The organism is Pseudomonas sp. GW821-FHT09E04, from assembly GCF_059416185.1.
In genome coordinates, this window is record NZ_JBWKOR010000007.1 from 1 (window position 1) to 113,899 (window position 113,899).

General features: G+C 60.4%; 106 protein-coding genes and 4 tRNA genes (1 of these 110 cut by a window edge). 51 read left to right on the forward strand and 59 right to left on the reverse strand.

Translation table 11 applies throughout. From position 1 onward, the window contains the following. Positions 1-79 precede the first annotated feature (79 nt). From msrQ to AC07N4_RS23965, 6 genes are all read right to left on the reverse strand, one after another. Positions 80-703 (reverse strand): protein-methionine-sulfoxide reductase heme-binding subunit MsrQ, encoded by a 624-nt coding sequence (gene msrQ, locus AC07N4_RS23940; protein ID WP_493066729.1) that lies wholly within the window; start codon positions 701-703, stop codon positions 80-82. Next, complete coding sequence (gene msrP, locus AC07N4_RS23945; protein WP_102621068.1) at positions 703-1,716, reverse strand: protein-methionine-sulfoxide reductase catalytic subunit MsrP; 1,014 nt, start codon at positions 1,714-1,716, stop codon at positions 703-705. The genes msrQ and msrP overlap by 1 nt, the downstream gene beginning before the upstream one ends. 63 nt (positions 1,717-1,779) lie before the next feature. Beyond that, entirely contained in the window at positions 1,780-2,637 is an 858-nt protein-coding gene (gene pssA / locus AC07N4_RS23950) for a CDP-diacylglycerol--serine O-phosphatidyltransferase (RefSeq protein ID WP_085712132.1), read from the reverse strand. 147 nt (positions 2,638-2,784) lie between these two features. Beyond that, positions 2,785-3,801, reverse strand: a complete 1,017-nt coding sequence (gene ilvC / locus AC07N4_RS23955) for a ketol-acid reductoisomerase (RefSeq protein WP_003228216.1) — start codon at positions 3,799-3,801, stop codon at positions 2,785-2,787. Between the two features lie 48 nt (positions 3,802-3,849). Continuing rightward, on the reverse strand, positions 3,850-4,341 hold the full coding sequence (gene ilvN, locus AC07N4_RS23960; RefSeq protein ID WP_003205610.1) for an acetolactate synthase small subunit: 492 nt from the start codon (positions 4,339-4,341) through the stop codon (positions 3,850-3,852). A gap of 2 nt (positions 4,342-4,343) precedes the next feature. Next, on the reverse strand, positions 4,344-6,068 hold the full coding sequence (locus tag AC07N4_RS23965) for an acetolactate synthase 3 large subunit (protein WP_134828122.1): 1,725 nt from the start codon (positions 6,066-6,068) through the stop codon (positions 4,344-4,346). A gap of 400 nt (positions 6,069-6,468) precedes the next feature. On the opposite strand from AC07N4_RS23965, the gene AC07N4_RS23970 reads away from it, so the two are divergent. Then, the gene (locus AC07N4_RS23970) at positions 6,469-6,885 is read left to right on the forward strand and encodes a DUF4124 domain-containing protein (protein ID WP_493066728.1); all 417 of its coding nucleotides are present in this window, start codon (positions 6,469-6,471) and stop codon (positions 6,883-6,885) included. An 18-nt stretch (positions 6,886-6,903) separates the two neighbouring features. Here the strand turns inward: AC07N4_RS23970 and AC07N4_RS23975 are convergent, their stop codons facing one another. The 3 genes from AC07N4_RS23975 to mrcB are packed head-to-tail and all read right to left on the reverse strand — an operon-like array spanning position 6,904 to position 10,326. Next, entirely contained in the window at positions 6,904-7,239 is a 336-nt protein-coding gene (locus tag AC07N4_RS23975) for a YqcC family protein (RefSeq protein WP_273541218.1), read from the reverse strand. Next, a complete protein-coding gene (locus tag AC07N4_RS23980; RefSeq protein ID WP_096820920.1) occupies positions 7,239-7,985 on the reverse strand; it encodes a tetratricopeptide repeat protein in 747 nt (248 codons plus the stop codon). Before AC07N4_RS23980 ends, AC07N4_RS23975 begins: the two co-directional genes overlap by 1 nt. Before the next feature lie 16 nt (positions 7,986-8,001). After that, positions 8,002-10,326, reverse strand: a complete 2,325-nt coding sequence (gene mrcB / locus AC07N4_RS23985; RefSeq protein ID WP_493066727.1) for a penicillin-binding protein 1B — start codon at positions 10,324-10,326, stop codon at positions 8,002-8,004. Between the two features lie 117 nt (positions 10,327-10,443). Here mrcB and AC07N4_RS23990 point away from each other — a divergent pair, with 117 nt between their 5' ends. The 4 genes from AC07N4_RS23990 (at position 10,444) to AC07N4_RS24005 (ending at position 13,736) form a co-directional block, all read left to right on the forward strand. Next, a complete protein-coding gene (locus AC07N4_RS23990) occupies positions 10,444-12,000 on the forward strand; it encodes a bifunctional aminoglycoside phosphotransferase/ATP-binding protein (protein WP_493066726.1) in 1,557 nt (518 codons plus the stop codon). A gap of 91 nt (positions 12,001-12,091) precedes the next feature. Next, complete coding sequence (locus AC07N4_RS23995) at positions 12,092-12,436, forward strand: pentapeptide repeat-containing protein (protein WP_096820917.1); 345 nt, start codon at positions 12,092-12,094, stop codon at positions 12,434-12,436. Positions 12,437-12,656: 220 nt separating this feature from the next. Further along, positions 12,657-12,929, forward strand: a complete 273-nt coding sequence (locus tag AC07N4_RS24000) for a TfoX/Sxy family protein (RefSeq protein ID WP_003228231.1) — start codon at positions 12,657-12,659, stop codon at positions 12,927-12,929. Positions 12,930-12,944: 15 nt separating this feature from the next. Further along, on the forward strand, positions 12,945-13,736 hold the full coding sequence (locus tag AC07N4_RS24005; RefSeq protein ID WP_493066725.1) for a Crp/Fnr family transcriptional regulator: 792 nt from the start codon (positions 12,945-12,947) through the stop codon (positions 13,734-13,736). A 227-nt stretch (positions 13,737-13,963) separates the two neighbouring features. On the opposite strand, the gene AC07N4_RS24010 is transcribed toward AC07N4_RS24005, so the two are convergent. The 4 genes from AC07N4_RS24010 to AC07N4_RS24025 are packed head-to-tail and all read right to left on the reverse strand — an operon-like array spanning position 13,964 to position 17,507. Continuing rightward, complete coding sequence (locus AC07N4_RS24010; protein WP_493066724.1) at positions 13,964-14,812, reverse strand: ChaN family lipoprotein; 849 nt, start codon at positions 14,810-14,812, stop codon at positions 13,964-13,966. Positions 14,813-14,833: 21 nt separating this feature from the next. Further along, positions 14,834-15,601: a heme ABC transporter ATP-binding protein gene (locus AC07N4_RS24015; RefSeq protein ID WP_493066723.1), complete on the reverse strand. Its 768-nt coding sequence runs from the start codon at positions 15,599-15,601 to the stop codon at positions 14,834-14,836. Then, positions 15,601-16,584: a FecCD family ABC transporter permease gene (locus AC07N4_RS24020; protein ID WP_493066730.1), complete on the reverse strand. Its 984-nt coding sequence runs from the start codon at positions 16,582-16,584 to the stop codon at positions 15,601-15,603. Before AC07N4_RS24020 ends, AC07N4_RS24015 begins: the two co-directional genes overlap by 1 nt. Before the next feature lie 50 nt (positions 16,585-16,634). After that, the gene (locus AC07N4_RS24025) at positions 16,635-17,507 is read right to left on the reverse strand and encodes a heme/hemin ABC transporter substrate-binding protein (RefSeq protein ID WP_102621078.1); all 873 of its coding nucleotides are present in this window, start codon (positions 17,505-17,507) and stop codon (positions 16,635-16,637) included. A gap of 162 nt (positions 17,508-17,669) precedes the next feature. Here AC07N4_RS24025 and AC07N4_RS24030 point away from each other — a divergent pair, with 162 nt between their 5' ends. Further along, entirely contained in the window at positions 17,670-17,987 is a 318-nt protein-coding gene (locus AC07N4_RS24030; protein ID WP_493066722.1) for a Rieske (2Fe-2S) protein, read from the forward strand. On the opposite strand, the gene sfsA is transcribed toward AC07N4_RS24030, so the two are convergent. Both sfsA and AC07N4_RS24040 read right to left on the reverse strand, forming a co-directional pair. Continuing rightward, positions 17,984-18,697: a DNA/RNA nuclease SfsA gene (sfsA, locus tag AC07N4_RS24035; protein ID WP_493066721.1), complete on the reverse strand. Its 714-nt coding sequence runs from the start codon at positions 18,695-18,697 to the stop codon at positions 17,984-17,986. The two genes, AC07N4_RS24030 and sfsA, sit on opposite strands and share 4 nt — an antisense overlap. After that, positions 18,697-19,869, reverse strand: a complete 1,173-nt coding sequence (locus AC07N4_RS24040) for a pyridoxal phosphate-dependent aminotransferase (RefSeq protein ID WP_102621080.1) — start codon at positions 19,867-19,869, stop codon at positions 18,697-18,699. The genes sfsA and AC07N4_RS24040 overlap by 1 nt, the downstream gene beginning before the upstream one ends. 333 nt (positions 19,870-20,202) lie before the next feature. On the opposite strand from AC07N4_RS24040, the gene dksA reads away from it, so the two are divergent. The 15 genes from dksA to AC07N4_RS24115 all read left to right on the forward strand — a co-directional run bounded on the left by dksA (position 20,203) and on the right by AC07N4_RS24115 (position 40,315). After that, positions 20,203-20,646, forward strand: coding sequence for an RNA polymerase-binding protein DksA (gene dksA, locus AC07N4_RS24045; protein ID WP_085712147.1), 444 nt, complete (start codon positions 20,203-20,205; stop codon positions 20,644-20,646). Positions 20,647-20,729: 83 nt separating this feature from the next. Continuing rightward, positions 20,730-21,626, forward strand: coding sequence for a tRNA glutamyl-Q(34) synthetase GluQRS (gluQRS, locus tag AC07N4_RS24050; RefSeq protein WP_096820909.1), 897 nt, complete (start codon positions 20,730-20,732; stop codon positions 21,624-21,626). Positions 21,627-21,703: 77 nt separating this feature from the next. Then, complete coding sequence (locus AC07N4_RS24055) at positions 21,704-21,880, forward strand: hypothetical protein (RefSeq protein WP_003176118.1); 177 nt, start codon at positions 21,704-21,706, stop codon at positions 21,878-21,880. Then, positions 21,864-24,818: a sensor histidine kinase gene (locus AC07N4_RS24060; protein WP_173861356.1), complete on the forward strand. Its 2,955-nt coding sequence runs from the start codon at positions 21,864-21,866 to the stop codon at positions 24,816-24,818. The genes AC07N4_RS24055 and AC07N4_RS24060 overlap by 17 nt, the downstream gene beginning before the upstream one ends. A gap of 22 nt (positions 24,819-24,840) precedes the next feature. Continuing rightward, a complete protein-coding gene (locus AC07N4_RS24065; RefSeq protein ID WP_096820907.1) occupies positions 24,841-26,277 on the forward strand; it encodes a sigma-54-dependent transcriptional regulator in 1,437 nt (478 codons plus the stop codon). A 734-nt stretch (positions 26,278-27,011) separates the two neighbouring features. Continuing rightward, positions 27,012-28,412 (forward strand): polynucleotide adenylyltransferase PcnB, encoded by a 1,401-nt coding sequence (locus AC07N4_RS24070; protein WP_493066720.1) that lies wholly within the window; start codon positions 27,012-27,014, stop codon positions 28,410-28,412. Between the two features lie 3 nt (positions 28,413-28,415). Further along, on the forward strand, positions 28,416-28,901 hold the full coding sequence (gene folK / locus AC07N4_RS24075) for a 2-amino-4-hydroxy-6-hydroxymethyldihydropteridine diphosphokinase (RefSeq protein ID WP_493066719.1): 486 nt from the start codon (positions 28,416-28,418) through the stop codon (positions 28,899-28,901). Positions 28,902-29,221: 320 nt separating this feature from the next. After that, positions 29,222-30,022: a 3-methyl-2-oxobutanoate hydroxymethyltransferase gene (gene panB / locus AC07N4_RS24080; protein ID WP_096820903.1), complete on the forward strand. Its 801-nt coding sequence runs from the start codon at positions 29,222-29,224 to the stop codon at positions 30,020-30,022. Then, positions 30,019-30,879: a pantoate--beta-alanine ligase gene (panC, locus tag AC07N4_RS24085; protein WP_102621082.1), complete on the forward strand. Its 861-nt coding sequence runs from the start codon at positions 30,019-30,021 to the stop codon at positions 30,877-30,879. Before panB ends, panC begins: the two co-directional genes overlap by 4 nt. Positions 30,880-31,237: 358 nt before the next feature. Next, positions 31,238-32,902 (forward strand): glucose-6-phosphate isomerase, encoded by a 1,665-nt coding sequence (pgi, locus tag AC07N4_RS24090; RefSeq protein WP_192559014.1) that lies wholly within the window; start codon positions 31,238-31,240, stop codon positions 32,900-32,902. A gap of 114 nt (positions 32,903-33,016) precedes the next feature. After that, positions 33,017-34,954: an acetate--CoA ligase gene (gene acs / locus AC07N4_RS24095; RefSeq protein WP_493066718.1), complete on the forward strand. Its 1,938-nt coding sequence runs from the start codon at positions 33,017-33,019 to the stop codon at positions 34,952-34,954. 50 nt (positions 34,955-35,004) lie between these two features. Then, positions 35,005-35,874, forward strand: a complete 870-nt coding sequence (locus AC07N4_RS24100; protein ID WP_493066717.1) for an oxygenase MpaB family protein — start codon at positions 35,005-35,007, stop codon at positions 35,872-35,874. A gap of 54 nt (positions 35,875-35,928) precedes the next feature. After that, positions 35,929-36,945: a class I SAM-dependent rRNA methyltransferase gene (locus tag AC07N4_RS24105; RefSeq protein ID WP_493066716.1), complete on the forward strand. Its 1,017-nt coding sequence runs from the start codon at positions 35,929-35,931 to the stop codon at positions 36,943-36,945. Between the two features lie 122 nt (positions 36,946-37,067). Then, positions 37,068-40,019 carry a DUF748 domain-containing protein gene (locus tag AC07N4_RS24110; protein WP_493066715.1) on the forward strand — a complete coding sequence of 984 codons (2,952 nt, stop codon included), beginning with the start codon at positions 37,068-37,070 and terminating at the stop codon, positions 40,017-40,019. Next, on the forward strand, positions 40,019-40,315 hold the full coding sequence (locus AC07N4_RS24115; protein WP_102621087.1) for a DUF2845 domain-containing protein: 297 nt from the start codon (positions 40,019-40,021) through the stop codon (positions 40,313-40,315). The genes AC07N4_RS24110 and AC07N4_RS24115 overlap by 1 nt, the downstream gene beginning before the upstream one ends. Positions 40,316-40,484: 169 nt before the next feature. On the opposite strand, the gene AC07N4_RS24120 is transcribed toward AC07N4_RS24115, so the two are convergent. Together AC07N4_RS24120 and AC07N4_RS24125 are read right to left on the reverse strand one after the other, a co-directional pair. Continuing rightward, positions 40,485-40,841 carry a BON domain-containing protein gene (locus AC07N4_RS24120; protein ID WP_096820895.1) on the reverse strand — a complete coding sequence of 119 codons (357 nt, stop codon included), beginning with the start codon at positions 40,839-40,841 and terminating at the stop codon, positions 40,485-40,487. A 299-nt stretch (positions 40,842-41,140) separates the two neighbouring features. Further along, on the reverse strand, positions 41,141-41,581 hold the full coding sequence (locus AC07N4_RS24125) for a pilin (RefSeq protein ID WP_096820894.1): 441 nt from the start codon (positions 41,579-41,581) through the stop codon (positions 41,141-41,143). A 226-nt stretch (positions 41,582-41,807) separates the two neighbouring features. Here AC07N4_RS24125 and pilB point away from each other — a divergent pair, with 226 nt between their 5' ends. The 5 genes from pilB to yacG are packed head-to-tail and all read left to right on the forward strand — an operon-like array spanning position 41,808 to position 46,419. Further along, positions 41,808-43,508: a type IV-A pilus assembly ATPase PilB gene (gene pilB, locus AC07N4_RS24130; protein ID WP_096820893.1), complete on the forward strand. Its 1,701-nt coding sequence runs from the start codon at positions 41,808-41,810 to the stop codon at positions 43,506-43,508. 2 nt (positions 43,509-43,510) lie between these two features. Beyond that, on the forward strand, positions 43,511-44,728 hold the full coding sequence (locus AC07N4_RS24135; protein ID WP_102621088.1) for a type II secretion system F family protein: 1,218 nt from the start codon (positions 43,511-43,513) through the stop codon (positions 44,726-44,728). A 1-nt stretch (position 44,729) separates the two neighbouring features. Further along, positions 44,730-45,602, forward strand: coding sequence for a prepilin peptidase (locus AC07N4_RS24140; RefSeq protein ID WP_493066714.1), 873 nt, complete (start codon positions 44,730-44,732; stop codon positions 45,600-45,602). Beyond that, positions 45,599-46,222, forward strand: coding sequence for a dephospho-CoA kinase (coaE, locus tag AC07N4_RS24145; protein ID WP_102621090.1), 624 nt, complete (start codon positions 45,599-45,601; stop codon positions 46,220-46,222). Before AC07N4_RS24140 ends, coaE begins: the two co-directional genes overlap by 4 nt. Further along, positions 46,219-46,419, forward strand: coding sequence for a DNA gyrase inhibitor YacG (yacG, locus tag AC07N4_RS24150; RefSeq protein WP_096820889.1), 201 nt, complete (start codon positions 46,219-46,221; stop codon positions 46,417-46,419). Before coaE ends, yacG begins: the two co-directional genes overlap by 4 nt. Positions 46,420-46,427: 8 nt before the next feature. Here the strand turns inward: yacG and AC07N4_RS24155 are convergent, their stop codons facing one another. Together AC07N4_RS24155 and AC07N4_RS24160 are read right to left on the reverse strand one after the other, a co-directional pair. Further along, entirely contained in the window at positions 46,428-46,643 is a 216-nt protein-coding gene (locus AC07N4_RS24155; protein WP_096820888.1) for a hypothetical protein, read from the reverse strand. A 65-nt stretch (positions 46,644-46,708) separates the two neighbouring features. Beyond that, on the reverse strand, positions 46,709-47,398 hold the full coding sequence (locus AC07N4_RS24160; protein WP_096820887.1) for an energy-coupling factor ABC transporter permease: 690 nt from the start codon (positions 47,396-47,398) through the stop codon (positions 46,709-46,711). A 133-nt stretch (positions 47,399-47,531) separates the two neighbouring features. Here AC07N4_RS24160 and AC07N4_RS24165 point away from each other — a divergent pair, with 133 nt between their 5' ends. The 4 genes from AC07N4_RS24165 (at position 47,532) to AC07N4_RS24180 (ending at position 50,459) form a co-directional block, all read left to right on the forward strand. Beyond that, the gene (locus tag AC07N4_RS24165; RefSeq protein ID WP_003228301.1) at positions 47,532-48,158 is read left to right on the forward strand and encodes a DUF1780 domain-containing protein; all 627 of its coding nucleotides are present in this window, start codon (positions 47,532-47,534) and stop codon (positions 48,156-48,158) included. A 144-nt stretch (positions 48,159-48,302) separates the two neighbouring features. After that, on the forward strand, positions 48,303-48,476 hold the full coding sequence (locus tag AC07N4_RS24170; RefSeq protein WP_493066713.1) for a DUF3094 domain-containing protein: 174 nt from the start codon (positions 48,303-48,305) through the stop codon (positions 48,474-48,476). A 63-nt stretch (positions 48,477-48,539) separates the two neighbouring features. After that, entirely contained in the window at positions 48,540-49,838 is a 1,299-nt protein-coding gene (locus AC07N4_RS24175; protein ID WP_096820885.1) for an NAD(P)/FAD-dependent oxidoreductase, read from the forward strand. Positions 49,839-50,051: 213 nt separating this feature from the next. Beyond that, positions 50,052-50,459: an HvfA family oxazolone/thioamide-modified RiPP metallophore gene (locus AC07N4_RS24180; protein WP_096820884.1), complete on the forward strand. Its 408-nt coding sequence runs from the start codon at positions 50,052-50,054 to the stop codon at positions 50,457-50,459. Positions 50,460-50,533: 74 nt separating this feature from the next. On the opposite strand, the gene AC07N4_RS24185 is transcribed toward AC07N4_RS24180, so the two are convergent. From AC07N4_RS24185 to rluD, 8 genes are all read right to left on the reverse strand, one after another. After that, complete coding sequence (locus AC07N4_RS24185) at positions 50,534-52,159, reverse strand: methyl-accepting chemotaxis protein (protein WP_102621092.1); 1,626 nt, start codon at positions 52,157-52,159, stop codon at positions 50,534-50,536. 159 nt (positions 52,160-52,318) lie between these two features. Further along, positions 52,319-52,395: transfer RNA gene (locus tag AC07N4_RS24190), tRNA-Pro, on the reverse strand. A gap of 97 nt (positions 52,396-52,492) precedes the next feature. After that, a tRNA-Lys gene (locus tag AC07N4_RS24195) sits at positions 52,493-52,568 on the reverse strand. Positions 52,569-52,573: 5 nt separating this feature from the next. After that, a tRNA-Pro gene (locus AC07N4_RS24200) sits at positions 52,574-52,650 on the reverse strand. 9 nt (positions 52,651-52,659) lie between these two features. After that, positions 52,660-52,735, reverse strand: a tRNA-Asn gene (locus AC07N4_RS24205). Between the two features lie 298 nt (positions 52,736-53,033). Then, positions 53,034-55,598, reverse strand: a complete 2,565-nt coding sequence (clpB, locus tag AC07N4_RS24210; RefSeq protein WP_493066485.1) for an ATP-dependent chaperone ClpB — start codon at positions 55,596-55,598, stop codon at positions 53,034-53,036. Between the two features lie 130 nt (positions 55,599-55,728). Beyond that, positions 55,729-56,451, reverse strand: coding sequence for a peptidoglycan editing factor PgeF (gene pgeF, locus AC07N4_RS24215; RefSeq protein WP_493066484.1), 723 nt, complete (start codon positions 56,449-56,451; stop codon positions 55,729-55,731). Beyond that, complete coding sequence (gene rluD / locus AC07N4_RS24220; protein WP_096820880.1) at positions 56,448-57,410, reverse strand: 23S rRNA pseudouridine(1911/1915/1917) synthase RluD; 963 nt, start codon at positions 57,408-57,410, stop codon at positions 56,448-56,450. The genes pgeF and rluD overlap by 4 nt, the downstream gene beginning before the upstream one ends. 152 nt (positions 57,411-57,562) lie before the next feature. Between rluD and AC07N4_RS24225 the strand changes: the two genes are divergently transcribed. From AC07N4_RS24225 to AC07N4_RS24240, 4 genes are all read left to right on the forward strand, one after another. Next, positions 57,563-58,579 (forward strand): outer membrane protein assembly factor BamD, encoded by a 1,017-nt coding sequence (locus tag AC07N4_RS24225; RefSeq protein WP_096820879.1) that lies wholly within the window; start codon positions 57,563-57,565, stop codon positions 58,577-58,579. Between the two features lie 126 nt (positions 58,580-58,705). Further along, the gene (locus AC07N4_RS24230; protein WP_096820878.1) at positions 58,706-58,939 is read left to right on the forward strand and encodes a PP0621 family protein; all 234 of its coding nucleotides are present in this window, start codon (positions 58,706-58,708) and stop codon (positions 58,937-58,939) included. Then, complete coding sequence (locus AC07N4_RS24235) at positions 58,929-60,518, forward strand: sensor histidine kinase (RefSeq protein WP_102621093.1); 1,590 nt, start codon at positions 58,929-58,931, stop codon at positions 60,516-60,518. Before AC07N4_RS24230 ends, AC07N4_RS24235 begins: the two co-directional genes overlap by 11 nt. Further along, positions 60,515-61,861: a sigma-54-dependent transcriptional regulator gene (locus AC07N4_RS24240; protein ID WP_273539497.1), complete on the forward strand. Its 1,347-nt coding sequence runs from the start codon at positions 60,515-60,517 to the stop codon at positions 61,859-61,861. Before AC07N4_RS24235 ends, AC07N4_RS24240 begins: the two co-directional genes overlap by 4 nt. 46 nt (positions 61,862-61,907) lie before the next feature. Here AC07N4_RS24240 and thiO read toward each other — a convergent pair whose 3' ends face one another. Genes thiO through AC07N4_RS24275 form a run of 7 tightly spaced genes read right to left on the reverse strand, consistent with a single transcriptional unit; the run spans position 61,908 to position 68,680 of the window. Beyond that, a complete protein-coding gene (thiO, locus tag AC07N4_RS24245) occupies positions 61,908-63,008 on the reverse strand; it encodes a glycine oxidase ThiO (protein WP_493066483.1) in 1,101 nt (366 codons plus the stop codon). A gap of 57 nt (positions 63,009-63,065) precedes the next feature. Beyond that, on the reverse strand, positions 63,066-63,467 hold the full coding sequence (locus AC07N4_RS24250) for a type IV pilin protein (protein WP_096820874.1): 402 nt from the start codon (positions 63,465-63,467) through the stop codon (positions 63,066-63,068). Positions 63,468-63,481: 14 nt separating this feature from the next. Continuing rightward, positions 63,482-66,574, reverse strand: a complete 3,093-nt coding sequence (locus AC07N4_RS24255) for a pilus assembly protein (RefSeq protein WP_493066482.1) — start codon at positions 66,572-66,574, stop codon at positions 63,482-63,484. After that, positions 66,561-67,040, reverse strand: a complete 480-nt coding sequence (locus tag AC07N4_RS24260; protein WP_096820872.1) for a pilus assembly PilX family protein — start codon at positions 67,038-67,040, stop codon at positions 66,561-66,563. Before AC07N4_RS24260 ends, AC07N4_RS24255 begins: the two co-directional genes overlap by 14 nt. 10 nt (positions 67,041-67,050) lie before the next feature. Then, a complete protein-coding gene (locus AC07N4_RS24265) occupies positions 67,051-67,764 on the reverse strand; it encodes a PilW family protein (protein ID WP_096820871.1) in 714 nt (237 codons plus the stop codon). Further along, complete coding sequence (gene pilV / locus AC07N4_RS24270) at positions 67,761-68,210, reverse strand: type IV pilus modification protein PilV (protein ID WP_102621097.1); 450 nt, start codon at positions 68,208-68,210, stop codon at positions 67,761-67,763. The genes AC07N4_RS24265 and pilV overlap by 4 nt, the downstream gene beginning before the upstream one ends. Then, on the reverse strand, positions 68,207-68,680 hold the full coding sequence (locus AC07N4_RS24275) for a GspH/FimT family pseudopilin (RefSeq protein ID WP_096820869.1): 474 nt from the start codon (positions 68,678-68,680) through the stop codon (positions 68,207-68,209). Before AC07N4_RS24275 ends, pilV begins: the two co-directional genes overlap by 4 nt. A 130-nt stretch (positions 68,681-68,810) precedes the next feature. On the opposite strand from AC07N4_RS24275, the gene AC07N4_RS24280 reads away from it, so the two are divergent. After that, positions 68,811-69,365 carry a GspH/FimT family pseudopilin gene (locus tag AC07N4_RS24280; RefSeq protein WP_493066481.1) on the forward strand — a complete coding sequence of 185 codons (555 nt, stop codon included), beginning with the start codon at positions 68,811-68,813 and terminating at the stop codon, positions 69,363-69,365. On the opposite strand, the gene ispH is transcribed toward AC07N4_RS24280, so the two are convergent. The 6 genes from ispH to murJ form a co-directional block, all read right to left on the reverse strand. Next, positions 69,337-70,281, reverse strand: a complete 945-nt coding sequence (ispH, locus tag AC07N4_RS24285; RefSeq protein WP_096820867.1) for a 4-hydroxy-3-methylbut-2-enyl diphosphate reductase — start codon at positions 70,279-70,281, stop codon at positions 69,337-69,339. The two genes, AC07N4_RS24280 and ispH, sit on opposite strands and share 29 nt — an antisense overlap. Positions 70,282-70,353: 72 nt before the next feature. After that, positions 70,354-70,791 carry an FKBP-type peptidyl-prolyl cis-trans isomerase gene (fkpB, locus tag AC07N4_RS24290; RefSeq protein WP_173861359.1) on the reverse strand — a complete coding sequence of 146 codons (438 nt, stop codon included), beginning with the start codon at positions 70,789-70,791 and terminating at the stop codon, positions 70,354-70,356. A gap of 7 nt (positions 70,792-70,798) precedes the next feature. Beyond that, on the reverse strand, positions 70,799-71,311 hold the full coding sequence (gene lspA, locus AC07N4_RS24295; protein ID WP_096820866.1) for a signal peptidase II: 513 nt from the start codon (positions 71,309-71,311) through the stop codon (positions 70,799-70,801). Beyond that, the gene (gene ileS, locus AC07N4_RS24300) at positions 71,304-74,135 is read right to left on the reverse strand and encodes an isoleucine--tRNA ligase (RefSeq protein WP_493066480.1); all 2,832 of its coding nucleotides are present in this window, start codon (positions 74,133-74,135) and stop codon (positions 71,304-71,306) included. The genes lspA and ileS overlap by 8 nt, the downstream gene beginning before the upstream one ends. A gap of 13 nt (positions 74,136-74,148) precedes the next feature. Continuing rightward, complete coding sequence (gene ribF, locus AC07N4_RS24305; RefSeq protein ID WP_007959537.1) at positions 74,149-75,087, reverse strand: bifunctional riboflavin kinase/FAD synthetase; 939 nt, start codon at positions 75,085-75,087, stop codon at positions 74,149-74,151. 129 nt (positions 75,088-75,216) lie between these two features. Then, complete coding sequence (gene murJ, locus AC07N4_RS24310; protein WP_102621101.1) at positions 75,217-76,755, reverse strand: murein biosynthesis integral membrane protein MurJ; 1,539 nt, start codon at positions 76,753-76,755, stop codon at positions 75,217-75,219. Positions 76,756-77,007: 252 nt separating this feature from the next. Here murJ and rpsT point away from each other — a divergent pair, with 252 nt between their 5' ends. Further along, positions 77,008-77,280 (forward strand): 30S ribosomal protein S20, encoded by a 273-nt coding sequence (gene rpsT / locus AC07N4_RS24315; RefSeq protein ID WP_003228351.1) that lies wholly within the window; start codon positions 77,008-77,010, stop codon positions 77,278-77,280. Positions 77,281-77,396: 116 nt separating this feature from the next. Here rpsT and AC07N4_RS24320 read toward each other — a convergent pair whose 3' ends face one another. The 5 genes from AC07N4_RS24320 to rplU all read right to left on the reverse strand — a co-directional run bounded on the left by AC07N4_RS24320 (position 77,397) and on the right by rplU (position 81,152). Then, positions 77,397-77,861 (reverse strand): CreA family protein, encoded by a 465-nt coding sequence (locus tag AC07N4_RS24320; protein WP_102621102.1) that lies wholly within the window; start codon positions 77,859-77,861, stop codon positions 77,397-77,399. Positions 77,862-77,872: 11 nt separating this feature from the next. After that, a complete protein-coding gene (gene proB, locus AC07N4_RS24325) occupies positions 77,873-78,991 on the reverse strand; it encodes a glutamate 5-kinase (RefSeq protein ID WP_102621103.1) in 1,119 nt (372 codons plus the stop codon). A gap of 137 nt (positions 78,992-79,128) precedes the next feature. Further along, positions 79,129-80,352 (reverse strand): Obg family GTPase CgtA, encoded by a 1,224-nt coding sequence (gene cgtA, locus AC07N4_RS24330; protein ID WP_096820862.1) that lies wholly within the window; start codon positions 80,350-80,352, stop codon positions 79,129-79,131. A gap of 193 nt (positions 80,353-80,545) precedes the next feature. Next, positions 80,546-80,803, reverse strand: coding sequence for a 50S ribosomal protein L27 (gene rpmA, locus AC07N4_RS24335; RefSeq protein WP_016773121.1), 258 nt, complete (start codon positions 80,801-80,803; stop codon positions 80,546-80,548). 34 nt (positions 80,804-80,837) lie between these two features. Further along, positions 80,838-81,152 (reverse strand): 50S ribosomal protein L21, encoded by a 315-nt coding sequence (gene rplU, locus AC07N4_RS24340; protein WP_007950961.1) that lies wholly within the window; start codon positions 81,150-81,152, stop codon positions 80,838-80,840. A gap of 239 nt (positions 81,153-81,391) precedes the next feature. Between rplU and AC07N4_RS24345 the strand changes: the two genes are divergently transcribed. The 3 genes from AC07N4_RS24345 to AC07N4_RS24355 all read left to right on the forward strand — a co-directional run bounded on the left by AC07N4_RS24345 (position 81,392) and on the right by AC07N4_RS24355 (position 83,292). Beyond that, a complete protein-coding gene (locus tag AC07N4_RS24345) occupies positions 81,392-82,360 on the forward strand; it encodes a polyprenyl synthetase family protein (protein ID WP_493066479.1) in 969 nt (322 codons plus the stop codon). A gap of 125 nt (positions 82,361-82,485) precedes the next feature. Next, the gene (locus AC07N4_RS24350) at positions 82,486-82,827 is read left to right on the forward strand and encodes a zinc ribbon domain-containing protein YjdM (protein WP_007950963.1); all 342 of its coding nucleotides are present in this window, start codon (positions 82,486-82,488) and stop codon (positions 82,825-82,827) included. A gap of 207 nt (positions 82,828-83,034) precedes the next feature. After that, the gene (locus AC07N4_RS24355; RefSeq protein ID WP_039771721.1) at positions 83,035-83,292 is read left to right on the forward strand and encodes a PA4570 family protein; all 258 of its coding nucleotides are present in this window, start codon (positions 83,035-83,037) and stop codon (positions 83,290-83,292) included. A 49-nt stretch (positions 83,293-83,341) separates the two neighbouring features. On the opposite strand, the gene bamJ is transcribed toward AC07N4_RS24355, so the two are convergent. The 3 genes from bamJ to AC07N4_RS24370 all read right to left on the reverse strand — a co-directional run bounded on the left by bamJ (position 83,342) and on the right by AC07N4_RS24370 (position 85,015). Continuing rightward, a complete protein-coding gene (gene bamJ, locus AC07N4_RS24360) occupies positions 83,342-83,959 on the reverse strand; it encodes a BamJ family beta-barrel-assembly machinery protein (RefSeq protein ID WP_096820860.1) in 618 nt (205 codons plus the stop codon). Between the two features lie 126 nt (positions 83,960-84,085). Then, complete coding sequence (locus AC07N4_RS24365) at positions 84,086-84,391, reverse strand: DUF6482 family protein (protein WP_096820859.1); 306 nt, start codon at positions 84,389-84,391, stop codon at positions 84,086-84,088. 135 nt (positions 84,392-84,526) lie between these two features. Further along, entirely contained in the window at positions 84,527-85,015 is a 489-nt protein-coding gene (locus AC07N4_RS24370) for a TIGR00645 family protein (RefSeq protein WP_096820858.1), read from the reverse strand. Between the two features lie 162 nt (positions 85,016-85,177). Between AC07N4_RS24370 and AC07N4_RS24375 the strand changes: the two genes are divergently transcribed. Continuing rightward, positions 85,178-87,007, forward strand: coding sequence for a hypothetical protein (locus AC07N4_RS24375; protein ID WP_493066478.1), 1,830 nt, complete (start codon positions 85,178-85,180; stop codon positions 87,005-87,007). 10 nt (positions 87,008-87,017) lie between these two features. Here AC07N4_RS24375 and AC07N4_RS24380 read toward each other — a convergent pair whose 3' ends face one another. Together AC07N4_RS24380 and AC07N4_RS24385 are read right to left on the reverse strand one after the other, a co-directional pair. Beyond that, complete coding sequence (locus AC07N4_RS24380) at positions 87,018-87,347, reverse strand: PA4575 family protein (RefSeq protein ID WP_085732860.1); 330 nt, start codon at positions 87,345-87,347, stop codon at positions 87,018-87,020. Between the two features lie 242 nt (positions 87,348-87,589). Further along, positions 87,590-90,028, reverse strand: coding sequence for a Lon protease family protein (locus tag AC07N4_RS24385; RefSeq protein ID WP_096820856.1), 2,439 nt, complete (start codon positions 90,026-90,028; stop codon positions 87,590-87,592). Positions 90,029-90,349: 321 nt separating this feature from the next. On the opposite strand from AC07N4_RS24385, the gene AC07N4_RS24390 reads away from it, so the two are divergent. The 4 genes from AC07N4_RS24390 to AC07N4_RS24405 all read left to right on the forward strand — a co-directional run bounded on the left by AC07N4_RS24390 (position 90,350) and on the right by AC07N4_RS24405 (position 93,793). Continuing rightward, positions 90,350-90,838, forward strand: a complete 489-nt coding sequence (locus AC07N4_RS24390; RefSeq protein WP_025108775.1) for a DUF3015 domain-containing protein — start codon at positions 90,350-90,352, stop codon at positions 90,836-90,838. 95 nt (positions 90,839-90,933) lie between these two features. Beyond that, positions 90,934-92,787 carry an Lnb N-terminal periplasmic domain-containing protein gene (locus AC07N4_RS24395; protein ID WP_192559040.1) on the forward strand — a complete coding sequence of 618 codons (1,854 nt, stop codon included), beginning with the start codon at positions 90,934-90,936 and terminating at the stop codon, positions 92,785-92,787. An 84-nt stretch (positions 92,788-92,871) separates the two neighbouring features. Beyond that, positions 92,872-93,228: a hypothetical protein gene (locus AC07N4_RS24400; RefSeq protein WP_493066477.1), complete on the forward strand. Its 357-nt coding sequence runs from the start codon at positions 92,872-92,874 to the stop codon at positions 93,226-93,228. Positions 93,229-93,298: 70 nt separating this feature from the next. Beyond that, positions 93,299-93,793: a GreA/GreB family elongation factor gene (locus AC07N4_RS24405; RefSeq protein WP_096820853.1), complete on the forward strand. Its 495-nt coding sequence runs from the start codon at positions 93,299-93,301 to the stop codon at positions 93,791-93,793. On the opposite strand, the gene gdhA is transcribed toward AC07N4_RS24405, so the two are convergent. Beyond that, a complete protein-coding gene (gene gdhA, locus AC07N4_RS24410) occupies positions 93,790-95,127 on the reverse strand; it encodes an NADP-specific glutamate dehydrogenase (RefSeq protein ID WP_493066476.1) in 1,338 nt (445 codons plus the stop codon). The genes AC07N4_RS24405 and gdhA overlap by 4 nt on opposite strands. Positions 95,128-95,320: 193 nt before the next feature. Further along, positions 95,321-96,985, reverse strand: coding sequence for an energy-dependent translational throttle protein EttA (gene ettA, locus AC07N4_RS24415; protein WP_096820851.1), 1,665 nt, complete (start codon positions 96,983-96,985; stop codon positions 95,321-95,323). A gap of 286 nt (positions 96,986-97,271) precedes the next feature. Between ettA and AC07N4_RS24420 the strand changes: the two genes are divergently transcribed. The 5 genes from AC07N4_RS24420 (at position 97,272) to AC07N4_RS24440 (ending at position 105,680) form a co-directional block, all read left to right on the forward strand. Beyond that, positions 97,272-101,120 carry a bifunctional diguanylate cyclase/phosphodiesterase gene (locus AC07N4_RS24420; protein ID WP_102621108.1) on the forward strand — a complete coding sequence of 1,283 codons (3,849 nt, stop codon included), beginning with the start codon at positions 97,272-97,274 and terminating at the stop codon, positions 101,118-101,120. A gap of 240 nt (positions 101,121-101,360) precedes the next feature. Beyond that, on the forward strand, positions 101,361-102,614 hold the full coding sequence (gene glyA / locus AC07N4_RS24425; protein ID WP_096820849.1) for a serine hydroxymethyltransferase: 1,254 nt from the start codon (positions 101,361-101,363) through the stop codon (positions 102,612-102,614). 278 nt (positions 102,615-102,892) lie between these two features. Then, the gene (locus tag AC07N4_RS24430; protein ID WP_085608708.1) at positions 102,893-104,206 is read left to right on the forward strand and encodes a C4-dicarboxylate transporter DctA; all 1,314 of its coding nucleotides are present in this window, start codon (positions 102,893-102,895) and stop codon (positions 104,204-104,206) included. Between the two features lie 49 nt (positions 104,207-104,255). Then, positions 104,256-104,960: a FadR/GntR family transcriptional regulator gene (locus tag AC07N4_RS24435; protein WP_007950980.1), complete on the forward strand. Its 705-nt coding sequence runs from the start codon at positions 104,256-104,258 to the stop codon at positions 104,958-104,960. A 24-nt stretch (positions 104,961-104,984) separates the two neighbouring features. After that, positions 104,985-105,680: a GntR family transcriptional regulator gene (locus AC07N4_RS24440; RefSeq protein WP_493066475.1), complete on the forward strand. Its 696-nt coding sequence runs from the start codon at positions 104,985-104,987 to the stop codon at positions 105,678-105,680. Positions 105,681-105,693: 13 nt separating this feature from the next. Here the strand turns inward: AC07N4_RS24440 and yjiA are convergent, their stop codons facing one another. The 3 genes from yjiA to AC07N4_RS24455 form a co-directional block, all read right to left on the reverse strand. Next, the gene (gene yjiA, locus AC07N4_RS24445; RefSeq protein ID WP_493066474.1) at positions 105,694-106,665 is read right to left on the reverse strand and encodes a GTPase; all 972 of its coding nucleotides are present in this window, start codon (positions 106,663-106,665) and stop codon (positions 105,694-105,696) included. An 89-nt stretch (positions 106,666-106,754) separates the two neighbouring features. Continuing rightward, positions 106,755-106,952 carry a YbdD/YjiX family protein gene (locus tag AC07N4_RS24450; RefSeq protein ID WP_003228401.1) on the reverse strand — a complete coding sequence of 66 codons (198 nt, stop codon included), beginning with the start codon at positions 106,950-106,952 and terminating at the stop codon, positions 106,755-106,757. Between the two features lie 15 nt (positions 106,953-106,967). Next, entirely contained in the window at positions 106,968-109,034 is a 2,067-nt protein-coding gene (locus AC07N4_RS24455; protein WP_493066473.1) for a carbon starvation CstA family protein, read from the reverse strand. A 159-nt stretch (positions 109,035-109,193) separates the two neighbouring features. On the opposite strand from AC07N4_RS24455, the gene AC07N4_RS24460 reads away from it, so the two are divergent. Then, positions 109,194-109,562 (forward strand): PilZ domain-containing protein, encoded by a 369-nt coding sequence (locus AC07N4_RS24460; RefSeq protein ID WP_085712214.1) that lies wholly within the window; start codon positions 109,194-109,196, stop codon positions 109,560-109,562. Here AC07N4_RS24460 and radA read toward each other — a convergent pair whose 3' ends face one another. The 3 genes from radA to katB are packed head-to-tail and all read right to left on the reverse strand — an operon-like array spanning position 109,563 to position 113,114. Then, positions 109,563-110,930, reverse strand: coding sequence for a DNA repair protein RadA (gene radA, locus AC07N4_RS24465; RefSeq protein ID WP_039771749.1), 1,368 nt, complete (start codon positions 110,928-110,930; stop codon positions 109,563-109,565). It abuts the gene before it with no gap. A 45-nt stretch (positions 110,931-110,975) separates the two neighbouring features. Then, entirely contained in the window at positions 110,976-111,521 is a 546-nt protein-coding gene (locus tag AC07N4_RS24470; RefSeq protein ID WP_096820843.1) for an ankyrin repeat domain-containing protein, read from the reverse strand. Between the two features lie 51 nt (positions 111,522-111,572). Further along, complete coding sequence (gene katB, locus AC07N4_RS24475) at positions 111,573-113,114, reverse strand: catalase KatB (RefSeq protein ID WP_493066472.1); 1,542 nt, start codon at positions 113,112-113,114, stop codon at positions 111,573-111,575. 284 nt (positions 113,115-113,398) lie between these two features. Between katB and mscL the strand changes: the two genes are divergently transcribed. Beyond that, positions 113,399-113,812: a large-conductance mechanosensitive channel protein MscL gene (mscL, locus tag AC07N4_RS24480; protein ID WP_102621112.1), complete on the forward strand. Its 414-nt coding sequence runs from the start codon at positions 113,399-113,401 to the stop codon at positions 113,810-113,812. A gap of 33 nt (positions 113,813-113,845) precedes the next feature. On the opposite strand, the gene AC07N4_RS24485 is transcribed toward mscL, so the two are convergent. After that, on the reverse strand, positions 113,846-113,899 hold the 3' end of the coding sequence (locus tag AC07N4_RS24485; RefSeq protein WP_493066471.1) for a ferredoxin--NADP reductase. 723 nt of this gene lie beyond the right edge of the window; only the last 54 of its 777 coding nucleotides appear in the window; its start codon lies beyond the right edge, outside the window — the gene reads right to left on this strand; the stop codon is at positions 113,846-113,848.

A 113,899-nucleotide genomic window follows, 5' to 3' on the forward strand; every position in this document is an offset into this window, starting at 1 on the left:
TTGAGTTTCAAGGAGTTTTCCGTTTCGACTGCGCCGGAAGTGGGGCGAATTATAGGCCTCCAGAATCTGCCGTCAACTCTTAATTGCGCTTTTCTTGCAAAACCTGCCTTTTACCCAGCAAACGCGGGATTCGGCGGGCTACCGGCGGAAGCCGCAGCACAAGCAGCAGCCCACCTATAGAGGCATAGACCGCCCACTCTTTAAGATCGGCGCGCACAATCCACAGCATATGCAGCAATCCCAACCCGAGAATCACATACGCCAACCGGTGCAACTTCTTCCAGCGCACACCCAAACGGCGCTGGCTATAACGGTTGGACGTCACCGCCAATGCCAGCAACCCCAGGAATCCAAGCGTACCGACAATTATGTACGGGCGTTTGCGCAACTCCACTCCCAGCTGCGACCAGTCGAAACCCAGGATGAACGCCATATAGCTGCATAAATGCAAAACCACATACGCAAAACACCAGAGCCCCAACTGCCGGCGCACAGCGATCCACCCTGCCCACCCCGTAAGCTTCTGCAGCGGCGTCATGCTCAAAGTGATCAACAGCAATACCAATGTCCCGAGCCCAAGTCGATCAACCAGGACCTTTCCGGGGTCTGGCCCGAGCAGATCCTCAAAGGCCTGATAGAACCACCACAACGGCCAGATAGCCGCCGCAATAAAAACGCCCACACGCCAGAACGGATATCGCATCAGTAATTCTTCCGCAGATCGAGCCCTGTATATAAAGAAGCGACTTCGTCCGAGTAGCCGTTGAACATCTGCGTATCACGTACATTCGGCTTGAACAGACTATTAGGAAGGCGCCGTTCCCGGGCCTGAGTCCAGCGAGGGTGATCAACCGTCGGGTTCACATTGGCATAAAACCCGTACTCGTCCGCCGCAATGCTTTGCCAAGTCGTCTTTGGCTGCTCACTGACCAGACTGATACGCACGATGGATTTGACACTCTTGAAGCCATACTTCCATGGCACCACCAGACGCAACGGCGCGCCGTTCTGATTCGGCAATTCACGGCCATACATGCCCACCGCCAGGATCGCTAATGGATTCATCGCCTCATCCAGACGCAAGCCTTCTACATAAGGCCAGTCGATCAGGGCAAACCCCGACCGCTGTCCGGGCATGCTCTTCGGATCCTGCAAGGTTTCAAAACGAATGTATTTGGCGTTGGACGTCGGCTCCACCTGCTTGAGCAGCGCCGAAACAGGGAAACCGATCCAGGGGATGACCATCGACCATGCCTCGACACAACGCAGGCGATAGATTCGCTCCTCCAACTGATAAGGCTTCATGAAGTCTTCCAGTGCATAGCGCCCCGGTTTCCCCACCTCCCCGTCCACCACCACACTCCAGGGTTCGGTCTTCAGCGATCCGGCATTCGCCGCCGGATCCCCCTTGTCGGTACCGAACTCATAGAAGTTGTTGTAGTGGGTCGCGTCCTTATAGGGCGTGATCGCCTCATCCTTGACGTTCACGGCGCCCCATTTAATAGAAGGCTGCTTCTCGGTAAACCAGGCGGGCGCATTGCCAGACTCGACATCGGCATAACGGGCAGCCTCTTCAGCACTGGCCCAGCGCGGCAGACTGCTCATGGCCAGACCGGCCGCAGTCGCTCCGAGCAATTGCCGGCGAGAGAGATAAATGGATTCAGGCGTGACGTCCGACTCGTGGCAGTCGGACGCTTTGGGGATTTTGATCAGCATGACAACTCCGCAGTTTTGGAGGACAGATGCACCCATAGACTGCGGAGTATGAGGGAAATTACATCACTCGACGTTTTTGTGGCGACGAAGATGCAACAGGTACTGCACAGGGCCCGAGGCCGCATAGGCAAGGAACACCAGCAGCAGGATACGTGGAGGATCACTGAACACCACAGCGAACACCAGCACCACCGCCAGGATCGCAACAAATGGCACGCGCCCCTTCAGATCCAGCTCCTTGAAGCTGTTGTATTTGATGTTGCTGACCATCAGCATGCCGGCGGCCGCTACCATCAGCGCAACCAGGAAAGACATCTTCGAGCCTTGAATTCCGTAGTCGCTGAACGCCCAGACAATCCCCGCCACCACACCGGCAGCTGCCGGGCTGGCCAGGCCAATGAAGTAGCGTTTGTCAGCAGTGCCGACCTGAGTGTTGAAGCGCGCCAGACGCAACGCCGCACCCGCCACATAGATGAAGGCGACCATCCAGCCGACCTTGCCCATGTCACCCAGGGCCCAGCCGAATGCCAGCAATGCCGGCGCGACGCCAAAGGCAACCATGTCCGACAGCGAGTCGTACTCGGCACCGAATGCACTTTGCGTGTTGGTCATGCGTGCCACGCGGCCGTCGAGACCATCGAGCACCATGGCGACGAAGATCGCGATGGCCGCAAAGGCGAAGTACTTGCTCGCATTCGCCGAATCCCCGGCGCTCAAGGCAGCCTGGGCACTCATCGAATTGATGATGGAATAGAACCCCGCGAACAGGTTCGCAGTGGTGAACAGATTCGGCAGCAGATAGATACCACGATGCCGGACTTTACGACCTTCTGCGTCATGCCCTTCTTCGACATGTTCATCGATGGGCAGCAGGCTTTCGGCGTCTGAAGCCTGGTTCGGCTCTTCGGGACGTTCGCTCATGGACATTACCTTGCAACGGATTGGACATTTTCGACAGGTGTCTGGGACGACGGTTCGGCCACAAACGATGCAGCTTTATACCAGAACCGCCCGCCCATACGAAAAAACGCGGCCGAGGCCGCGTTTTTTCTTACAAGGGTCGAAGACTTAGTTTTTGGCTTTGTCGACGATCTTGTTGGCACCGATCCACGGCATCATGGAGCGCAATTGCTCGCCGATGATTTCGATACCGTGAGCGGCGTTGTTACGACGCTTGGCGGTCATCGAAGGGTAGCCGGTTGCGCCTTCGCTGATGAACATTTTGGCGTATTCGCCGTCCTGAATACGTTTCAGGGCGTTGCGCATGGCCTGACGGGATTCGGCGTTGATCACTTCCGGACCAGTCACGTACTCGCCGTATTCAGCGTTGTTGGAGATCGAGTAGTTCATGTTGGCGATACCGCCTTCGTACATGAGGTCAACGATCAGTTTCAGTTCGTGCAGGCACTCGAAGTAGGCCATTTCCGGCGCGTAGCCAGCTTCAACCAGGGTTTCGAAACCGGCTTTTACCAGTTCAACGGTACCGCCGCACAGAACGGCTTGTTCGCCGAACAGGTCGGTTTCGGTCTCGTCCTTGAAGGTGGTTTCGATGATGCCGGTACGACCGCCACCCACGCCGGCGGCGTAGGACAGCGCAACGTTCTTGGCGTTGCCCGAGGCGTCCTGGTAGATCGCGATCAGGTCAGGGATACCGCCGCCTTTCACGAACTCGGAACGTACGGTGTGGCCCGGGGCTTTCGGCGCGATCATGATCACGTCGAGGTCGGCACGCGGAACAACCTGGTTGTAGTGGATCGCGAAGCCGTGGGAGAAGGCCAGGGTGGCGCCTTTCTTGATGTTCGGCTCGATTTCGTTCTTGTACAGGGAAGACTGGAACTCGTCCGGGGTCAGGATCATGACCAGGTCGGCAGCAGCAACGGCGGAAGCAACGTCAGTCACTTTCAGGCCGTGGGCTTCAGCCTTGGCAACGGTAGCCGAACCTTTACGCAGACCGACGGTAACGTCGACACCGGAGTCTTTCAGGTTGCACGCTTGAGCGTGGCCCTGGGAGCCGTAACCGATGATGGCAACTTTCTTGCCCTGGATGATCGACAGGTCGCAGTCTTTATCGTAGAAAACTTTCATGAATTTCCCCTTTATATCCAGGCCGTTCAGGCCATTCGCTAATTTGGTTTAGATGCTGAGTACTTTGTCGCCGCGGGCAATACCGGTGACGCCACTACGGACGGTTTCCAGAATCGATGCGGTGCCGATGGACTGAATGAAGCTGTCGAGCTTGTCGCTGGTACCGGTCAGTTGAACGGTATACACGCTGGCGCTGACGTCGACGATCTGTCCACGGTAAATATCGGTGGTGCGTTTGATCTCGGCGCGCTGGGCGCCAGTGGCCTTGACCTTGACCAGCATCAGTTCGCGCTCGATGTGAGCACTTTCCGACAGGTCCACCAGCTTGACCACTTCGATCAGCTTGTTCAGGTTTTTGGTGATCTGCTCGATGATTTCATCGTGGCCGACAGTGGTCAGCGTCAGACGCGACAGGGTCGGGTCTTCGGTTGGCGCCACGGTCAGGCTTTCAATGTTGTAGTTGCGCTGCGAGAACAGGCCGACTACGCGAGACAAAGCACCAGGTTCGTTTTCCAGAAGCAAGGAAATAATGTGCCGCATGATTAGGTACGCTCCGTCTTGCTCAGCCACATATCGCGCATGGAGCCGTCTTTGATCTGCATCGGATAGACGTGCTCGCTGGTGTCGACCGAAATGTCGATCACGACCAGGCGATCCTTCAGGGCGAACGCCTCTTCCATCTTCGACTTCAAATCTTTCGATTCGGTGATGCGCACGCCGACGTGACCATAGGCCTCGGCCAGCTTGACGAAATCAGGCAGCGATTCCATGTAGGAGTGCGAGTGACGGCTGCCGTAACTCATGTCCTGCCACTGACGAACCATGCCCAGTACACCGTTGTTCAAGATCACGATCTTGACCGGCAAACCGTATTGCAGGCAGGTCGACAGCTCCTGGATGTTCATCTGGATGCTGCCTTCACCGGTGACGCACGCAACGTCAGACTCAGGGAAGCTCAAGGCGATACCCATCGCGGCCGGCAGACCGAAGCCCATCGTGCCCAGGCCACCGGAGTTGATCCAGCGGTTCGGCTTGTTGAACTTGTAGTACTGCGCAGCGAACATCTGGTGCTGGCCCACGTCGGAGGTCACAAAGGCATCGCCCTTGGTCACTTCGCACAGGGTTTCGATCACGGTCTGTGGCTTGATCTTGCTGCCGTCACCTTTGTCGTAAGGGAACAGGCCGCGATCACCGCGCCACTCGTCGACTTGCTTCCACCAGCTGGCGACCGCTTCCTTGTTCGGGGTTTCGCCGATTTCCTTGAGGATCGCGACCATCTCGGTCAGGACGCTCTCCACCGGACCAACGATTGGCACGTCAGCCTTGATGGTCTTGGAAATCGAAGCCGGGTCGATGTCGATGTGAATGATCTTGGCGTTCGGGCAGAACTTCGGCGCGCCGTTGATTACGCGATCGTCGAAACGCGCACCGACTGCCAGGATCACGTCGGCATGGTGCATCGCCAGGTTGGCGGTGTAGCTGCCGTGCATGCCGAGCATGCCGATGAACTGACGGTCAGTGCCAGGGTAGCCGCCCAGGCCCATCAAGGTATTGGTAACCGGCAGATTGAGCATTTGCGCCAGTTCTGTCAGCGGCGCGGAGCCGTTGCCCAGAATTACGCCGCCGCCGGAGTACAGCACAGGACGCTTGGCCGCCAGGAGCATTTCTGCCGCCTTGCGGATTTGCCCGGAGTGACCGCGAACGGCCGGGCTGTAGGAACGCAGTTTGGCTTTCTTCGGGAAGATGTATTCGAACTTCTCGGCCGGGTTGGTCATGTCTTTCGGGATATCGACCACGACCGGGCCCGGACGACCGGATTGCGCCAGGTAGAAGGCTTTCTTCATGACTTCCGGGATTTCCGAGGCGTGCTTGATCATGAAGCTGTGCTTCACGATCGGCCGGGAGATACCGATCATGTCGGTTTCCTGGAACGCGTCGGTACCGACCATGGTGCTTGGCACCTGACCGGAAATGATCACCATCGGAATCGAGTCCATGTAGGCCGTGGCAATACCGGTGATGGCGTTTGTGGCGCCTGGACCGGAAGTCACCAATACCACGCCGGCTTTACCGGTGGCACGGGCGTAGCCGTCAGCCATATGGGTAGCCGCTTGTTCGTGACGAACCAGGATGTGGGTCACTTCCGGTTCTTTGAACAGGGCATCGTAAACATGAAGGAGAGCACCACCCGGGTACCCGTAGATATATTTGACGCCTTCGTCACGCAAGAAGCGGACGAGCATCTCACCGCCAGATAAAAGCTCCACGTTGTTCACCTCTAAAACGCCAGAATACCGTCCACAAAAAAGCGAACGGGTCTTAATAGGTTTACTTCTCGGCAGAGCATGAGCGACGGTGGTCGCCGACTACGTCAGCACTGACTGAGCAAGTATTGGGATCGTCCCAAGTGTTGCGGGCCTTTCCCACCCAGCGCGAGGTAACGCGTTGCGGGTGTAACAGGTCGACGCGGATATGCGCCTCATGATCTGCCGAGAGGGTCTGCTTCTGGCAGTCCCTGTACAGCGGACTTTGGATTCTTCTGTTTCGCCCTCTCCAAGTCAAGCCGTCAATGTGCTTAATTGTGGGTAAGCACATGAGAACGCAAGAAAAAACCTGAAAAGCGCTACTCTGTTAGCGTCAATTGCGCAATTTTGCCAAGGAATCAGCATGCGAACGCTCCTCGTCATCCTGCTGATCGGCCTCAGCACCTGGTGCATGGCCGGTCAGATCTACAAATGGGTCGATGCTCAAGGTGTCACGCATTTCGATGCGCAGCCGCCACAAGGTCAAACGGCGACCACAGTGCAAACGCCGCCCTCGCCTGCTCCGCGCCCCACCGCGATGCCCGGCAGCGGCGCGTTGGGCGATCAGAAAGCCATCGATGACAAGGTCAGGAAACAGGTCGCCGAGCAACAGGCTCAGCTCAAGACCTTCTGCGAACAGGCACGCACGAACCTGGCGCAGTTACAGAACAATCCGCGCTTGAGGGAAGAGACCGAGGGCGAATTGCGTCGGCTGAGCGATACGCAACGTCAGGAGCGCATCGCAGAGACGCAGAAGCAGATTGCCGAAAACTGCCAGTGATCACTGGCAGTCGGCCGTTCAGCGCGAAGCAGTGATCAGCAGGTCGAACTCTTTGAGCAATACCTGCAACTGCCGATCCTTGCCCTGCAGATTGCGTTGGGCGAAGACCATTTCGGCCATTTCCTGAATGCCCGAGGCATTGGGCAATGGCAGGTTCTGCTCGAGGATCATCTTCATCCGCGGCAGGAAGATCCATTGCAGCCACTGCTCGAAATCGAGCGTGTCGACCGAGAATGGCTCGACACTGCTCAAGGCTTCAGCCGAAGGCTGGACGTCATCCCACCAGCCCTGGGTGCGCAGTTCGCGCTCGATCAACAGCAGTTGATCGGCAACTTTCGAGAAACGCGCGTCCATCACAGCGAAACCTTGGCCTTCTGACGGGCCAGTGCGGCGCCGGCGGAATCACCCTGTTTTTCGCGAGCCTGGGCAATCAGTTCCCACAGGCTGGCCTGCAAGTCCGGACGACCGTTGGCCATGGTCAGCGCGCGGCGGGCAGTTTGCTCGGCTTGCGGGGCATCGCCCTGAGCCATGCGCACCTGCGCCAGACGGTAAAGCACTTGTGGCTCACGCGGGGCAACACGCTGAGCGCGCTCAAGGCTGGAGGACGCACCGTTCAGATCACCACCGGCCTGCTGTTGCTGCGCGGTAGTCAACAAGGCGAGCACCGGGCCGTCCAGTTGCTCGTCGGCGGACAGACCGCCACCGCTGCTGGCCGAAGGAATGCCGCTAGGCGTCGAAGGCATGCTGTAACTGCCGGAGCTGATCGGTGCCGATTCGACCGGCGAAGGGTTGTATGGCCCCGCAGTGATACCACCGGACGCCGGGCCCGGCACGATCGGCGAGCTGCTGATCGGCGTCGACGTCGCAGCGCCACCCGGCACCATCACCACCACACCGGTATCGCCCTGCGGGATAGCCTGAGTCTGGCCCTGCACAGGACGTTTCACCGTCGTCTGCCGGAAGCCGCCATTGGCCGAAATGCGTTCACTGTTGGACACAGCCGTGCCCGAATCGACAACCGGAATCGAACCACGCTGTACGGTGGAGCAGCCGCTGAGCAAAGCCACGGCGGTCACCGCTGGAATCAACCACTTGTTCACTTGAAACCCTCTTCGCTTAATTCATCCAGCCCTTGACCCAATCCATCACCGACTCGCTCGACGCCGGGCTTTCGCCCGCGCAGGAGGCGCCGGGTGGCGGTTCGCTGCCGCGAATATACGGCATCTGCACGGCGCCCGGACAGTTGGCATCAGAGCCCTGGCCGGTACGCGAATCGACCCACGCCTGAACCACGTTGTCCGGCTGCGGCATGTCCAGCGGCAGCGGATCGGCCTTGCGCATGAAACTGGTCCAGACCTGCAACGCACCGGTAGCACCGGTGAACGGCGTCTTGCCGTTATCGTCGCGACCGAGCCAGACCACTGCCAGCAGATCCTGACTGAAACCGGCGAACCAGCTGTCGCGCGAATCGTTACTGGTACCGGTCTTGCCGGCCAGCGTCAGGGTCTTGGGCAGCACGTTGTAGACCGAGCTGCCGGTACCTTCACGCATGACGCGCTGCATGGCGTTCTGGATCAGGTAGATCGAGGCCGGATCGAAACGCTGCTCGATCTGGAACGGATAACGCTTGAGCGGCTCGCCCTCGGCGGTCAGCACGCTGCGAATCCCGCGCATCGGCGTATTGAAACCACCGTTGGCGAGGGTCTGGTACATGGTCGCCACTTCGATCGGCGTCATGCCACCGGCACCCAGCAGCATCGACGGGAACGCCGGGAACTCACGGGTTACGCCCAGGCGCCCGATGGTCTTGAGGACGTTCGGAACACCCACCGCCAGCCCGAGGCGCGAGGTCGACAGGTTGTAGGAGTGCGCCAGCCCTTGATAGAGGAACACCGTACCGTGGGAGCGACGATCATAGTTCTGCGGTTTCCAGACCTGACCGTCCGCGCCCTTGATGGAAAGCGGATCGTCCGACAGCCAACTGGTCAGCGTGTACTGGCTTGGTTTCTCCAGTGCCGTCAGATAAACAGCAGGTTTGACCAACGAACCGATCGGCCGCACCGCATCCAGTGCCCGGTTGAACCCGGCGTAACTGGCCTGACGGCTGCCGATCATCGCCTGGACTTCGCCGGTTTCCGGGTTGGTCACGACCATCGCCGCTTCCACGTCATCGGAACCCTTGCGGCCGGAAAGACGCTTGAAGGTGTCGTTGACCGAAGCTTCGGCTTTCATCTGCAGGATCGGGTCGAAACTGGTGAAGATCCGCAGACCTTCCTCGGTCAAGTCTTCGTCGCGGTAGTCTTCACGCAACTGGCGTTTGACCAGATCGATGAAGCCCGGGAACGAGCTGTCGGCCAGCTTGCCGCGCGAGGTCACGCCCAGCGGCATTTTTTTCGCGGCTTCGACCTGCTCGGCAGTGGCGACGCCCTGTTGCTCAAGCACGTCGAGCACCAGGTTGCGTCGCTCCAGCGCCCGCTCCGGGTTGCGACGCGGGTTGTAATAGGAAGGGCCCTTGACCATGCCGACCAACAGCGCGACCTGATGCAGTTTCAGCTCGGATAATGGCTGACCGAAGAAGAACTGGCTGGCCAGGCCGAAACCGTGTACCGCACGCTGACCGTCCTGACCGACGAAGACTTCATTGAGGTAGGCCTCAAGAATTTCCTTCTTGTCGTAATGCACCTCGAGCAACAGCGCCATCATCGCTTCGGTGAGCTTGCGGGTCAGGCTGCGTTCGTTGGTGAGGTAGAAGTTCTTGACCAGTTGCTGGGTCAGCGTACTGCCGCCCTGAGTCATCTTGCCGCCAGAGGTGTTGACCCAGATCGCCCGGGCAATCGACTTCGGCGACACACCCCAGTGACTGTAGTAATCCCGGTCTTCCACAGCGACCAGGGTTTCCAGCAGGTACGGCGGCACCTGATCGAGCTTGATCAGAATCCGGTCTTCAAGGTTTTTCGGGTAGATCCCGCCGATCATCAGCGGCTCCAGGCGCACCACCGACAACTTCGAACCGTTCGTCGCCGAAAGCTCGGCCACGTAATCACCGGAGAAGCGCACGCGCACCGGCTGCGGTTTCTCGAGGCCTTCATAGAACTGGAAGCCACGGGTGTTCAGATCGACGGTATTGCCGTTGACGGCGGCAGCGCCGGGGCCATTGCTCACGGCTTCGCGGCGATAGCCCAGGGCGTCGAGTTCGGTGAGGAAATCGTACTTGCTCAGTTTCTGTCCGACGAACAGCTCGAGCGGACGCGCGTATACCTTGGCCGGGATGGTCCAGCGCTTGCCGGAGAATTTCTCCTGCACCACGGCATCGAGGTAAACGGCGAAGCCAGCCAGCACCACAAGGCCGACCAGACTGAGTTTAAGGGCCCAGCCCAACCATGGGCGCAGGCCCCGGGAAGGTGGTTTTTTAGGGGTGCGGGGGGATCGAGTACGAGTCATGGCGGCGGATTATACGCACTTTATTCATACTCAACAGGAGCGCTCCGAGGTTTGCGTCGGGCTGGCGAGCGGCCATAATGGCGACCTCGAATTTCCCCAGTCTCTGAAGGATCGCCTGTGAGCCAGTCCCTGATCGCCGCCCTGCAAAACCCGGCCCTGTTTGCGCACCCTGTCGAAGGGTTTCAGGTCATCGAAACCCATATCTCGTGGGTCCTGCTCACTGGTCCTTACGCTTATAAAGTGAAGAAGCCGGTGAACTTCGGCTTTCTCGACTTCACCAGCCTCGAATCCCGCGAGCATTTCTGCGGCGAAGAGCTGCGCCTCAACCAGCGCCTGACCGACGATTTGTATCTGGAAGTGATTCCAGTCACCGGCACTGTCGAAACCCCGCAACTGGGTGGCGAAGGCCCGGCCATCGAATACGTGCTGAAAATGCGCCAGTTCCCGCAGACCGGCCTGTTGAGCACCCTGCAAGCCAATGGCGAGCTGACCACCACACACATCGACGAAATGGCCGAGCAGATCGCTCGTTTCCACCTCAGCGCGCCGATAGTCCCGGCCGAGCACGATGCCGGCACGCCTGAAAGCGTGATGGCGCCGGTTCGCCAGAACTTCGAACAAATCCTGCCGTTCCTCAGTGACAAGGCCGATCTGCTGCAACTGGATGCCCTGCAAGCCTGGGCCGAAAGCAGCTTCGAACGCTTGAAGCCACTGTTCGCCCAGCGCAAGGCACAAGGTTTCACCCGCGAATGCCACGGTGACATTCACCTGGGCAACGCCACGCTGATCGACGGCAAAGTGGTGATCTTCGACTGCATCGAATTCAACGAACCGTTCCGTTTCACCGACGTTTGGGCCGACACCGGTTTCCTGGCGATGGACCTGGAAGACCGCGGCCTGAAATCCCTGGCCCGTCGTTTCATCAGCCAATACCTGGAGCTGACCGGCGACTATCAGGGCCTGGAAGTACTGAACTTCTACAAGGCTTACCGCGCATTGGTTCGCGCGAAAGTTGCGCTGTTCAGCATGCCGGCCGACGCAACCCCGGTGCAGCGCGCCACCACCCTGCGCCAGTACCGCAACTACGCCAACCTGGCGGAAAGCTACAGCACCATTCCTTCGCGCTTCATGGCGATCACCCACGGCGTATCCGCTGTAGGCAAAAGCCACGTAGCCATGCGTCTGGTCGAGGCGCTGGGCGCGATTCGCCTGCGTTCCGATGTTGAACGCAAGCGTCTGTTCGGCGAGCAAACTGTCGCCAACGATGTTCAGGCCGGCATTTATAGCGCCGACGCCAGCACAGCGACTTATGCGCGCCTGCATGAAATCGCCGAAGTGATCCTGCACGCCGGTTTCCCGGTAGTGATCGATGCCACTTACCTCAAGCGCGAACAACGTGACAGCGCAGCCAAGGTGGCCGAGGCTACCGGCACGCCGTTCCTGATCCTCGACTGCAACGCACCACAAGCGGTTATCGAGAGCTGGCTGGCCCTGCGTCAGGCAGACAAAAAGGATCCGTCCGACGCCACGCTGGCTGTGATCGAAGCGCAACAAGCCAATCGTGAAGCGCTGACCCCGGACGAAATCCTGCGCAGCAAGCGCGTGCAGACCAATGAATCCGGCACCCTGGACACCGTCGTGGCGCAAATCCGCCAGCGCCTGCCAGGTCTGTAAGAAACTATTTCGGCCGTGAAGCCCTCGCTCGCTTCACGGCCGTCAAATAGTGGCACTATACTGGCGTCATAAAACCAACAGGTGATCTGACATGAGCCAGCCGAAACTTCTCGACACCCCGCTTTATGCCTTGCTGCACAAAGACGACATAACCGGTTTCAACAAAGAACGTCCGAAAGACGGTCCGATCGATATGGTCGGCGGTGATTTTCGCGGTCTCGACCTGCGTGAACTGAACGCCGATGGCGTGGATTTCCGGGACGCCTACTTCCGTTCCGCTGATCTGCGCGGCATCGACTTTCGCAATGCCGCGCTGGAAGGTGCGAGCCTGGCCCACGCGCAGATTTCCGGCGCTTACTTCCCGCCGGAACTGAGTGCAGACGAAATTCTGATGTCGATGAACTTCGGTACACGCCTGCGCTATCGCACTCGCTAAGCCACCGAGAGGCCGACCCGTCCAGCGCCCCCGCTTTGCGCTGGACTGCGTGCTATTCGTGCTTTTCCCACGCCCTCCCCGTCCTGATCCATCAGCGAAAATCTGACCTTTCTTAGAAGCGTTTGCGTCGAATCCGACCAAACAACCACGCTTTTCCTACTGATGGCTACACTCCTGAGAAGCTCGCCCACGCACCATTCGGCCGTCGCAAGGAGGCTTGATGAATGATGAACTGCAACACCTGAAGAATCTTGGCAAGACGTCGGCGCAATGGCTGCATGCCGTGGGCATCCACAGCGCCTCGGATCTGCGTCGCCTGGGCGCCGTGGATGCCTATCGGGCCGTGCGCACGCGCGGGTTCCGGGCGTCGAAGGTGTTGTTGTATGCGATCGAAGGGGCGCTGATGGATGTGCACTGGAACGACATCCCCGCCGAACGCAAGGACGCTCTGAACAAACAGCTCGAAGCCATTTCCTCTCGCCACAAGAACTGACGGGCACCCACCTTCATGTATCTGCTCGGGGAACAATCGGCGCCGGCCGAAGCAATGATCAACTGCTTGCAGAGTCTGCCCGGTCAATTTCTGCGAGACCTTGAACCGTGCGGGCCCGTGCTGGAACTGGAGGCCACGGATGATCTGATGGCGCAGTTGCCGGGTGATCAGCTGTTTTTACTGACAGAGGGCATCATCAACGGCCAGTTCGGTGGCCGGGCGCTTTTCTATTGGCAGGAAGGTGATCTGATCGGTCTGCAACAAAGCCCGGACTGGACGGATTGCATCCTGCGTTCGGAAGGCCCGCTGAGCCTGCTGCCCTACCGTCGACGCGATTTGTTTCAGCATGTGCATTCGGAACCCGTACGTTCGGAGCAGTTTCTGCACTATCTGCTCGGGCAAATGGCGCTCCTGGCCCATGCGGTTGCCGAACTGAAGCCACGGGAATTTCGCAGCACCAATGGCTTTAAACGGGTCGAGGCCGGAGAAGTGTTGATCCGCGAGGGCGACCCCGCCGATCACGTGTTCGTGATCATCGAGGGACACGCGCAGGCATTCGTCGACGGGCACAAGGTTGGGGAAGTGCCCAAGGACGAAATTTTCGGCGCCATGGCGATATTCACCGGCGAACCGCGCAACGCTACCGTCGTTACCTGCGAGCCGAGCACAGTAATGCTGATTCCAGGCGATCAGTTTTTTTGCATGACCCGCAGCAATCCGAAAATCGCCCACAGCCTGATCGAAAGCATGGCCCGGCGCATCGACCAGCTCAACAAGCAGCTCACGGCACTTGACCGTCCAGTCTGAAACCCAGTGTTTGCAGGACTTTTCAGCCATTCCCCAAACAAAAACGAAGAAATGGAAAAACACACGTTGACTTGCTAATGAGAATCGCTATGATTATCACAACTGGTCGCGAGATCAGTCGATATTCTGAAAAGCCCTTGGTTCGGACTCTCAGATTATCTCCTCATCAGGCTAATCACGGTTATTTGACCCGGTTTTTACCGGGTCTTTTTTTGCCTGCAAGAAAGTCATTGGCCGAACTGTTTACGCATCTCGGCGCAGTAATCCGGTTTCGGTGTGGCCGGCGTGAACCAGACATAATCGGCCATGGCCGCCGTGACCTCGCTGCCCTGCTCCGCCAGCATCAGCACCGTCGGCGCTTCGGGCGCGCCCAGATCCAGCACATGCAGCGGCACACCAACATCCTTGCGCGCATGGAACGCACCAGCGAACAACAACGCCGGCGCAGGCGCCGCCATCAATCGTGAAGCCATCCGCCGATCCCGTTGCTGCTGCACCGCCAGCATCGCCGGCATTTGCGATTGGGGCAGCAAGCCGCAGTGAGAATCGTTGATCTGCCCGGCCAGCTCGTTTTTCACCGACTCGGCGTTGCTGCGATCCCCCTTCAATACCGGAGGGTCGCGATAGAACGCACGAATTTCAATGTTATCGAGATTGGCCGCCAACAGTGGATACGGTTGCGTGAAAGCAAACCGCACAATCGGCCCGTAGAGTTTCCAGTCCCAACCGTCCTGCCACGCCAGCTCGACCGGAAGATCAACAGGAGGCTTTGCGGAATGGTGTACGTCATCAACCCGCGATTGTTGATCGGGTGTCAGCATTTCAAGCAGGAGACTGCCCTGGGGACGCGCTTCGCCCAGCGTCTGCAACAGCCACAATTGCACAGCATGATGATCGGCGTTGTCATGTTGCTCACCGACGATCACCCGTGCCGGCTTGCCCAGACGCGTCAGCAATTCGTGCGGGGTAATCAGTGTTCCGCTGCGCAGGTCGCGAATCTCGCCAGTGACCGGTGGCGGAGCGACATGTTGGCAACCGCCAAGCAACAACACCGCAAACAGCAAAATCCCACGCATGCTTTCACCTCGATGACGAAATCAGCGGGCGATGATCAGCGGATGCCCGCGCTCCGGGTGCGACTGCACCAAAACCTCCAGACCGAACACGGCCTTGAGCGACTCCGGACGCAACACCTGCTGCGGCGAGTCCAGCGCCACCGGGCGCCCGCCTTCAAGCAGCAAGATGCGATCACAATAGCGCGCCGCCAGGTTCAGATCATGCAGGATCACCATCACTGCAGCGCCACGATCGGCAAACTCACGCACGGCTTGAAGGGTGGTGTGTTGATGCAGTGGATCGAGCATCGAAGTCGGCTCATCCAGCAACAAGGTCTGCCCGGCCTGCCCCGGCCACAACTGCGCCAGCACACGAGCCAGATGCACCCGCTGGCGCTCGCCACCGGACAACGCCAGATAACTGCGTCCGCTCAGATGACCGGCATCCGCTGCCAGCAACGCGGCGGCAACAATCTCGTCGTCGCGCACTCTGCCGGTCTGATACGGCAAACGCCCCATCCCGACCACTTCTTCGACGCGAAAGGCAAAATCCAGCGTCGACACCTGGGGCAATACCGCCAGCCGCTGAGCGCGCTGACTGCCACTCCAATGGCTCAAGGCTTCGCCGTCGAGAGAAACGCTGCCTTCACTGGCCGTCAGTTCCCCGCACAATGCCCCGAGCAAAGTGCTTTTGCCGGCGCCATTGGGGCCGAGTACACCGAGCACTTCACCCGACTCCAGTTGCAGATTGACGTCAGCCAGTACCGTCTTGCGGCCACGACGGATGTGCAGATTGTGCGCACGCAACATCAGGCACGTCCTCGCAGCAGCAGATAAAGGAAGAACGGCGCGCCGATAAATGCAGTGACAATGCCAATCGGCAACTCTGCCGGCGCCAGCGCCAGCCGCGCCACCAGATCCGCCAGCAACAACAGACTGGCACCGGCCAGCACCGAAGCCGGCAACAACACGCGATGATCCGGCCCGGCGAGCAAACGCACCAGATGCGGCACCACCAGCCCGACAAATCCGATCATCCCGGCCGCCGCCACTGCAGCCCCGACACCCAGCGCGGTGCAGAACACCAGCTCACGCTTGAGTCGCTCGACATCGATCCCCAGATGTCCGGCTTCCGACTCCCCGAGCAGCAACGCATTCAGCGCTTTGGCCCGACGCGGAAGCCATAACGCGACGCCAGCGCTGATGATCAGCAGCGGCCACAACCGCGCATAACTCGCGCCGTTGAGGCTGCCAAGGTTCCAGAAAGTCAGGGTTCGCAGGGTCGCGTCGTCCGCCAGATAGGTAAAAAGCCCCACAGTAGAACTGGCGAGCGCAGTCAGGGCGATGCCTGCCAGCAACATGGTCGCGACATTGGTCTGCCCGTTGCGACGGCCGAGCCGGTAGACCAGCGCCGTCACACCAAGACCACCGAGAAATGCACACACAGACAGCAGATACGGCCCGAACCACTCCGGCAAACCGCCGAAAAACGAACCGCCGACAATCGCCACCGCCGCGCCTAAAGCAGCGCCACTGGAGACGCCAACCAACCCGGGATCGGCCAGCGGATTGCGAAACAAGCCTTGCATCGCCACGCCGGACAACGCCAGCACGCCGCCGACGGCCAACCCGAGCAAAGTCCTCGGCAGGCGAATCTGCCCAAGAATCAGCTCAGCCTGTTCCAGCCCGTCCGGTGCCAACGGCACGCCGATCATGCGCAAAGCCGCCCGTAAGGTATCAAACAGCGGCAGGCTGACCGGCCCCAAGGCCAGCGACAGCCAGATCGCCAACAGACACAGCAGGATCAGGCCGATGAACAAGCCACGGGGTTTGACCAGCGTGGTCATTGGCCGCTCTGGGTCGGGTAGAAACCGTCTGACAGGGTTTTCAGCGCTCCCGGCAAACGCGGCCCGAGCCCGCCGACCAGCAGCGTCGGGTCCAGCTCCAGCACGCGTCCGGACTTGGCCGCACGGCTGGAATTGAGGATCGGGTTCTCCTTGAACAGCGCCGCTTTCGCCGCTTCGCCGGTCAGTGCGCGGTCAGCAAACACCAACACTTCGGGGTCGAGCCCGGCCAGGGACTCCACGGAAAACGGTTTGTAACCGGTGTGGGTGGCCAGGTTGTGCCCGCCCGCCTGTTGCAGCAGCCAATCGGCAGCGGTGTCCTTGCCGGCAATCAATGGTTTGCCGCCGGCATGCCCCAGCAGCAACAGCACGCCGGGAGCCTTGTGTTTTGACTGCACCGCAACCACCCGCGCCTTCTGTGCGTCGAGTTGCTGTTGATAACTTTGCAGCAGTTGCGTCGCCTGAGTCTCGGCGCCCAGCAACTGGCCCAGATGGGTGACGTTTTTTTCCAGCGTCGGCAGATCCGGCTGAGCGGAGAACAATTCCACCTGCACCTTGGCACCGCGAACCTGCGTGATCACCGGAGGCGGGCCCATTTCCTCGGTGCCGATCAGGATGTCCGGGCGCAGGCTGAGGATGCCTTCGGCCGAGAGACTGCGCTGATAACCGATGCTCGGCAGCGACTTGAGGGATTCGGGATGCTGGCTGGTGGTGTCGACGCCCACCAGTTTCGCCTCGCCGCCCAACGCACTCACCCACTCCGACAAGGCACCGCCGGCACTGACCCAACGTTGCGGCAATTGGGCCGCTGCAGCCTGGTGGCTGACAAAAAGTCCGACACACAGCACGGCAACGCGGGTACTCAGGCGCATAGACAGCTTCCTTGAAGGATTTTCCCGGGCATCGGGACGGCAGGCCAAGTATCCTCGGCAGCGGTCACCGCGCAGCGGGCGAAGGCGGCCATTTGATAATTGTTTGCATTTAAACGTCAAGCTCGGACATATCCGGACATGAGCTGACACTTGAGGATAGCCATGAAGTTTCTGTGCACGGGCGCCAATCTGGCCGAGGCCGCCAGCCGCGGTTTCGAGATCGACGGGAAAAGACTGTTCGCCGTACGCCGGGCCGGCCAGGTGTACGTCTACCTCAACCGTTGCCCGCACCGGGGCGTCGGGCTCGAATGGCAACCCGACCAGTTTCTCGACCCGAGCAATAGCCTGATCCAGTGCGCCACTCACGGCGCACTGTTTCTGATCGAGGACGGTGAATGCGTGGCGGGCCCCTGCGCCGGGCAATCGCTGACGGTCATCGATTGCCGTGAGGACGCACAAGGGCTGTGGGTCGACGTTTAACCTTCGAGCAATACGTCCAGCCGACGATCGATCAACATTTCCTCATGATTTAACCGCACACCATAAGCCAGCACCTCGACCCCGGACGCCACCGCCTCGCGCAAGGCACCAGCGTAGGCCGAATCGATTTCCACGGCTGGGCGCACCGCCTCGATGCCGGTCAGGTTCACGCAGTACAACTGCACCGCCCGAATCCCCTCGCGCGCCAGGTGCGCAAGTTCACGCAAGTGTTTGGCGCCGCGCTCTGTCACCGCATCGGGAAAGGCTGCCACTGCCGTACCGTCGAAACCCAGCGTGACGCTTTTCACTTCCACGTACGCCGGCCCTGTCGGGTATTCGAGGCGAAAGTCGATACGGCTTTTTTCCTGTCCGTAGGCCACTTCACGCTTCAGCGCGGTGAACCCGTTCAGCTCGCTGATGACGCCGCCTTGCAAGGCTTCTTCGACCAGCGTGTTGGCGCGCCCGGTGTTCACACAGAACAACCGGCCCTGCGGGGTTTCGCCAATTTCCCAGGTGCCGGGCAGCTTGCGCTTGGGGTCATTGGAGCGGCTGAACCAGACCTGACCTCCCTCGACCTGACAATTGAGCATCGAACCGGTGTTCGGGCAATGAATCGTCAGCAATTCGCCGCCAACGGTTTCGATGTCGGCGAGAAAGCGCTTGTAACGGCGGATCAACCGGCCTTCTTCAAGAGGAGGATGAAAGCGCATCAGCCTTGCCAGCTCTTCAAGCCACGTGCGATGCGCTCCACCGCTTCCTGTAGGCGAGGAAGGTTTTGCGTGTAGGCAAAGCGCACGTGATGACTGGCCTGATAGCGACCGAAATCCAGGCCCGGGGTGAACGCCACGTGCTCGGTTTCAAGGAAGTGACGGCAGAACGCGAAGGCATCACCGCCGAACTGGCTGATATCGGCATACAAGTAGAACGCGCCTTCCGGCTCCACGGCGATATTGAAGCCCAGCTCCCGCAGTGCGGGCAGCAGGAAATCGCGACGACGGCCGAATTCGGCGCGGCGCTCCTCGAGGATCGCAATGGTCTCCGGCTCGAAACAGGCCAGCGCCGCATACTGGGCCATGCTCGGTGCGCTGATGTAGAGATTCTGCGCGAGCTTTTCCAGTTCGCTGACAGCCGCATCCGGCGCCACCAGCCAGCCGAGACGCCAACCGGTCATGCCGAAATATTTGGAGAAACTGTTGAGAACAAACGCACTGTCATCGACTTCCAGCACGCTGGCAGCATCGGTGCCATAAGTCAGGCCGTGGTAGATCTCGTCCACCACCAGATGCCCGTGCCGCGCCTTGATGGCTGTGGATAACCCCGAAAGCTCATCGCGGGTCAAAATCGTGCCGGTCGGGTTGGCCGGCGAGGCGACCAGTGCGCCGACACTGTCGTGATCCCAGTGGCGCTCCACCAGATCAGGCGTCAGTTGATAGCGTACATCCGGGCCGACAGGAACCAGTTGCGCCGCGCCTTCAACCAGGCGCAGAAAGTGCCGGTTGCACGGATAACCGGGATCGGCCAGCAACCAGTGCTTGCCCGGATCCACCAGCAACGCGCTGGCCAGCAGTAGCGCCCCGGAGCCGCCCGGCGTGATCAGAATCCGTCGCGGATCAATATTCAGGCCATAGCGGGTCTGGTAGAAACCGGAAATCGCCTCGCGCAGCTCAGGAATGCCGCGGGCGGCGGTGTAACGGGTTTTCCCCGCCGTCAGCGCGGCCTGGCCGGCGCGGATGATCGGTTCGGCGGTCGTGAAGTCCGGTTCGCCGATTTCCAGGTGGATCACGTCGTGGCCGTCAGCCTGCAATTCATTGGCCCGCGCCAGCAACGCCATCACATGGAACGGTTCGATCGCACGACTGCGCGCACTGTAGGGCTGAGCCATTGGCCTTCCTTCAACGAGGGAAAAGAAACGATTCTACCCATCTGCCGGAACGAGCGAGAACCCGTAGCGGTCACAGCCTCAAGAACACTGGACTGTAACGACACAAGCGTACGCTCCAGGATTGACTAAAATGATTGATTGTCAGGTCTCCAGCACCACCAGACATGGCTTGGCAAACATTTGCAAGCACCACCGGCCGCGGGCTCGACATCCGGGAGTAGCGCAGGCCGAATTGATCTGGTAAGTTCGCCCGCTTGCAGCCGCAGGGCCGGCAGGTGTCGGTGATGGAGCAATCCTGCGCAATGGATTACAAGAGTAGAGGCGGTCCATTTCATGCCCACCCAAGCAAAGCAACAGCAGCAACAGGCGATCAGCGGTTTCGAACCTTACGTTCCGGCCGAAGGCGAAGAGTACATGGGCAAGCCCATGCGCGCGCACTTCACCAAGATCCTGACCAAGTGGAAACTGGACTTGATGCAGGAAGTCGACCGCACTGTTGATCACATGAAAGACGAAGCAGCCAACTTCCCTGATCCGGCCGACCGTGCCAGCCAGGAAGAAGAATTCGCCCTTGAGCTGCGTGCCCGCGACCGCGAGCGCAAATTGATCAAGAAGATCGACAAGACGCTGCAACTGATCGAAGACGAAGAGTACGGCTGGTGTGATTCCTGCGGCATCGAGATCGGCGTCAAGCGCCTCGAAGCCCGCCCAACTGCCGACATGTGCGTCGACTGCAAGAACCTTGCGGAAATCAAGGAAAAGCAGGTCGGCAAGTAATCCCGACCTGAACGAGAAACGGAGCGTGCGAACGCTCCGTTTTTGTTTCTGCTGTTTTTTGACTCTCTAGTAGCATCGCTCTCATGACTGCCAACACCTCCCCCGCCTACATCGGCCGCTTTGCGCCTACACCCAGTGGACACCTGCACTTCGGTTCGCTGGTGGCTGCACTGGCTTCTTATCTGGACGCCCGCTCGGTGAACGGCCGCTGGCTGGTGCGCATGGAAGATCTCGATCCGCCCCGGGAAGAGCCGGGGGCGCAAGCCGCGATTCTCAAGGCGCTGGAAAGCTACGGCTTCGAATGGGACGGCGAAATGGTCCGCCAGAGCGACCGGCATGACGCCTACGCGCAAGTGCTCGACAGTCTGTTCAATCACGGTCTGGCGTACGCCTGCACCTGCTCGCGCAAACAACTGGAGCCCTATCACGGCATTTATCCGGGACTGTGCCGCAATGCCGGCCATGGTCAGGAAGACGCCGCGATCCGCCTGCGCGTGCCCGAGCTGGAATATCACTTCATCGACCGGGTGCAGGGCGAATACCGTCAGCACCTGGGCCGTGACGTGGGTGATTTCGTGATCCGCCGCCGCGACGGCCTGTACGCCTATCAACTGGCGGTGGTGCTGGACGACGCCTGGCAGGGCATCACCGACATCGTGCGCGGCGCCGATCTGCTCGACTCGACGCCGCGCCAACTCTACCTGCAAGAACTGCTGGGCCTGCGCCAGCCGCGTTATCTGCATCTGCCGCTGATTACCCAGCCCGACGGCAACAAACTCGGCAAGTCCTACCGCTCGCCACCGCTGGAAGCCGATCAGGCCACGCCACTGCTGCTGCGCGCCTTGCGCGCGCTGGGGCAAAATCCCGGCGCCGAACTGGCCCACGCCTCGCCGCAAGAATTGTTGAACTGGGGCAGCGCCCACTGGGATGCCTCGAAAATCCCGCGCACACTGACCCTGCCTGAAGCGCAACTGCTGTGACGACACTTGCAGTGGCGCGCCCATCCGTTACCATCGCCGCACGTTTTCGGGCACGCGCATAAAAAAGAGAGGCCGGGATGTACATCTATCGCTTGGTCCTGCTTCTGGTCGTGGGGATCTACCTGTTTTCTCCCGCCATCATGGATTGGTGGATCGACGCCACGGGCGCCTGGTATCGCCCTTATCTGCTCTGGCTGATCCTGATCGTCGTGACCTTCATCCTTCAGAGCCAAAAAGATGCCGATGAGCTTTAGCCTGACCCAGATGCTGCTGATCAGCGCCGCCTACCTGGCTGCGCTGTTCGGGGTGGCGTGGATCAGTGAACGGGGCATGATCCCGCGGGCGATCATTCGCCATCCGCTGACCTACACCCTGTCGCTGGGGGTCTACGCCAGTGCGTGGGCGTTCTACGGTACGGTCGGTCTGGCTTATCAGTACGGCTACGGCTTTCTGTCGAGTTATCTCGGGGTGTCCGGTGCGTTCCTGCTGGCGCCGGTGCTGCTGTATCCGATCCTGAAGATCACTCGCACTTATCAACTGTCGTCGCTGGCGGACTTGTTCGCGTTCCGCTTCCGCAGCACCTGGGCCGGCGCGCTGACCACGATTTTCATGCTGATCGGTGTATTGCCGTTGCTGGCGTTGCAGATCCAGGCCGTGGCCGATTCCATCGGCATTCTTACCGGCGAACCGGTGCAGAATCGCGTAGCCCTGGCGTTTTGTGCGCTGATCATTCTGTTCACGATCTTCTTCGGCTCCCGCCATATCGCCACCCGTGAAAAGCACGAAGGGCTGGTGTTTGCGATCGCCTTCGAATCGGTGATCAAACTGGCCGCTCTCGGCGGCGTCGGCCTCTACGCCTTGTATGGTGTGTTCGACGGCCCGCAACAGCTCGAACTGTGGCTGCTGCAGAACCAGACCGCCCTCGCCGCCCTGCACACCCCTTTGCAGGAAGGCCCGTGGCGCACGTTGCTGCTGGTGTTTTTCGCCTCGGCGATCGTGATGCCGCACATGTATCACATGACCTTCACCGAGAACCTCAACCCGCGTTCGCTGGTGAGTGCGAGCTGGGGCCTGCCGCTGTTCCTGTTGCTGATGAGTCTGGCCGTGCCGCTGATTCTCTGGGCCGGCCTGAAACTCGGCGCCACCACCAATCCGGAATACTTCACCCTCGGCATCGGCATTGCTGCCAACAGCAAGGCGCTGGCGCTGCTGGCGTACGTCGGCGGTCTGTCGGCGGCCAGCGGCCTGATCATCGTCACCACGCTGGCGCTGTCGGGCATGGCCCTGAACCATCTGGTGCTGCCGCTTTATCAGCCACCGGCCGAAGGCAACATCTACCGCTGGTTGAAATGGACCCGCCGGGCACTGATCGTCGCGATCATCATGGCCGGCTTCTGCTTCTACCTGATGCTCGGTGCCGAACAGGATCTGGCCAACCTCGGCATCGTCGCGTTCGTGGCCACCCTGCAATTCCTGCCGGGCGTATTGTCGGTGCTGTACTGGCCGACCGCTAACCGCCGCGGTTTCATCGCCGGTCTGCTGGCGGGGATTCTGGTGTGGGTGGTGACCATGCTGCTGCCGCTGGTCGGCAATCTGCAGGGTTTCTATATCCCGCTGCTGAACATGATCTACGTGCTGGACGACACCAGCTGGCACATGGCGGCCATCGCCTCGCTGGCGGCCAACGTCTTGATGTTCACTTTGATTTCGCTGTTCACCAATGCCAGCCCGGAAGAGGCCAGCGCCGCCGAAGCCTGCGCGGTGGACAACGTGCGTCGCCCGCAACGCCGGGAGCTGCACGCCGCCTCGCCGCAGGAATTCGCCACGCAACTGGCCAAACCATTGGGCGCCAAGGCTGCGCAAAAGGAAGTCGAACAGGCCCTGCGCGACCTTTATCTGCCTTTCGACGAGCGCCGCCCTTATGCCTTGCGCCGTTTGCGTGACCGGATCGAAGCCAACCTCTCCGGCCTGATGGGCCCGAGCGTCGCCCAGGACATGGTGGAAACCTTCCTGCCGTACAAGGCGGGCGGTGAAAACTACGTCACCGAAGACATTCACTTCATTGAAAGTCGCCTTGAGGACTACCACTCGCGCCTCACCGGCCTCGCCGCCGAACTCGATGCCCTGCGCCGCTACCACCGCCAGACCTTGCAGGAACTGCCGATGGGCGTCTGCTCGCTGGCCAAGGATCAGGAGATCCTGATGTGGAACAAGGCCATGGAAGAGCTGACCGGGATTGCCGCGCAACGGGTCGTCGGATCGCGCTTGAGCACCATCGCCAATCCGTGGAAAGAATTGCTGCAAGGCTTCATCAACCTGCCCGACGAACATTTGCACAAACAGCACCTGGCCCTCGACGGCCAGACCCGCTGGCTGAACCTGCACAAAGCGGCCATCGACGAGCCACTGGCGCCGGGCAACAGCGGCCTGGTGCTGCTGGTGGAAGACCTGACCGAAACCCAGATGCTCGAAGACAAGCTGGTGCACTCCGAGCGCCTGGCCAGCATTGGCCGACTCGCGGCCGGCGTGGCCCATGAAATCGGCAACCCGATCACCGGTATCGCCTGTCTTGCGCAAAACCTGCGTGAAGAACGCGAAGACGACGGCGAACTGACGGAAATCAGCGGCCAGATCCTCGAGCAGACCAAACGCGTGTCGCGCATCGTGCAGTCGCTGATGAGCTTCGCCCACGCCGGCAGCCATCAGCACAGCGACGAGCCCGTCTGTCTGGCGGAAGTGGCTCAGGACGCCATCGGTCTGCTGGCCCTGAACCGACGCAACTTCGAAGTCCAGTTCTATAACCTGTGCGACCCCGACCACTGGGTCGAAGGCGACCCGCAGCGGCTCGCCCAGGTTCTGATCAATCTGCTCTCCAACGCCCGTGACGCCTCGCCTGCCGGCAGTGCGGTGCGGGTCAAGAGCGAAGCCGGCGAACACACGGTCGATCTGATCGTCGAGGACGAAGGCAGCGGTATTCCATCGAGCATCATGGATCGATTGTTCGAACCCTTCTTCACCACCAAGGATCCTGGCGAAGGCACCGGTCTGGGCCTTGCACTGGTCTATTCCATCGTTGAAGAGCATTATGGACAAATCACCATCGACAGCCCGGCTGATGTTCAGAGCCAGCGCGGCACCCGTATCCGGGTGACATTGCCGCGTCATGTCGAAGCGACGTCCGCTGTGAACTGAGACCGTCGAGAGTATCGAATCAATGCCGCACATTTTGATCGTCGAAGACGAAACCATTATCCGCTCCGCCTTGCGCCGCCTGCTGGAACGCAACCAGTACCAGGTCAGCGAAGCCGGTTCAGTGCAGGAAGCACAAGAACGCTTCAGTATTCCCACTTTCGATCTGATCGTCAGCGACCTGCGCCTGCCGGGTGCTCCGGGCACCGAGCTGATCAAGCTCGGCCAGGGCACGCCGGTGCTGATCATGACCAGCTACGCCAGCCTGCGCTCGGCGGTCGACTCGATGAAGATGGGCGCGGTGGACTACATCGCCAAGCCTTTCGACCACGACGAGATGCTTCAAGCTGTCGCGCGGATCCTGCGTGATCGCCAGTCGGCGCCGGCTGCCGGCGAAGTTGTTACCGGCAAAACTGCCAACGGTAACGGCAAATCCGCCGTCGACAACAGCAATGGCGAGATCGGCATCATCGGCTCCTGCCCACCCATGCAGGACCTTTACGGCAAGATCCGTAAAGTCGCCCCGACGGATTCCAATGTATTGATCCAGGGTGAGTCCGGCACCGGTAAAGAACTGGTGGCCCGCGCCCTGCACAACCTGTCGAAACGCGCCAAGGCACCGATGATCTCGGTGAACTGCGCCGCCATTCCGGAAAGCCTGATCGAGTCGGAACTGTTCGGTCACGAGAAAGGCGCGTTCACCGGTGCCAGCGCCGGTCGCGCCGGCCTGGTGGAAGCGGCGGACGGCGGCACGCTGTTCCTCGACGAGATCGGCGAATTGCCACTGGAAGCACAGGCCCGCCTGCTGCGCGTATTGCAGGAAGGCGAAATTCGCCGGGTTGGCTCGGTCCAATCGCAGAAGGTCGATGTCCGACTGATCGCCGCAACCCACCGCGACCTCAAGAGCCTGGCGAAAATCGGCCAGTTCCGTGAGGACTTGTACTACCGCCTCCACGTGATCGCGTTGAAACTGCCGGCCCTGCGCGAGCGTGGCGCCGACGTCAACGAAATCGCCAATGCGTTCCTCGCTCGCCAGAGCGCACGCATCAACCGCACCGACCTGAAATTTGCCGCCGATGCCGAACAGGCCATCCGGCACTATTCCTGGCCGGGCAACGTGCGGGAGCTGGAAAACGCCGTCGAGCGCGCCGTGATTCTGAGCGAAAGCCCGGAAATCTCTGCCGACCTGCTGGGCATCGACATCGAGCTGGGTGACCTGGAGGACGATGAGTTCATCGGTCTGCCGGCGCAACCGGCCGGTAACGCCAGCAACAGCAGCCACGAGCCGACCGAAGATCTGTCGCTGGAAGATTACTTCCAGCATTTCGTGCTCGAGCATCAGGACCACATGACCGAGACCGAACTGGCGCGCAAACTGGGCGTCAGCCGCAAATGCCTGTGGGAGCGCCGTCAGCGTCTGGGCATTCCAAGGCGCAAGACCGGGGTCGCCAGCGAGAGCTGAACGTTACCTGTCGAGTGTGCGGGTAACGGTTGAGGATGTGAAAAAACTGTTACCTCAGTCTTTTCACGTAACAGAAGCCGGGGTTATCGGTAACGAAACCCCGGCTTTTTTTCGCCCTGCGAAAACGGTTATATCGACCTAACCCCTTGTTTTATTGGGGTTCGCAAAAGTTGGCACGGCACCTGCTATATGTTTGGTACAAGAACAATAACAAGCAATGCACAAGACAATAAAAATAAGACGAATCGACTCACGCACAATAAAAACAAGACGGCGAGAGGCGCAGCTAACTGATTCTTTTGGAGAGGCGTTGTATTTGGGGCTTGCCCCACGACCAGGCCGAGAACAACAAAAACTGTCTTAAGACAGAGCCTGTACTGGTTGGATCGAGAGATCACTGCAATTCAGCGACCAAAGCAATCCGTTTGCTCTTGGCTCCCGATTGGGAGGGTCATGAAGGAAAAGCTTCATGGCGAGGGCACTCAACAAAAACAAGAAGCCCGAATCAATAATAAAAAGAGCACGCAACTACTTCTTGGGGAGCTTCGGCTCCCCTTGTAGTTTCTCCCCCGCAGCAAAATCCCCCTCACTCATCCTTTTCGACGCCTTTAGCCTGCGGCTTGCAGCGCAAAATGCCTGCGTCCTACACCATCACTCGACTAAATGCTAGAATCCCGGCCCATCATGCGGTCATTCTTTGGTCTGGCCGAACATTCCTTCAAACAGTGCATCCCATGCTGAAGAAGTTGTTCCAGTCATTCCGAACTCCCGTTCGTCGTACTCAACACATCCGTAGCACGCCTGAAGTCCTCAACAGCGGCCAACATTCGCTGCAAAAGGGCCAATTCAGCCGTTACGCGGTCAATATCGTCGAACGTCTGCAAGGCGCCGGTTACCAGGCTTATCTGGTCGGCGGTTGCGTGCGCGACATGCTGCTGGGCATCACGCCCAAAGACTTTGACGTTGCCACCAGCGCTACCCCCGAGCAGGTCCGCGCCGAATTCCGCAATGCGCGGATCATCGGCCGCCGCTTCAAGCTGGTGCACATCCATTTCGGTCGCGAAATCATCGAGGTCGCGACCTTCCGCGCCAATCACCCGCAAAACGAAGATGACGAAGACAGCAACCAGTCTTCGCGCAACGAGAGCGGGCGCATTCTGCGCGACAACGTCTACGGCACGCTGGAAGAAGACGCGCAACGCCGCGACTTCACCATCAACGCCCTGTATTACGATCCGGTCAGCGAGCGCATTCTCGATTACGCCAACGGCGTGCACGACATCCGCAATCATCTGATCCGCCTGATCGGCGACCCGAAGCAGCGTTACCAGGAAGACCCGGTGCGGATGCTGCGAGCCGTGCGTTTCGCCGCCAAGCTCAACTTCGGCATCGAAAAGCACACCGTCCAGCCGATCCGCGAACTGGCGCCGATGCTGCGCGAGATTCCGTCGGCCCGGCTGTTCGAGGAAGTGCTCAAGCTGTTCCTCTCCGGACATGGCGCCATCACCTTCGAAATGCTGGTCGACCTGCAACTGTTCACGCCGTTGTTCCCGGCCAGTGCCGATGCGCTGGAATACAACCCGGAATACACCCACACGCTGATCAGCGAAGCGCTGACCAACACCGATCTGCGGATCAAGCAGAACAAACCGGTGACCCCGGCATTCCTGTTTGCCGCATTGCTGTGGCCTGCCCTGCCGGCCCGCGTGTTGCGTCTGCAAGAGCGTGGCATGCCGCCGATTCCGGCGATGCAGGAAGCCGCCCACGAGCTGATCGCCGAACAGTGCCAGCGCATTGCGATTCCAAAACGCTTCACCATGCCGATCCGCGAGATCTGGGACATGCAGGAACGCCTGCCGCGCCGCAGCGGCAAACGCGCCGACCTGTTGCTGGACAATCCGCGCTTCCGCGCCGGCTACGACTTCCTGCTGCTGCGTGAAAGCGCCGGCGAGCAGACCGATGGCCTGGGCGAATGGTGGACCGATTATCAGGACGCCAATGACAGCGAGCGCCGCGACATGATCCGCGACCTCAGCGGCAAGGAAGACGGCGCCAGCGGTGCTCCGCGCAAGCGTCGCCGCAGCAGCGGTTCCAAGCGCAAACGCGCCGGCGCACCGAGCGCCACGGGCGAATAAGGCATGGAACGCATCTATATCGGCATGGGCAGCAATCTGGCTGACCCCGCCGAACAACTGCGCAGCGCGGTCGACGCGCTGGGGCAATTGCCAGACAGCGCACTGGTCGGCGTCTCGGCCTTTTACCAGAGCGATTCGTTGCTGCCGGGCCAACCGCGTTACACCAACGCGGTCGCGGCGCTCGACAGCACACTCGCCCCGCTGGACCTGCTCGATGCCCTGCAAGCCATCGAAAACGGTCAGGGCCGCGAACGCCTGGAGCGCTGGGGCCCGCGCACGCTGGACCTGGACATTCTGTTGTTCGGTGACCGGCTGATCGACGAGCCGCGCCTCAAAGTCCCGCATTACCACATGCAGGAACGCGCCTTCGTTCTGTATCCCCTGGCCGAACTGGCCCCCGAAGATCTGCGCCTGGCTGATGGCCGCACCCTTGCCGATCTTCTCGCAGCCTGCCCGTTCGTCGGCCTCGAGCGCCTCGCCCACGCCTGACCCAAACCGCCGATGCGGGAGCAAACTGGCTCCCGCATTTTGCGTTCTTGTAGGACAAAAACTCCGCAGATCAGGCCCGCCGGCCCGCTGAATCGCATCAGTAACGCCGGTAACACTCCCGTCGTAACAATGCGGTAACACATGCAATTGACTTCCTGAGGCCTCATCACGACTATAGGCGTCCCGCTGCCGCCAACCCGGCATACAAGGGCGCAATCCAGGCCTTATAAGCACGACAAAAGAGCGTGCGCCTGAGTAGATGACGAATCACGCGCGTTACTCGCAGTAGTTTCCAAAGCGCCTGAACGAGGATTTCTTACATGCCAGCCATCACCCTGACCACGCTCCAGAGCCTCAAGCAGAAAGGTGAAAAGATCACCATGCTGACCTGCTATGACGCGACCTTCGCCCACGCCTGCAACGAGGCCGGTGTCGAAGTGCTGCTGGTGGGCGACTCCCTCGGCATGGTCCTGCAAGGTCACGACAGCACCCTGCCGGTGACCATTGCGGAAATGGCCTACCACACCGCCAGCGTCAAGCGCGGCAACACCGACGCCCTGATCCTGGCCGACCTGCCTTTCATGGCCAACGCCACCCTTGAACAAACCATGACCAACAGCGCCATGCTGATGCAGGCCGGCGCACACATGGTCAAGGTCGAAGGCGCGCTGTGGCTGGCGGAGTCGATCCGCCTGCTGGCCGAACGCGGCGTTCCGGTCTGCGCCCACATGGGCCTGACCCCGCAAGCCGTGAACATTCTCGGTGGCTATAAAGTGCAGGGTCGCAACGAAAACCAGGCACGCCAGATGCGCGCCGACGCGATCTCCCTGGAGCAGGCCGGCGCGGCCATGTTGCTGCTGGAATGCGTGCCGAGCGAACTGGCTGCCGAAATCACCAGCGCAGTAAAAATCCCGGTGATCGGCATCGGCGCCGGCGCCGACACCGACGGTCAGGTCCTGGTGCTGCACGACATGCTCGGCCTGTCGATCAGCGGCCGCGTACCGAAATTCGTGAAGAACTTCATGCAGGGTCAGGACAGCATCCAGTCCGCATTGAAGGCGTACGTCAGCGAAGTCAAAGCCGCCACTTTCCCTGGGATCGAACACGGATTCTCTGCATGAACACCGTTAAAACCGTACGTGAACTGCGCGCTGCCGTGGCGCGCGCCCGCAGCGAAGGCAAGCGCATCGGCTTCGTGCCGACCATGGGCAACCTGCACAGCGGCCACATCGCACTGATCACCAAGGCCAGGCAGCGAGTGGACTTCGTGGTCGCGAGCATTTTCGTCAACCCGCTGCAATTCGGCGCCGGCGAAGACCTCGACAAATACCCGCGCACCCTGGCGGCGGATCAGGAAAAACTGCTGGACGCCGGCTGCTCCCTGCTGTTCGCCCCGACCGTCGAAGAGATGTACCCCGACGGCATGGCCGGCCAGACCCGGGTCAGCGTGCCGCACTTGTCCGAAGGCCTGTGCGGCGCCAGCCGTCCGGGGCACTTCGAAGGCGTGGCGACCGTGGTCAGCAAACTGTTCAACATGGTTCAGCCGGATCTGGCGATCTTCGGTCAGAAGGACTACCAGCAACTGGCGGTGATCCGTGCGCTGGTGCATGACCTGAACATGCCGATCCAGATCATTGGCGAGCCGACCGTGCGTGCCGCCGACGGCTTGGCGCTGTCGTCGCGCAACGGTTTCCTCAGCGAGGAACAACGTGCCGTGGCGCCCGTGGTCTATCGCGCCCTGAGCAGCATCGCCGAGTCGATCAAGCAGGGCGAGCGCGACTTCCCGGCCCTGATCCAGGCACAGCGGCAACAGCTGGAAGCCGCCGGCCTGCGTCCGGACTACCTGGAAATCCGCCACGCCCTGACCCTGCGTCCGGCGACGGCGGAAGATCGTGACCTGGTGATTCTGGTGGCTGCGTTCCTCGGCACTACCCGGTTGATCGACAACCTGCACCTGAATCTCGATACCCCCGCCTGAGCACCGCAATATCAGAATGTGAGAGTGAGCCTGCTCGCTCTCACATTCGTGTCACCTCCTCTTCCAAACCGTATTGCTGACCACCAGACCATCGGGCAAACTGCCCGCCGATCCACTGCGCGCGAAAAGCAGGGACTTGCTCGTATTACCCGCCGTCTGTCGGCGTCTGCTGTTATCGATGTTAAAAAAGTACAGGTAACAGGTCAGAAGAAGCCAAGACAGATCGCAGCGCTAGGTTTACTGTATTCGCCCTGCGCCCGTGTAATCGTGTCGACGCAGTTGCCCCCTCGCCCAAACATGGCGGGGAGGTCTTTTCAGTGTTCAAAAGGCCGTTCAAGTAAAAAGGAAAACCGCAGCGATGGCGTACTACCGCACTCCTCATGACGTTACCGCTCTGCCTGCCTGGCAAGCGTTGAAAGACCACCGCCAAGCCATGCAGGATTTCAGCATGCGCGAAGCCTTCAACGCCGATCCGCAGCGCTTCAATCAGTTCACCCTCAGCAGCTGCGGACTGTTTCTCGACTATTCGAAGAATCTGATCAACGCCGAGACCCGCAACCTGCTGGTGGGCCTGGCCAATGAAGTCGATCTCAAGGGCGCGATCAAGGCGCTGTTCGACGGCGAAATCGTCAACTCCTCCGAAGGCCGCCCGGCGCTGCACACCGCCCTGCGTCGCCCGGTCGGCGACAAGCTGTCGGTCAACGGCGTCAACGTGATGCCTGAAGTACACAAGGTGCTGAACCAGATCACCGATCTCGTGGGCCGTATCCACGACGGTCTGTGGCGCGGTTACACCGAGAAGCCGATCACTGACGTGGTGAACATCGGCATCGGTGGTTCGTTCCTCGGCCCTGAGCTGGTCTCCGAAGCCCTGCTGTCCTACGCCCAGAAAGGCGTGCGTTGCCATTACCTGGCAAACATCGACGGCAGCGAATTCCACGAGCTGACGCAAAAACTGCGCGCAGAGACCACGCTGTTCATCGTTTCTTCGAAGTCGTTCAACACCCTCGAAACCCTGAAAAACGCCCAGGCCGCGCGCGCCTGGTACCTGGCTCAGGGCGGTTCGGAAGCCGAGCTGTATCGTCACTTCATCGCCGTATCGAGCAACAACGCGGCAGCCGTGGCCTTCGGTATCCGCGAAGAAAACATCTTCCCGATGTGGGACTGGGTCGGCGGTCGTTATTCGCTGTGGTCGGCCATCGGTCTGCCAATCGCCCTGGCCATCGGCATGTCCAACTTCAAGGAACTGCTGTCCGGTGCCTACACCATGGACCAGCATTTCCAGAGCGCGCCGTTCGAACAGAACATGCCGGTGCTGCTGGCCCTGCTCGGTGTGTGGTACGGCAACTTCTGGGGCGCGCAGAGTCACGCGATCCTGCCGTACGACCACTACCTGCGTAACATCACCAAGCACTTGCAACAGCTGGACATGGAATCCAACGGCAAGAGCGTGCGTCAGGACGGCACCCCGGTGTCGACCGATACCGGTCCGGTGATCTGGGGTGGCGTAGGTTGCAACGGTCAGCATGCTTACCACCAGTTGCTGCACCAAGGCACCCAACTGATCCCGGCCGACTTCATCGTGCCGATCGTCAGCTTCAACCCGGTGTCCGACCACCATCAGTGGCTGTACGCCAACTGCCTGTCCCAGAGTCAGGCACTGATGCTCGGCAAGACCCTGCCGGAAGCCGAAGCCGAACTGCGCGACAAGGGCATGAGCGAAGCCGAAGTGCACAAACTGGCACCGCACAAGGTGATCCCGGGCAACCGTCCGAGCAACACCATCGTGGTCGAGCGCATCAGCCCGCGTCGTCTCGGCGCACTGGTGGCGATGTACGAACACAAAGTCTTCGTGCAAAGCGTGGTCTGGGGCATCAACGCCTTCGACCAGTGGGGCGTGGAACTGGGCAAGGAACTGGGCAAGGGCGTCTACAACCGCCTGGTCGGCAGCGAAGAAACCGCCGCCGAAGATGCTTCCACCCAGGGCCTGATCAACTACTTCCGCGGCCGTCACCGCGGCTGATCCTGCACTGAACACACCCCCTCGCCATGAGGGGGTGTTTGTTTACGGGTCTTGAACCCTCCCCGCTCTCGGCGCATCTTTATCCTTGTCGCATAACAAGAATAAGGAACCGTCATGTTCGATATCAGCACGTTCCCCAAAGCCGATGCCGTCCGCCGGGCTGCCCAGTTGAGTCAGGACGACTACCATCGCCTGTACCGCGAATCCATTGAACACCCCAGCACCTTCTGGGCCGAACAGGCCACGCGCTTCCTCGACTGGAGCACACCGTGGCAGACCGTCCAGCGCTATGACCTGAAGACCGGCGAGGCTTCCTGGTTTGCCGGGGCGAAACTGAACGTCAGCTACAACTGCATCGACCGTCACCTGGAAAAGCGCGGCGATCAGATCGCCATCCTCTGGGAAGGTGACGACCCTGCCGAATCGACGCAAATCACCTACAACAAACTCCATCACCACGTCTGCCGCCTGGCCAACGTGCTGAAAAGCCGTGGCGTGAAGAAAGGCGACCGGGTGTGCATCTACATGCCGATGATCCCCGAAGCGGCCTATGCCATGCTCGCCTGCACGCGGATCGGCGCGATTCACTCGGTGGTGTTTGGCGGTTTCTCCCCGGACTCGTTGCGCGACCGCATTCTCGACGCCGACTGCCGCACCGTGATCACTGCAGATGAAGGCGTGCGCGGTGGCAAGTTCGTGCCGCTGAAACAGAATGTCGACAAGGCCCTGTTGAGTTGCCCGGACGTCAGCACCGTCGTGGTAGTCGAGCGCACCCAGAACAAGATCGACTGGGTCGAAGGCCGCGACCTCTGGTATCACCAGGCGGTGCGCGACGTCAGCGACGATTGCCCTCCGGAACCGATGGACGCCGAAGATCCGCTGTTCATCCTCTACACCTCCGGCAGCACCGGCAAACCCAAGGGAGTGCTGCACACCACCGGCGGTTACCTGCTGCAAGCGGCGATGACCTTCAAGTACGTCCTCGACTACCGCGAAGGCGAAGTGTTCTGGTGCACCGCCGACGTCGGCTGGGTCACCGGCCACAGTTACATCGTCTATGGCCCGCTGGCCAACGGCGCGACGACGCTGATCTTCGAAGGCGTACCAAGCTACCCAAGCACGTCGCGGTTCTGGCAGGTGATCGACAAACACAAGGTCAACATCTTCTACACCGCCCCCACGGCCCTGCGCGCACTGATGCGCGAAGGAGCAGGTCCCTTGCAGGAAACGTCGCGACAGAGCCTCAGATTGCTCGGCAGCGTCGGTGAGCCGATCAACCCGGAAGCGTGGGAATGGTATTTCAACGTCGTAGGCGAACAGCGTTGTCCGATTGTCGATACCTGGTGGCAGACCGAAACCGGCGGCATCATGCTCAGCCCGCTGGTCAGCGCCCAGCGGATAAAACCGGGCTGCGCCACCCAACCGATGTTCGGCGTGCAACCGGTGCTGCTCGACGAGCATGGCAAGGAAATCAAAGGCGCCGGCAGCGGCGTGCTGGCGATCAAGTCGAGCTGGCCGGCGCAGATCCGCAGCGTCTATGGCGATCCGCAACGCATGGTCGACACCTACTTCAAGCCCTACCCCGGCTACTACTTCACCGGCGACGGCGCCCGCCGCGACGAGGACGGCGACTACTGGATCACCGGGCGCATCGACGACGTGATCAATGTCTCCGGCCACCGCATCGGCACCGCCGAGGTCGAGAGCGCGCTGGTGCTGCACGACAGCATTGCCGAGGCCGCCGTGGTCGGTTATCCCCATGACGTCAAAGGCCAGGGCATCTATGCCTTCGTCACGCCCATGAACGGTGCCGAACCCAACGACGAACTGAAAAAGGAACTGCTGGCCCACGTCAGCAAGGAGATCGGCAGTTTCGCCAAACCGGACCTGATCCAGTGGGCCCCGGCCCTGCCGAAAACCCGTTCGGGCAAGATCATGCGGCGGATCCTGCGCAAGATTGCCTGCAACGAACTCGACAGCCTCGGCGACACCTCGACCCTGGCTGACCCGAGCGTGGTGCAGGGGCTGATCGACAAGCGCCTTAACCAGTAGAATCACGGGCGCGGTCAACCGGCCGCGCCGCCCTTCATCACTGAGTTGCCATGGAATTCATCCGCAGCCGTATCGAAAACCAACTCATGAGCCTGACCGGTCTGTCCCTCGGCCAGCTCGATCTGGAAAACCCCAAGGGCGATCCCGGCCTGTTCGGCCCGGACTCGATCAGTTGGCAAGTGCACGGCGACTTCAGCAGCATGCTGATCGGCGGCATCAGTGCCTTGTTGCTGCAAGCCCTGCACCCACTGGCACTGGCCGGCGTCTGGGATCACTCGAACTTTCGCCAGGACATGCTCGGCCGCTTGCGCCGTACCAGCCAGTTTGTCTCCGGCACTACGTTCGGCTCGAAACGGGACGCCGAATGGCTGATCGAAAAAGTCCGCACCATTCACCTGCAAGTCGTCGGCACCGCGCCGGATGGCCGGCCCTATGCGGCCAGCGATCCGGATCTGCTGACCTGGGTGCACGTGGCCGAAGTCAGCAATTTTCTCGCCGCCCATTTGCGTTACCGCAACCCGCAGTTGTCGCCGGTAGACCAGGATCGTTACTACGCGGAAATCGCCGTGGTCGCTGAACGCCTCGGTGCCCGGGATGTACCGAAATCGCGCCAGGCCGTGGCCGATTACCTGCAGCGCATGCGTCCGCAGTTGCTGTGTGACGAGCGCAGCCGCGAAGTCCTGCTCCTGTTGCTCGATGCCCCGGCACCCAGCGTTCTGGCGCGGCCGTTTGGCGACCTGATGATGAAGGCCGGCATCGACCTGCTGCCGGACTGGGCCAGCGACATGCTGGATGCCCGCCAGAACCCGCTGCAACGCCAGTTGATCCGCGCCAGTGTCAAACGCAGCGCGCCAATGCTGCGCTGGGCGATGCGCAATGGATCGGTTCAGCGGGCCCAGCGGCGGATGGGGCTGAGCTGAAGCTCAGTAACTGCTAAACTCCCGCGCCCCGATTCCCTCCAGCAAGGCGCAAGCATGTCTTCCCTGAATCAGGCGCTGCGCGCCGCCCTCGATCAACGCCAGGATCTGCTCGCCGAGCTGCACCGCCAGGGCACCGACTGCTATCGCCTGTTCCACGGCAGCCAGGAAGGCGCCGGCGGCCTGACTATCGACCGCTACGGCCCGCAACTGATGGTGCAGAGCTTCCACCAGACGCTGGAACTCGCCGACCTGCTGCAACTGCACGCCACGGTGAATGAAACGTTGGGATTGCAAACCTTGCTGGTTTACAACGACCGCTCCCGTGGCAACTCGCGCATCGATCGTGAAGACAGCGTGTACCGCGCCGACGACTCAGCGCTGGTTGATCTGGTCGGCCACGAATGGGGCCTGAACTACCGTGTGCGCGGGCGCCACGCCGGTCAGGATCCTCTGCTGTTCCTCGACCTGCGCAACACCCGCGGCTGGGTCAAGGTTCACGCCAAGGGCAAAAGCGTGCTCAACCTGTTCGCCTACACCTGCGGCGTCGGTCTCAGTGCGGCCGCCGGCGGTGCCCGCGAGGTATGCAACCTGGACTTCGCCGAGGGCAATCTGGCGGTCGGGCGCGAGAACGGTTTGCTCAATCCGCAACTGCCGACCATGGAGTTCATCCAGTCCGACTACTTCCCGGCGATTCGCCAGTTGGCCGGTCTGCCGATCAGTCAGCGTCGCGGGCAGAAACTGCCGAGCTATCAGCGCCTCGAACAGCGTCAATACGATCTGGTGCTGCTCGACCCTCCCGCGTGGGCCAAAAGTGCGTTCGGCACGGTCGATCTGCTGCGTGATTATCAAAGCCTGCTCAAGCCAGCCCTGCTGACCACTGCCGACAATGGCGTGCTGATCTGCTGCAACAACCTGGCGAAAGTCAGCATGGACGACTGGCGCGAACAGGTGCTGCGCTGCGCCGAGAAAGCCGGGCGCCCGGTACGTGAGTGGAGTGTGATGACGCCGGGTGCCGACTTCCCTTCGCAGGATCAACAACCGCCGCTGAAGACCCTGATTCTTCAGCTCTGATTTTCTGGTTCTAAAGTCGCGCAGGAAATTTCCCACAGAAAAATCTGAACAATCCTGATCACAGGCTATTACTTCGGAACCGGAATCGCGTGCCATACTCCAAGGCACTCCGATTCAGACAGATGAAGCCGCACATGCCCAAAGGATTGATTCGCGCGATTGGCGCCTTGTTGACCGCTCTGGCCCTCTACAGCCTGCTGGGGTTTCTGATTTTGCCGGGCATTGCGCTCCGGGTCGCCAACCAGCAACTGGCCAACTACGCGACGGTGCCTGCGCACATTCAGCGTATCGAACTCAATCCGTTCAGCCTCGAAGTCACGCTTTGGGGCCTGGTCATCGGCGAGCCGGGCAAGGAACAGGTCGGTTTCGAACGCCTGTACGCCAACCTGCAACTCGACAGCCTGTGGACAAAAGCGCTGCACCTGTCCGACATCGAACTGGATAAACCCAAGACCGAAGTCCTGTTCGCCCAGGACGGCAAACTCAATCTGCTGGGTCTGTTCAAGTTGCCGGCCAGTGAACCGACGCCGGCCGATCCGAATGCCAAACCGTTTCCGCTGCGCATCGACCGGATCAAACTGGCCGGCGGCAACGTGCACTTCCAGGACTCACGCCCGAGCGAACCGATCGAGTTCCTCTACGACAAGCTCGATTTCGAACTGAACAACCTCAGCACCCTGCCCGACGACAACGCCGACATGACCCTGGTCGCCATCGGCCCGGCCGGTGGACAGATCGACTGGAAAGGCAACTTCAGCCTGATCCCGATCGCCTCCGAAGGCACGCTCAAAGTCACCGATGGCCAGATGAAAGCCTTCTGGCCCTACGTGCGCGACGCGGTGCCATTGGTACTGGAAAACGGCGTGGTCAGCCTGAGCACTGACTACAAGCTCAACCTGTCCAAGGAAACCGAACTGCTCTTGAGCAACGTCTCGGTCAGTGTCGCGCCGTTTGCGATCAAGGCCCCGGACGGGCGCCCGCTGGCAAAACTCGACCGCCTCGACGTCAGCGAAACCACCGTGGACCTGGCCAAACAGCAAGTGGTGGTCGGCAAGATCCGCAGCCAGAAACTCGAAACCTGGGCCGCCCTTGAGGCGGACGGGCAACTGGACTGGCAGAAACTGTTCGCCAGCCAGCCGTCGAGACCTGCCGCCAAAGCGGCGGCGGAACCGAAAAGCACTCCGGCGGCTGCCGACTCACCGAAACCGGAACCGGCCGCACCGGGAAAACCGTGGCAGGTGCTGCTCAAGGACGTGCAACTGCGTGACTACAAAGTGCATCTGGCCGACCGCTCGGCGAAGCCGGAAGTCACGCTGGATGTCACGCCGCTGAACCTCGACCTGCAGAATTTCGACAGCCTCAACGGCTCGCCCTTCAACGTCAAACTGGACACCGGCCTGGGCAAGCAAGGCAAGATCAGCGCCGACGGCGTGGTCAATCTGGCACCGGTCACGGCCCAACTCAACGTGAAGACGCAGGACATCGACCTGCGCGTCGCCCAGTCCTACATCAACCCGTTCATTCGCCTGGAACTGCGCAGCGGCATGCTCGGCAGCGATCTGAAAGTGAATCTGAAAAGCGTCACACCTCTGGCACTCAGTGTCACCGGTCGCGCCCAGGTCGATCAGTTGCACACCCTCGACACCCTGAAGACCCGCGACTTCCTCAAGTGGCAGCAAGTGGTGGTCGAAGGCCTGAACTATCAGCACGGCGACAACCTGTCGATCGACAGGATCAACCTGTTCCAGCCCTATGTGCGATTCATGATCAACGATGACCGCACCACCAACATCGACGACTTGCTGATTCCGCAACCTGCCGATTCCGGGGCGAAAACCGCAGCGGCCAAACCAGCCGGCAACTCGAAACCGCTGGGCATTCATATCGGCGGTATCGCGATCAATGACGGCTCGGCCAACTTCGCCGACTTCAGCCTGACCCCGAATTTCGCCACCGCAGTCCAGCAGCTCAACGGCCAGATCGGCACCATCGACAGCCGTCAGGCGAAACCGGCCAGCGTCGACGTCAAAGGCAAGGTCGACCGCTATGCGCCGGTGACCATCAAGGGCGCGGTCAACCCGTTCGATCCGATGGCCAGTCTCGACATCGCCACCAGTTTCAAACGGGTCGAATTGACCACCCTGACGCCCTACTCCGGCAAGTTCGCCGGTTACCGGATCCGCAAGGGCCGGCTCAATCTCGACCTGCACTACCTGATCACCAAGGGCCAGCTCAAGGCCGAGAACAAAGTGGTGGTCGAGCAGCTGCAACTGGGTGAGAAAGTCGACAGCCCGGATGCCGTGAGCCTGCCGCTGAAACTGGCGATTGCGTTGCTCAAGGACGTGGACGGCAAGATTTCCATCGAGCTGCCGGTCACCGGCGACCTCAATAACCCGCAATTCAGCGTGATGCCGATTATCTGGCAGACCCTGCGCAATCTGGTCGTCAAAGCCGCCGCCGCACCGTTCAAGATGATTGGCGGGCTGATCAACGGGGGCGGTTCCGAAGACCTAGGCACCGTGTCATTCGCACCAGGTTCCAGCGAACTGAACAAGGACGCCGAAGCCGCGCTGGTCAAACTGTCCCAGGCCTTGAAGGAACGTCCGGCCCTGCGCCTGGAAATCGAAGGCACCGCCGCCCAGAGCAGCGACGGTCCGTTGATCGCAGAGCAGCGTCTGGAACGTGAATACCAGTACAACTACTACAAGATGCTGCAGCGCCGTGGCGACAAGGTGCCGGCCCAGGCATCACTGATCCAGGTCCCGGATAACGAAAAAGGCCCTCTGCTCGAAGGCATCTACCGCACTCGTCTGAAAACCCAGCCGCCGGCTGAATGGAAGGATCTGGGCAAGGAAGAACGCACCGCGAAAATGCGTGCGGACGTGATCAAGTTCTGGAGCTCCAGCGATGTGTTGCTGCGCCAACTGGGTCAGGACCGTGCCAGCAGCATCAAGGATTACCTGGTGGACAAAGGCCAACTGGCCGACGACCGCGTGTACTTCATCGACGCCAATCTCGGCGAAGCGGAGAGCGACGGCCGCGTGGTGACGCAAATGCATCTGGACGCCGAGTGATGAACAGCCAATGGCTGGCGGCAATAGTGCTGGCGCTCGTCGCCAGCCAGGCGTCGGCGTCCGATACGCTGCGCTGCGGCAGTCAGTTGGTCAGCCTTGGTGACCGTTCCAGCGAGGTGCTGCAAAAGTGCGGTGAACCGGTCAGCCGTGACGTACTGGGCTACAAGCGCAGCGCCAATCGCCGAGAAGAGTTTCAGGTCGAGGAATGGACCTACGGCCCGAGCAACGGCATGTACCAATACCTGCGGTTCGAAGGTAACCGCCTGCGGCAGATCAACAGCAAACGTGGCAACTGACCTCCCCCCATTGGTTTTCCCGTCCCTGAAATAGAACAGGCCCCGACACGAATGCCGGGGCCTGTAATGGCCACTCCCTGTGGCCGTTCGCATGAACTCTAAAGTGCGGCAGACGTATGACTCGGCCCGCCTGTCGCGTCTTCTCCCGGTCCAGGCGAGAAGTCTTGCCTTACTCGGCTTTCAGGCCGTCAGCGGAGACCGCTTTCACGCCTTTGATTTTCTTGGCGATGGCCACGGCGGTGGTTTTCTGAGCTTCGGTGATGGCAACGGTCGAAGACAGGGAAACGACGCCTTTGTTGGTTTCTACTTTGATATCAGTGCCTGGAATGCCTTTTTCGGTGACCAGGTCGCTTTTGACTTTAGTGGTGATCCAGGTGTCGGAAGTGGCCTCTTTCGCCTTGGTCATTTCACCGGCGGCCAGGGTCATTGGCGCCTGGGTTGCCTGAGTGGATTGTGCGAATGCGCCGGTTGCCATGGTCAGGGTCAGCGCGGTAGCAGCAGCGGCAGTGATAGCGAACTTCTTCATACGAGTAACTCCTGTTTTTCTGGAAAGTCTGCTGCGTGTCTTGTCAGCAGGGTTACTGGAGATATTGCGAACGCTGTGCCAAGTTTTCAAAAGACAATAATTCTTTATAAATCAATAAGTTATAAATCATGAACATTTTCGGAATCATGCAAATTGCATGACGTTCGAATTATCTGCATGCAAGTTGCGGCTTTTGGAAAAGTTCCTAACACGCTGAAATGATTGAAGCTTTTTGTGAAGTGCTGCGCAAAAGAAAATGCCCCGCGAAGCGGGGCATTTCATGACACCTGGCCAGCCGATCAGGCACCGCTGCCCGGGCAACCTTTAGGCGCGTAGTCCGGGTTGACCGTGGAGGCGCAACTCCAGACACCGGCGGTGTTGCCGGTAGCAGCACCCGTGCGGGAGAGCGTGATGGTCTTGCCCAGCACCGGGCCTGGTGCGTTCACCAGCGTGCAGGTGATCGTGCCGGCCCCTGTCGAAGCCGTGCCCGACGCCGCCAACGTGCAGTTGGAGGTGGTGGCTGCCGCGTTACCGGCCACCAGCAACAGGGTCGGGTCGGTACCTTGATTAATGGTGTCCTCGAACGGCACTTTGAGTGCGCTGATTTCCGCCAGCCCTGCCGTCACCTTCGACCGGGCCTGGTACTTGGTGTATTGCGGCAACGCGATGGTGGCCAGAATGCCGATGATCGCCACGACGATCAGCAGCTCGATCAGAGTGAAACCTTGTTGTTTCTTCATAGACACGCTCCATGCATGAGTCGGAATCTCATGATCTGAACAGGACTCAGCACAGCCCGTGCCAAGGCGCCCGCACCCGCGCAGGCTGGGCGCGATCACGCTATCGCGGCGTTTCCTACAACCTGTAACCGCACTATCTGACACTTTTTGTCACCTGCACCGAGGCGGTTTGGCGCTGTCACTTGACTAGGCTATAAGTCATGAACTGTCTGCATCCGGGATTCCCATGAATGACATCGCTCTGAGCGGTCTGGCCAAGCAATTGGTACAGGCCGAACTGCTCACGGAAAAAAGCGCCCAGCAAGCCTGGCAGCAGGCCCAGCGCAATCGCCTGTCGCTGGTCAGCTATCTGGTACAGAACAAACTGGTGAAGAGTTCGCAGGTTGCCGAGATCGCCTCGGAGCATTTCGGCATGGCGTTCCTCGACCTCAACTGCCTGGACAAGGAAACCCAGCCCAAGGGCCTGGTCAGCGAAAAACTGGTGCGCCAGCACCACGCGCTGCCCCTGTGGCGGCGCGGCAACAAGCTGTTCGTGGGGATCTCCGACCCGAGCAATCATCAGGCAATCAACGATATTCAGTTCAGCACCGGGCTGACCACCGAAGCGATTCTGGTGGAAGACGACAAGCTCACCGACGCCATCGAGAAGTTCTTCGACACCCACGCCTCCGGCCTGGAAGACATGGCCGATGTCGACCTCGACGGGCTGGACGTCGAGTCCATCGATGACAGCAAGCAGGACGCCATCGGTGGGCTGGACGCCGACGATGCGCCGGTGGTGAGGTTCGTCCACAAGATGCTGCTGGATGCGATCAAAAGCGGCTCCTCCGACCTGCACTTCGAACCCTACGAGAAAAACTACCGGGTTCGGGTCCGTACCGACGGCATCCTGCGCGAAGTGGCCAAGCCGCCGATTCAACTGGCCGGGCGCATTGCCGCACGCCTGAAGGTCATGGCCAGCCTCGACATCTCGGAACGCCGCAAACCTCAGGACGGGCGACTGAAGATGCGCCTGTCGAAGAGCAAGTCGATCGATTTCCGGGTCAACACCTTGCCGACCCTGTGGGGCGAGAAAGTGGTGATCCGGATCCTCGACCCGTCCAGCGCGCAGATCGGCATCGATGCCCTAGGCTACGAGCCGGAGCAGAAAGACCTGTACCTCGCTGCCCTGAAGCAACCACAAGGCATGATCCTGGTCACCGGTCCCACCGGTTCCGGCAAGACCGTGTCGCTGTACACCGGGCTCAACATTCTCAATACCGTCGACATCAACATCTCCACTGCCGAAGACCCGGTGGAGATCAACATGGAAGGCATCAATCAGGTCAACGTCAATCCTAAGCAGGGGCTGGACTTCGCCCAGGCCCTGCGCTCGTTCCTGCGCCAGGACCCGGACGTGATCATGGTCGGTGAGATCCGCGATCTCGAGACTGCGGAAATCGCCATCAAGGCAGCGCAGACCGGTCACCTTGTGCTCTCCACGCTGCACACCAACAGCGCCGCCGAGACACTCACCCGCTTGCACAACATGGGCATTCCCGGCTTCAACATCGCCACGTCGGTCAGCCTGATCATCGCCCAGCGTCTGGCGCGAAAACTCTGCAGCCACTGCAAGAAGCCCATCGAGATTCCCCGCGAAACCTTGCTCAAGGAAGGCTTCCCCGAGGAACGCATCGGCAGTTTCACGATCTATGAGCCCGCCGGTTGCGATCAATGCAACGGCGGCTACAAGGGACGCACCGGGATTTATGAAGTGGTGAAAAACACCCCCGAGCTGCAACGGCTGATCATGGCCGAGGGCAACTCATTGGAAATCGACAGCCAGATGCGCCTGGACGGCTTCAACGACCTGCGCACCTCGGGACTGATCAAGGCGATGCAAGGCATCACCAGCCTTGAAGAAATCAACCGGGTCACCAAGGACTGAACATGGCCGTCAAGGCAGCGAAAATCAGCGTCTATGCCTGGGAAGGCACGGACAAGAAAGGCAGCAGGATCACCGGCGAGTTGAGCGGGCAAAACCCCGCACTGATCAAGGCACAGTTGCGCAAGCAGGGCATCAACCCCGGCAAGGTGCGCAAGAAATCCGCGTCGTTGCTGAATTTCGGCAAACGCATCAAGCCGCTGGACATCGCCCTCTTCACCCGGCAGATGGCAACCATGATGAAAGCCGGCGTGCCGTTGCTGCAGTCGTTCGACATCATCGGCGAAGGCTTTGAAAACCCGGCGATGCGCAAACTGGTGGACGAGGTGAAACAGGAAGTCGCCGCCGGCAACAGCTTCGCCGCAGCCCTGCGCAAGAAACCGCAATACTTCGACGAGTTGTACTGCAACCTGGTCGATGCCGGCGAGCAATCCGGCGCCCTCGATACCCTTTTGGAACGCGTAGCGACCTACAAGGAAAAGAGCGAAAGCCTCAAGGCCAAGATCAAGAAAGCCATGACCTACCCCACCGCCGTGATCCTGGTGGCGGCGGTCGTCACCGGGATTCTGCTGGTGAAAGTGGTGCCGCAGTTCCAGTCGGTGTTTTCCGGGTTCGGTGCCGAACTGCCGGCGTTCACCCTGATGGTGATTGGCCTCTCGGAGTTCATGCAGCAATGGTGGTGGGCGATTCTCGGCGTGCTGGTCGCAGCGTTTTTCGGCACCCGCCATGCCCTGAAGAAATCCCAGGCCCTGCGGGATCGGCGTGATGCCTGGCTGCTGAAACTGCCGCTGGTGGGCACCATGATGTACAAGTCCGCCGTGGCCCGTTTCGCCCGAACCCTGTCGACCACGTTTGCCGCCGGCGTGCCGCTGGTCGAAGCGCTGGACTCGGTTGCCGGGGCCACCGGCAACGTGGTGTTCAAACGTGCGGTGTTGCGCATTCGCCAGGACGTGGCCACCGGCATGCAACTGAACTTTTCGATGCGCACCACCGGAATCTTTCCGAACATGGCCGTGCAGATGACCGCCATCGGCGAAGAATCCGGCGCCCTGGACGATATGCTCGACAAGGTTGCCGGGTTCTACGAAGAAGAAGTGGATAACATGGTCGACAACCTCACCAGCCTGATGGAGCCTTTCGTCATGGTGGTACTCGGGGTGATCGTCGGCGGGCTGGTCGTGGCCATGTACCTGCCGATCTTCCAACTCGGCTCAGCGATCTGACATGCCCATCGACGAACTCTTCGCCCTCTATCCGCTGGCCTTTGTCTTCACCGCTCTGGTGCTCGGGCTGGTGGTCGGCAGCTTCCTCAATGTCGTGATCTGGCGCCTGCCGAAAATGCTCGAACGCGAATGGCGCCAGCAGGCCCACGACGTGCTCGGGCTGCCCGTCGAAACGGCGCTGCCGGTCTACAACCTGATGCTGCCGCACTCGCAGTGCCCGCATTGCGCCCACCGCATTCGTGCGTGGGAAAACATTCCGCTGCTCAGCTACCTGTTTTTGCGCGGCCGCTGCTCGTCATGCGCGGCGCCGATCAGCAAGCGTTATCCGTTGACCGAACTGGCCTGCGGCGTGCTGTCGGCGTTCATCGCCTGGCATATGGGTTTTGGCTGGCCGGCCTGTCTGATGATCGTCCTGACCTGGGGCTTGCTGGCGATGAGTCTGATCGACACCGAGCATCAGCTGTTGCCCGATGTACTGGTGCTGCCGCTGCTGTGGCTGGGATTGATCGTCAACAGCTTCGGCCTGTTCGTCTCGCTGCACGACGCGTTGTGGGGGGCAGTGGCCGGTTATATGGCGCTGTGGTCGGTGTTCTGGCTGTTCAAGCTGCTCACCGGCAAGGACGGCATCGGTCACGGTGATTTCAAGTTGCTGGCGTTGCTCGGGGCCTGGGGTGGCTGGCAGATTCTGCCGCTGACCATCCTGCTGTCCTCGCTGGTGGGCGCCGTGCTCGGGGTGATTATGCTCAAGCTGCGCGACCAGAAAACCTCGACGCCAATCCCCTTCGGGCCGTATCTGGCAATTGCCGGCTGGATTGCCTTGCTCTGGGGTGGTCAAATAACCGACTTCTATTGGCAGTTTGTCGGTTTGAAATGAATACCCCTGTGGAAAAACCCTGGATTCTCGGCCTGACCGGCGGCATCGGCAGCGGCAAAAGCGCAGCCGCCCAGCACTTCATCGACCTCGGCATCCATGTGGTGGACGCCGATCATGCGGCGCGCTGGGTGGTCGAGCCGGGTCGACCGGCTCTGGCGAAAATTGCCGAGCACTTCGGCCCCGATGTCCTGCAGGCCGATGGCACGCTGGATCGCGCGGCGTTGCGCAAGCTGATCTTCGAAGTACCGGAGCAACGCCGCTGGCTCGAAGCGCTGCTGCATCCGTTGATCGCCGAGGAAATCGCCCATCACCTGGCGCTGGCAAAATCGCCTTACGCGATTCTGGTTTCGCCGCTGTTGATCGAGTCCGGACAGTACGCGATGACCCAGCGGATCCTGGTGATCGATGCTCCGCAGCAACTGCAGATCGAACGCACCTTGCAGCGTGACCAGACCAGCGAACAGCAGGTCCAGGCCATCCTCAAGGCTCAATCCAGCCGCGAAGACCGCGTCAGCCGCGCCGACGATGTGGTGGTCAACGACCGCGACCTCGCCTGGCTGCACAGCGAGGTCGAGCGCCTGCATCACTTTTACCTGACTTTATCTGGAGGCCAGTCATGAGCCCGATCCCGACCGTTGAATGCCCGACCTGCGGCGCCCCGGTGGAATTCACCCCCGAGAACAAATTCCGGCCGTTCTGCTCGGACCGCTGCAAACTGATCGACCTGGGCGCCTGGGCGTCGGAAGAACACAAGATCCCGGTCGCCCCGGATGCCGAGGACGAACTGTTTTCCGGCGACTTCGACCCGCGCCACTGATCCTCTGATCAGGGCCGCATGAAGCCGTAGTCCTGATTGTCGTCGAGGTTTTCTGCCAGAAAGCGCAACTCGTCGGCCAGGTCTTCGGCGTTGCGCACCGCCTTGCTCTGCTGCACCACGGCACTGAGCAAGGCGCGCAGACTCAATCCAGGATCGAACCCCACCTCCTGCGCCATCTCCAGACTTTGCCGGGTTTCCTGCCTCGCCCACTCGTAAACACTCATGCCGCTGCTCCTGAAGGGATTTGGCCGAGCATGAAATGCCGCGCACGGGGTGGATTTGATGTGGATCAAGACTTGGGATCGTCATCCTTCCAGGGCGCCGAAAGATAGCGGGTGCGGTTGAAGGTCTCCAGCCATTCCGGGCTGAACACCACCAGTGCGCTAATCACCATGCCATTGATGAACGCTTCCGGAAAAATCAGCAGCCACAGGTAACCGATGAAATCTTCCAGCCATTCGGGCATGGCGAAGAGGCCGTCGTACCAGAGCAACGTCAGGCTCAGCACCAGGCATGACAGCGCCGACAAGGCCGCCGCGAAGAAGCCGGAGCAAAAGATATACACAAACGGATTACGCGGTTGCGCCCGCTCGACCAGGATCGCCACGCCCTCGGTGATCAGTACCGGCAGCAGGATCAGCAACGCGCCGTTGACTCCGACCGCCGCCAGATCCTGGCGTCCCAGCAGGACCAGCCCGATCTGCGCCACCAGCCCGCCCACAATCGCCAACGGCCAGTCGAGCAGCAACGTCACTGCGGTCATGCCAATGAAGTGATACGACACACCCGTGTCGAAATCCCTGCGCACCATCCACAACAGAAACAGCGCGAACACGGTGCCGAACAGCAAGTGCTGACGACGGCTGTCGCTGAACAATTCGACCCACGGCGAGCGGCAGATCGCCCAGAGCAGCACGGGCAGGTAGATCAGCCAGCCAAGGGTCAGACTTGTCGATGACAGCAGTTCTGCCCCGATCATGATCCCATCACCTTCATTCGCACCGCAGACTCCTTTGATTGGCGCTCCTGTGTCGAAGTCTACACCGCCACCCTGATGAAACTGCCGATGCAAAGCTTTCTGCTTGTCGCAATTGAACGCTAAGCTTGGGCCTATGGATGACTCAGATTATTTACGCCTGCTGACCATCGCGGCCGAGCAAGCCAACGCGTTCCTGTCCAATGCCCGCAAATGGGAGCGTGAGCGTTGGGTCTGCCAGCGCCTGCTGCAAGGCCTGAATATTCCGTATCGCGCCGACGAATTCGCCCCGGCCGGCGAGCCACCGGATGTGTTGTTTCGCGATGCCAACTTCGAGGTGTTTTTCGTCCTCGACGAAGGCCGCCGCCTCAACGATGAATGGCGCGATGAGCTGCAACGTCGGCGCAGTGCGTTTTCCCTGAGCCAACTGGTGCGCCGCGAGGCCAAGCCACGGCGGATTCCGGCCAATGAATTTCTGCTCAGGCTGGCGCCGACCTTGCGCAAGAAAGCGCACAACTACAAGGAACGCGGCATGGATCTGGGGGAGCTGGACATCATCGCCTTCGCCAGCCTCAAGCGCGAAGTGCTCGACCTCAACAGCCACTTTCCTCCGCCCACCGAATATTTGCGACAGGGCTGGCGCTCGCTGTCACTGGTCGGACCGACGTTCGCCCGCGTGCTGTTCGCCCACCCCGATGCACCGGATTTCCTGCGCAGCAACCTGGGTCGCAGCATCGTGTTCGATGTCGGGATCAGCCTGTAATCCCTAAGCAGGATGGCGCAAACACTGGCCGGATGTTACAAAAGCGCAATCATTCGCCCGGATGACATGCGCCGTTCAACGCTCGCAGGCAAACCGCTGTAACGTCTGCGCATTCAGCAACGTCTATCCCTGACGAGGCCTCATATGACCAGCCGCCTGAGCCCCGATGACCAGAAGCATGTCGAAGAGTACCTGCAGTTGTCCCAACACCGTGTCGAGCGCCGGCCATTCCGGCCGTGGATGCTCCTGGTGGTGGTGCTGGCAGTGACCATTGGTCTGGGCCTGTTGAGCCGATTTATCAGTTACCTGACGCTATGAGCTGCATCGCGCTCGCTCGGGTAACCGCACCGATTTCCTTTAAAAACCTTGCGAGCTATTCCCATGTCCCATCGTATTGTCATTGTCGGCGGCGGCGCCGGCGGTCTGGAGTTGGCTACCCGTCTGGGTAAGACTCTGGGTAAACGCGGCACTGCCAGCATCATGCTGGTCGACGCGAACCTCACGCACATCTGGAAACCGCTGTTGCACGAAGTGGCCGCCGGATCGCTGAACTCCTCCGAAGACGAACTCAACTATGTCGCCCAGGCCAAATGGAACCACTTCGAGTTCCAGCTGGGGCGCATGAGCGGGCTCGATCGTGAGCAGAAGAAGATTCAGCTCGCCGCCACCTACGACGAAAACGGCGTGGAACTGGTGCCGGCGCGGGAAGTGCCTTATGACTCGCTGGTGATCTCGGTCGGCAGTACCACCAACGATTTCGGTACCCAGGGCGCAGCGCAGCACTGCCTGTTCCTCGACACCCGCAAACAGGCCGAGCGTTTCCACCAGCAATTGCTCAATCACTATCTGCGTGCTCACGCCGGGCAAACCGATGTGGTCCAGCAGATCAGCGTGGCTATCGTCGGCGCCGGCGCCACGGGCGTCGAACTGGCGGCCGAGCTGCACAACGCCGCTCATGAGCTGGCGGCCTACGGTCTGGACCGGATCAAACCGGAAAACATGCACATCACCCTGATCGAAGCCGGGCCACGGGTGCTGCCAGCCCTGCCGGAACGTATCAGCGGGCCAGTGCACAAGACTCTGGAAAAACTCGGGGTCAATGTGATGACCAACGCGTCGGTCAGCCAGGTCACCGCCGACAGCCTGATCACCGCCGATGGCAACGAGATCAAGGCCAGCCTGAAAGTCTGGGCTGCCGGGATCCGCGCGCCGGGTTTCCTCAAAGACATCGATGGCCTGGAAACCAACCGCATCAACCAGCTGCAAGTGCTGCCGACCTTGCAGACCACCCGCGACGAAAACATTTTCGCCTTCGGTGACTGCGCCGCCTGCCCGCAACCGGGCTCGGATCGCAACGTTCCGCCACGGGCCCAGGCTGCGCACCAACAGGCGTCGCTGCTGGCCAAGTCGCTGAAACTGCGGATCGAAGGCAAGACCCTGCCGGAGTACAAGTACACCGACTACGGCTCACTGATTTCGCTGTCGCGTTTTTCGGCTGTGGGTAACTTGATGGGCAACCTGACTGGCAGTGTGATGCTCGAAGGCTGGCTGGCGCGGATGTTTTACGTGTCGCTGTACCGCATGCACCAGATGGCGCTGTACGGTCCGTTCCGCACCGCCATGCTGATGCTGGGCAGCAAGATCGGACGCGGCACCGAGCCACGCCTGAAGCTGCACTGATGTAAAACGCTGTGGGGGCGGGCCTGCACGCTCCCACAGGGTTTTGTCTTTTACTGTATCTGCCCCCGCTTTCCTCACCTTCGCTTACAAACGCCCCCGCTCCTCGACACAGACGCGATACACCGCCACCGCTTAATGGCCACACCCGAGCACACCTGCTCCGGCTGATCGCCCTTAACGTGTGGTTGCGCAGTGCAACCGAAGGAGAATGAAATGACCCGCACTTCGAAAATTGGCAAAACCTCCCTTGGCCTGGTCGGTGCCGTACTGGCTGGCGGCCTGATGCTGTCCGGCTCGGTGTTCGCCGCACAACCGCTGGCCCAGGGCTACATGGTTGCCTCGGCTGAAACCTCGGTGAAAACCCCGGAAGGCAAATGTGGTGAAGGCAAATGCGGCGACGCGTCGATGGCCAAGACCGACACCGATGGCGACGGCAAAGTCTCGCGCGCCGAGTTCCTGAAGGTCGCGCCGAAATCTGACTTCGACAAGATCGACACCAACCATGACGGCTTCATCGACGAGCAAGAGGCTTACAACAACGTCAAAGCCAACTTCGAAGCCAACGGCAAGAAAATGCCGAAAGGCCTGTTCGAACACCTGAAAGACCAGGACGGTGCCTGATTTTCATTCTGTCCCGACAAAACAAAGCCGCGCTTTCTCTCACGAGGAGCGCGGCTTTTTTACGTCTGCCGGGATTACAGCTGGAAGCGCCGCACCATGCCCTGCAATGCATTGGCCAGTTTCGATAGCTCATGACTGGAAGCGCTGGTTTGATCGGCGCCGGCCGCCGAACGCACCGACAAGTCACGGATGTTCACCAGGTTGCGATCCACTTCCCGCGCGACTTGCGCCTGCTCTTCGGCGGCGCTGGCGATCACCAGGTTGCGTTCGTGGATCTCATGCACCGACGCGGTGATGGTTTGCAGCGCCTCACCGGCCCGCTCGGCCAGCACCAGCGTGGTGGACGCACGCGAGGCGCTGGCCTGCATCGACTCCAGCGCCAGGCTTGAACCGTTGCGCATGCCTTGCACCATCTGCTCGATTTCCTGGGTCGATTGTTGCGTGCGATAGGCCAGCGCGCGGACCTCGTCAGCAACCACCGCGAACCCGCGTCCGCTCTCCCCGGCCCGCGCAGCTTCGATGGCGGCGTTGAGCGCCAGCAGGTTGGTCTGCTCGGCGATCGCCCGGATCACGTCCAGCACCTTGCCGATGTCTTGAGATTGATTGGCCAGTGATTGCACCAACTCGCCGGTGTGTTGCACCTCACTGGCCAGCGCGTTGATGGCGCTGGCGGTTTCACTGACCCGCTCTTGCCCCAGATGCGCCGATTCGCTGGACTGGCGCGTCGCGTCGGAGGTCGACACTGCATTGCGTGCGACTTCCTCGACCGCCGTGGTCATTTCGTTGACGGCGGTGGCGGCCTGTTCGATTTCGTTGTTCTGTTGTTGCAGGCCTTGGGTGCTGTCGAGCGTGACGACGTTGAGTTCGTCGGCCGCGGTCGCCAGTTGCGTGGCCGAACCGTTGATGCCTTGCAGGGTTTCACGCAGGTTTTGTTGCATGGTCGCCAGCGCCTTGAGCAAACGGCTGACCTCATCATTGCCATCGGTCTCGATCGGACGCGTCAGATCGCCTCTTGCGACGTTTTCCGCAGCATCCACAGCGGCGCTCAGGGGGCGAACGATGCTGCGCGTCAGCAGCATCGCCAGGGCCACGGTCGCCAATGCCGCCAGTGCGATGAACAGGCTGACGATGGTGCGTGAGGTTTCGTAGTGCGCGGCGGAGTTACGGCTTTCTGCGGCGACCTGTTTGGCGAACAGATCCGCCAAGTCGTTGAGTTGCTTGCCGGAGCCGTCGACCACGGTTTTCATGTCGACCAGCAGCAGTTTGGTCAGCTCGTCACGCTTGCCTTGCTCGGCCAGCGCGAACGATTGAGTGATGCCGGCGCGGTAGGCCGCGAAGGTTTTCTTGAACTGATCGTATAACTGCTGGCCTTCCGGGGTGGTGACCAGTCGGTCGTACGCGGCGATTTTCTCGCTCAACTCCTTGTCGCGGGTGTCCATCTGGCTGCGGTAGGTGGCGACGTTGTTCGGGTCCTGATCCAGGGCCATGCGCAGGGAGATGGTGCGGATGCGCAGCATGATTTCGCGGATCTCGTCACCACCGCGGATGCTCGGCAGCCACTGATTCTCCACGGCGACTTCGCTCTCGCGGATGCTCGACATCTGCCCCAGGGCAAACACGCCGAGCAACGCCACCAGCACAGCGATCAGGGCAAAGCCCAGGGCGGCACGGGGAGCAATATTCAACTGACGAAGCAACATGACGAACGCCCTTTTTCTTGTATTGGCCGGATTCAAGGGGCGATCGACGGCAGCCCCTTTTCGTTAGCGGGCTATCGGCAAGTTGTACGATGACTTGAATGAAACATTTCTGGAGGGCAAAAAAAATCCCCGTATCTTTCGATACGAGGATTTTTAATATGGTCGGGGTAAGGGGATTCGAACTCCTGACATCCTGCTCCCAAAGCAGGCGCGCTACCGGACTGCGCTATACCCCGGTAAAAAAAAGGCGACCTTTCAAAGATCGCCTTCTTCGATCAGCGCTTTTGGCCTCTGATCTTAAGATTCGATCCCAGCGTTAACTGGTTTCAAAAATGGTGGGTCGTGTGGGATTCGAACCTACGACCAATTGGTTAAAAGCCAACTGCTCTACCAACTGAGCTAACGACCCAAAAATGGTCGGGGTAAGGGGATTCGAACTCCTGACATCCTGCTCCCAAAGCAGGCGCGCTACCGGACTGCGCTATACCCCGGCTTGAAATTGGCTCCGTGACCAGGACTCGAACCTGGGACCCAATGATTAACAGTCATTTGCTCTACCGACTGAGCTATCACGGAACTACATATTTCAATTTACTACGGTGAAACTTGCAGCTTCTCGACACCGTTTTCGCATCGCTGCGTTCGTGTGTCTGAGGCGCGCTATTCTACAACCTAGAACACCTCTGTCAACCCCCTAAATTGCTTTCAAGTTAATGATTTGCAACTTATTTCAGATTTCTGCCCAGTGAGCTGAAACCGTGTTGGTGACTGACTGCGGGGCGCACTTTACAAGCCTTTTCCTTTGAGTTCAACAGCCTAACGAAAAAAAAGGCCTCGCAGTGCGAGGCCTTCCTTACTTCACCACCTTCAGGTGTCAGTTGAACGTGATCTCGTCGTTCTCCACGACACCGGTCGCGGTCTCGCCCGGCAGGAAGCGTCCCGACAGGATCAACTGCGCCAGCGGGTTCTCGATCCAGCGCTGGATCGCCCGTTTCAGCGGCCGTGCGCCATAGACCGGGTCGTAGCCGACGGCAATCAGCTTGTCCATCGCCTCCGGGCTCAGTTCCAGCTTCAGCTCGCGCTCGGCCAGACGACTGCGCAGACGACCCAGCTGGATCTCGGTAATGCCCGCGATCTGATCCCGCGCCAATGGCTCGAAGATCACCACTTCGTCGACCCGGTTGATGAACTCCGGACGGAAGTGGGTGGAAATCGCATCCATCACCGCTGCACGTTGCGCCTCACGGTCACCGACCAGTTCCTGAATCTGCATCGAACCCAGGTTGGAGGTCATGACAATCACGGTATTGCGGAAATCCACCGTACGGCCGTGGCTGTCGGTCAGACGACCATCCTCCAGCACTTGCAGCAGGATGTTGAACACGTCCGGGTGGGCCTTCTCGACTTCGTCCAGCAGGATCACCGAGTAAGGCTTGCGCCGTACCGCTTCGGTCAGGTAACCGCCCTCTTCATAACCCACGTAGCCTGGTGGCGCACCGATCAGCCGCGCCACGGAATGTTTCTCCATGAACTCGGACATGTCGATCCGCACCATCGCCTCTTCAGTATCAAAGAGGAATTCGGCCAGCGCCTTGCACAGCTCGGTTTTACCGACACCGGTCGGGCCGAGGAACATGAACGAGCCGCTCGGACGATTCGGGTCGGACAACCCGGCACGGGAGCGCCGCACCGCATTGGCCACTGCGACCACTGCTTCGTCCTGGCCGATCACACGCTGGTGCAACAGGCTTTCCATCTTCATCAGCTTGTCGCGCTCGCCTTCGAGCATTTTCGACACGGGGATACCGGTCCACTTCGAGACGACTTCGGCGATTTCCTCTTCGGTCACCTTGCTGCGCAGCAACTGGTTCTCGCTCTTGCCGTGCTGGTCGACCATTTGCAGGCTGCGCTCCAGATCCGGGATCACCCCGTACTGCAACTCGGCCATGCGGTTCAGGTCGCCTTTGCGGCGCGCGGCTTCCAGCTCCTGACGGGACTGTTCGATCTTCTGCTGAATCTGTGCAGAACCCTGCACCTCAGCTTTTTCCGAGTTCCAGATTTCTTCCAGGTCCGAATACTCACGCTCGTGGCGGACGATTTCTTCCTGGAGTTTTTCCAGGCGCTTCATCGCTGCCTCGTCACTTTCTTTCTTCAGTGCCTGGGATTCCACCTTCAACTGAATCAGGCGACGCTCCAGACGATCCAGCACTTCCGGCTTGGAGTCGATCTCCATACGGATGCGGCTGGCCGCTTCGTCGATCAGGTCGATCGCCTTGTCCGGCAACTGCCGGTCAGTGATGTAACGATGGCTGAGCTTGGCCGCCGCGATGATCGCACCGTCGGTGATCGCGACCCTGTGGTGGACCTCGTAACGCTCCTTGAGGCCACGCAGGATCGCGATGGTGTCTTCTTCACTCGGCTCGTCCACCAGCACTTTCTGGAAGCGCCGCTCGAGGGCTGCGTCCTTCTCTATATATTGGCGGTACTCGTTGAGCGTGGTCGCGCCGACGCAATGCAGCTCGCCACGGGCCAAAGCCGGTTTGAGCATGTTGCCGGCATCCATCGAGCCTTCGCCTTTACCGGCGCCGACCATGGTGTGCAGTTCGTCGATGAACAGAATGATCTGCCCTTCCTGCTTCGACAGCTCGTTGAGCAGGGATTTCAGGCGCTCTTCGAACTCACCGCGATACTTGGCACCGGCAATCAGCGCACCCATATCGAGAGACAGCAGACGCTTGCCCTTGAGGCCATCCGGCACTTCGCCGTTGATGATGCGCTGGGCCAGACCTTCGGCAATCGCGGTTTTACCCACGCCCGGCTCGCCGATCAGCACCGGGTTGTTCTTGGTGCGACGTTGCAGAACCTGAATGGTGCGACGAATTTCGTCGTCACGGCCGATCACCGGATCGAGCTTGCCGTCTTCGGCGCGCTTGGTCAGGTCGACGGTGTACTTATCCAGCGCCTGACGCGACTCTTCGTGGTTGGCGTCATTGACTGCCTCGCCACCGCGCAGGTTGTTGATGGCGTTTTCCAGCGCCTTTTTGCTCACGCCCTGGCCGAGCAGCAACTTGCCGAGCTTGCTGTTCTCGTCCATCGCGGCGAGCAGCACCAGCTCGCTGGAAATGAACTGGTCGCCCTTCTGCTGGGCCAGACGGTCGGCCTGGTTGAGCAGACGCGCCAGATCCTGCGACATGTTCACATCGCCGGTCGGGTTCTGGATTTTCGGTAATTGATCGAGCTCTTTGGTCAGCTCTTTGCGCAGGCTGTTGACGTCGAAGCCCACCTGCATCAACAGGGGTTTGATCGAACCACCCTGCTGTTCAAGCATGGCTTGCATCAAATGCGCCGGCTCGATGGCCGGATGATCGTGGCCGACAGCCAGGGATTGGGCATCGGACAACGCCAACTGTAATTTGCTGGTTAAACGGTCTATACGCATGGGTCACCTTCCTTTTGAGCAGGCCGGACCTAAAAAACCATCCTGAATAAAGAAACCTGCCAGATACCGCTATAGATGCGGTCGATTCTGGAAGATTCAAGCGTGGGACAGTTGATGCAGATCAGACAGTTTAGCGGGTGAGCCAAACCAAGGAGGCGAAGCGACCGGTGCGTGGCGCACGGCGGTAGGAAAAGAAGCGCGGATCGGTCACGGTACAGAAACCGCCGCCATAAACAGCGGTGACACCCCGGACCGCCAGACGCAGTCGCGCCAGCTTATAGATGTCGGCCATGAACTTGCCGGCATTGTGGCTCGGGACAAAGGTTGTCGCGGCTTCGGGCAATTGATTGATGAAGACTTCCCGGACTTCCGGGCCGACTTCAAAGGCCTGCGGGCCGATGGCCGGGCCGAGCCAGACCAGAATGTCTTTCGGATCGACGGCCAGACTGTCGAGGGTGGCTTCCAGCACGCCGGCCGCCAGTCCACGCCAACCGGCATGAGCCGCTGCCACACGAGTACCGGCACGGTCGCAAAACAACGCTGGCAGGCAATCGGCGGTCATCGCTGAACAAGCAATACCGGGTGTTGCAGTCCAGCTGGCATCCGCCGTGGCCACCACGGACGGATCGGCATGTGCCACGGCAATCCCGTGCACTTGCTGCAGCCAGGCAGGCTTTATAGAGAAGTGTTCGGTCAGACGCCGACGGTTTTCGGCGACGGCCTCAGGGCGGTCATCGACATGATCGCCCAGATTGAGGCTGTCGAACGGCGCCTCGCTGACGCCGCCCTCGCGGGTGGTGACACAGGCCTTGACGCTGGCCGGCGCGGGCCAGTCCGGCGTCAGCCAGTTCATCCGACGAATGCCTCGCGATCCTGCTTGAGCAGCGTCAGCAGCCAGACGAAGTCTTCCGGCAACGGCGATTCCCAGCTCATGCGCACACCGGTGGTCGGATGATCCAGCTCCAGGAACCGTGCATGCAGCGCCTGACGCGGGAAGTGCTTGAGCGATTCGACCATGGTCGGGTTCGCCGCCGGCGGAATGCGGAAACGACCGCCGTACGCCGGGTCGCCGACCAACGGGAAGTTGATGTGTGCCATGTGCACGCGGATCTGGTGGGTACGACCGGTTTCCAGCTTCACCCGTACGTGGGTGTGCGAACGGAAACGCTCCAGCACGCGATAGTGGCTGACGGCAGGCTTGCCACCTTCCATCACCGCCATGCGCTGGCGCTGCTGGCCATGGCGACCGATCGGGGCGTTGATCTTGCCACCGGCCGTCACCACGCCGATCACGATGCACTCGTAGATCCGGCTGACGCTGCGGCTTTGCAGCTGGGCGACCAGTTTGGTCTGCGCCTGAATGGTCTTGGCCACCACCATCAGACCGGTGGTGTCCTTGTCCAGGCGATGCACGATACCGGCGCGCGGGACATTGATAATGTCCGGCACGTGGTGCAGCAAGGCGTTGAGCAAGGTGCCATCGGCGTGGCCGGCAGCCGGGTGCACCACCAGGCCCGCAGGCTTGTTGATCACCAGGATGTCGTCGTCTTCATAGACGATGTCGAGCTCGATGTCCTGAGCGACCCATTCACCCTGGGCCTCCTGCTCGGCGGTCAGCTCAAGAATGGCACCGCCATGAACGATGTCGCGCGGGCGGATGACCGCCCCGTCCACAGTCAGGCGACCTTCTTTGATCCAGGCGGAAAGGCGCGAGCGTGAGTGCTCTGCGAAGAGTTGGGCGGCGACTTGATCGAGGCGTTGGCCGCCCAATTCGGACGGCACCTCTGCGCGAAGTTCAATTTTATCGGACATGCTCGGACTGGGCGTCGGCTACAGCCTTTGGTTTCGGCTGCGCGCTTGTGGTTAAATACGGCGTCTTTTGCCCCGGGGCTTTTCAACGGGGCGCTCATCATAACAGGACGGCCCCGCCCAAGACAGCGGCCGTCATAGGGACGCAAGCCGCCATGCAAGTGAAACACCTGCTGCTGATCGCCATCCTCGCATTGACCGCTGCTTGCTCATCGAAGGAAGTCGTAGACGAAAACCTGAGTGAAGCCGAGCTGTACCAGCAGGCTCAACAGGACCTGGACAACAACAGCTATACCAGCGCCACAGCCAAGCTGAAGGCTCTGGAGTCGCGCTATCCGTTCGGTCGCTACGCGGATCAGGCGCAGCTGGAACTGATCTACGCCAACTACAAGAACTCGGAGCCGGAAGCTGCAAAGTCCGCCGCCGAGCGCTTCATTCGTCTGCACCCACAGCACCCGAACGTCGATTACGCCTATTACCTCAAGGGCCTGACCTCGTTCGACCAGGACGTCGGCCTGCTGGCGCGCTTCCTGCCGCTGGACATGACCAAGCGTGACCCGGGCGCTGCCCGCGACTCCTACAACGAGTTCGCCCAGCTGACCAGCCGCTACCCGAACAGCCGCTACGCGCCGGACGCCAAGCAGCGCATGATCTACCTGCGCAACCTGCTGGCGGCTTACGAAATCCACGTGGCCGACTACTACCTGACCCGTCAGGCCTACGTCGCTGCCGCCAACCGTGGCCGTTACGTCGTGGAAAACTTCCAGGAAACCCCATCGGTCGGTGACGGCCTGGCGGTGATGACCGAAGCCTACCAGCGTCTGCACCTGGACGAACTGGCAGCCTCGAGCCTGGAAACCCTGAAGCTCAACTACCCGAACCACCCGAGCCTGAAAGACGGTCAGTTCGTACCGTCGGTCGCGGAAGCCGACAACCGTTCGTTCCTGAGCAAGGCAACTTTGGGCCTGATCGAATCCCGTCCACCGCTGCCGCCGGGAGAAACCCGCGCCAACCAGGACGTGCAGAAGCAGTTCCAGGACGCGAAAGACGCGATCCCGAACGAGCTCAAGCCTAAAGACGAAAACGGCGACGTGATCGAAGCGCCGGAACCGGAGTCCAGCAACAGCGACCGCTCCATTTTCAGCTACATGACCTTCGGTCTGTTCGACTGATCACTTCGGTGATGCCAAAAAGGGAGATCTTCGGATCTCCCTTTTTTATTGCCGCGTTTTATTGAGCTGTGCGCCTGCCGGGTCCTTGGCTAAACTGCCGGATCATCAGCCAAAAAGCCGCCCATCATGCTTCGTTTACTGTTCTGGATCGCCCTGATCGCCGCCGCCGTCTGGTTGTGGCGCAAATTCAAGGCCCCTGCCGCGCCGACACAATCCCCTCGCGAACAGGATGCCGCGCCCATGGTGCGTTGCGCCCATTGCGGCGTGCACCTGCCGCGCGACCGTGCGCTGAGCCTTCGACAACAGTGGTATTGCAGCCAGGCTCACCTCGAGCAAGGCCCCGGTTCCAGTGATCGCTGAGGCCACCAACGCCACTCGCAAACAGGCACAGCGACTGCTGCGCCTCTATCATCTCTACCGTTTAAGCGTCGGCATCACCCTGGTGTTGCTGATTTCCAGCAACATGGACAACCGCCTGCTGACGTCGGCCGACGACGATCTGCTGCGCAATGGCAGCTGGTTGTACCTGGTGCTGAATATCCTGCTGGTGGTGTTCCTGGAGAACATCCGCCGCCCGGCCCAGTTGTTCGGGCTGGCCCTCCTCGACATCCTGCTGTTGTGCGGGCTGTTTTATGCCGCCGGTGGCGTGGCCAGCCCGATCGGCAATCTGCTGATCGTCTCGGTAGCCATCAGCAATACCCTGTTGCGACGCCGTATCGGTGTGCTGATTGCAGCCATCGGCGCACTCGGTATTGTCGGCCTCAGCTTCCTGCTGAGCTTCAGCCATCCCCTCAGCGCCAACGAATACCTGCAAGCAGGCACCCTCGGCGCCCTGTGTTTTGCCGGGGCGCTGCTGGTGCAAGGCTTGGTCCGTCGGCTCGAAGTCAGCGAGACCCTGGCCGAACAACGGGCCAGCGAAGTGGTCAGCCTCGAAGCCCTCAACGCCTTGATCCTGCAACGCATGCGCACCGGCATTCTGGTCCTCGACGAGCAACGCCGGGTACAACTGGCCAACCACAGCGCCCGGACTCTGCTGGCGCAATCGCCCCTTGAGGGCCATTTGATCGACGACTACTCGACCGCGCTGGTCGAGCGTCTGCACCTGTGGCTGAACAACCCGACACTGCGACCGCAGAGCCTGAAAATCGCCACCAACGGCCTGGAACTGCAACCGAGCTTCATCGCCCTGGAACAGAGCCCGAACCGCCAGACCCTGGTGTTTCTCGAAGACCTCGCCCAGATCGCCCAGCAAGCTCAGCAACTGAAGCTCGCCGCACTCGGGCGCCTGACCGCCGGCATCGCCCACGAGATCCGCAATCCGCTGGGCGCCATCAGTCATGCCGCGCAGCTGTTGCAGGAATCCGAGGAACTCGACGGCGCGGATCGGCGTCTGACGCAGATCATCCAGGATCACTCCCAGCGCATGAACCGAGTCATTGAAAATGTCCTGCAACTCTCCCGTCGCCAGCAGAGCGCCCCGCAGCGACTCGATCTCGAACCGTGGCTTGTGCAGTTCGTCGAGGAAAGCCGGGAACAGGCCAGCGAGCGTCAACGAATTCATCTGAACATCGAATCCGGGGATTTCCGCACCCTGATGGACCCGGGCCAACTGACGCAAATTCTCGACAATCTGTTGCGCAACGGCTGGCGGCACAGCGCCCTGCTGCACGATCCTGCCGAGGTCTGGCTGCGGCTGTTCATCGACCCCGAAAGCCAGCTGGCCGTGCTCGAAGTGCAGGACAACGGCCCCGGCGTGGCGCTGGATCAGCAGGCCCACTTGTTCGAACCCTTCTTTACCACCAGCAGCCAGGGCACCGGCCTTGGGCTTTATCTGTCCCGTGAGCTGTGCGAAAGCAACCAGGCCCGCCTAGACTTCAAACCACGCCAAGGCGGCGGCTGCTTTCGCATCACCTTTGCTCACGGACGGAAACAAAGTTGAACACGAGCCCACGGCAAAAAATCCTCATCGTCGACGACGAACCGGATATCCGCGAACTCCTGGAAATCACCCTGGGACGGATGAAACTCGACACTTTCAGCGCACGCAATCTCGGCGAAGCCCAGGCATTGCTGCACCGCGATACCTTTGACCTGTGCCTGACCGACATGCGTCTGCCCGACGGCACCGGGCTGGAGCTGGTGCAGCACATTCAACAACGCCATCCGCAATTGCCGGTGGCGATGATCACGGCCTATGGCAGCCTGGAAACAGCGATCAACGCCTTGAAGGCCGGGGCTTTCGACTTCCTGACCAAACCGGTGGACCTCACGCGGTTGCGTGAACTGGTCGCCACGGCATTGCGCATGCCCGCGACCGGTGGAGTCTGCACATCGATCGACCGGCGCCTGCTCGGCGACTCTCAGCCGATGCGCGATCTACGCAAACAGATCGACAAACTGGCCCGCAGTCAGGCGCCGGTCTACATCAGCGGCGAGTCCGGCAGCGGCAAGGAACTGGTCGCCCGCCTGATTCACGAGCAAGGCCCCCGCGCCAGCCAGCCGTTCGTGCCGGTGAACTGCGGGGCCATTCCGTCAGAGTTGATGGAGAGCGAGTTCTTCGGCCATCGCAAAGGCAGTTTCACCGGCGCGGTGGAGGACAAACCGGGTCTGTTCCAGGCAGCCCATGGCGGCACGCTGTTTCTCGATGAAGTGGCGGACTTGCCGCTGTCGATGCAGGTCAAATTGCTGCGGGCGATCCAGGAAAAAGCCGTGCGCAGCGTCGGCGGCCAGCAGGAAACCGTGGTCGATGTGCGCATTCTCTGCGCCACCCACAAGGACCTGGACGCGGAAGTTGCCGCCGAGCGCTTTCGGCAGGATCTGTATTACCGGCTAAACGTGATCGAACTGCGCGTACCGTCCCTGCGCGAACGCCGTGATGATATCGAAGCGCTGGCCTCCCATATGCTCAAGCGCCTGGCCCATGGTACCGGCCAACCCTCGACCCGCCTGCATCCGCAAGCGCTTGAAGCCTTGAAGAACTACCGCTTCCCGGGAAATGTCCGGGAGCTTGAGAACGTCCTCGAACGCGCGCACACGTTGTGCGAAAACCGCATGATCGAAGCCGACGACCTGCGCCTGAGTGAAGGCAACTGCGCGGCCGAGGGCGGCATCGCCGATCTCACGCAGATCGACAACCTGGAAGACTATCTGGAGAACGTCGAGCGCAAACTGATTCTGCAGGCGCTGGAGGAAACCCGCTGGAACCGCACGGCGGCGGCGCAGCGGCTGAATCTATCGTTTCGCTCGATGCGCTATCGATTGAAGAAACTGGGCCTGGACTGAGTCATTCAAAGATCGCAGCCCACAGGCTGCGATCTTTGATCTGGCTTCAGAGCCGGCCTTCCGGTGCATACGGCGCTGGATCGATGATCGGCGCCCGTCCCAGCATCACATCGGCAAACAGCTGACAGGATGCGGGCGCCAGCACCAGCCCGTTGCGGTAATGCCCGCAATTGAGCCACAGGCCATCAAACCCCGGCACCCGGCCAATGTAGGGAATCCCTTCCGGTGAGCCTGGACGCAACCCGGCCCAGTGCCCCACCACTTCGGCGTCTGCCAGCGCTGGCAGCAATTCCACCGCCGAGGCCTTGAGGCTTTCCAGTGCATTGTCGGTCGGCGTCTTGTCGAAACCTTCGTGCTCCAGCGTGCTGCCGATCAGAATATGCCCGTCGCGGCGCGGGATCGCGTAACGCCCCTTGGCCAGCACCATGCTCGGCAGGAAATCCGCCGCGCATTTGTAGAGAATCATCTGGCCTTTGACCGGCTCCACCGGCAGCGAAAGATTCAGGGTCTTGAGCAATTCGCCGCTCCACGCCCCCGCCGTCAGCACCACCTGATCGCCGGAGATCACGCCCTTCGACGTTTGCACACCGACAACCTGCTCGCCCTCACGGACAAACCCGCTGACCTCGCACTGCTCGTGAATCGTCACGTTCGGCAGCGCCTGCAACGCCGCTTTCAATGACTTCACCAGCCGTGGGTTACGCACGTTGGCCACGTCGGCCATGTAGATCGCCCGGGAAAATCCGCCGCCGAGTACCGACACCGCATCATGGGCCGCCGAGATATCCACAGCCCGCAGCGGTCGGTTTTCCCGCTCGGCCCAGGCCAGCGCTTCGGCTTCATCATCCAGATCCAGCCAGTACAGGCCGGTGGTGTGTACTTCGGGATCAACGCCGGTGTCGGCAAACAGCCGCTCGCCCAGCTGTGGATAAAAATCCTGCGACCAGTGCGCCAGTGCCGTGACCGCCGGGCTATAACGCCACGGATACAACGGAGAAACGATGCCGCCACCGGCCCAGGACGATTCCTGGCCGACATTCGAGCGATCCAGCAGCACCACGCTGCGCACCTCGGAGGCGAGGTTGTACGCGGTGAGCAGGCCAATCACCCCGCCACCGACAATCACCACTTGCTGTTGCCTGGTCATGTTTGATCCAACCGTAAAAAAGACAGTGGGCACAAAAGGCACCCGAATAAATGCGGCTCAGCGGCCCCAGCAATCCTTGGAGGTCAGCCCGGTTGTCGCGTTGTTCATGCTGCGCACACCGGTGTTGGTGAGGGTGAAGTCCCCGCACTTGTCGCCGGCCATGGTCGTACCGGCCTTGCGGGTCGCGGTCAGCAGAAAGGTCTGGTCAGCGATGGTCGGGGTGATCGTGTAGAAATCATTGCCCGCGCTGAGACCGGTGATGCCTGTGTAAACGTTGTTTTTGGTGTAGAAGCGCTCGAGCGTCTGCGCCTGCTCCGACAGCAGCGATACCACCTCGGCGCGACGGCCCTTTTTCAAGTACTCGGTATAGCTCGGTGCGGCAATGGTGATGATGATCCCGATAATCGCAATCACGATCATGATTTCGATCAGGGTGAATCCTCGGATGGATCTGCGCATGCCTCAACTCTCGCTTACTGTATTTGTCGCCACATGATACGACGACTGCCGCCGCCGGATTTTTCCACCAGGGTGGTGATACCGCCACTGGAATCGTTCACGATCTTGCGCGTTGCGCCATTGACGATGGCGTTCAGGGTGGGAATGCCGCCGCTGAATACCACGCCGCTGGAAATCGTGTCGTTGCTGTCGACCACGCCGTCGGCGTTGGTGTCGAGCACCGCATAGTTGAGCATCTTACCGCTGAACGCATCGAGTTCGACCAGTTTGCCGGTGCCGAAACTGGAGCACGGGTCAGTGGTATCGACACTGGCCGTGGTGAATACGATGCGCCCGAGTACCAGGCTGGCCTGATTGATCACCCGTTCCCCCGTCAATACGTTGTTGTACACCAGCGGCAGGTACCAGCCCTTCTCCGCCGGATACGTCGTGTCGTTCTGGGTGGTGGTGACGAACTGCCCCGAACTGCCGGAAAACACACCGGTGATGGCCTGCGCCTGCAAACTGCTGACCGTGAGCTGACCCGAACCGCCGTCGGCATCCCACACCGAATAGAACGCCTGCAGATCCTTGTTGGTCTTGTCGGCGGTTTCGTTGAACTTGCCGGTGCCGACGAATATCTGTTTGCCGCCCAATGAATTATCCGCCAGCAGCGGTTGCGCAGTGATCGGTTGAGTCGCCCCGCCCGCCGTCGTGAACAGCGGCTTGCCGGAAAACGCCACACCCCAGCCGTCGGTGGTGGTCGCGCTCAGGTCGAACTTCCACAGGCGTCCCTTCAAATCGCCGCCATACGCAGCCTGCACCACATTCTGCGAATTGACCTTGAGCTTCACCGAGGACAAGCCATTGGTGGTTTCCGTGCTGTCGATGACGATTTTCTTGATCAACGAACCGTCGCGCACATCCAGCACATACAACGCCGCGACTCCCGAATTGCTGCCGTAACCGTTGGCGATGAAGGCCGCCCAGCGACCATCGGCCAAGCGTGCCACTTCCGGCCGGGTGTAGGCATAACCCAGATCATTGAAAGTGTTGGCCGTGTTGGCAGTCGCCGGAGCGCTGACTTCCCACAGCGCATTGAGAATGTTCCCCGCCGATGCGTCGAACAGTTGCAGCGCATAGAACGTCTTGCCACCGGCCCCGGTGCCGCCGATGGCCAGGGTTTTCCAGGCGCTGCCGAACTGCACGTCGTAGACACCGACCTGCCCGTCCACCAGAAACTTGTGGCTGACGCCATTGATGTAATTCGGGTCGGCGATCAGCCGCAATGACGGCAACACGCTCGATGGCATGTAGGCATAGCGCCGGGTGCCGTTGGCCGAGTTGATGACGCTGACGAAACCGTCGTTGCCATTCACCACCAGGCTGGCGTTCATGTTCGCGGCTTTGGTGGTCAGGTAGCTGGTGTAGGTGCTATCACCCGACAGGTCGGAAGCGGTCTTGTCCGAGGGCGAGGCCAGCACCAGCGGCGAGTTGATGATGTCGCCCAACAGCACGCTGCGAACCTTGAGCCCGGTCTTGTTGGTGCCTTTGCTCCACTCCACCAGATCGCTGCCGCTGATGCCGGAGGGCAGGCTCTGGCTGAGCGAAGTCTGCTGGGTTGCCGAGAAGCTACCGTAGGCAAGGGTGACCGCCGCGTTGTTCGCGGTATTCCACGATTGGTAGGTCGGTGCCGCAGCACCGGGAACGATGGCGGTGTCGGTTGTCCACAGCACCGTCGAGGTGTTCACCGTCCCGGCCGAAGTGAAACCGAACGACTTGATGGTGCCGCGCCAGTCCCTGGGGTCGTAACTGGTCTGGAAATAACTGCTGCCGCTCGCCAGCGTGGTGCCGCTGGTGACACCGCTACCGCCGGAACCCGCCTTGGAGGTGATGTCGCTCAATGCTGCCGACAATGCTGTGTTGAGGCCGGCGCTGTCGGTGGCCTGGTAATACCTGCCCTGCCCGTACGCCGCCGCGTCCGACAACATATCGTTATCGGCGGTGAAGCCAACGGTGTAGGTGTTCATGTTCTGCTTGGGAAAGTCTGCCGAACTCCAGCTCTTGCCGGCCGCATCGACGCCGGTCGAACGCATGTCGATGTCGAAGGCAAACTTGGCGATGTCGTCCAGGTACAGCGTGTCGCCCTCGTTATCACCGTTGAGGTTGTTGCCGTCATTGTTGACCCCGTCCCAGTTCGGCAGGCGACTGCCCCCGAGGGGATCGTTGCTGGGGAATGTGCGGTCGTAGGTCGGCAGACCGTCGGTGATCACCACCCCGTAGTTTTTCTGGCAGCGGTACTGGATCGGGCTGGTGTAGGTGTTTGGCGTGCTGTTGTAGTACGGCGCCATGCCCCGCATGTAGCGGGTGATTTCGTAATAGGTTTCCGCCAATGGCGTGTTGGCCACGGCGCTCAGGCCATTGATCGACGAAATCAGGGCGTTGTAGTTGGTGTCGGCCTGGCCCTGGGTCACGCTGCCGCTCACCGGCGACAGGTCACTGATGGAACGGGCGATGTACCCGCCATTGCCCGGGTTGTTGCTGGTGGCCGGGTTGAACGTCGACAGACCGATGCGCAGATTGCGGTTGCTGGTCACCAGCGCCGTGGAAACGTTGCGTGCGACGTTGATCCGGTAGTCATTGGGAATGGCCCCGGTGGTGAAATCACGCGTACCGTTATTGATGGCGAGGCCGACCACGTAGGCGATGTAATCCCCGTAATAGCGGGTGTTTCCGCCGCCCACCGGGTCCGGCAGTTTCAGGCACAGCGGCGTCAGGCTGTTGTTGTAGAACGCATAGGCACCGCCGGAGCAGCCGGAGGTCGGCAGGCTCGACAGAAACACCGGATCACCGGTGATCGCCGTCGAAGACAGGCACAAACCCAGCACCGCGTTGCACTGGCGGGCCGGCGTACGAGTCACCGTCGGGTCAAAACCGGCGGCATAAATGATGCTGTTCATGCTTCCCGAATCGTCGATCAACAGCATGACATTCGGCGGTACCGCCGCCGCACTCAGGAGCGGTGAGTCGGACGGGGTGAAGGCATACGCGGGCGCCGCCAGATACAGGCCCAATAACAGCCCCATGAACCCGGACCACCCGCCAGAGCGTCGCTCAGTACTTCGCATAAACGCTCTCCACCACACTGCGTGAGCTGCCGACGATGCCGACAGCCGTGACCCGGTACAGCGTCGCCGAGGTATTGCTCGGCACGTTCACCGCCGTCAGGGTGGTACCGATGTTCTGCACCCCATAGAAGCCGCTGCCCGCAGCGACCCAGGTAACGCCCGACGTCGAGTTGAGCCCCGCCGCGCTGACCACCGACGACTCCGCCGGCGGCGCGCATTGCGTGGTATTGGCACACACCGCCAGTGCATAGCTGTCCAGTTGCACCGCGCTTTCGCCGATGCGCAGCGCCGCCTCGGCGGTCTGGAACGATTGGTTGCGCAGGCTAACGCTACCGGCCATTTTTTCCTGCAGATTGGCGCTCTGCATCGAAGAAAGACCGATCACGGTCAGAAGCAACAGAAACACCAGACTGACCAACAACACCATGCCGCGCTGGCTTCGTCGCTGATGAAGAGAAATATTCATCGACCGGCCCTCACTGCAAGCGGTTGCGCAGCGCGGCAACCACATTGAAGGTTTGATTGGCGATCCGGTTGTTCGGATCAGTGAGGGTCAGGCTCAGGCGTACGCTGCGGATGCGTGCCGGATCACTGGGGTTGCTGCTGTAGGTCGAGGCAGCCACATCGGTCGCGGTACTGGCCAGGCCAAACAGGACGGTGAACGCACTGACATTGCTCACCAGCACTTGCTGGGTCGGCGTACCGCTGCCGGTGCCCATCAGGATCTGGTTGTTGCTGAAGCTGTAGACCAGACGCCGGATCGGAAACGCGATTTGCCCGGTCGCCGGTGCTCGCACACCCGTATAGGCCGTTGAACTGTTGCGGCAGTCAGATACCACTGTCCAGGTCGGCGTCCCGCCCGCACCACCGACGTCGGCGGTAACCAGTGTCAGTTTGAGGTTGGTGTTGTCCCAACTGATCGGCGTGATCTGGGCGGCATTGAAGTCGCCGCTGCTACTGGAATCGGTAATGGTCCCCAGGCAGCCGAACATCCCGACCATGCGCAATTCCTGAATCATCTTGCTCAACACAAACCGCGCATCTTCCTGCATGGCAGCCGAGGTGTTCTGGCTGACGTAGGTGTTCTTCGCCGCGAGAAAGGTTTGTACGACGCCCAGCACGATGATCAGCCCCAGCGCCAACGCGATGAGCATTTCGATCAGGCCGAAACCCTGGTTATGCCGCTTCATGGCGTGGCCACCGGGTCGACCGCGACGCGGCTGGTCAGGACAAAACTGCGCGGGGCGCTCGCGGTGTTGGCGGCTCGCGCGTCACTCCAGTTGATGGTGATGGTGTACACGCGCTGATTGAGGGTGATGCTGCCGGTGGCGCTCGGCCCGCCGAAATTGACGATGTTGGTGGTGAAGTCGTAGAGGTCCTGATCCCGGGTGACATTCAGGTTGCCCGAGGTCGGCGGCGTGACGGTGTAGTCGGCGCCGGCGTTGGCGCGGATGCGGTCCATCATGTCGTAGGCGATGAAGCTGGCCTGACTGGTCATGCGCGAGCTGTCGGTGTACTTCAGCGCATTGAGCTGAACCGCCGCCGCCCCCAGCAACCCGACCGTCAGAATCAGCAACGCGACCAGGATTTCGATCAGCGACATGCCTTCCTGTGCACCTTTGCTCCCTGCCCTCATCCGCAGCTTCCACCCGATTGAATTCGTCCGTTCAGACACACGTTCAGCGTCCTGCTTTGCGTGCCCAGCGTGTAACTGAACACCACCGCCGTGGACGGTGCTGCCAGGCCGCCCAGATTGTTGAAATCCAGCGCGGTCACTCCTGAGGTTAGCGTCAGAGTCGCACCACTGCTCATCGCTGGAACAACCCGCAATACATTGGCCGAAGTGCCAGTACTGTCGTAGACCGACAATTCGCCAGTCCAGACGCTGCCCCCGGCGGTCGGCCGCAAGCGAATGGTCGTCCCGCGATCGATGGCTTCCAGACGGGCGTAGTTGAGCGCCCGTTGCAGGTCGCCGACTTCGGTGTCGGCCTTGCTGCCCTGTATCGAACGGGTAAACGCCGGCACGGCCATCGTGATCAGGATCACAAACAACGCGACCGCCACCAACAGCTCGATCAGCGTGAAACCTTTTGTACGATGATCCATCGATGCCCTCCGTTGCCGTCGGCTATACCTGCTCTACAAACCTAGAACATTCGACCGGGTTACGTCGGTTGATTTGCCCTGCCCGGTGCACGGATCGCGTCGGACACCCTGCCCCACGGAGGGAATACACATGCCGCAACGGGGTTTCAGCCTGGTCGAACTGCTTATGGGACTGGCGATCGGCGCAATTGTTCTGTCACTGGTCAGCCCGGCGTTTGCAACGCTGACAGAGTCAAACCACCGACAGCAGGCCGCAGAATCGCTGATCAGCGGGATCCGCACTGCCCGCACCCAGGCGATCACGCGCAATCAGAGCGTGGTGATTCATGGCATCAACGGAGATTGGGGCCAGGGCTGGCGGATCATTCTGGATGTCAGTGGCAAGGGTGCGGAGGACAGCAGCAATCCGCTGCTGGTCGAGCACGCCAGTGATGGGCGAATACCCATTGTCGGCAACTGGTTCGTCAGTCGGTACATACGGTTCAGCAGTCTGGGGCAACCGCTGATGCCCGGGCGGGCGTTTCAGGCAGGAAAACTACACATCTGTTCGACCCGCGAGCCGGTCAGCCAGCTTCAACTGGTGCTGGCGGCGACCGGTCGCGTGCGCCTGGCCAGCGAAAAGGCTGAACAGGCGCTGTGTCGAAAGGATAAAACGGTCAGATCGAACGTACGCGCAGCTCTTTAGGCATCGAGAATGTGATGTTCTCTTCTCGCCCGGCCAGTTCGTCGGCACCGGTAGCGCCCCAGGCCTGCAATTGCTGGATCACGCCACGTACCAGCACTTCCGGTGCGGAGGCCCCGGCGGTGATACCGATGCGCTCGACGCCATCGAACCAGCTCTTTTGCAGATCTTCTGCACCGTCGATCAGGTACGCCGGCGTGGCCATGCGTTCGGCCAGCTCGCGCAGACGGTTGGAGTTGGAGCTGTTCGGGCTGCCGACCACCAACACCACGTCGCATTCGTCGGCCAGTTGCTTGACCGCGTCCTGACGGTTCTGCGTGGCGTAGCAGATATCGTCCTTGCGCGGGCCACCGATGGCCGGGAAACGGGAGCGCAACGCGTCGATGACTCGACTGGTGTCGTCCATCGACAAGGTAGTCTGGGTCACGAAGGCCAGTTTTTCCGGGTCATGTACCTGCAGTTCGGCAACATCCTTCTCGTCTTCGACGAGGTAGATTGCACCGCCATTGCTGGCGTCGTACTGGCCCATGGTGCCTTCGACTTCCGGGTGACCGGCGTGGCCGATCAGGATGCATTCACGGCCGTCGCGGCTGTATTTGGCGACTTCGATGTGTACCTTGGTCACCAGCGGACAGGTGGCGTCGAACACTTTCAGGCCACGACCGGCGGCTTCGGTGCGCACGGCTTGCGAGACGCCATGGGCACTGAAGATCACGATGACGTCGTCCGGCACCTGATCCAGCTCTTCGACGAAGATCGCGCCACGACTGCGCAGGTCCTCGACGACGAACTTGTTGTGCACCACTTCATGACGCACATAGATCGGCGGCCCGAAGACTTCCAGGGCGCGGTTGACGATTTCGATCGCCCGGTCCACGCCAGCGCAGAAGCCACGGGGGTTGGCGAGTTTGATTTGCATGCTGTGCCTCGTGTCTTGCGCGCGAAAATTCAGATCAATGCAGGAGCCGGTGCGGCCCCTGCAGAACAGCGTTTACAACGCTTTGACGGAGAAGATTTCCACGTCAAAGGTCAGCGTCTTGCCGGCCAGCGGGTGGTTGAAGTCGACGGTCACTTGCGCGTCGTCGAATTCTTTCACCACACCCGGCAGCTCAGTATTGGCCGCATCGTTGAAGATCACCAGCAGACCCGGTGACAGTTCCATGTCCGCAAACTGCGAACGTGGAATGACCTGCACGTTCTGCGGGTTCGGCTGGCCGAACGCGTTTTCCGGCTCGACGGTCAGAGTCCGCTTGTCACCCGCCTTGAAGCCGAACAACGCCGCCTCGAAGCCCGGCAGCAGGTTGCCGTCGCCGACCTTGAAGGTCGCCGGTGCCTTGTCGAAAGTGCTGTCGACCGTGTCGCCGTTCTCCAGGCGCAATGCAAAGTGCAAGGTGACTTCCGTGTTCTGGCCAATGCGTTGCTCAGCCAATACCTGTTCAGTCATGAACGGTTTCTCCGGATTTCTTGGATTTGAACATGTCCAGTGCCAGCATCACCGCACCCACGGTGATGGCGCTGTCGGCGAAGTTGAACGCCGGGAAGTACCAGCGGTTCTGCCAGTGCACCAGAATGAAATCGATCACATGCCCCAGGGCGATGCGGTCATACAGATTGCCCAGCGCGCCGCCCAGCACCAATGCCAGTGCGACGGCCAGCCAGGTTTCGTTGCGGCCCAGGCGTTTGAGCCAGACCACCAGCACCGCACTGACCACGACCGCGATCAGCGCAAACAGCCAGCGCTGCCAGCCGGAGCTGTCAGCCAGGAAGCTGAATGCCGCGCCCGTGTTGTAGGCCAGGGTCCAGCTGAAGTAATCGGGAATGATCACGATCTGCTGGTACATCTCGAGCTTGCCTTCGAAGTAAAACTTGCTGGCCTGGTCAATGACCAGAACCAGCAAGCTCAACCAGAGCCAGCTCAGCCGTCCGAAACGGCCAACGGCATTAGGCATAGTGACGAACCTCGCCGGCGCCATCGATGTTGTCCACGCAACGGCCGCAGATTTCCGGATGCTCCGGGTTCACGCCGACGTCTTCACGGCAGTGCCAGCAACGGGCGCATTTCGGGAAGGCCGATTTGACGATCTTCAGCTTCAGGCCGCTGACTTCTGTTGCTACAGCGTCAGTCGGCGCTTGCACGAACGGCGCAACGCTGGCGGTCGAAGTAATCAGAACGAAGCGCAGCTCGTTGCTCAGCTTGGCCAAGTCGGCGCTCAGATCGTCTTCGGCGAACAGCGTCACTTCGGCTTGCAGGTTGCCACCCACGGCCTTGGCCGCGCGCTGGATTTCCATCTCTTTGTTGACCGCAACCTTCACTTCCATGATGCGATCCCAGTAGGCGCGACCCAGTTCGAAGCCTTCCGGCAACTCGGTCAGGCCTTCGTACCAGGTGTTGAGCATCACCGATTCGTTGCGCTCGCCCGGCAGGTATTGCCACAGTTCGTCGGCGGTGAAGGCCAGGATCGGCGCGATCCAGCGCACCAGCGCTTCGGAGATGTGGAACAGCGCGGTCTGGCACGAGCGACGGGCCTTGCTGTCGGCGCCGGTGGTGTACTGGCGATCCTTGATGATGTCGAGGTAGAAACCACCCAGCTCCTGAACACAGAAGTTGTGGATCTTCGAGTAGACGTTCCAGAAACGGTATTCGCCGTAGTGCTCTTGCAGCTCGCGTTGCAGCAGCAGGGTGCGATCCACCGCCCAGCGATCCAGTGCCAGCATGTCTTCGGCTGGCAGCAGGTCGGTGGCCGGGTTGAAACCGGTCAGGTTGGAAAGCAGGAAGCGCGCGGTGTTACGGATACGACGATAGGCGTCCGCACTGCGCTGCAGGATCTGCTCGGACACGGCCATTTCGCCGGAGTAGTCGGTCGAAGCGACCCACAGACGCATGATGTCGGCGCCCAGGGTGTCGTTGACTTTCTGTGGCGCGATCACGTTGCCCAGGGACTTGGACATCTTGCGGCCGGACTCGTCCACGGTGAAACCGTGGGTCAGCAGTTCGCGGTACGGCGCGTGGTTGTCGATGGCGCAACCGGTCAGCAAGGACGAGTGGAACCAGCCACGGTGCTGGTCCGAACCTTCCAGGTACAGGTCGGCGCGCGGGCCGGTCTCGTGGCCCATCGGGTGCGAACCGCGCAGGACGTGCCAGTGCGTGGTGCCCGAGTCGAACCAGACGTCGAGGGTGTCGCTGATCTTGTCGTACTGCGGCGCTTCATCACCCAGCAGTTCGGCAGCGTCGAGCTTGAACCAGGCTTCGATACCTTCGACTTCAACGCGCTTGGCGACTTCTTCCATCAGCTCGACGGTACGTGGGTGCAGCTCGCCGCTTTCCTTGTTCAGGAAGAACGGGATCGGCACGCCCCAGTTGCGCTGACGGGAGATGCACCAGTCCGGACGGTTGGCGATCATCGAGTGCAGGCGCGCCTGGCCCCAGGCCGGAACGAACTTGGTTTCTTCGATGGCTTTGAGCGAGCGCACACGCAGGGTGTCGCCGCTGACCGGCTCTTTGTCCATGCCGATGAACCACTGCGCGGTGGCGCGGTAGATCAGCGGGGTCTTGTGACGCCAGCAGTGCATGTAGCTGTGTTCGATGACGGTGGTGTGCAGCAGCGCACCGACTTCGGTCAGTTTGTCGACGATGGCCGGGTTGGCCTTCCAGATGAACTGGCCGCCGAAGAACTCCAGCGACGGCACGTAAACGCCGTTGCTCTGTACCGGGTTGAGGATGTCGTCATTGACCATGCCGTACTTCTTGCAGGTCACAAAGTCATCCACGCCGTAGGCCGGGGCGGAGTGAACCACACCGGTGCCGGCGCCCAGTTCCACGTAGTCGGCCAGGTACACCGGCGACAGACGGTCGTAGAACGGATGACGGAAGTTGATCAGCTCCAGCGCCGAACCCGGAGCGGTCGCCAATACAGTGCCTTCGACGCCGTAACGGGTCAGGCAGGATTCGACCAGTTCTTCAGCCAGCACCAGCAGCTTGTCGCCGATATCGACCAGGGCGTAGGTGAATTCAGGGTGAACGTTCAGCGCCTGGTTGGCCGGGATGGTCCACGGAGTGGTGGTCCAGATCACGATCGAAGCTGGTTTGCTCAACGACGGCAGACCGAACGCAGCGGCCAGTTTGGCCTCGTCAGCGATCGGGAACGCGACGTCGATGGTCGAGGACTTCTTGTTCTCGTACTCGACTTCCGCCTCGGCCAGGGCCGAACCGCAATCGAAGCACCAGTTCACAGGCTTCAGGCCCTTGAACACGAAACCGCCCTTGACGATTTCGGCGAGGGCACGGATTTCACCGGCCTCGTTCTTGAAGTCCATGGTCTTGTACGGGTTGGCGAAGTCGCCCAGCACGCCGAGACGGATGAATTCGGTCTTCTGCCCTTCGATCTGCTCGGTGGCGTAGGCACGGCACAGTTCGCGGGTCTTGTCCGCGCCCAGGTTCTTGCCGTGGGTCACTTCAACCTTGTGCTCGATCGGCAGGCCGTGGCAATCCCAGCCCGGGACATACGGCGCGTCGAAGCCCGACAGGGTCTTCGAACGGATGATCATGTCCTTGAGAATCTTGTTCAGAGCGTGACCGATGTGGATCGTGCCGTTGGCGTACGGAGGGCCGTCGTGCAGGACGAACTTCGGACGATCCTTGCCAATCTCGCGCAACTTTCCGTACAGGCCAATACTGTCCCAGCGCTGCAGGATCTGCGGTTCGCGCTGTGGCAGGCCGGCCTTCATTGGGAAGGCGGTGTCCGGAAGGTTTAGCGTGGCTTTATAGTCGGTCATTTAAGGCTCTTCATTAGCGATGGGCGCTAGGTGCGGCTAGTGCACGGGCGGCGGCGACATCCGCGCTGATCGCCGTTTTCAATGCCTCCAGGGAGGCGAAACGCTGCTCTTCACGCAGCTTCTGGTGGAAAACCACCGTCAAACGCCGGTCATACAGATCGCCGGCAAAATCTAAAAGATGGACTTCAAGGTGGGCCTTGCCATCACCTTGCACCGTGGGCCGCACGCCGATATTGGCGACGCCGGGCCAGGTCTTGCCGTCGATGTCGACGTCGACCAGGTAAACCCCGGTGAACGGCACGCGACGGCGCTTGAGTTGAATGTTGGCAGTGGGCGTACCCAGTTGCCGGGCCAGTTTCTGGCCATGCAGCACGCGACCGGCAATCCGGTACGGGCGGCCGAGCAGACGCTCAGCCAAAGCAAAATCGGCGGCGGCCAACGCATTGCGCACCTGAGTGCTGCTGACACGAATGCCGTCCAGCTCGACGGTTTGCGCGGCCTCCACGGTAAACCCGTGAACCTGCCCGGCCTGCAACAGAAAATCGAAATCGCCGAGACGGTCGCAGCCGAAACGGAAATCGTCACCGACTTCCAGATGCTGCACGCCGAGGCCATCAACGAGGATGGTGTCGACGAATTCACTGGCACTGAGCTTGCTCAGGCGCTGGTTGAAGGCCAGGCACAAGACCCGGTCAACACCTTCGGCGGCCAGCAGTTGCAGCTTGTCGCGCAACCGGGCCAGACGCGCCGGCGCGGTCTCCGGGGCAAAGAATTCCCGTGGCTGCGGCTCGAAAATCACCACGCAGCTGGGTACGCCCAACTCGAGCGCACGCTCACGCAGTCGGGCCAGGATAGCCTGGTGACCACGGTGAACACCGTCAAAGTTGCCAATAGTGGCGACGCAGCCCCGATGCTGGGGGCGCAAGTTGTGAAGGCCTCGAACCAGCTGCATAACGCGCTTCTTGCTCATAAAGTGGCCGATTATAACCACACCCGGCGGCAGACGACAGGCAACACCGTAACCCAAAGTGATCGAGCCGACAAAACTGCCGGCTCGCGCCCGTTTTTCAGGGGTAAAACCTCAGCTCAACGCCTTGCGATTGAAGTCGCGCAGGCGGAAACCGAGCAGCAGCAACATGCCGAAATACGCCACCACGCCGGCAACCACCAAGGCGCCCAGGCGCACGAAGCGTTCCAGCATGTGGCCCTGATCCCACGCGGGCATGAAATGCATGCCGATCAACAGCACCGCCGACATCACCGCCACGGCGACCACCAGCTTGAAACCGAACTTCAGCCAGCCCGGCTGCGGTTGATACATCTGCTGCTTGCGCAGTTGATAGAACAGCAGCCCGGCGTTCAGACAGGCGCCGGCGCTGATCGCCAACGCCAGCCCGGCGTGCGCCAGCGGACCGATCAGCACCAGGTTGAACAACTGCGTGACCACCAGGGTAAAGATTGCAATTTTTACCGGTGTGCGGATGTTCTGTTGCGCATAGAAGCCCGGCGCCAGCACTTTGATCACGATAATGCCGAGCAGACCGACAGAGTATGCAATCAACGCGCGCTGGGTCATGGCGGCGTCAAACCCGCTGAACTGGCCGTACTGGAACAGCGAAACCGTCAACGGCTCGGCCAGAATCCCCAGCGCCAAAGCACACGGCAACACCAGTACGAAGCACAGCCGCAGGCCCCAGTCGAGAATCCGCGAGTACTCGTGACGGTCCTTGCTGGCGTAGGTCTTGGCCAATGTCGGCAGCAGAATCGTGCCCAGCGCCACGCCCAGCACACCGGACGGCAATTCCATCAGGCGGTCGGCGTAGTACATCCACGACACCGAGCCCGCCACCAGGAACGAGGCAAAGATGGTGTTGATGATCAGGGAAATCTGGCTGACCGAGACACCGATGATCGCCGGCAACATCTGCTTCATCACCCGCCAGACACCGGTATCGCGCAGATTCAGGCGTGGCAGCACCAGCATGCCGATCTTTTTCAGGTGCGGTAGTTGATAGAGCAACTGCGCCAGACCGCCAACCAGCACCGCCCAGCCGAGCGCCATGACCGGTGGATCGAAGTACGGCGTCAGGAACAGCGAAAACACGATCATGCTGACGTTGAGCAGGGTCGGCACGAACGCCGGCACCGAGAAACGGTTCCAGGTATTGAGAATCGCACCCGCCAGAGAGGACAGGGAGATCAGCAATATATAGGGGAAGGTCACTCGCAGCAGGTCAGAGGTCAGCTGGAATTTTTCCGGTGTGTTGGCAAAACCGGGGGCGGTGGCCCAGATCACCCAGGGCGCGGCAATCATGCCCAGCGCCGTCACCAGCGCCAGAACCAGCGTCAGAAGTCCCGTCACATAGGCAATGAAGGTGCGGGTCGCCTCCTCGCCCTTCTGACTTTTGTACTCGGCAAGAATCGGCACAAACGCCTGGGAAAATGCACCCTCGGCGAAGATTCGCCGCAGCAGATTGGGCAGTTTGAAGGCGATAAAGAAGGCGTCTGTCGCCATTCCGGCGCCGAATGTACGCGCAATGAGCGTGTCGCGGACAAACCCGAGAATCCGGGAAAGCATCGTGATAGAGCTGACGGCGGCCAACGATTTGAGCAGATTCATTGAAGGAATTTGTGCCTGTCGATAAACAGCAGGCGAACAATGCGCCTACTTGTGCGATACTCCGCGCCGCAACAGCACAGAGCCAAAGCTCGCGAGTTTACAGGTCACACGCCGGAAAGAAATATCCCGTCGCACCACACCTACCACTTAGCGGAACGTTTCAAGCGCCCTTGACAAGACTTCAACTCATCGGCATGATTCGCGGCCTATTTTGTTTGCTATTTCCTAAAAAGTCTTTCGAGGAGCTCGACGGTGGCCAACTCACCTTCCGCCAAAAAACGTGCAAAACAGGCTGAGAAGCGTCGCAGCCACAACGCCAGCCTGCGTTCCATGGTTCGTACCTACATCAAGAATGTAGTTAAAGCCATCGACGCAAAAGACGCTGAAAAAGCTCAAGCTGCATACGTTCTGGCTGTGCCAGTTATCGACCGTATGGCCGATAAAGGCATCATCCACAAGAACAAGGCTGCTCGTCATAAGAGCCGTCTGAATGGCCACGTCAAGGCACTGAAAGAAGCTGCCTAAGCGACGTAGTCATTAAAAAACCGACCTCAGGGTCGGTTTTTTATTGCCTGCGATTTGCTGAAAACAACGCAAAAAAAAGAGGAGCCAACCGGCTCCCCTTTTTATTTACGTCCAAATTAATGGACTGGCGCCCACGGCAGAATCGGGATCGCTGTCACCGCATTCTGCGGACTACCCTCGATCAGGCGATCGCTATAGACCAGATAAACCAGCGTATTGCGCTTCTTGTCGAGGAAACGCACCACCTGCATGGTCTTGAACACCAGCGAAGTACGCTCCTTGAACACCTCTTCGCCATCCTTCAACTCACCCTTGAAGTTGATAGAACCCACCTGACGACAAGCAATGGACGCCTCGGCACGATCCTCGGCCAACCCCAAACCACCCTTCACGCCACCAGTCTTGGCGCGCGACAGATAACAGGTCACACCCTCGACTTTCGGATCATCGAACGCCTCGACCACAATCCGGTCGTTCGGCCCGACAAACTTGAACACCGTCGATACCTGGCCGATTTCCTCGGCCGAGGCCAGCAATGGCAACGCCATCAGCAAGCCCAACAATCCTTTTGCCATGCGCATTGCGCGTTTCCTCAAACAAGAATCAGGTTGTCACGGTGAACCAGTTCCGGCTCAGCCATGTAACCCAGCAAACCGACAATCGCATCTGACGACTGACCGATGATTTTTTGTGCTTCCAGCGCGCTGTAGTTGGCCAGGCCACGGGCGATTTCACGACCGTCCGGCGCCACGCAAACCACCATTTCGCCGCGACGGAAACTGCCCTGCACCAACTTGACGCCGACCGGCAGCAAGCTTTTGTTGCCTTGAGACAACGCGGACACCGCACCATCATCCAGCACCAGTGTGCCACGGGTTTGCAGATGCCCGGCCAGCCACTGCTTGCGCGCCGCCAGCATGCCGCGCTCAGGCGACAGCAGCGTACCAATGCGCTCGCCCGCCTTCAGACGATCAAGCACTCGCTCCAGACGCCCACCGACAATAATGGTGTGCGCCCCGGAACGGGCCGCCAGACGCGCCGCACGCAGCTTGGTCTGCATGCCACCACGACCCAACGCACCACCAGTGCCACCCGCCACCGCATCCAGGCTCGGATCATCGGCGCGCGCTTCGTAAATCAATTGCGCGTCGGGATTGTTGCGCGGATCGGCATCGAACATGCCGTCGCGATCCGTCAGGATCACCAGCAGATCAGCCTCGACCAGGTTGGCCACCAGCGCGGCGAGCGTGTCGTTGTCGCCGAAACGGATTTCGTCAGTGACCACAGTGTCGTTTTCGTTGATCACCGGGATGACCTTCAGCTCGACCAGCGCACGCAAAGTGCTGCGGGCGTTCAGGTAGCGCTTGCGATCGGACAGGTCGTCGTGAGTCAGGAGAATCTGCGCGGTGTGCCGGCCATGCTCGGCAAAGCTCGATTCCCAGGCCTGCACCAAGCCCATCTGACCGATTGCAGCAGCGGCCTGGAGCTCGTGCATCGCACTGGGTCGCGTGGTCCAGCCCAAACGGCTCATGCCGGCCGCCACCGCCCCGGAGGACACCAGCACCAACTCGACGCCAGCCTCATGCAAGGCCACCATCTGCTCGACCCAGACACCCATTGCCGCACGATCGAGCCCTTTGCCATCCGCTGTCAGCAAAGCGCTGCCGATCTTCACGACCCAACGCTGCGCACCCGTCACCTTGCTCCGCATCATCTTCAACCTTAGCTTGAGGGCAGCGCGACCTGGCACTGCCCATGACATTATTCGTGGTTATTCGTGACCAACGATCGATTTCCAGATACTAAAACGCCGCTCGATTGAGCGGCGCTTAAGTTTACTTCAACGAATCAGTCACGCACGTAAATGATTTCCGGACCGTCTTCGTCATCCACATCTTCTTCGTCCCAGTCATCGTCGCCGATATCGTGGACCGACTTCACGCCGCTGCGACGCAGGGCACGCTTGTCATCCAGCGCCTGCAACTGAGCACGGGCTTCGTCTTCGATGCGCTGATCGAGATCGGCCAGCTCTTCCTTGTAGGCCGGGTCATTGGCCAGGCGATCGGCACGATCTTCCATGTAACGCATGATGTCGTGGCAAAGACGCTCGGTACCCAGCTTGGAGATGGCCGAGATCACATAGACCGGACCGGTCCATTCCAGACGATCGACGATTTCCTTGACGCGAGCATCGTGCTCTTCTTCAAGGATCTGGTCGCACTTGTTCAGCACCAGCCAGCGATCACGCTCGGCCAGCGACGGGCTGAACTTGATCAGCTCGTTGACGATCACTTCAGCAGCATCCGGTGCGCTGGCATCATCCAGCGGCGCCATGTCCACGAGGTGCAGCAGCAGACGGGTACGCGCCAAGTGCTTGAGGAAACGGATACCGAGACCAGCACCGTCGGAAGCACCTTCGATCAGACCCGGAATGTCGGCGATGACGAAGCTTTTCCAGCGATCGACGCTGACCACACCCAGGTTTGGCACCAGCGTGGTGAACGGGTAATCGGCGACTTTCGGCTTGGCAGCCGATACCGAACGGATAAAGGTACTTTTACCGGCGTTCGGCAGGCCCAGCAGACCGACGTCGGCCAGAACCTTCATTTCCAGTTTCAGGTCGCGCTGCTCGCCCGGCTTGCCCGGCGTGGTCTGACGCGGCGCACGGTTGGTACTGGATTTGAAACGAGTGTTGCCCAGACCGTGCCAGCCGCCCTGAACCACCATCAGTTTCTGACCGGCCTTGGTCAGGTCACCGATGACTTCCTGGGTGGCGGAGTCAATCACCGTGGTGCCGACCGGCACGCGCAGGATCAAGTCTTCACCCTTCTTGCCGGTGCAGTCGGTGCTGCCGCCGTTGGAACCACGCTCGGCGTCGAAATGCCGGGTGTAGCGGTAGTCCACCAGGGTGTTCAGGTTTTCGTCGGCCATCATGAAGATGGAACCGCCATCACCGCCGTCACCGCCGTTCGGGCCACCGTTTTCAATGAATTTTTCCCGACGGAAACTCATGGCGCCATTGCCACCGTCGCCAGCTTTTACGCGAATCGATACTTCATCAACAAACTTCATAACCAACGCCTCTCGCCGTACGGACGAGCCGAAAAACAATCAAGACATAAGACTCTTGCAAAAATGAGCGCAGCGACCCCAATCCACGACCTGCATCGCACGCCGGCAGCCCATACAAACAGCTTTGCAAGAGACTCACCCCACAAACGAAAAAGCCCCGTCGCAAGACAGGGCTTCTCCAGCACTCTCGCAGTTAGGCTGCGATTACGCTCACGTAACGACGACCGAAGGCGCCTTTTACTTCAAACTTGATCACGCCTTCGATTTTCGCGAAGAGGGTGTGATCTTTACCCATGCCAACGCCGTAGCCAGCGTGGAATTGGGTGCCGCGCTGACGCACGATGATGTTGCCGGCCTTGATGACCTGGCCGCCATACATCTTCACGCCAAGGCGTTTGGCTTCTGAGTCGCGACCGTTACGGGTACTACCACCAGCTTTTTTGTGTGCCATGAGTCAATTCTCCTAGTGAGGAATTAGGCTGAAATTAAGCCTGAATACCGGTGATTTTGATCTCGGTGTACCACTGGCGGTGGCCCATACGCTTCATGTGGTGCTTACGACGACGGAACTTGATGATGCGAACTTTATCGTGACGACCTTGGGAGATCACTTCAGCCACAACGGTAGCGCCAGCAACAACTGGAGCGCCGATATTCACGTCGTCGCCATTGGCAACCAACAGAACGCGATCAAAAGTTACGGATTCGCCAGTAGCGACTTCCAGTTTTTCGATCTTCAGGTATTCACCTGGTGCAACTTTGTACTGCTTGCCACCAGTAACGATTACTGCATAAGACATGGTATTTCTCCGATAATCCTGCTCACCCAGCTCTTTATAAGAAGAGGTATTGGCTGGCATGGCTGCATTGGGCTGGAGGCCCGATTGCAATTGCGTAAGGCAGGTGCTGCCCAGGAAGTTCAGGGTGCGCGATTGTACGCAAGCTACAAGAGTCATGCAAGTGGCCGTCCATCGCGCCTTGACAGGCCCGGACGTGGGTCCTAGCATGCCGCGCAACCCTTCTGGAGCACCTGTCGCTGATGCAACCCCAAGCTTTCTACCGCGCGGTGGCGGACGATTTTAGCGCCGTCGACGGCATCATCAAGAAGCAGCTGACTTCCCGAGTGCCGCTGGTATCGAAAATCGGCGATTACATCACGTCGGCCGGCGGAAAACGCCTGCGTCCTTTATTGGTGCTGCTGTGTGGCAAGGCCCTGGGTCGCGAAGGCGACGACATGCGCCTGCTGGCCGCCACCATCGAATTCCTGCACACCGCCACCCTGCTGCATGACGACGTGGTCGACATGTCCGGCATGCGCCGTGGCCGTTCGACCGCCAACGCCATGTGGGGCAACGCCCCGAGCGTGCTGGTCGGCGATTTCCTGTACTCGCGCTCGTTCGAAATGATGGTCGAACTGGGTTCGATGCCGGTGATGAAGATCCTGTCCCAGGCCACGCGCATCATCGCCGAAGGCGAAGTGCTGCAGTTGTCCAAGGTTCGCGACGCAAGCACCACCGAAGAAACCTACATGGAAGTCATCCGCGGCAAGACCGCGATGCTTTTCGAAGCGTCGACCCACAGCGCCGCGGCACTGGCCGGTGCGACCGCCGAGCAGAGCGAAGCCCTGCGCACCTTCGGTGATCACCTGGGCGTGGCGTTCCAGCTGGTCGACGACCTGCTCGACTACAAGGGCGACGCCGAAACCCTGGGCAAGAACGTCGGTGACGATCTGGCCGAAGGCAAGCCGACCCTGCCGCTGATCTACACCATGCGCGAAGGCACGCCGGAGCAAGCCGCACTGGTACGCCAGGCGATCCAGAAAGGCGGAATCGAAGACCTGGAAAGCATCCGCATCGCCGTGGAAGCGTCCGGCTCTCTGGAATACACCGCACAACTGGCCCGTGACTATGTGGCCCGTGCGATCAAGTGCCTCGAAAAGCTGCCGGCCAGCGAATACCGCGATGCACTGGTTGAATTGAGCGAGTTCGCGGTCGCCCGCACGCACTGATCAACGCCTTGTCATCAAGAAACCGCAGCCTCCGTCGGAGCCTGCGGTTTTTTGTTGCCTGCCATCTGCGGCTAAAACCTTATACAATGTGCGACTTTTAACGACCCCCTCTCCAAGGAGCCTTAGTGAGCACGTTGCCACCCTGCCCGAAATGCAATTCCGAATACACCTACGAAGACGGCACCCAACTGGTGTGCCCGGAGTGCGCCCACGAGTGGTCTGCCGGCGGCGAAGCCGAAGTGGCGTCCGATGATGCCGTGAAGAAAGACTCGGTCGGCAACGTCCTGCAGGACGGTGACACCATCACCGTGATCAAAGACCTGAAGGTCAAAGGTACCTCGCTGGTGGTCAAGGTCGGCACCAAGGTCAAGAACATCCGCCTGTGTGACGGCGACCACGACATCGACTGCAAGATCGACGGCATCGGCCCGATGAAACTCAAATCCGAGTTCGTCAGAAAAGTCTGAATATGCTGTCCTCCATCCCGCGCCCGTCGTGGGATGGAGCTTCACCCTCCCCCGCTATCCTCAGCAAAAACACGCAATAGCCAAACGCCAGTCGTTTTGACCTTACGCAATCTTTACCCGCAAAAAATCACAAACCGCCAATAGACGCTTGCTATTTGACGAATAAGAATTATTCTCATTGAAACCCTTTCAATGGAGATGAGAACCATGACTTATTTGATCGACGCCTGGCTGGATCGCCCGCACCCGTACCTCAGGATTCTGCATCGGGAAACCGGTGAAGTCTGCGCGGTGCTGGAAGAAGAAGCCCTGCACGAGTTGCAGGATCAAGGGGATCTGGACGTCAGCGGCCTGAGTTCCAGTGAACCGTTGGTGCTCAAGGAGCTGGTGCGCAATCTGTTCCTGTTCTGCTATGCCCGGGCGTTGCGCCCGACCAGTGAGCTGCATCACAAGATCGAAGTATGAGAACGGCGGAGAAACCCTGCACAAGCCACGCTTGTGCAGGGTAACGGGATTACAGAACGTCGAGCAGCTCGACGTCGAACACCAGAACGCTGTGCGGCGGGATGCTGCCAACGCCTTGAGCGCCGTAAGCCAGTTCGCTCGGCACATACAGACGCCATTTGCTGCCGGCATTCATCAGTTGCAGGGCTTCGGTCCAGCCGGCGATTACGCCGCCAACCGGGAATTCAGCAGGCTGGCCACGCTCGTAGGAGCTGTCGAATACGGTGCCGTCGATCAGCGTGCCGTGGTAGTGAGTACGCACGGTGTCTTCACGGGATGGCTTGGCGCCTTCGCCCTGAGTCAGCACTTCGAATTGCAGACCGGAAGCCAGAGTGGTGATGCCGTCCTTCTTGGCGTTTTCAGCCAGGAACGCACGACCTTCGCCAGCGGCGGCTTCAGCCTTGGCAGCGGCTTCGGCTTGCATGATTTCGCGGATCACTTTGAAGCTGGCGGACAATTCGTCCTGACCCACACGGCTTGGCTTGCCGGCGAATGCGTCGGTCAGACCGGCCAGGATGGCGTCCAGGCTGACACCCGGTGGCGGGTTGTCGCGCAGCTGGTCACCCAACTGACGGCCGATACCGTAGCTGACGCGGGTTTCGTCGGTGGACAGATTTACTTCGGACATGACACTGCTCCGCTGTGCGGACGGCCTCAGGACATGCCGTGCGTGCACAGCGCGTCCCGGCGCGCCCGGAACCAAAAGGGCGAGCAGACTAGCACAGTTGTTCCGGCATTGATCAGACCCTCGGGCCTACAGTGCCGAGCGCCAGGCCAGCGGGACTTTCAGGCTTTCTTCACCGCTGGCGCCCAGACCGCACATTTCATCGTGCACCGAGGTGTGAACGAGATTGAACGGCAGCACCGGAAAGCTGTGGAGTACATCCCGCGCATGCTCCACCGAGCGCAGCATCAGCATCTTGCCCTGTGGATCACTCAGCGGGTACGCCGCGCCATGCATGCGCGCCTCGAGCAGATAGATGCCGCCCTCCATGGAGATCAGGTTCAACTCATCGACCTTCTTGGCGATGGCAAACGCATTCAATTCTTGCAGGTTCATGAACGCACCTCACGCAGTGGCGAGCCGGGACGCCTACAGGGATATGCTTCGGCGCTACAAAGCACAAGCCATAAACGACACCGCCCGTCTGTTTCGCAACAGACGGGCGGTTTTGTTACAGCGAACGACAACTCATCAGTGCTTGGTGAGCTTGTCCAGGTAACCCATGGCAAACGCCGAGATCACGAAAGTCATGTGGATGATCACGTACCACATCAGATGCTCGGGATCGACGTTCTTGGCATCCATGAAGATCCGCAGCAGATGGATCGAGGAAATCGCCACGATCGACGCCGCCACTTTCATCTTCAGCGACGAGGAGTCCATGGTGCCCAGCCAGCTGAGCTTCTCTTTGCCTTCGTCGATGTTCAGCTCGGACACGAAGTTCTCGTAGCCGGAAATCATCACCATCACCAGCAAACCGCCCACCAGCGCCATGTCGATCAGCGACAGCAGCACCAGAATCAGCTCGGACTCGGCCATGGAGAACACGTTGGGAATGACATGAAACACTTCCTGGAAGAATTTCAATGCCAGCGCCAGCAGCCCGAGAGACAGCCCGATATAGATCGGCGCCAGCAGCCAGCGCGAGGCGTACATTGCATTTTCGATAAAGCGTTCCATTGACTCTCACACAAGGGGGGTTGTAATCGGCGGCGAGTATACCAGTCCCCCATGACAGCCAGAAACCGCCCGGAAATCCGCTACCTGCGTGTGTGTGACAAAGTTTTTCTGCTAGTGTCCAAACCATTGACAGCCCAGCGACAGTGGACAGGACGACTGGAAATGGATGTGCGATTGCCGTTAACGACTGCCGGAATTTGCTTCGCCCTGATGATCGGCGGCTGCTCGCCCGGTGAGGAAAAACACCCGCTCAGCCTCGAAGAAAAGACTGCACAGTTCGAACAGTCCCTGGACGCGATCACCGACCCGAAACTCAAGGATGCCGTGACCGAACTTGGCGGCTCGTTACTGCTGCTGGAGCGCGCGCAGCAACGACTCGACAACAAACCGCCCAGAACCGAATACGGCGAAGACGCCCTCGGCGTGCTCAAGCATTACCCGACGCCTCAGGCGCTGGTCGACACCTTCATCAACGGCCTGTTCGTGCTGCACAAGGATGCCAGCTCCGATTACCTCACCGACCTGCAACCGGTGTTCCCCTTCAACCTCAACATTCCCGGCGGGTTCCTGTTCCCCCACGGCGTGGAATGGCAATCGGTGACGTTGAGCAACAAGCGGGTGATCGCCTACCAGCCGGAATGGTCGGAAACCGATCCGGGCATTCAGTTGAGCCCGTCCAGTTCCAACGTCACCAACCCCGATGACCTGACCGTGACCTACCCGTTCATCGAAGGCCTGGATGTCGACAAGAAAACCCGGCCGCGCCCCGTGAGCCTGCAAGGCCAGGTTGAAGTCATCGCCCCGAAACGCCTGCACAGTTTCGATCTGGGCAAAAAGGACATCGGCCAGACCCGAACTGACGCCAACCTCAGCGTGACCCTGCTGAAGCTGGAAAAGAACTACGCCGAAGTCGAGTTCAGCAACAGCCTGCCGCTCGCCCCGGAAGTCGCCAACACCCCGCTCAATCCGCTGATCGTCCAGGCCCGTGACACGACCGGCCAGTACCTGGTGCGCGCCGGCGCCATCAACGAGAGCCCCGAGCAGGTCGGCTTCTATCAAAAACAACTGGTGCACCTGCAACAGCAAAAAGCCTGGAGCGAAGCACTGGAAAAACAATTGAACGACGACCAGCACGCCTTCGAGCAACAGCATCCGCGCCGCTACAACAAGGTCTACTTCAACGGCCCGATCGATACCCTCGAAGTCAGCGTTCTGGACTTTTCCGAAGCCACCGTCACCCGCAAGCCACTGGACCTGCCGGTCCGCGAGTTCGACTCGCACACCACGGCGAAAACCGTGCAACCGCTGGATCTGGCGATCACCGTCTACGACGACCAGGCGCCCAACTGGCTCAAAGGTGCGTCACTGACCGAGGACGAGCTGAAAAAAAGCATCCATATCCGCCAGTCAGTGGAGGAGCCCAGTGCCGCGCGCATCGAGTTCGATCACCGCAAAACCTTCAATGACGAACTGCTGGGCGACGACCTGGCCCCCGGCGAAAGCCCGGTGACGTTCTTCACCGAAAAAACCAGCGGCAAACTCAACGAACCGATCGAACTGCCGGCCGAGGCCTATCAGGTGGACCCGCTGCAGGCGACCATCACCTATGACTTGAACCTGTTCCCGGAAACCCCGGCGATTGCCGTCGGCTCGATGCCGCTGTTTCTGGCCACGGTGGAGAAGCAGGCCTTCGAAGCCAAGGCGTTGCCCAAAGGCCTGGAAATCAGGAACAACGCACTGGTGGTGGATCTGAAACTGTTCCCGGCCAACGAATGGCGATTCTTCGTCAAGGACGACAGTGGCAACTACCTGAAACAGATTCTTTCGGTCAGCCACGACACGAGCGCAGAAGGCCCGGCGCTGTTCGGCGTGCATTATTTCTACGGCCGCCCGACGCACGTGGAAACCTATCAGCGAACCGACCTCGCCACCGTGCAGTACGGCTTTGAGGTCAAACTCGACAAGGCCCACACACAAGGTGCTGCGCCATGATCGGCGCTAGCTAGTGGTCAAAAACGCCGATGCTGCGCCCACGTCCACCGTTGATCTGCCGTAGCTGGGCTTGCAGGTGCAAGGACCAGATCTGCGGATCATTGGCCAGCTCGTAGCCGTGCATCGTCAGGCTTTCGACGATGGTATCGAGGATCGATTCGGCGGCGATCGGCCCATGAAACGGGCCCTGAGCCTTGATGGCGGAAGGTTGTTCACCGGCCATGCCGGCGGCGAAGAGCAATGTCCACATGCCGTTATCGCCGGCCAACGGCTTGATGGCGCATTCGATACGGGTCACAAGACCCAGGCACTGACGGGTAAGACAGAGGTTGCGCGACATGGCGGCGACCCTCGGTAAAGCCGGTGTTCAGCCCTTGCTGAAGGGCTGTTTCGATCCCGTGATACTGTCGATGTCCTTGAGCAGAGAATAGAAGAAAAGTCCGCCGCGCAAGCCGCACAGAACCAGAAGGCGCCGAATGGTCATTGTGTGAATATTGACGCCAGAGTGATGGCACTTTTGCCGACGTTCGCGACAAAACAAAATGGGAGCACAAGGCTCCCATTTTTTGACTGCAGCCTGACTTAAGCTGGTTTGGCCTCGGCCAGCGCCTCCTGCGCCAGTTCTTTCTCGGCTTCTTTCAGGTCTTCTTCGCTGATCATCTCGGCAATCACCCGCAGACGCTCCACCACCCGTGCGTTGACGCTACCTTCCGGGAATTCGCCCTCCTCGTTCGGCTCACCGGCAGGCTCACCCACCAACAGGCTCAACGCTTCGTCCGCCTGACGCACCGCGTAAACGTGGAACTGCCCTGCGCGCACCGCCGCCAACACCTTTTCATCAAGCATCAGCGTGGCCACGTTGGCTTGCGGAATGATCGCGCCCTGCTCGCCCGTCAGCCCGCGTGCTTCGCAGAGGCGGAAGAAGCCTTCGATCTTCTCGTTGACCCCGCCCACCGCCTGCACTTCACCGAACTGGTTGATCGAACCGGTGATCGCAAAGCATTGCTTGAGCGGGGTTTTCGACAAGGCCGAAATCAGCGTGCAGGCCTCGCCCAGGGACGCACTGTCGCCATCGACGTAGCCGTAGGATTGCTCCAGCGCGATGCTCGCGGAAATCGCCAGCGGGAATTCCTGGGCGTAACGGCTGCCCAGATACCCGGTGAGGATCATCACGCCCTTGGAGTGGATCGGCTGACCGAGGTTGACCTCGCGCTCGATGTCGACGATACCGCTGCCGCCCGGGTACACCGTGGCGGAAATCCGCGCCGGCACACCGAACGCCGAGTCGCCGACTTCGAGCACGGTCAGGCCGTTGCACTTGCCGACCGCTGCGCCATCGGTGTCGATCAGGATGATCCCCGCCAGCATGTCGTCGAGAATTCGCGCCGACACCCGGCCGGTGCGAGTGGCCTTGGCCTTCAGGGCGCGCTCGATGTGGCCGGCGTCGGTCATTTCATCGTTGGCCAGATGCCGAATGAAATCCGCCTCGCTGACCAGCTGGAACAGATCACCGATACGCGCCGACAAACGCCCTTGGTGCTCGGCCAGACGCGCACTGTAGGTCGCCAGACGCGCCACCGCGTCGGCGGTCAGCGGCGCCATGCCTTCTTCCGAAGTACGGGTTTTCAGCAACTGGGCGAACTGCTCCAGGCTTTCGTCGACCATCGGGATGTCTTCGTCGAAGTCCACCAGGACGCGGAACATCTCCTGGAAGTCAGGATCGAGGTCCTGCAACGTGTAGTACAGCGACCGCGCACCGATGATGATGACTTTGACATTCAACGGAATGAACTGCGGATTGAGCGTCACGGTGGCGAAACGGCCCATCTCGCCCAGTGGCGATTCCATTTTCAGCTTGCGCGATTGCAGGGCGCGCTTGAGCGCATCCCACACGAACGGCTCGCCGAGCATTTTTTCCGCTTCAAGGATCAGGAAACCACCGTTGGCGCGGTGCAGCGCACCCGGACGCAACTGGCGATACGTGGTGTAAAGCGCGCCCTGATCGGTGGTGTATTCGATACGACCGAACAGGTTTTCATACGTCGGATGCGGCTCGAACACCACCGGCGCACCGCCGCTGCTCGGATGCCCGACCACCAGGCTCGGCGCGTATTGCTCTTCCAGCAGCTTGCGTGCGACCGCATCGGTCTTGCTGTCATCGACCAGTTGCTCGACCACGGTTTTCAGCAGGTAAACCTGCACGGCTTGCAGGTAACCGCAGACCGCCGCATTTTCCGCGTACTTTTCCGACAGCGGCGAAAGCAATGGTTGCAGGGCCAACGTGATGGTTTCTTCGTTGAGCTGGCGCAGCTGGTTGCTCGACTCGCGCTTCCATTGCGGCAGGCTCGCGAGTTCTTCGTTCAAGCGTTCTTCGAGGCCGGAAATGTCCTCGTGAAAACGCTCGCGCTCGGCTTCCGGCAACTGGGCGAATTCGGCCTCGTCCAGCGCCTTGCCTTCGAGCATTGGCGTGAACGCGATGTTGCTGCTGTCGCGGTAAAGGGCGACGTCTTTTTCCAGGGCCAGACGCTCGATGATGTCCAGCGCCTTGTCGTAGCGCTGGTTGAAGGCGCGGTCGATGGCACTTTTCTTCTGCTGGTAGGACGGGTGTTCGAACACGGCGGGAAAAGTCGACAGCAAGTTGTCGATCAAGCCGTTGATGTCACCGATGAACGCAGCGGCAGTGCCCGACGGCAACTCCAGGGCGCGAGGTTCGCGCGGTTCATCGAAATTGTTGACGTAGACCCAGTCCGCCGGGGTCTGCAGGCGCTTGCCTTCGGCCTTCAGGTAGCGTTTGACGAACGAGAAACGGCCGGTGCCGGGCTCGCCCATGACGAATACGTTGTAACCGGGGCGTGGCATGGCCACACCGAACTGCAAGGCTTCGACCGCACGTTCCTGGCCAAGCACACCGCGAAAGGGCTCCAGATCATTGGTGGTAGTGAAGCTGAACTGTTCAGCGGAAAACGGACGGGTCAGCGCTTCGGGCGCTAGACGCAAGCTGGCAGCAACAGGATCAGGCATCGGGCTTCCTTAACAATCAGGCGGGGCAGATAGCGGCATTCTGGCGCTGCCCGTGCCCCACTGGCAAGGCGCGCCACACGACAAAGCATAGACAACCGGTCATCCCCGCGGCCGGGCCCATGGAACCGGGGTTTATTCCAAATATTGTGCAAAAAATCACGGAACCGCCGGAACGTGCCTAAACTCCAAACTGCGCGGCTGGAACTAATACCGGCCCACTGGCGCCACAAGGTCTGTACGAAAAATCGCCAAGCGGCGTTTTTCGGTAGAGAGCGGGGCCAGAACCCTGTCCATTGGTATGCACACAAAGAGAACAAAGCTATGAAACGGATTCTTCTCGGTACTCTCTTCACCGTTGTATCACTCAACGCCATGGCTCAGGCGCCAGGCGGTCCGGATTGCGGTTGGGGCAACATGCTGTTCGAAGGTCAGCGTGGCACCCCGGCTCACTTCCTGGCATCCACCACTAACGGCACCTCCGGCAACGCGACGTTCGGCATGACTTCCGGCACCAACGGTTGCTCCACCAACGCGTCGCTGACCTATGGCGGCAAATCCTGGTTTGCCATGAATGGCATGATGAACGAGCTGTCCGAAGACATGGCAAAAGGCAACGGCGAAGCGCTGACGACCTATGCCGTGGTACTGGGCGTGGCGCCGGAAGACCGTGCGCACTTCGCCGCCGTCACTCACGAGCACTTCCAGCAGATCTTCAGCAAGGCTGACGTGACCGCCGAAGACGTGCATACCAACACCCTGGCCGTCCTGAAAGCAGACCCTCGTCTGGCCAAGTACGCGACTCAGGCTTAAGCTCGACCCCACCCGCTTCTTTCGGGAAGCGGGTTTTGTTTTTTCGGCCCGCCCCTCCTTGGGTCTTTTGTTTTTTTCGACTTAAGTTGCCACCTATGCTCAAACGCCTTGCCTGGCTGGCGCTGTGTGTCTGCGCCCCGCTGTCCGCCGCGCCCCACATCGATCCTCAACGTTTGCAGCAACTGGCCAACGATCGCTTCTGGATTTCCCTCGGCCACTACGAAACCGCCAAACTCGGCGGCTGGCGCAGTTACGTCAGCGACAAGAAGTTCTTCCTCGCCCCCGACGGCAACGAGCACCCCGACCACGAACTGGCCGCCACCGTCCAGGCGCTGTACGCCCCGGCCAGTCTCGGCGAGCAACACGCGCAGTGCGTCTACCCGGCGCGCACGCGCTGGCTGAAAGATCAACTCAACCTGAGCGACCTGCCAACGCCGGACTGCACCGACTTCAAGAAATGGTTCAAGGACGTCTCGCCTCACAGCGCGGTGATGATTTTCCCGGCGGCCTACCTCAACAGCCCGTCGTCGATGTTCGGTCACACCCTGCTGCGCATCGACCAGGCTGACGTGCAAAGCGACAAGACCTCGCTGCTCAGCTACGCGATCAACTTCGGCGCCTACATCGAAGGTTCGGACAACAGCATCCTGTATGCCTGGAAAGGCCTGATGGGCGGATATCCGGGACTGTTCGCGCTGGTGCCCTATCAGGAAAAACTCTCGGAATACCGCAGCCTGGAAAACCGCGACCTGTGGGAATACCGGCTCAACCTGACGCAAGCCGAAACCGCACGGATGGTCGAGCATGTGTGGGAGTTGAAGCAGATCCAGTTCGATTACTTCTTTTTCGACGAAAACTGCTCCTATCGCCTGCTCGAACTGTTGCAGGTCGCGCGTCCGAGTCTGCGCCTGACCGAGCAATTCCCGCTGACCGCGATCCCCACCGACACGGTCAAAGCGGTGAAGGAAGCCGGACTGGTGGAGCACATCGAATACCGCCCGTCCCGCGAGCGTGAATTGCTCAGCCGCGCCGAGCCCCTGACCGGCGAAGAACAGGACCAGGTGCTGAAAGTCAGCGCCGACCAACAGCAATTACAGGATCCGGCCTTCAAGTCCCTGCCCCGCGACCGGCAGGCGCTGATCATCGACGCCGCGTATCGGCTGGAACGCTACCGCGCCAACGGCCAGGAGCGTGATCCACAGCGAGCGCAGCGCAGTTTCGAACTGCTGCGGGCAATCAACAAGAACCCGGCGCCGGAGCTGCAAATCCCGCAGCCGGGCCTGCCCGAGGACGGCCACGAATCCCGCACCTGGCAGGCCGGTCTCGGCACTCGCGGTGACCGCGCGTTCGGCGAGTACGGCTTGCGTATGGCCTACCACGATCTCAACGACAACGCCGAGAGTTTCCCCCTCGGCGCGCAGATCGAAATCCTGCAAATGAAGCTGCGCCAGTACGAAGGCAATCACTGGCAGTTCCAGCAGCTGGATCTGGCGACCATCCGCTCGCTGACACCACGCAATGCGCTGTTGCAGCCGCTGTCGTGGCAAGTTACCGGCGGTCTGGAGCGAGTGCCGGGCAAGCATGACGACGAAACCCTGGTCAGCCATGTCAACGGTGGCGGTGGCGGCACTTGGGCGCTGGGTGATGATGTACTGGGGTTTGCGCTCGGCACCGTACGTGTTGAACACAACAATGATTTCGCCGGGTTCGTTTCCCCCGCAGGCGGTTTCAATACCGGTGTGCTGTGGAAAAACCCGTTGGGCAATCTCAGTGTGGAGGCCAAGGGCGATTACTTCTTCAATGGCGAAGTGCGCCGCAGCCTGAGTCTGAACCAGCAATGGGAGTTATCCCGCAATCTCGGCCTGCGCCTCAGCGCCCAGCGTGAGTTCAGCCATCTGGCAACGCCGGAGACCGAAGTGATGCTTGAGGTGAAGTGGTATCACTACTGAGGTTTTGATCTTTCTTTCACGCCTCATCGACGAATCCGCTTCTAGACTTTCCCTATCAGCCGGATAACGGCGCAGGAGAGTGTGATGTGGCGGTGTGCGGGTTTTGTGGGCGTGTTGCTGTTGCTGGGTGGCTGTCAGAGCACCCACGAAGACCTGATCGCCAAGGGTTATCCACCGGCGTTCGCCGACGGTTTCGATGACGGTTGCATCAGCGGTCGTCAGGCGGCCGGTTCGATCAGCGGCGAGTTTCGCAAGAACGTGCCGCGCTACCTTAAGGACAAGCAATACTCCGAGGGCTGGAGCGACGGTTTCCGCCAATGTCAGGCAATGCTGGAAAACAAGGACCGCGAAGACTATCGCAACGAACATTGGGACGAGCGCGAACGGGCCTGGCAGCAACAGAAGGATCAGGGCGCCGCGCGGGCTTATCGCTCGCAGTAGGTCGTTTCCAGACATCCAGTGAAACTCATTGCCTGCGACCATGGCCCAACGGTTGTCACAGGAGGTCACCATGAGCCGTGCTTTCGTCAACGAAGACAATGCCGCCGCGCAGGCCGACCAGCCGGTCGAACGGCAGGTCAGCACCCAGCCCAATTACGTCACGCCACAGGGGCTTGCCCAGTTGCAGGCGAAAGTCGCCGAACTGCAAACCCTGCATGCTGAACAGGCGGCCATGGGCGAGCAGGCCGACAAACAGCGCCTGGCCGATCTCGAACGGGATTTACGTTATTTCAATCAGCGGGTCGGCAGCGCCCAGGTCGCGCTCGCCCCGACCTCGACCGACAAGGTGCAGATCGGCAGCTGGGTGACATACGCCGATGAACACGCCACCGAGCGCCGTGTGCAACTGGTCGGTGAAGATCAGGCCGATGCGGCCAACGGCCTGATCAACTGGGCCTCACCGCTGGGCCGCGCGCTGCTTGGCGCCCGGCTCAACGACGAAGTGCTGTGGCAGCGCCCGGCCGGCAATCAACTGATCGAAGTGATCCGCATCGATCTGCCTTAAACCACGCCTTGCGCCAGCATCGCGTCGGCGACTTTGACGAAGCCGGCGATGTTCGCGCCTTTGACGTAGTTGATCCGCCCGTTTTCCTCACCGTAATGCACGCAAGCGTGGTGGATCGACTGCATGATCGCGTGCAGCTTGCTGTCCACCTCGCCCGCCGTCCACAGCAGGCGCATGGCGTTCTGCGACATCTCCAGACCGCTGACCGCCACGCCGCCCGCGTTCGATGCCTTGCCCGGCGCGAACAGGATGCCGGCCTCGATAAAGATATCCACAGCCTCAAGGGTGGTCGGCATGTTCGCGCCTTCGGCCACACACACGCAGCCGTTGCGCAACAAGGTGCGGGCGGCTTCGGCGTCGAGTTCGTTCTGGGTGGCGCATGGCAGTGCGATGTCGCACGGCAACGACCATGGCAACTGACTGGCGCGGAACTCCAGGCCGAATGCCGCCGCCAGTTCGCTGATCCGCCCACGCTTGACGTTCTTCAGTTCCAGCAGCGCCAGCCACTGTTCTTCGCTCAGGCCTGCCTCGCAGTACAGCGTGCCTTCGGAGTCGGACAGGGAAATCACTTTGCCGCCCAGATCCATCACTTTGCGAGCCGCATATTGCGCGACGTTACCGGAACCGGAGATCGCCACGCGCTTGCCTTCGACGGTCTGCTCGCGGCGCTTGAGCATTTCTTCAGCGAAATACACGCAACCGAAACCGGTGGCTTCCGGGCGGATCAGGCTGCCGCCGTAGGTCATGCCCTTGCCGGTCAGCACGCTGGTGAACTGGTTGCTCAGGCGTTTGTACTGGCCGAACAGGAAACCGATCTCCCGTGCGCCGACACCGATATCACCGGCCGGCACGTCCACGTCGGCTCCGATGTGGCGGTACAGCTCGCTCATGAACGCCTGGCAGAAACGCATGACTTCGGCGTCGCTCTTGCCCTTCGGGTCGAAGTCCGAACCGCCCTTGCCGCCGCCCATGGGCAACGAGGTCAGGGAGTTCTTGAAGGTCTGTTCGAAGGCGAGGAATTTCAGCACGCCCATATTCACCGAAGGATGGAAGCGCAAACCGCCCTTGTACGGGCCGATGGCGCTGTTCATCTGGATGCGGAATCCGCGATTGACCTGCACCTTGCCCTGATCGTCGACCCACGACACGCGGAACACCACCGCCCGCTCCGGCTCGCAGATGCGCTCCAGAATTCCCGAGGTCAGATAGTGCGGATGGGCTTCGAGAAACGGCCACAGGCTGCGCAGGACCTCTTCCACGGCCTGGTGGAATTCGGGTTGATCCGGATCGCGTTTTTTCAGACGGGCGAGGAAGGATTCGACGGATTCGATCATGGGAAAAGTCTCGGCAAATTTGTTGTCGTTGGAAGAGATTGAGCCGGACTGTAACAAACGATATGTACACAGCAACAGACAAAAATGTCGCATTTATGAAAACAAATAGTACACACGCTATAAATCAGTCTGAATTTCAGGCAAAAAAAAGCGGAACCCGAAGGCTCCGCTTTTTCATGCAACCAACCTGTGATCAGGCCAGTTTCTTGTGGCGTACCCGGTGTGGCTGGGCCGCTGCTTCGCCGAGACGCTTTTTGCGATCGGCTTCGTACTCGGTGTAGTTGCCTTCGAAGAACACCGCTTGCGAGTCGTCTTCGTACGCCAGGATGTGCGTCGCGACGCGGTCAAGGAACCACCGATCGTGAGAGATCACAATGGCAGCGCCCGGGAAGTCCAGCAGGGCTTCTTCCAGGGAACGCAGGGTTTCAACGTCGAGGTCGTTGGACGGTTCGTCGAGCAGCAGGACGTTGCCGCCCTCCTTCAGGGTCAGCGCCAGGTGCAGACGACCGCGCTCACCACCGGACAGGTCCTTGACGAACTTCTGCTGATCGCCGCCCTTGAAGTTGAAGCGACCGACGTAGGTACGCGACGGGATCTCGTAGTTGCCGATGCGGATCTGGTCGGAACCGTCGGAGATCTGCTGGAACACGGTCTTGCTGCCGTCGAGGTCTTCGCGGCTCTGGTCCACACAGGCCAGTTGCACGGTTTCGCCGACTTCGATGGTGCCGGAATCCGGGGTTTCCTTGCCCATCAGCATGCGGAACAGGGTCGATTTACCGGCACCGTTACCACCGATCACGCCGACGATGGCGCCTTTCGGCATCGAGAACGACAGGTTGTCGATCAGTACGCGATCGCCGTAGCCCTTGGTGACGTTCTTGAATTCGATGACCTTGTCGCCCAGGCGCGGACCGGCCGGGATGTAGATCTCGTTGGTTTCCGAACGCTTCTGGAATTCCTGCGATTGCATTTCTTCGAAGCGCTGCAGACGAGCCTTGGATTTCGACTGGCGGGCCTTGGCGCCTTTGCGCACCCACTCCAGTTCTTCCTTCATGGCTTTTTCGTGAGCCGATTGCTGCTTGGATTCGGCCGCCAGACGATCGGACTTGGCTTCCAGCCAGCCCGAGTAGTTGCCTTCGTACGGAATGCCCGCGCCGCGGTCGAGTTCCAGAATCCAGCCAGCAACGTTGTCCAGGAAGTAACGGTCGTGCGTGATCGCGACCACGGTGCCCGGGAAGTCGTGCAGGAAGTGTTCGAGCCACGCAACGGAGTCGGCGTCCAGGTGGTTGGTCGGTTCGTCGAGCAGCAGCATGTCCGGGGCGGACAGCAGCAGACGGCACAGGGCCACACGACGTTTTTCACCACCGGACAGGTGTTCCACTTTCGCGTCCCAGGCCGGCAGACGCAGCGCATCGGCGGCGACTTCCAGCTGGCGCTCCAGGTTGTGACCGTCGCTGGCCTGCAGGATCGCTTCGAGCTTGGCCTGTTCGGCGGCCAGCTTGTCGAAGTCGGCGTCCGGGTCGGCGTAGGCCGCGTAGACCTCGTCCAGGCGGGCCTGGGCGTCCTTGATCACGCTGACCGCTTCCTCGACCACTTCACGCACGGTCTTGGTCGGATCGAGTTGCGGCTCTTGCGGCAGATAACCGATGTTCAGTTCCGGCATCGGGCGCGCTTCGCCTTCGAATTCGGTGTCGACGCCGGCCATGATTTTCAGCAGCGTGGACTTACCCGAACCGTTGAGGCCGAGTACGCCGATCTTGGCGCCCGGGAAGAAGGACAGAGAAATGTTTTTCAGGATTTCCCGCTTCGGCGGAACAACTTTGCCCAGCCGATGCATGGTGAAGACGTATTGAGCCATGGAGAACCTTGGGTCAGTGACAGATGAATGATTGGAGCGCAGGCGATGCCCGGCCAGACCATGCGCGTCGTTCACTTGATGGTGATCAATGCGTGCGCGCTGAAAAAAGTCTGATTCTAGGAGCTGGAACGCTCCCGCGTAACCGGCAAAGCTACCTGAATGACCGGTGGCAGTCCAGCCGAGCGGGGCTGGCACTTCGCCACAACTCAAGGCATGCTAGCCGCCCTTTGGGCGTCCGGCTTATAGTGCACGTCGCGCCAGTCCAGCCAAACCGCAGGATTACAGCTTGTCCAATGTCACTCCGCCTACTTCTGTGAGCAGCACCCCACCGGCGCCCGGCTCGTCCCTGCGTGGGACATTGAAAGGCGCGCTGGCGACTTTGGTGCTGTTGCTGCTGGCGTTGCTGTTCTGGCAACTGCTCGATCAACTGCGTGAAACCCAGAAAAACCAGCGCCAGTACACCATCGACTACACCGCCGATCTCGCTTCGCAAGTCAGCCTCAACATGTCGCTGAACGCGCAGATCGCACTCAATCTGCTACCGATCGTCGAACAGCCGCAGTCCACCGACGATCAGCAGGCGTTGCTGCGCAAGTTGCAGCAATCGCTGCCGGACCTGCGTAGCCTGGCGTTGCTCAGCCCCTCCGGAAAAATCCTCAGCGACAGCGCCACTGACAGCCAGGACGCCGACTACCTCAGCGATCTGGTCCGCCGCAGCCACGCCCAGGCCCATTATTTCAGCAATGCCGACGACGGCTCGGTGGTGCATCTGCTGCTGCATCAGGCCAGCGGCAGCACCCGCGGCTATTGGGCACTGCGCCTGACCCCGACCTTCTTTGCCTCGCTGACCAAACAGGGTGACAGCGGCATCCGCCCTTTGTGGCTGGTGGAAAACCGCATCAACCATCAGATCATCAGTCGCGACGAAGCCCTGCCCTCTACCAAGACCAGCACCCTGACGCCCGACGATCTGGCCAACAGCGTGCTGACCGTGCCGCTGAGCAGCAGCGACTGGCAACTGCGCGGACTGTTCGATCGGCAACATGTACTGGAAGAATTGCTGCCCGCGTTCATCGGCAAATGCCTGCTGGGTCTGGCGTTCTCGCTGTTGCCATTTATCGCGTTGCTCAACATGCGCCGCCGCCAGCGTCAGGTACATGAAGGACGTCGTCGTTATCAGGATATTTTCGAAGGCACTGGTGTGGCCCTGTGCGTGCTCGATCTTTCGGGGCTCAAGCAGGTTTTCGAAAAGGCCCAGATCCAGACCAGCGACCAGCTCAAGGCCTGGCTCGACCAACCGCAACAGCGCCAGCAACTGCTCCAGGAGCTGCGGGTCACCGAGGTCAACCAGGTGGCGCTGCAACTGCTCAACGTCAATTCCTGCGACCACGCCTGGCAACTGCTGATCGACGGTCATCCGCACAGCCAGTGCGCCATCGGTAATCAAGTGCTCGATGCCGTGCTCCAGCAGCAAAAGCAGCTGGAACTGGAAATCAAACTGCCGGACATCAACGGCCGCGACCAGCACCTGTGGCTGGTGCTGCGCCTGCCGCAGGAACAGCACGACTACAAGGCTGTGATCCTGAGCATCAACGACATCACCAGCCGCAAGCTGATCGAACTGTCACTGCTGGAACGCGAAGGCTTCTGGTCGGACGTGGTGCGCACCGTGCCGGATCACCTGTACGTGCAGGATGTGATCAGTCAGCGGATGATTTTCAGCAACCACCACCTCGGCCAGACCCTCGGTTACAACCGTACCGAGCTGCATCAGATGGGCGAGTACTTCTGGGAAATCCTCCTGCACCCGGAAGACGCCGACTATTACCACCGCTCGCGGCAGATGCAGCGTCACGCCGGTTACAGCCAGTTGCTGCAATGCCAGTTGCGCTTCCGTCACCGCGACGGCAAGTGGCGGCGTTTCGATATCCGCGAACAGGCGCTGGCCCGGGACAAGCACGATCAGGTCACGCGGATCATCGGCGTGGCCAAGGACATCACCGAACAGATCGAAGCCAGCGAATCCCTGCGCGACAGCGAGCAGCGCTACCGGATGCTCGCCGAAAGCATCAGCGACGTGATCTTCTCCACCGACAGCAAGCTGTCGCTCAACTACGTCAGCCCGTCGGTGCAAGCGGTGCTCGGTTACGACGCCGAATGGATTTTCCAGAATGGCTGGCAGTCGACCATCGCCAACCCGCAGCAACTGAGCGGCATCTATCACCTGATGGACCGGGTCAGCAAAGCCCTGGACAAGCCCGAACAACTGGCAATCCTGCGCAGTCAGGTACAGACCCAGATGTTCCTGTTCGACTGCCTGCGCGCCGATGGCCGCAAGATCCCGATCGAACTGCGCCTGGTGCTGGTGTGGGACGAGCACGGCGCCTTCGAAGGCGTGCTCGGGGTCGGTCGCGACATCAGCCAGCAGCGCCGTGCCGAGAAAGACCTGCGCATGGCGGCCACGGTATTCGAGCATTCGACTTCGGCGATCCTGATCACCGACCCGGCCGGTTACATCGTCCAGGCCAACGAAGCATTCAGTCGTGTCAGCGGCTACGCGGTGAGCGAAGTGCTCGACCAGTTGCCGAACATGCTCACCGTCGACGAACAGCAGGACGCGCACCTGCGCTACGTGCTCAAGCAGTTGCATCAGCACAGCACCTGGGAAGGCGAAGTCTGGCTCAAGCGCCGCAATGGCGAGCATTACCCGGCGTGGGTCGGCATCACTGCGGTGCTCGATGACGAAGGCGACTTGGCCAGCTATGTGTGCTTCTTCAGCGACATCAGCGAGCGCAAGGCCAGCGAGCAGCGGATTCACCGCCTCGCCTACTACGACGCCCTGACCCATCTGCCGAACCGCACGCTGTTCCAGGATCGCCTGCACACCGCGCTGCAATCGGCCGACCGGCAGAAGTCGTGGGTGGTGCTGATGTTCCTCGATCTCGACCGCTTCAAACCGATCAACGACTCCCTCGGCCACGCCGCCGGCGACCGCATGCTCAAGGACATGGCCACCCGGCTGCTGGCCTGCGTCGACGATGACGACACCGTGGCGCGGATGGGCGGCGACGAATTCACTTTGCTGCTGCAACACCGCTCCAGCCGCGAGATGGCGCTGAACCGTGCGATCCATGTGGCCGAGCAGATTCTTGGCAGCCTGGTGCGACCGTTCGTGCTGGAGGGTCGCGAGTTCTTCGTCACCGCCAGTATCGGCATCGCCCTGAGCCCGCAGGACGGCAACGAACTCAGTCAGCTGATGAAGAACGCCGACACCGCGATGTACCACGCCAAGGAGCGCGGCAAAAACAACTTCCAGTTCTATCAGGCCGACATGAACGCCAGTGCGCTGGAGCGTCTGGAACTGGAAAGCGACCTGCGCCACGCCCTCGAGCAAAACGAATTCGTGCTGTATTACCAGCCGCAGTTCAGCGGCGACGGCAAACGACTGACCGGCGCCGAAGCCCTGCTGCGCTGGCGTCACCCGCGTCGCGGGCTGGTACCGCCGGGGGATTTCATTCCGGTGCTCGAAGAACTCGGGCTGGTGGTGGACGTCGGCGACTGGGTGATCAGCGAAGCCTGCCGTCAGCTCAAGACCTGGCACCAAAGCCGCGTGCGCGTGCCGAAAGTCTCGGTGAACATTTCCGCCCGGCAGTTCTCCGACGGCCAACTCGGCACGCGGATCGCCACCATCCTCAAGGAAACCGGCCTGCCGCCGGCGTGCCTGGAGCTGGAGCTGACCGAAAGTATCCTGATGCGCGAAGTCAGCGAGGCGATGCAGATTCTTGCCGGCCTGAAGAACCTCGGCCTGAGCATCGCGGTCGACGACTTCGGCACCGGTTACTCGTCGCTGAACTACCTCAAGCAATTCCCGATCGACGTGCTGAAGATCGACCGCACCTTCGTCGACGGCCTGCCCTCCGGCGAACAGGACGCGCAGATTGCCCGGGCGATCATCGCCATGGCCCACAGCCTCAATCTGGCGGTGATCGCCGAGGGTGTGGAAACCCACGAGCAGCTGGACTTCCTGCGCGAGCATGGTTGCGACGAGGTTCAGGGTTATCTGTTCGGGCGGCCGATGCCGGCCACCCGCTTCGAGGCGCAGTTCAGCAATGACGCGTTGTTCATGTTCGACTGAAGATCGGCGGCGCGGTCTTCGCGAGCGAGCTCGCTTCCACAGGGATTGATGTCGATCACACAATCGTGGGCTGGCCTCGGTTATTGTGCGAACCGGCTGGTCAGCGAAAAGGCCGGCACGGACGCCACATATCTGGTCATGAACGCCACTTGTCTGCGACATGATGTCGTTTCATATGCCATCCAAAACCCGATGGGTTAGAATGCCCCCCTTTTCTGCCCCCGATCCTTGAGGACCGCCATGTTCAGCCGTGATTTGACTATTGCCAAGTACGACGCCGATCTTTTTGCCGCCATGGAGCAAGAAGCCCAGCGCCAGGAAGAACACATCGAGCTGATCGCTTCGGAGAACTACACCAGCCCAGCGGTGATGGAAGCTCAAGGCTCGGTTCTGACCAACAAGTACGCCGAAGGCTACCCGGGCAAGCGCTACTACGGTGGTTGCGAGTACGTCGACGTTGTTGAGCAACTGGCCATCGACCGCGCCAAAGAACTGTTCGGCGCCGACTACGCCAACGTTCAGCCGCACGCCGGTTCCCAAGCCAACGCCGCTGTCTACCTGGCCCTGCTGTCGGCCGGTGACACCATCCTGGGCATGAGCCTGGCTCACGGCGGTCACCTGACCCACGGCGCCAGCGTTTCCTCCTCCGGCAAGCTGTACAACGCCATCCAGTACGGCATCGACGCCAACGGCCTGATCGACTACGACGAAGTCGAGCGTCTGGCGGTCGAGCACAAGCCGAAAATGATCGTGGCCGGTTTCTCTGCCTACTCGCAGATCCTGGACTTCCCGCGTTTCCGCGAAATCGCCGACAAGGTTGGCGCCTACCTGTTCGTCGACATGGCTCACGTGGCCGGTCTGGTCGCCGCTGGCGTCTACCCGAACCCGGTTCCGTTCGCTGACGTCGTGACCACCACCACCCACAAGACCCTGCGCGGTCCACGTGGTGGCCTGATCCTGGCTCGCGCCAACGCCGACATCGAGAAGAAGCTGAACTCCGCCGTATTCCCGGGCGCCCAGGGTGGCCCGCTGGAGCACGTGATCGCCGCCAAAGCGATCTGCTTCAAGGAAGCACTGCAGCCTGAGTTCAAGGCTTACCAGCAACAAGTGGTGAAAAACGCCCAGGCCATGGCCGGCGTGTTCATCGAGCGCGGTTTCGACGTGGTTTCCGGCGGTACTGAAAACCACCTGTTCCTGCTGTCGCTGATCAAGCAGGAAATCTCCGGTAAAGACGCCGACGCCGCTCTGGGCAAAGCGTTCATCACCGTGAACAAGAACTCCGTGCCAAACGACCCACGCTCCCCGTTCGTCACCTCCGGTCTGCGCTTCGGTACTCCGGCTGTGACCACTCGCGGCTTCAAAGAGGCTGAGTGCAAAGAGCTGGCTGGCTGGATCTGCGACATCCTGGCTGACCTGAACAACGAAGCGGTGATCGACGCCGTTCGTGAGAAAGTCAAAGCCATCTGCAAGAAACTGCCGGTATACGGCGCTTAATTGCGACGCTAAAACCGCAGCATGAAAAACCGGCCAAGTGATTGGCCGGTTTTTTTTCGTCCACAAAAAAGTTTCGAACGCCAAATGGCTCAAGGTCGGGGCATTGCGCCCAACTGGTCAGACCGGTCATGCCAATTCGTCATTTTTCACTTGCGATCCGCCAAAATCAGCGCCTAGACTGCACCCGCACTGGACATACCGGTAAGACCACAATAATTAAGTCCTGAATCTGATACGCCCCGCGTACGGCAGCCAGGACACCGACCAGGATTCCTCCCATGCTCAGATGGTGCTCGCGTTCAATCTTCCTCCAAGTGGTTCTCGGACTGGTGCTCGGCATCGTCTGCGGGCTGACCCTTCCTGAATACTCGGCCCAGCTCAAACCGCTCGGCGACGGTTTCATCAAACTGATCAAGATGCTCATCGGCCTGATCGTGTTCTGCGTGGTGGTCAGCGGCATCAGCGGCGCCGGCGACCTGAAGAAGGTCGGGCGCATCGGCCTCAAGTCGGTGATCTACTTCGAAGTGCTGACCACCATCGCGCTGGTGATCGGTCTGGTGTTCGCGTTCAGCACCGGGATCGGCAGTGGCGCCAATATCCATCTGGAGCAGCTGTCCGCCGCCGACATGGGCGATATCGCCGAACGCGGCCAGCACATGCACACCACCACTCAGTTCCTGATGGACCTGATCCCGACCTCGGTACTCGGCGCTTTCGCTGACAACAACATCCTGCAAGTGCTGTTGTTCTCGGTGCTGTTCGGCAGCGCGTTGAATCTGGTGGGCGAAGCCGCTTCCGGGATCTCGCGGCTGATCAACGAACTGAGCCATGTAATCTTCCGGATCATGGGCATGATCGTGCGTCTGGCACCGATCGGCGTGTTCGGTGCCATCGCCTTCACCACCAGCAAATATGGCCTCGATTCCCTGCAACACCTGGGCAGTCTGGTCGGCTTGTTCTACCTGACCTGCATCGCCTTCGTCGCGCTGATTCTCGGTCTGGTAATGCGTCTGTCCGGCCTGCGCATGTGGCCGCTGCTCAAGTACCTGCGCGAAGAACTGCTGATCGTCATGGGCACCGCCTCCTCCGACGCCGTGCTGCCGCAGATCATGCGCAAGCTTGAACACCTGGGCATCGGCAGCTCGACCGTCGGGCTGGTGATTCCCACCGGTTACTCGTTCAACCTCGATGGTTTTTCGATCTACCTGACCCTGGCCATTGTGTTCATCGCCAACGCCACCGGCACACCGCTGGCCATGACCGACCTGCTGACGATTTTGCTGGTGTCGCTGATCACCTCGAAAGGTGCCCACGGCATTCCGGGTTCGGCGCTGGTGATTCTGGCGGCCACGCTGACGGCCATCCCGGCGATTCCGGTGGTCGGTCTGGTGCTGGTGCTGGCGGTGGACTGGTTCATGGGCATCGGCCGGGCGCTGACCAACCTGATCGGCAACTGCGTCGCCACCGTGGCCATCGCCCGCTGGGAAAAGGATATCGATGTGCAACGGGCGAACAAGGTGCTCAACGGCGAGCAGGGCTATAACTTTCAGCCGAGAAAAACGGTCGCTCAAGCGGCGGCCAAAGAATTCTGAATGATCGCCGTGCCTGCGCAGATGCAGGCACGGCTCATGGAGCGAACACGTGATTACTACATCCACCGTCGTCAACTCAGTGGTAGAAAAACTTCGGGCCGCCCTCGCCCGTGGCCAGTGGCGCTCCGGCGAGATGCTGCCGGGCCAGCGCGAACTGGCCGAGCAACTGGGCATCAGCCGCCCGAGCCTGCGCGAAGCGGTGATCGTGCTGGAAACCCTCGGTCTGGTGCGTTCGATGCCGGGCAAAGGCGTGGTGGTGCTCGACGCCCAGGCCAGTGACAGTCAAAGCCACGACAGCGCAGTGGCCGGCGCCAGCCTCGAAGATGTGCTGCAACTGCGCTACACCCTCGAACCGTTCATCGTCGGTCTGGTGGCGCAGTCGATCAGCAGCAAGGAAGTCGGGCAACTGCGCCTGACCCTGATGGACATGCGCGAAGCCCTCGAGGCAGGTGACAGCGAGGCCGGCGTCAGCGCTTATATCGCGTTTCACGAAGAGCTGTTCACCCTGACCTCGAACCCGATTTTCCAGAGCGTGGTGCAACAGACCAGCAACGCCCTCAAGCAGAGCGCCGAAGTGCTGCGCAATTCGCCGGAGCACCTGGCCGAACGCCTTGAGGAAAACGAGGCCGTGGTGCGCGCGATCCGCAGCAAGAACAGCGCTCAGGCCAGCGCCGAGATGCGCCGGCATATCCTGCGTGAAGGCCAGCGCATGGGGATCGAGCTGAATATCCCGGATGACAACCTGAGCCACTGAAACGCCTCACACTGGAGACCGGCCATGAACAGTCTTGCCACGCCGTCGCATTCTCGCCAGACCTCGGCGGCCCTGCCCTTCTCCCGCCTGCAGACGCCGGTGGACGAGCTATATCCGCGACTGTTCGACGCAATCCTCGAACAACGCCTCGATGCCGCCAGCCGCTTCACCGAAGAGAGCCTGAAGCAGATGTTCGGTGTCAGCCGCGCGGATGTGCGTCGGGCGCTGACCCAACTGTCCCACGAACAGATCATCGTGCTGCGGGCCAACCATCGACCGCGCATAGCCGCGCCGGACGCCGAGCAGACACGTCAGGCCTTGCACGCCCGGCGCCTGGCCGAGACCACGCTGGTGCGACTGGCTTGCCAGCATGCGCAGGCTGAAGATCTGAAACGCCTGCGCACCTTGATCGAACGTGAGCGCCAGGCTGTGGATAAAGACCGACGCGGCGCGGCGATTCGCCTGTCCGGGGAGTTTCATTTGCAGTTGGCGAAAATGGCCGGGAATGCACCGCTGGCGCATTTTCTCGGTACGCTGGTGCCGCTGACTTCACTGGCGATTGCGCGATGCACTGAAACCACGCACAGCTGTTGCGGTTGGCAGGACCACGCCCGGATCGTCGAGGCGATCGAGCGTGATGACGCCGCCGAGGCCGTGTCGCTGATGAACCGTCATCTGGATCATCTGGAACAGACGATTCTCAGCGGTTCCACGCACTGAGACAGCGGCGGACTCAGTCCGCCGCCACCTTGGCAAACCCCGCCCGGATCTTCTCTTCCGGCAGATCATCGGCGATAAACACGATCACGCTTTCCCGTGCCTCGCCCTCGGCCCACTCGGTGTCCCAATCGAAGCCGTAGAGTTTCAGCACGCCCTGGAACACCATCCGACGATCTTCGCCCGCAATGTTCAGCACGCCCTTGTAACGCAGCAATTGCTTGCCGTGCTCTTCCAGCAATTCGTTCATGAACTCGCTGAGCTGATCGATATCCAGTGGCTGATCGGTACGCAACACCAGACTGGAAATCCGGTCGATGGACGGCGCCTTGCTGACCGGGCGCAGACTCACCCCGCCGCCGAGATCGGCATTCAGGTTGAAGCCTCGCACATCGAGCAATTCAGCCAGATCGATGTTGCCGTGTTCGACCACGCGAATCGGCGCACGGCGGTTGATACGGGTCAGGCGTTCGCTGAGTGCGGTGAACGCTGCCTCGTCCACCAGATCGGTCTTGCTCACCAGCAAGCGGTCAGCAAAACCGATCTGCGCCTGGGCGATGGTCTGGGTCAGGTGCAGCTCGGCATGGGCCGCGTCGACAAGGGTGATGATGCCGTCGAGCAGGTAACGCTCACGCAGTTCTTCGTCGATGAAAAAGGTCTGTGCCACTGGCGCCGGGTCGGCCAGACCAGTGCACTCGATGACCAGCCGATCGAAGGCGATTTCGCCGCTGTCCAGCCGTTCGAGCAGCAAGTACAGGGCTTTGGTCAGGTCGGTGTGGATGGTGCAGCAGACGCAGCCGTTGGCCAGGGTCATGACTTGCACCGGCTCGTCGCCCAGCAACTGGGTGTCGATACCGGCGTCGCTGAATTCGTTTTCGATCACGGCGATTTTCAGGCCGTGCTCGGCTTTCAACAGATGGCGCAGCAAGGTGGTCTTGCCGGCGCCAAGGAAACCGCTGAGCACCGTGACCGGGATGGGAGAAGACAAACTCGATCTCCTTCAATTGCACACATAAAAATGGGAGCAGGCCGAAAGACCTGCTCCCACCTCACTTCTGGTGAACCGCGATCAGCGGCTCAACAGCACTTCGGCCCACCCTTGCCACCGTAACGGGCTTCCTGACGTTCGCGAAAGAACATCTCGTAGCTCATCACCGGTTTGTCCGGGTGTTTGGTTTGCATATGCTCGACGTACGTGTCGTAGTCGGGCATGCCGACCATCAGGCGCGCGGCCTGACCGAGGTATTTACCGAGGCGACTCAGGTCATTGAACATGGTGCAATCCTCTGGTTACGCGTCCGGCAGGGCCTGGAACGGCGATTCTTTATCCGTACGCTCTTTTTTGCCCCAGGCGGCGATGCCGACCTTGAGCGCATAGAACAGGATGCTGAATACCACGAACAGGAACAGCGCGGTCAGCGTTGCGTTGGTGTAAGCGTTGAAGATCACGTGCTGCATCTGCTCGACGCTCTTGGCCGGTGCGATCACCTGGCCTGCGGCCAGTGCATCGCTGTACTTCTTGGCCAGCGACAGGAAGCCGACAGCCGGGTTGGCGTCGAACAACTTGATGAAGCCTGCAGTCGTGGTGCAGATCAGTAGCCAGGCAGCCGGCAGCAGAGTGACCCAGATGTAGCGCTGACGCTTCATCTTGATCAGGACCACGGTGCCGAGCATCAGCGCGATACCGGCCAGCATCTGGTTGGAGATACCGAACAGCGGCCACAAGGTGTTGATGCCACCCAGCGGATCGATCACGCCCTGATACAGCAACCAGCCCCACATCGCCACACAACCGGCAGTGGCGATCAGGTTGGCGGTCCAGGATTCGGTACGTTTCAGCGCCGGCACGAAGGAGCCGAGCAGATCCTGCAGCATGAAGCGCCCGGCACGGGTGCCGGCGTCCACAGCGGTCAGGATGAACAGCGCTTCGAACAGGATCGCGAAGTGGTACCAGAACGCCATGGTGTTTTCACCCGGCAGGACACTGTGCAGGATCTGCGCGATACCGACCGCCAGGGTCGGTGCACCACCGGCACGGGCCAGGATGGTGGTTTCGCCGATGTCATGCGCCACGGCTTGCAGCGCCTCAGGCGTGATCGCAAAACCCCAGTTGCTGACAGCGGTTGCCACCGCCACCACGTCACCGCCGACGACTGCCGCCGGGCTGTTCATGGCGAAGTACACGCCAGGCTCGATCACCGAAGCGGCAACCATGGCCATGATGGCCACGAACGATTCCATCAGCATGCCGCCGTAACCGATGTAGCGGGCGTTGGTTTCGTTATCCAGCAGTTTCGGCGTGGTGCCGGACGAGATCAGTGCGTGGAAGCCCGATACCGCACCGCAAGCGATGGTGATGAACAGGAACGGGAACAGACCGCCCTTCCACACCGGGCCGGTGCCGTCGACGAACTGGGTCAGGGCCGGCATTTTCAGCTCCGGCATGGTCACCAGGATACCGATCGCCAGGGCAATGATGGTACCGATCTTGAGGAACGTGGACAGATAGTCACGTGGCGCGAGGATCAGCCAGACCGGCAACACAGCGGCAACGAAGCCGTAACCGATCAGCATCCAGGTGATTTGCACGCCGGTGAAGCTGAAGGCCTTGGCCCACACCGGGTCAGCGGCAATCTGCCCGCCCAGCCAGATCGAACCGAGCAGCAGCACCACGCCGATCACCGAGATCTCGCCGATGCGGCCCGGGCGGATGTAGCGCATGTAGATGCCCATGAACATCGCGATCGGGATGGTCGCCATCACGGTGAAGATGCCCCAAGGGCTCTCGGCCAAGGCTTTGACGACGATCAGCGCCAGCACCGCGAGGATGATGATCATGATCAGGAAGCAGCCGAACAGCGCGATGGTGCCGGGGATACGGCCCATTTCTTCACGCACCATGTCGCCCAGGGAGCGGCCGCTGCGACGGGTGGACATGAACAGGACCATGAAGTCCTGCACCGCGCCCGCCAGCACCACGCCGGCAATCAGCCACAGCGTGCCGGGCAGGTAGCCCATCTGCGCAGCCAGTACCGGACCGACCAGAGGCCCCGCGCCGGCGATGGCCGCGAAGTGGTGTCCGAAGAGAATGTGTTTGTTGGTTGGAACGTAGTCCAGACCGTCATTGTTGAGCACGGCGGGGGTGGCCCGGCGTGGATCGAGTTGCATCACATTGTTAGCGATGAACAGACTGTAGTAACGGTACGCAACCAGATAAATGGCCACGGCGGCGACCACGATCCACAAGGCGTTGATCGCCTCGCCTCGGCGCAATGCCACTACGCCCAGGGCGCACGCTCCTACGATTGCCAGCACTAGCCAGGGTAAGTGGCGCAGCAGGCTATTATTATTTTTCATTTTATTATTCCAGCCAGGGTGGACAAGAAAGACAGCCACCCCGAGTTTAGCGCTACTGGCGGCAAAGGCCATACCCCGACATTGGTCGGACGCCCTGCCTGACTGGCAACACTCGACGTGGCGGGTCTATAGTCAGCGAACCGTCCAGAGGATTGCGCCATGAGCGAGCACCCGTCCGAGCGTCGCCGCTTCAAACGTATCGCGTTCGATGCCAGAACCGAATTGAGCCAGGGTGAATACATCTGGCCGGTGAAGCTGATCGACCTGTCGCTCAAGGGATTGTTGATCGAGCGGCCGGAGCCGTGGCTGGGGGATGAAACGCAGGACTTCAACGTCGACATTCACCTGAGCGACGACACCGACATCCAGATGGATGTGCAACTGGCGCACGACGATCATGGGCAACTGGGTTTCCAGTGCCGGCACATCAGCCTGGAATCGATCCAGCGCCTGCGCCGCCTGATCGAGCTCAACCTCGGGGATGAGGCCGAGCTCGAACGAGAGCTTGGCGCGTTGATGGAGCTCTGATTACTCGAAGAGTGAATCCAGCGCCTGTTCCAGACGCGTCACTGCAATGATCTGCAAGCCTGGAGGCGCTTCCTTCGGCGCGTTGCCCTTGGGCACGATCGCGCGCTTGAAGCCGTGCTTGGCCGCTTCCTTCAAACGCTCCTGACCGCTCGGCACTGGACGCACTTCGCCGGACAGGCCGACTTCACCGAACACCAGCAGATCGTGGGGCAACGGACGGTTGCGCAGACTCGACATGACGGCGGCCATCAACGCCAGGTCGGATGCGGTTTCCAGCACCTTCACCCCTCCGACCACGTTGAGGAACACGTCCTGATCGTGGGTCGGAATGCCGCCATGCCGGTGCAACACCGCCAACAGCATCGCCAGACGGTTCTGATCCAGGCCAAGGGTGACCCGACGCGGGTTGGCCAGATGACTGTCATCCACCAGCGCCTGGACTTCCACCAGCATCGGCCGGGTGCCTTCCCACGTCGCCATTACCACACTGCCCGGGACTTCTTCCTGAGCGCGTGTGAGAAAAATAGCCGAAGGGTTGGAGACTTCTTTCAGGCCCTTGTCGGTCATGCCGAACACGCCCAGCTCGTTGACGGCGCCGAAACGGTTTTTCACCGCCCGCAGCAGGCGCAACCGGCCATCGGACTCGCCTTCGAAATACAGCACAGTGTCGACCATGTGCTCCAGAACACGCGGGCCGGCCAATGCGCCTTCCTTGGTGACGTGGCCGACCAGGAAAATCGCCGTGCCGCTTTGCTTGGCGTAACGCACCAGCAACGCCGCACTTTCGCGTACCTGGGACACGCCGCCCGGTGCCGATTGCAGTTGTTCGGTGAAAATCGTCTGGATCGAGTCGATCACCATCACCTTGGGTTTTTCCTGGCGGGCGGTGGCGATGATGGTTTCGATACAGGTTTCGGTCATGACCCGCAGTTGATCCTGCGGCAGCCCAAGGCGACGTGCGCGCATCGCCACTTGTTGCTGGGATTCCTCACCGGTGACGTACAGCGCCGGCATGGTCTTGGCCAGGTTGCACAGGGTCTGCAACAGAATCGTCGACTTGCCGATACCCGGATCGCCGCCGATCAGCACCACCGAGCCGTCCACCAGACCACCACCGAGTACTCGATCCAGCTCACCGGAGGCTGTGGAAAAACGCGGAATCTCTTCGATGCTGACTTCGGCCAGGGTCTTGATCTGCGCCTGTTGCCCGGCCCAGCCGGTGCGCCCGCTCGGGGCGGCGGCACCACCGCTCTCGACCATGGTTTCGGTCAGGGTGTTCCACGCGCCGCATTCGCCGCACTGCCCGGCCCACTTGGGAAAGGTTGCGCCGCACTCGGTGCAGCCGTACATGCGCTTGGCCTTGGCCATCTGAACCCCCGGCAAAAACCGCGATGATAACGCAGCCGTCGCCGATCAGCGCGGCGCGGCGGTACGGATTTCCCCGCTGGCCAGACGCGCGGCGCTGTTGCCCAACGGATCTTGCGCGTTCAGATCGGCGCCCCTGGCCTTGAGAGCGTCGAGCAAGGCCTCACGCTTGAACAGCCCTGCGTACATCGCAGCGGTCTGACCCGCCCCGTTGCGTTGGTCCGGGTTGCAGTCGGTAGCCATCAATCGACGGGCGATCTGCAATTCCCCTTTGAATATGGCCCCCATCAGGGCGGTGTTTCCGCGCTGATCCTGGGCACAGGCATTCGCCCCGGCAGCCAGCAACTTGTCCACCGCGTCACCTTCGCCGTGGTAGGCCGCGAGCATCAGCGCGGTGTAACCCTTGGCATCTCGGGTATCCAGGGAATAGCCCGCCTCGATGAAGGTGTCGAGTACGGCGATATCGCCCTCACGGGCGGCATTGAAGTAGTAGTCCTGCAATTGCGCCTTGAGCACATCAGGGTCCTGTTCGGCCGGTGCAGCCATGGTCGCGAACGACAGACAGCCCAGCAACAGCGAAAGATAGAACCGCATGAGTCACCTCCTTGAAGGGAAACGGAGCCCTTTCGGGCCCCGCGATCGTTCTTAGTCGACCAGTTTGGCCGCCAGGGCCTTGACCCGATCCAGGTCACCCTTGGCCACCTTGGTCACGCCGGCGCCGTACTCCGGATCGGCCTTATAGAGGAAGGACAGGATGATGTGCTTGCTCTCGTCATCGGTGCTCGCCAGCGAACCGCCAAAGCTCTCGATCAGGTCCTGACGTTCCTTCTTGCTGAAGGATCGATACAGATCACCGGCTTGCTTGAAGTTCTGCTCACGCTGGATTTTCGCCTGCTGAGTGCTGCCTTGCAGGGACGTCTGGCTGTACCGTGCGCCTTGTGGCTCCTCACGCGGGTGCAAGCGACTCGGCTGGTAGTTCACGCCCGTATTGCTGGCGCCGAAGTTCATCGCGCCATCCTGATTACCATTGTTCACCGCAACTTTTGGAGCGTTGATGGGGAGTTGCAGGGCATTGGCACCCAGGCGATACATTTGAGTATCGGCATAGGAGAACACTCGGCCTTGTAACAAGCGATCTTCCGAAGGTTCGATACCGGGAACAATATTGGCCGGCGCCATGGCCACCTGTTCAGTTTCCTGGAAGACATTTGCCGGATTGCGGTTCAAGACCATTTGTCCAACTTTCCGTTCAGGAACATTGGGCCAGATCTTGGTTGCATCCAATGGATCGAAATCAAACTTGGACAAATCTTGCGGATTCAGGACCTGAATGTACAAGTCCCACTTCGGAAAATTGCCCTTGTTGATATTAGTTACCAAGTCATTGGTCATGTGACTGTAGTCACGACCCTGAACTTTTGCGACTTGTTCAGGATCGAGGTTCTTGATCCCCTGCAAACTTTTCCAGTGAAACTTCACATAGTGCACTTCACCCTTGTCGTTGACCAACTTGTAGGCGTGCACACCGTTGCCATCCATCTCCCGATAACTGGCGGGTGTCCCTGAGTTGGAATACAGCTCGGTCAATGTACGAGTGGCTTCCGGTACATGAGAGAAGAAGTCGAAACGGCGCGAGTCGTCGTCCAGGTTAGTGCGCGGATCAGGCTTGAAAGCATGCACCATGTCCGGGAACTTGATGGCGTCGCGGATGAAGAACGTCGGGAAGTTGTTACCGACCAGATCCCAGTTACCGTCAGCGGTGTAGAACTTGGTCGCGAAGCCCCGTGGGTCACGCAACGTCTCCGGAGAATGATTGCCATGAACCACAGCAGAGAAACGCACGAACACCGGTGTGACCTGGCCGGCAGCGAACACCTTGGCCTTGCTCAGATCACTGAGATCGTTGGTGACGGTGAACGTGCCATGAGCACCGGTGCCGCGGGCATGCACGACGCGCTCGGGAATACGCTCGCGGTCGAAGCGCTGCAGTTTCTGGATCAGTTGCACGTCCTGCAACAGCACCGGTCCATTGGCGCCGGCGGTTTGCGAGTTCTGGTTATCGCCTACCGTCGCACCGTTATCCCGGGTCAGGGGCGCGGCGTTCACGGAAAAGGTCAGCAGGCTGGCGGCCAATACGCCGACGGTACGGCGAAGGGGCAATACCCCTGAACCAAGTATGGAATTCATTTCAGGTTCCTCTGTTGTTTGAGGCGCATCCAGGTGCGCCAACCAGAGGCTAGAGAGTCATGACCGCGAACATAAATAGAAAATCCACACTCCGTCGATTGAGAAAAATAGCTTCTCGATCAGAGCCTTGCGGAGTAATTCGCGCGCGATTAGTGGCACTTTGCAAACTAATCGCGAATTGATGTGTCGATAAAAACGAGCATTGTAAGAAGGTGTTTCGCGCAGGACGCGTTTTGCTGATTTACACTGCGTACACCAAACTCATCTGTAACAAGGAAATAACTATGGGCGTGCTCAGCGAGTTCAAGGCCTTCGCGGTCAAAGGCAATGTGGTCGACATGGCCGTCGGTATCATCATCGGTGCGGCCTTCGGCAAAATCGTTTCGTCGTTTGTCGGGGACGTCATCATGCCGCCAATCGGCCTGCTGATCGGCGGGGTGGACTTCAGTGACCTGGCGATAACCCTGAAAGCCGCCGAGGGCAGCGCCCCTGCGGTCGTGATGGCCTACGGCAAGTTCATCCAGAGCATTCTGGACTTCATCATCGTCGCCTTCGCGATTTTCATGGGCGTCAAAGCCATCAACCGCCTGAAACGCGAAGAAGCCGTCGCTCCGACCTTGCCACCAGTGCCAACCAAGGAAGAAGAACTGCTGGGTGAGATCCGCGATCTGCTCAAGGCCCAGAACAATCGGTCCTGAACCCCATGAACGGCGCCTGAAGGCGCCGTTTCTTCACCAGTAGTTTTCCACCGCCACCTGCCCTGGCCGCCGCGTCAGGCTGAGGCT

What these genes read in the sequence shown, in the direction of transcription:
- AC07N4_RS24320 (WP_102621102.1), bottom strand. Translation starts at nt 77,861, where the DNA reads ATGCGCATGGCAAAAGGATTGTTGGGCTTGCTGATGGCGTTGCCATTG.
- AC07N4_RS24365 (WP_096820859.1), bottom strand. Translation starts at nt 84,391, where the DNA reads ATGAACCTGCAAGAATTGAATGCGTTTGCCATCGCCAAGAAGGTCGAT.
- AC07N4_RS24180 (WP_096820884.1), top strand. Translation starts at nt 50,052, where the DNA reads ATGACCCGCACTTCGAAAATTGGCAAAACCTCCCTTGGCCTGGTCGGT.
- katB (WP_493066472.1), bottom strand. Translation starts at nt 113,114, where the DNA reads ATGAATTCCATACTTGGTTCAGGGGTATTGCCCCTTCGCCGTACCGTC.
- AC07N4_RS24460 (WP_085712214.1), top strand. Translation starts at nt 109,194, where the DNA reads ATGAGCGAGCACCCGTCCGAGCGTCGCCGCTTCAAACGTATCGCGTTC.
- AC07N4_RS24110 (WP_493066715.1), top strand. Translation starts at nt 37,068, where the DNA reads ATGAAGCCGCACATGCCCAAAGGATTGATTCGCGCGATTGGCGCCTTG.
- AC07N4_RS24055 (WP_003176118.1), top strand. Translation starts at nt 21,704, where the DNA reads ATGTACATCTATCGCTTGGTCCTGCTTCTGGTCGTGGGGATCTACCTG.
- AC07N4_RS24165 (WP_003228301.1), top strand. Translation starts at nt 47,532, where the DNA reads ATGGATGACTCAGATTATTTACGCCTGCTGACCATCGCGGCCGAGCAA.
- ilvC (WP_003228216.1), bottom strand. Translation starts at nt 3,801, where the DNA reads ATGAAAGTTTTCTACGATAAAGACTGCGACCTGTCGATCATCCAGGGC.
- AC07N4_RS24470 (WP_096820843.1), bottom strand. Translation starts at nt 111,521, where the DNA reads ATGCGGTTCTATCTTTCGCTGTTGCTGGGCTGTCTGTCGTTCGCGACC.
- clpB (WP_493066485.1), bottom strand. Translation starts at nt 55,598, where the DNA reads ATGCGTATAGACCGTTTAACCAGCAAATTACAGTTGGCGTTGTCCGAT.
- gdhA (WP_493066476.1), bottom strand. Translation starts at nt 95,127, where the DNA reads ATGATCGAATCCGTCGAATCCTTCCTCGCCCGTCTGAAAAAACGCGAT.
- AC07N4_RS24385 (WP_096820856.1), bottom strand. Translation starts at nt 90,028, where the DNA reads ATGCCTGATCCTGTTGCTGCCAGCTTGCGTCTAGCGCCCGAAGCGCTG.
- AC07N4_RS24120 (WP_096820895.1), bottom strand. Translation starts at nt 40,841, where the DNA reads ATGAAGAAGTTCGCTATCACTGCCGCTGCTGCTACCGCGCTGACCCTG.
- rplU (WP_007950961.1), bottom strand. Translation starts at nt 81,152, where the DNA reads ATGTCTTATGCAGTAATCGTTACTGGTGGCAAGCAGTACAAAGTTGCA.
- acs (WP_493066718.1), top strand. Translation starts at nt 33,017, where the DNA reads ATGTTCGATATCAGCACGTTCCCCAAAGCCGATGCCGTCCGCCGGGCT.
- AC07N4_RS24125 (WP_096820894.1), bottom strand. Translation starts at nt 41,581, where the DNA reads ATGAAGAAACAACAAGGTTTCACTCTGATCGAGCTGCTGATCGTCGTG.
- AC07N4_RS24105 (WP_493066716.1), top strand. Translation starts at nt 35,929, where the DNA reads ATGTCTTCCCTGAATCAGGCGCTGCGCGCCGCCCTCGATCAACGCCAG.
- AC07N4_RS24170 (WP_493066713.1), top strand. Translation starts at nt 48,303, where the DNA reads ATGACCAGCCGCCTGAGCCCCGATGACCAGAAGCATGTCGAAGAGTAC.
- AC07N4_RS24395 (WP_192559040.1), top strand. Translation starts at nt 90,934, where the DNA reads ATGCTCAAACGCCTTGCCTGGCTGGCGCTGTGTGTCTGCGCCCCGCTG.
- AC07N4_RS24440 (WP_493066475.1), top strand. Translation starts at nt 104,985, where the DNA reads ATGAACAGTCTTGCCACGCCGTCGCATTCTCGCCAGACCTCGGCGGCC.
- AC07N4_RS24115 (WP_102621087.1), top strand. Translation starts at nt 40,019, where the DNA reads ATGAACAGCCAATGGCTGGCGGCAATAGTGCTGGCGCTCGTCGCCAGC.
- coaE (WP_102621090.1), top strand. Translation starts at nt 45,599, where the DNA reads ATGAATACCCCTGTGGAAAAACCCTGGATTCTCGGCCTGACCGGCGGC.
- pssA (WP_085712132.1), bottom strand. Translation starts at nt 2,637, where the DNA reads ATGAGCGAACGTCCCGAAGAGCCGAACCAGGCTTCAGACGCCGAAAGC.
- murJ (WP_102621101.1), bottom strand. Translation starts at nt 76,755, where the DNA reads ATGAATCTGCTCAAATCGTTGGCCGCCGTCAGCTCTATCACGATGCTT.
- AC07N4_RS24450 (WP_003228401.1), bottom strand. Translation starts at nt 106,952, where the DNA reads ATGTTCAATGACCTGAGTCGCCTCGGTAAATACCTCGGTCAGGCCGCG.
- ilvN (WP_003205610.1), bottom strand. Translation starts at nt 4,341, where the DNA reads ATGCGGCACATTATTTCCTTGCTTCTGGAAAACGAACCTGGTGCTTTG.
- AC07N4_RS24135 (WP_102621088.1), top strand. Translation starts at nt 43,511, where the DNA reads ATGGCCGTCAAGGCAGCGAAAATCAGCGTCTATGCCTGGGAAGGCACG.
- AC07N4_RS24230 (WP_096820878.1), top strand. Translation starts at nt 58,706, where the DNA reads ATGCTTCGTTTACTGTTCTGGATCGCCCTGATCGCCGCCGCCGTCTGG.
- AC07N4_RS24370 (WP_096820858.1), bottom strand. Translation starts at nt 85,015, where the DNA reads ATGGAACGCTTTATCGAAAATGCAATGTACGCCTCGCGCTGGCTGCTG.
- proB (WP_102621103.1), bottom strand. Translation starts at nt 78,991, where the DNA reads ATGCGGAGCAAGGTGACGGGTGCGCAGCGTTGGGTCGTGAAGATCGGC.
- AC07N4_RS24380 (WP_085732860.1), bottom strand. Translation starts at nt 87,347, where the DNA reads ATGTCGCGCAACCTCTGTCTTACCCGTCAGTGCCTGGGTCTTGTGACC.
- AC07N4_RS24100 (WP_493066717.1), top strand. Translation starts at nt 35,005, where the DNA reads ATGGAATTCATCCGCAGCCGTATCGAAAACCAACTCATGAGCCTGACC.
- ribF (WP_007959537.1), bottom strand. Translation starts at nt 75,087, where the DNA reads ATGCAGCTGGTTCGAGGCCTTCACAACTTGCGCCCCCAGCATCGGGGC.
- glyA (WP_096820849.1), top strand. Translation starts at nt 101,361, where the DNA reads ATGTTCAGCCGTGATTTGACTATTGCCAAGTACGACGCCGATCTTTTT.
- cgtA (WP_096820862.1), bottom strand. Translation starts at nt 80,352, where the DNA reads ATGAAGTTTGTTGATGAAGTATCGATTCGCGTAAAAGCTGGCGACGGT.
- AC07N4_RS24455 (WP_493066473.1), bottom strand. Translation starts at nt 109,034, where the DNA reads ATGAAAAATAATAATAGCCTGCTGCGCCACTTACCCTGGCTAGTGCTG.
- AC07N4_RS24250 (WP_096820874.1), bottom strand. Translation starts at nt 63,467, where the DNA reads ATGCGCAGATCCATCCGAGGATTCACCCTGATCGAAATCATGATCGTG.
- AC07N4_RS23970 (WP_493066728.1), top strand. Translation starts at nt 6,469, where the DNA reads ATGCGAACGCTCCTCGTCATCCTGCTGATCGGCCTCAGCACCTGGTGC.
- msrP (WP_102621068.1), bottom strand. Translation starts at nt 1,716, where the DNA reads ATGCTGATCAAAATCCCCAAAGCGTCCGACTGCCACGAGTCGGACGTC.
- AC07N4_RS23975 (WP_273541218.1), bottom strand. Translation starts at nt 7,239, where the DNA reads ATGGACGCGCGTTTCTCGAAAGTTGCCGATCAACTGCTGTTGATCGAG.
- AC07N4_RS24005 (WP_493066725.1), top strand. Translation starts at nt 12,945, where the DNA reads ATGTATCTGCTCGGGGAACAATCGGCGCCGGCCGAAGCAATGATCAAC.
- AC07N4_RS24140 (WP_493066714.1), top strand. Translation starts at nt 44,730, where the DNA reads ATGCCCATCGACGAACTCTTCGCCCTCTATCCGCTGGCCTTTGTCTTC.
- AC07N4_RS24060 (WP_173861356.1), top strand. Translation starts at nt 21,864, where the DNA reads ATGCCGATGAGCTTTAGCCTGACCCAGATGCTGCTGATCAGCGCCGCC.
- AC07N4_RS24355 (WP_039771721.1), top strand. Translation starts at nt 83,035, where the DNA reads ATGACTTATTTGATCGACGCCTGGCTGGATCGCCCGCACCCGTACCTC.
- panB (WP_096820903.1), top strand. Translation starts at nt 29,222, where the DNA reads ATGCCAGCCATCACCCTGACCACGCTCCAGAGCCTCAAGCAGAAAGGT.
- AC07N4_RS24015 (WP_493066723.1), bottom strand. Translation starts at nt 15,601, where the DNA reads ATGTTGCGTGCGCACAATCTGCACATCCGTCGTGGCCGCAAGACGGTA.
- AC07N4_RS24390 (WP_025108775.1), top strand. Translation starts at nt 90,350, where the DNA reads ATGAAACGGATTCTTCTCGGTACTCTCTTCACCGTTGTATCACTCAAC.
- pilB (WP_096820893.1), top strand. Translation starts at nt 41,808, where the DNA reads ATGAATGACATCGCTCTGAGCGGTCTGGCCAAGCAATTGGTACAGGCC.
- AC07N4_RS24065 (WP_096820907.1), top strand. Translation starts at nt 24,841, where the DNA reads ATGCCGCACATTTTGATCGTCGAAGACGAAACCATTATCCGCTCCGCC.
- pgi (WP_192559014.1), top strand. Translation starts at nt 31,238, where the DNA reads ATGGCGTACTACCGCACTCCTCATGACGTTACCGCTCTGCCTGCCTGG.
- AC07N4_RS24400 (WP_493066477.1), top strand. Translation starts at nt 92,872, where the DNA reads ATGTGGCGGTGTGCGGGTTTTGTGGGCGTGTTGCTGTTGCTGGGTGGC.
- pilV (WP_102621097.1), bottom strand. Translation starts at nt 68,210, where the DNA reads ATGAGGGCAGGGAGCAAAGGTGCACAGGAAGGCATGTCGCTGATCGAA.
- AC07N4_RS24375 (WP_493066478.1), top strand. Translation starts at nt 85,178, where the DNA reads ATGGATGTGCGATTGCCGTTAACGACTGCCGGAATTTGCTTCGCCCTG.
- AC07N4_RS24160 (WP_096820887.1), bottom strand. Translation starts at nt 47,398, where the DNA reads ATGATCGGGGCAGAACTGCTGTCATCGACAAGTCTGACCCTTGGCTGG.
- rluD (WP_096820880.1), bottom strand. Translation starts at nt 57,410, where the DNA reads ATGTCCGATAAAATTGAACTTCGCGCAGAGGTGCCGTCCGAATTGGGC.
- AC07N4_RS24025 (WP_102621078.1), bottom strand. Translation starts at nt 17,507, where the DNA reads ATGCGCCTGAGTACCCGCGTTGCCGTGCTGTGTGTCGGACTTTTTGTC.
- mscL (WP_102621112.1), top strand. Translation starts at nt 113,399, where the DNA reads ATGGGCGTGCTCAGCGAGTTCAAGGCCTTCGCGGTCAAAGGCAATGTG.
- msrQ (WP_493066729.1), bottom strand. Translation starts at nt 703, where the DNA reads ATGCGATATCCGTTCTGGCGTGTGGGCGTTTTTATTGCGGCGGCTATC.
- AC07N4_RS24185 (WP_102621092.1), bottom strand. Translation starts at nt 52,159, where the DNA reads ATGTTGCTTCGTCAGTTGAATATTGCTCCCCGTGCCGCCCTGGGCTTT.
- yacG (WP_096820889.1), top strand. Translation starts at nt 46,219, where the DNA reads ATGAGCCCGATCCCGACCGTTGAATGCCCGACCTGCGGCGCCCCGGTG.
- AC07N4_RS24255 (WP_493066482.1), bottom strand. Translation starts at nt 66,574, where the DNA reads ATGCGAAGTACTGAGCGACGCTCTGGCGGGTGGTCCGGGTTCATGGGG.
- AC07N4_RS24030 (WP_493066722.1), top strand. Translation starts at nt 17,670, where the DNA reads ATGAAGTTTCTGTGCACGGGCGCCAATCTGGCCGAGGCCGCCAGCCGC.
- thiO (WP_493066483.1), bottom strand. Translation starts at nt 63,008, where the DNA reads ATGACCAGGCAACAGCAAGTGGTGATTGTCGGTGGCGGGGTGATTGGC.
- bamJ (WP_096820860.1), bottom strand. Translation starts at nt 83,959, where the DNA reads ATGTCCGAAGTAAATCTGTCCACCGACGAAACCCGCGTCAGCTACGGT.
- AC07N4_RS23995 (WP_096820917.1), top strand. Translation starts at nt 12,092, where the DNA reads ATGAGCCAGCCGAAACTTCTCGACACCCCGCTTTATGCCTTGCTGCAC.
- AC07N4_RS24430 (WP_085608708.1), top strand. Translation starts at nt 102,893, where the DNA reads ATGCTCAGATGGTGCTCGCGTTCAATCTTCCTCCAAGTGGTTCTCGGA.
- ettA (WP_096820851.1), bottom strand. Translation starts at nt 96,985, where the DNA reads ATGGCTCAATACGTCTTCACCATGCATCGGCTGGGCAAAGTTGTTCCG.
- AC07N4_RS24225 (WP_096820879.1), top strand. Translation starts at nt 57,563, where the DNA reads ATGCAAGTGAAACACCTGCTGCTGATCGCCATCCTCGCATTGACCGCT.
- ileS (WP_493066480.1), bottom strand. Translation starts at nt 74,135, where the DNA reads ATGACCGACTATAAAGCCACGCTAAACCTTCCGGACACCGCCTTCCCA.
- AC07N4_RS24275 (WP_096820869.1), bottom strand. Translation starts at nt 68,680, where the DNA reads ATGGATCATCGTACAAAAGGTTTCACGCTGATCGAGCTGTTGGTGGCG.
- AC07N4_RS24345 (WP_493066479.1), top strand. Translation starts at nt 81,392, where the DNA reads ATGCAACCCCAAGCTTTCTACCGCGCGGTGGCGGACGATTTTAGCGCC.
- AC07N4_RS24000 (WP_003228231.1), top strand. Translation starts at nt 12,657, where the DNA reads ATGAATGATGAACTGCAACACCTGAAGAATCTTGGCAAGACGTCGGCG.
- AC07N4_RS24010 (WP_493066724.1), bottom strand. Translation starts at nt 14,812, where the DNA reads ATGCGTGGGATTTTGCTGTTTGCGGTGTTGTTGCTTGGCGGTTGCCAA.
- AC07N4_RS24280 (WP_493066481.1), top strand. Translation starts at nt 68,811, where the DNA reads ATGCCGCAACGGGGTTTCAGCCTGGTCGAACTGCTTATGGGACTGGCG.
- AC07N4_RS24260 (WP_096820872.1), bottom strand. Translation starts at nt 67,040, where the DNA reads ATGAATATTTCTCTTCATCAGCGACGAAGCCAGCGCGGCATGGTGTTG.
- lspA (WP_096820866.1), bottom strand. Translation starts at nt 71,311, where the DNA reads ATGCCTAATGCCGTTGGCCGTTTCGGACGGCTGAGCTGGCTCTGGTTG.
- AC07N4_RS24155 (WP_096820888.1), bottom strand. Translation starts at nt 46,643, where the DNA reads ATGAGTGTTTACGAGTGGGCGAGGCAGGAAACCCGGCAAAGTCTGGAG.
- AC07N4_RS24265 (WP_096820871.1), bottom strand. Translation starts at nt 67,764, where the DNA reads ATGAAGCGGCATAACCAGGGTTTCGGCCTGATCGAAATGCTCATCGCG.
- ispH (WP_096820867.1), bottom strand. Translation starts at nt 70,281, where the DNA reads ATGCAAATCAAACTCGCCAACCCCCGTGGCTTCTGCGCTGGCGTGGAC.
- gluQRS (WP_096820909.1), top strand. Translation starts at nt 20,730, where the DNA reads ATGACTGCCAACACCTCCCCCGCCTACATCGGCCGCTTTGCGCCTACA.
- sfsA (WP_493066721.1), bottom strand. Translation starts at nt 18,697, where the DNA reads ATGCGCTTTCATCCTCCTCTTGAAGAAGGCCGGTTGATCCGCCGTTAC.
- folK (WP_493066719.1), top strand. Translation starts at nt 28,416, where the DNA reads ATGGAACGCATCTATATCGGCATGGGCAGCAATCTGGCTGACCCCGCC.
- AC07N4_RS24405 (WP_096820853.1), top strand. Translation starts at nt 93,299, where the DNA reads ATGAGCCGTGCTTTCGTCAACGAAGACAATGCCGCCGCGCAGGCCGAC.
- dksA (WP_085712147.1), top strand. Translation starts at nt 20,203, where the DNA reads ATGCCCACCCAAGCAAAGCAACAGCAGCAACAGGCGATCAGCGGTTTC.
- mrcB (WP_493066727.1), bottom strand. Translation starts at nt 10,326, where the DNA reads ATGACTCGTACTCGATCCCCCCGCACCCCTAAAAAACCACCTTCCCGG.
- AC07N4_RS24070 (WP_493066720.1), top strand. Translation starts at nt 27,012, where the DNA reads ATGCTGAAGAAGTTGTTCCAGTCATTCCGAACTCCCGTTCGTCGTACT.
- radA (WP_039771749.1), bottom strand. Translation starts at nt 110,930, where the DNA reads ATGGCCAAGGCCAAGCGCATGTACGGCTGCACCGAGTGCGGCGCAACC.
- AC07N4_RS24175 (WP_096820885.1), top strand. Translation starts at nt 48,540, where the DNA reads ATGTCCCATCGTATTGTCATTGTCGGCGGCGGCGCCGGCGGTCTGGAG.
- panC (WP_102621082.1), top strand. Translation starts at nt 30,019, where the DNA reads ATGAACACCGTTAAAACCGTACGTGAACTGCGCGCTGCCGTGGCGCGC.
- AC07N4_RS24040 (WP_102621080.1), bottom strand. Translation starts at nt 19,869, where the DNA reads ATGGCTCAGCCCTACAGTGCGCGCAGTCGTGCGATCGAACCGTTCCAT.
- pgeF (WP_493066484.1), bottom strand. Translation starts at nt 56,451, where the DNA reads ATGAACTGGCTGACGCCGGACTGGCCCGCGCCGGCCAGCGTCAAGGCC.
- rpmA (WP_016773121.1), bottom strand. Translation starts at nt 80,803, where the DNA reads ATGGCACACAAAAAAGCTGGTGGTAGTACCCGTAACGGTCGCGACTCA.